The sequence below is a fragment of the Roseiflexus sp. genome, from assembly GCF_057785375.1.
In genome coordinates this window covers 1-95,639 of the sequence record NZ_JBYNRX010000060.1, presented here as the reverse complement: position 1 = coordinate 95,639, position 95,639 = coordinate 1, and the positions used below count along the sequence as shown (strand labels likewise).

Sequence of the window (95,639 nt, the reverse complement as noted above, 5' to 3'; positions counted from 1 at the left end):
GGGGGGGGGGGGGCGGCGCCTTGCCGGCCTTCCCGCACCACCTTCATCGGGAGCGCCACGCTGCCGCAGGATCTGGCGGCGCCAGAAAACGCGCCACCGCGTAAGTCCTGTCAAAGAATCTCACGCAAAGGCGCAACGATTCCTCATCGGAATCTTAGCCATCGTTTATACTGTTGGCGCATAGTGTACCACGGTTCCTGGTTGCTCTCGTACATCCTTGAGAACTGCGTCTTTCGGGGACGCACCGGAAAAGGGCGCCCACAGGAGGGCGCCCCTACATCATGCTGACTCATGGGTATCAGTTCTTGGTTCTGGGTTCTTACCTATGTACCACTACCCCGGCGCCATTCACATGCACACCCGCTTCTCCGATGGCAGCGGCAGCGTCGAAGACCTGGCGCGCGCGGCGCGCGACGCCGGTTTGCGCTGGATCATCATCACGGACCACGATGATCTTCAGGCGAAGCAATACGAGGGCTGGCTGCACGACGTGCTGGTGATCGTCGGTCACGAGATCACGCCGCCGCGCAATCATTTCCTGGCGCTTGGCATCGATCGCGTCATCGACAATCGCCTTCCGCCGCAGGAGTTCATCGATGAGGTCTATGCCGCTGGCGGCTTTGGCATCATCGCCCATCCCGACGAGCGCGTGAAGAACAGTTTCAAAGACATCTATCGCTGGGACGATTGGGGCATCGATGGCCCGCGCGAACGCAACGGGCGCACCGTCGGGATCGAACTGTGGAACCTGATGAGCGACTGGGGGGAACATCTGACCCCGCGCAACAAAGAGATCATCTACTTCTTCCCGCGTCTTGGCATCAGCGGTCCCACAGTGGAGACGCTCGCCTGGTGGGACCGGCTGAACATGGCGGGGAAACGCACCTTTGGCGTTGGCGGCGTCGATGCGCATGCGTTTGTGCGCCAGACATTCTGGGGGCGGGTCGAAGTCTTTCCGTACCGCTGGATGTTCGGTACGTTGACGAATTATGTGGTTCTGTCGGATCGCCTGCCGCCTGATGCTGCTGTTGCAACACGCATCGTTCTCGATGCCATCGCTGCCGGGCGCTCGTATTTCGTCAATCGTCTCGACGGCGATTGTCCGGCGCTGGCATTCCACGCAGCGCGGGGCGCACAGCGCTGGCATCCGGGCGACACCGCCGATCTGCGCGACGGTCCGCTCACGTTCACGGCTGATGTCGGATGTGATGCACAGGTGCACCTGATCCACGATGGGCGCATTCTCGCACGCGGCGCGCGCCTGCTCCGCCATTCGGTCGCGCTGCCGGGTATCTACCGTTTGGAAGCGTATCGCCGGGGGATGCCGTGGTTGTATACGAACCCGGTGTATGTCGTAGGCATGAGGCAGGAGGCGTGAGGTGAGAGATTGCAAGTAGTAGGGGCGCGGCAGCGCCGCGCCGGTGCGCATGATACACGGCGCACGAATGAATAGGGGCGCGGCGCTGCCGCACCCTCCACTGCGTGCAGCCCCAACAGCGGGGCTTCGTGCGTTCAACGCGAGCGTTCGCGTCTGCGCTGAGCGCCAGCCAGAACCGCAACCATCCCCGCTGTCGCCAGGGCGATCTGCGGCACATGGGCGCTTATCCACAGGATGCCGCGCAACAGTGCGCGGAGTCGTTCGACCTGCGTCACCTCACGTACTGGTATATCAACCGGAGCGTTCCAATCGAATGAACGCAGCCGCTCCAGATATCCCTCACGCACGCACCCTTCCAGGCTGAAAATCGCAATCGTATCGCACCAGCGGCGCGCAAGGCGCAGATCGCGCGCCAGTTCTTTCCACGAGAGCGGCGCAATCCGGTCTGCTCTGCCGACGCTTACCCCGCCGCCGGTGCTGCCAACGGCGACAGCGTGCGCGTCGCGCCCGTAGCTCCACACGACGCCAGCGCCATACGGGCGCAGGAAACTGCTGTAGAGCATCGGGATCTCGCAATCAACCGGAAGGTCCGCCAGTCCCAGGAGGTGACTGAGCAGCATTGCACCAGCACACCGTTCATCCAGAACAAACGGCAGAATGTATCCCTCGGTCGGATAACCGTCAGTTCGAATCCGCTCCGCCAGTGCGTGATATGCAGCAATCGCGCGTCGCCGCCGCTGAATGTCCAACAGGTTGCGCAGCAGCACTCGCAGCAGATGGCGTCGATCCGCCAGCGCTGCCTGAAGGTCGCGCATATCGAACTCGATATCCAGGCCGACTGCGCGCCAGCGCAATGCATGCGCCGCCGTCCACTTGCGGAACGCCGCGTAGCGTGCAGCGGCCTCTGGTGCATTATTGATATTGAACCAGTACCCCTGATCCTCCGGCAGCAAGAGCCAGGCGGTCAATGGAACGCCGGCCTCATTCAGACGGCGCAGCACCGCCGCCCGTTCCGTGCTCAGATCGCGCAAACCGACGCAGATGCCTGCATTGAGCCCGCGCACATACTCGATAACTGCCGGATCGACGAACAGCCGCGCAAACGCCGTCTGATCCAGCTCGGAGAAAAAGGTCAGGTTCGGAGCGTTCACACTCTCCTCACCGGTTGACCCACACCTCGGTGCGTTGAGCCACCTCTTCGTACAACCGGCGCACCTGCTCTAACCCTTCCTCGGTGACAACCGGCATATTGCGGTACACCTGCTTATCGAGCATGCGCTCTTTCGCTCCGCCGGGCCAGATGCGCCACGAGTCGTTGTCGATCACATCGGCGACCACCAGCGCACCAGAGGCATCGCGCCCGAACTCGATCTTCAAATCGCACAGCACGACATCCTGTGCGGCCCATGCTTCTTCGATCAGCAGAAAGACGCGCCGCGATTCGGATGCCATCCGTTCTACGTCATCGGCGTCGGCAATCCCCTGAGCGACGATCTCCTCCGGCGTAATCTGCGGATCGTGCCGCGCATCGTCCTTCAGAAAGAACTCGAGCAGCGGCGGATCGAACCGCGTCCCCTCGGCAACGTCGGGATGCCGCCGGATGTACGAGCCGGTGGCGATCCGCCGATTGACCACTTCGAGCGGGATCATGGCGCAGCGCCGTACAATCATGACCGTCGGTTCGGGCGCCGCGACGAAATGAGTGGCGACGCCGGCGTGGTTGAGCATGGTGAATACATTGGCGGTGGTGCGTCCGCTCAAGGCGCCTTTGCCCAGAATAATGTGACGCCGCGCTCCGTCGCCGGCGCTGATACCATCTTTGTGGACGATGATCGCCAGGGTCGGGTCGTTGGGATGGGCATACACGATTTTCGTCTTGCCCTCGGCGAGTTTCTCTCCAGGGTTCATCGGTCGCTCCTTTCGCGCAGACGCGCCAGTTCCGCCTCCAGCGCCGCGACGCGCGCTGCCAGTTCGTCGGCGCGTTGCCGCTCGGCTTCTTCCGGCAGCAGCACGAGCGTCCCGTCGGGATGAAACAGACGGGGCCAGGTGTGCTCTTCGCCCATGTAGATGCCGCGCCAGGGACCGATCCAGAAGCCGAGTTGCTCGCTCCACAACCGCGCGTGTTCATTAGGGGTCAGCGAATGGTAGCGCATATCCGGTCCCAGCCGCCAACCGAGCAGCCGCTCGACTTCGGGCGCGATGCAGAAGTATTCCGGGGTGCGAAACCGTTGTTCGTAGAGGTCCTTCTTCGCGCCCAGATCGATTCGCTCCGTGCTCGGCGACAAAAGTTCGATGATCACATCAGGGTATTTCCCGTCTTCGTCCCAGATCGCCCAGTACAGACGCGGCTTTGCGCCGTCAACGCCTTTTACGAAATACATGTCCGGTCCGCGATACTCGTCGTTGCGGATCTGCTTCCAGCTGTAGTAGACGAACATGTTAATGCCGATGTAGTAGTCGGTCATGACCCCGCCATGCGCGGCGACGTAGGCGGCTTTGAGGATCACGGCGCTCTGCGCGTGCCACGGAGACTCCATACGCTCTCCATCGTCGTATGGCAGGTCGCCGGGCGGCGGCGAGAGCAGCACTCCCCAGGGCAGCCGCGTCTCTTCGGAAAGCGCCGCCGGATCGGTTGCTGTCGAAGCGCTCATCCCTGTCCCTCCTGTACCTGCCAGTGCTACACGAAGAAGTGTAACACAATTCTGGCAGGATGTCAAACATGTGTTCTAATCGATCAAGCGCACCCCTTCGCTCCTGACCACCTCGCCGACCAGTCGCGCTTCGGGTGCGGCGCGCAACGCGGCGGCGGCGGCGTCGGGCGGGACGATTGCCAGCATGCCGAGTCCCATGTTCAGCGTGCGGTAGGCTTCGTGCTCATCGAGACCGGCGGCGTGCACAATGAGCGCACAGATCGGCGGAATGGTCCACGTGCCGCGCCGGATGACCGCACCACATCCGCCCGGCAACACACGCGGCAGATTCTCGTATATACCGCCGCCGGTGATATGCGCCAGGGCATGCATTGGTACACCCGCCGTCTCGAACTGGTCGAATGCAGGGAGATAGGAGCGGTGCGGTTCGAGCAGCGCCTCGCCAATGCTCCTGCCGTTCAATTCGGCGGGGGTGGCGTCGTATCCATAGGCGCTGCCCGGTCCAAGCGCCCGCCGTGCCAGCGAATAGCCGTTGGTGTGCAACCCGCTTGACGGCAGCGCCAGAATTGCATCGCCGACGGCAACGTTCTTCGGCAGCATCCGCGCGCGCTGTACTACGCCAACAATCGTGCCCGCCAGCTCAAAGGCGCCGTCGCGGTACACATCGGGCATTTGCGCCGTTTCGCCGCCAAGCAGGACGCATCCCGCCTCGCGGCAGGCGCCTGCAACGCTCGCCACCAGTGTCGCGGCGCGGTGCGGGTCGAGCCGGTCGACCGCCAGATAATCGAGCAGGAACAACGGTCGTGCGCCCTGCACCAGAATGTCGTTGACGCAATGATTGACCAGGTCGTAGCCAAGGGTCTCATAGCGACCGAGCGCCGCCGCGACCAGTGTTTTGGTGCCGACGCTGTCGGTGGAGGCGACCAGCACAGCATTGCCAATTTCCTCACCCAACGCGGCGCGCAGATCGAAACATCCGCCGAATGCGCCCATGCCTGCCAGCACGGCGGGGGAATAGGTCGCGCGCACGGCTTCCGCCATTAATTGTTTGGCGCGCGCCGCGGCGTCGATGTCGACGCCTGCATCGCGGTAGGTGGTCATGCTGCCACTCCATCGCACTGATCGATTCTCCCTGTATCTTACCACGAACACGCTTTCTCTGGCGCCGTGTGCTATACTGTGCGCGTCTTTTGCAGCGCCATGGAGGTGTGGCATGGCATCGAACCACCGTCCCGGATGGCTTGATCGACTGTTGCGGATCGAGCGTTCGGATTCACGCGATACGATTGAGGCAGATGTCGTTGAACTGAGCGACGTGTCGGCAGGCGCGGTCGAGGCGCAGAAGGCGACATTATCTCGTGCATTTGCGCGTTCAATTACAGCCCAGGATGATGTGTCAATGACGTTTAGCGCCGCGCTGTCGGTGCATGCCGGCGGTGATGTGAGCATGACCGGCAGTGCGACGCCGCTGCTGATGGCGGGGCGCGATGCCCGTCTGAGCGGCGCTTCGGCAGGAGTCGTGGCGGCGCGTGAGGCGCGCGTTGAGTCAGGGATGGTCGGGGTGCTGCTGGCGGGATCGGCGGAACTCGGCGATCAGACGCGCGTGTTGATCACCGGGCGCGACGCGCTGTTGCTGGGTGCGGCGGTTGGCATCTTTCTCCCGCTGGTAACTTACCTGTTGCGCCGTTTCGCTCCGCCGCCGGAAGAACAGGCGCCACGTCCCTGGTATACGCGCGTTGGTCTCTGGTTGCTCCGGCAGGCCATTGTGCTGGGAGGGGCGGGCTTGCTCGGCTGGGTCGCCTATCGTTCGCTTCGCCAGCAGGTGCATCACCTGCTGCCGGGCCTGGTTGGCCGGTGATGAAACAGACGCTTCGTATGCGCCTGACCTGCGTCGATCCGCCACGGTACGAGGAGCAGTCGCTTGAATTTGGGCTGCAAGACCGCGATGGCAATCTGACGCCAGGCGTTGCGCTGCCGGATGGCGCGCTGCTGTTTTCCTTCGAGTCCCAGGCGGAGGTTCGACCCGATGGCAGCGTCAATCTCAGCGGACGTTTCGTGCATGGTCCGCCGCAGGGTCGCTTCCTCTACGTGGGACTCCGACCGCCAGGCGGCGCCTGGATCAAACGCATCAAGGTTCCACTCGGATCGATCACCGCCGACCTGGTGAACAGCGCAGGCAATGGCGCACTGGCGGCGACGGTTGCTGGCGACCGCGCCGCGACGGTTCAGTTGCAACAACCCTGGCATCGGATTGAACTGCCCGGCGGCTGATGATTGTTGAACAATGATTCCGCTATCCGCCTTGTAGCCCGGCGGCTGAAGCCGAGGGCTACGGGAAGCGAAGCCCGCCTGTGCAGGCTAGACTGTACAATTGTCAATATACGCTAGACGGTAGTTCGCGTCGTCTATGGATTCTGATCAGCAGCAGAATATCCTCCGCCGCCGCCTGATGGTGCGCGGAATCGTTCAGGGGGTCGGCTTCCGCCCGTTCGTCTATGGTCTGGCGCAACGCCTGGGATTGGGCGGGTTTGTGCTGAACGATAGCGACGGCGTGACGCTGGAGATCGAAGGTCCTGCCAGCGCGCTCGACGCTTTTCAGCAGACGCTGCGCACTGCACCGCCGCCGCTGGCGCGGATCGATGAGGTCCGCATCGAAACGGTCGCGCCCTGCGGTGAAATGCTCTTCCGCATTGAAACCAGCCGCGCGGTAGCCGCACGCAATACCCTGATCTCGCCCGATGTCGCTACCTGCGACGATTGCCTGCGCGAACTGTTCGATCCCGCCGACCGGCGCTTTGGCTATCCCTTCATCAACTGTACCAACTGCGGTCCGCGATTCACGATTGTGCTCGATGTGCCGTATGACCGGGCGCAGACGACGATGCGCGTCTTTCCGATGTGCCCGGCATGCCAGGCGGAGTACGACGATCTGCTCAACCGCCGGTTCCACGCCCAGCCTAACGCCTGCGCCTTGTGCGGTCCGTCTCTGGCGCTCCACCGGTGGTCGGCGGAGTTCCATCCCGATCTGCCGCCTGATGCGCCGCCGATTGATCAGGCGGCGGCAGCGCTGGCGCAGGGGTCGATCCTGGCGATCAAGGGGTTGGGCGGGTACCACCTGGCGTGCGATGCGCTCAATCACGCTGTCGTTGCCCGGCTGCGCGCCCGCAAGCAGCGCGAAGCCAAGCCGTTTGCGCTCATGGCGCCGGACTTGGCGACGATCCGGCGTTTCTGTTCTGTCAATGCGGACGAGGCGCAGCTTCTCGAGTCGCGCCGCCGCCCGATTGTTCTGCTCGACGCGCTGCCCGATGCGCCTGTAGCGCCGTCGGTTGCGCCGGGATATGCGACGCTTGGCATGATGCTGCCGTATACGCCGCTGCACTACCTTCTGCTGCGCGCGTATGCGGAGGCGGCGCCCGACAAACCGACGCTGCTGGTCATGACCAGCGGCAACCTCAGTGATGAGCCGATTGCCTACCGTGACGATGATGCAGCGGCGCGGCTGGCGTCCATCGCCGACGGGATGCTGACCCACAACCGCGACATTCATATGCGTTGCGATGACTCGGTGGCGCGCATTGTGGCCGGCGGCGTGCAGTTGTTGCGCCGGTCGCGCGGGTATGCGCCCGAACCGGTGACGCTGGCGCTGCGGTTTCCCAAACCGCTGCTGGCGGTCGGCGGGCATCTGAAGAATACCTTTTGCCTGGCGAAAGGGCACGACGTCTTCCTGAGCCATCACATTGGCGATCTGGAGAATCTAGAGACGCTGACCTCGTTCCGCGAGGGGGTGCGTCATTTTGCGCGCCTGTTCGACTGCCATCCCGCAGTCGTGGCGTATGACCTGCATCCGGAATATCTGGCGACTAAAGAGGCGCTGGCGGCGGATATCCCGCTAAAGATCGGCGTGCAGCATCACCACGCGCACATCGCCAGCGTGCTGGCCGAGCACGGTGTCGCAGGTCCGGTGATCGGCGTAGCGGCGGACGGCACGGGGTACGGAATCGATGGCGCGATCTGGGGATGCGAGGTGCTGATTGCCGATCTGCGCGACTTCACGCGCTTTGCGCACCTGGCGTACATTCCGCTACCCGGCGGCGATGCGGCAGTGCGGCAGGTGTGGCGCATTGGCGCCACATACCTGTGGCGCGCCTTTGGTGATGCGTTCCTCGATCTGGACATCCCGTTCGGGCAACGGATCAATCGTCAGCAGTGGGCATTGATCGCTCGCATGATCGAGCGTGGCGTCAACGCGCCGCTCACATCGAGCCTGGGGCGCCTGTTCGACGCTGTTGCCGCCATCGTCGGCCTTCGCGACCATGCCCGGTACGAGGGGCAGGCGGCTATTGAACTGGAAACGACAGCCGGACCGGATGACCGTCCCTATCCGTTTGCGCTGCGGGAAGGCGCGCCGATGCAGATCGACGTGTTGCCGACCATTCGTGCGATTGTCGAGGACCTGCGGGCGGGCGCGCCGGTCGCGCGGGTAAGTGGACGATTTCATAGCACGGTGGCTGAGGCGCTGGCACAGGCGTGTGAACGGGCGCGCGCGACCGGCGCGCCCGCAGTCGTGGCATTGAGCGGCGGCGTCTTCCAGAATCGACGCCTGACCGAATTGCTGGTTGCGCGGCTGGAGCGTGCTGGCTTCCAGGTGTTGCTCAACCGGCGCGTCCCGCCGAATGACGGCGGTCTTTGCCTGGGGCAGGCGGCAGTGGCAGCAGCGCGGATCGCAGGATGACGCTCATCTTGCCTGGCGCGCGAGGACGCTTACTGCCCCTCATTCAGCGTGTGGACTTGAATGCCCGCGCGGAACGCACAAAGTCCCGCGCCAGAGGTCTGGTTCGGAGAAGGCGCATGCGCTAAGGCGAGGGTGCGAGAGTGCCCTTCGTGTGATCAGCCCGACGGTTCAGCGTCGGACGGCGCAGTGGAACTTCATGCTCAGGTCTCTGGTGAATCGGCAATAGTCAGGGATGGAGGACCCATGGATCATACCCTCATCTCCCCCCTCGACATGCACATCCACTTTCGCGAAGGTGCGATGTTGCGCACAGTGGCGCCGCTCTCGGCGCGCGATTTTGCCGGCGGCGTCATTATGCCGAACCTGGTCCCGCCCGTGGATAACCTGGAGCGCCTGCTGTACTACCGCGCCGAGATCGATGCAGCGATCGGCAGCATGGGTTTCACGCCGTACATGACCCTCTTCTTCCGCGCTTACAGCGAAGAGGAACTACGTGCCGCGCAACCGTATATCATCGGCGTCAAACTCTATCCCGCCGGTGTGACCACCAACAGCGAGGCAGGGGTGCAGCGCATTCGCGACATCGAACCAACGCTGGAGATCATGGAAAACCTCGGCATTCCGCTCCTGGTCCACGGCGAAACCGGCGGGTTCGTCCTCGACCGTGAGCGCGAGTTTTTGCCGATCTACGCGCATCTGGCGCGTCGCTTCCCCCGTCTGACAATCGTGATGGAACATATCACCACCCGCGAGGCAGTGGCGCTCCTCGACGAACATCCCAATCTCTACGCGACCATTACGCTCCACCACTTGCAGATCACCCTCGATGACGTGGCAGGCGGATTGTTGCAACCGCACCTGTTCTGCAAGCCAATCGCCAAGCGCCCCGAGGATCGTGCTGCTCTGGTGCAGGCGGCGCTCGCGCCGCACCCCAAGGTCATGTTTGGCAGCGACTCTGCGCCGCATCCGGTGAGCGCCAAAGAAGCCGCCGCATGCGCCGCCGGCGTGTTCAGCGCGCCGGTCGCGCTGCCGCTGCTGGTGGAACTCTTTGAACAGCACGACGCGCTCGATCGGTTGCAGGCGTTCGTCTCGGACCATGCGCAACGGATCTACGGTGTAACACCGCCGCACAAGACCGTCGTTCTTCAACGCGAACCCTGGACTGTGCCGCAGCGGTATGGTGATGTGACGCCGTACTATGCCGGACGCACGGTTGAATGGCAGGTTGTGCCCGGCGAGTGATGATACTGCAACCTGCCGTTTCCACTTTGTGCGAAATATCACGTTGCGTGTTGTAACCTGCTATGCTACACTACACCTGCAAAGAGACTACATCTTTTCTTAACTTCCTCCCTTCGATAGATGCGATAAAGGGTTCTGTATGGGCGTGAAACGCACAGCACAGCGCAAAATCACGATCAGTCAGATCGCGAAGGAAGCGGGCGTCTCGAAGACGGCTGTGTCGTTTGCGTTCAACGATCCGTCACAACTCTCGCCGGCAACCGTCAATCACATTCGCGCAATTGCTGAACGTCTGGGATACTCGCCTGACCCGATTGCCCGCAGCATGACGACGCGCCGCACGAATGCGTTGGGTGTCCTGCTGCCGCAGGACATTGCCGCGACGATGGCAAACCCTTTCTTTCCGCTGTTTCTGCGCGGTGTTGGCGCCGTGTGCGGCACAGCCGGCATGACGCTGATGCTCGTGCCGCCGCTGTGGGGGTCGATGCTCAAAGCCATTCCGCACGCGACTGTCGATGGGTTTATTGTCGTCGGTCTGGAAATCGATCGCGGCGAGGTGCAGCAACTACGGCGGCGGCACGTGCCGTTTGTGATGGTCGATGGCGACGCCCCGCACGATGTTCCATCGATCAATGTCGATGATCGGCAGGGCGCCCGCGCGGCAATGCTGCACGTCTTGAGTCTTGGCCACCAACGGATTGCAATTGTCTCTCTGGAGTCGTGGCATCAGCGGTACGAGGAGTTCACCGGCACGCTGGCAGCGCGCTTCGCCGGGTATCGCGACGGTCTGGCGGCGTATGGGCGCTCGATTAATGACCCGGATGTTCAGATCATCGCAGCGCCAACCAGTCGCGCAGGCGGGGTCGAGGCATTCACCTGGCTCTGGCAGTCGGAGACGCCGCCGACGGCAATTGTGGTGATGAGCGATATTACTGCGCTTGGGATACTCGAAGCAGCCAGGGCGCAGGGTGTGCGCGTGCCGGAAGACCTGTCGATTGTCGGGTTCGATGATCTGCCGGAAGCCGAACGCGCTCTGCCGCCGCTGACAACCGTTCATCAACCGATTGAAGAAAAAGGGCGCCTGGCTGCCGAAATGCTGGTTGCGGCGCTCGATGACGAGGACAGTGAGCCGATTCACCATATCCTTCCAACGGAATTGTTGGTGCGCGGCTCAACGTGCGCACCGGTCTGTTCGACCCGGATTGTCTATACCTGACGCCAGTGGCGGAAGTTCGTCGCAGGCAAATTTGCGCTTCAGCGTACTGGAAAGGGACGCCATGTTCTTCCTTGGGGTGCTTATCGCAATTGCGTCGGCAGTGGCATTTGCCGCACTCGGTCTGGTGACGCTTTTTGGCGGCATGCGGTCAACGCAGGAGCAAATTATTCCCGGGTTTGTTCCTGAACGCGCGGGTGGGGCGGAACGGCTGGTGACTCTGGGGGCGGTGTGGATTCCGGTGGTTGTTGTGACCATTTTTGGGGTCTATGCGGCATACCGGATCATCGAAATGGTCATTCAGGCGCTGGCGTAGGCAGACGTTCCGCCAGGTCGAGCGCCTGGCGCAGCGTTGTTTCGTAGATGGGATCGTGCCGCGCCAGGCGTAGTTCATCGACAATCAAAGCGGCGGTGTCGAGCGGCGGTAAATGGACTGCACGCTCAACTGGCGCCAGGTTGTCAATGATAGTGCATGCGGTCAGGTGATCGCCAGACGCGCTGCGGGTTACGGAAAACCGGGAGTCGGCCGTCAGGAGCGTGACCGATGTCAGACTATCGGCTGCTTCGGTCTCGACCCTGGTGAACTCCAGAACAACCTTGCCGCCATCGAGTCGCTTGAGCGTCATACCTGTTTCGTGTCCCTCCGCTAATCGCCAGTTGAGGCGCGCGGCAAGCCAGCCGGCAAGGAGCAGCGCTGCCGTTACGCCGCGTGCTCCATGCTCGATCACAATTCGTTCGAGTGACCACAACCGCTGCAGCGCAGGCGGTGCATCGAAGAGTTGAGCAATCTGTTCGCGCCACACTGTCAACCGTCCCCACGCAAGATCACCGACTGCCATATCTGCGCCGATCAGGGTTTGCGCCGATTGCAGCGCTGCTCCGGCGCCATCGATGCGCGCCGTATCGAGAATCAGACGATCCGCAACAGATTGCAATTGCGCCAGTACTGTTCCGCCAGGCGCCTGATCGCATGCCCACCAGATGACCACGGGCATGTCCGGCTCCAGCAGGGAGAGCACAATTCCTGGAATATGCATCCCGGTATTCAGCGGCGCAATGATGGTGATCTGTTCACCGCACACCTGTGGACGACCGGGCGCGATGAGGGCGCAGTGCGTCTGCACCCAGGCTTCCAGGCGCGGTTCAGTCGTCGTTGGCGCCTCCTGGCTCGCGAGCGCCGTCACGATGGCGCGGTTGGGGCGCAGCGCCGTCAATCGGGAGACGATAGGGGTTATGTGCGAGACGTGCGCCGTATCGGTCAGGACGACGAGGTTGAACAGACAGGCGCGCATAAGCGCCGCTCCGCTTCCTTGTTCCGCCTCTATCGCTGCGTTCCACAGGCGCGCCAGTTCGCGCTCGATGGCGCCGGCGTCAACCTGCGCGAGAACAACCGATGGCGTGGAGATCATGTCGGTCACAATCGCCTCCATTGTGCGCCGACCGACGCAATCAGTTCATCGGCGCTCGCCGGTCCCCAGGTTCCGGCGGCATAGTTCGGGAAAACCGGCGGCGTTGTGGCGGACCATCCCTCGATCACCGGATCGAGCAGCGACCACATAGCTTCAACCTCATCGCTGCGGATGAAGAGGGTCGAATCACCCAGCATAGCGTCGAGCAACAATCGTTCGTATGCCTCGGGAGACTCGACGCCGAATGCAGCATTGTAGCGAAAATCCATCATCACCGGGCGAATGATGTTCGACTGTCCTGGCACTTTGGAGTCAAACCGGAGCGAGATTCCCTCGTTGGGCTGGATGTTGATCGCCAGCACATTTGGCTCGATACCACTGAGCGGACCGTTCTCGAACAGCATGAGCGGCGCCATTTTGAATTGAATGGCAATCTCGCTGGCGCGTTTGGGAAGGCGTTTGCCGGTGCGCAGGAAGAACGGCACCCCGGCCCAGCGCCAGCTTTCGATGTACAGTCGCAGCGCCACGAAGGTCTCGGTCAGTGAGTCTGGCGCCACCCCCGGCTCCTCCCGATAACCGGGCGCCGGTACGCCGCCGACGGCGCCGGGTCCGTACTGCCCGCGCACGGTGGCCTGGCCAACCGCAGACGGTTCAATGGGACGGATGGCGCGTAACACTTTGACCTTCTCATCACGGACGGCATCGGCGCGATAACCAACTGGCGGCTCCATCGCGGTCAACGACAGCAATTGCAGCAGATGGTTCTGCACCATATCGCGCAAGGCGCCGGTGCGGTCGTAGTAGCCGCCGCGCCCTTCGATGCCGACGCTTTCCGCCACTGTGATCTGAACGTGATCGACGTAGCGGCGATTCCAGAGCGGCTCGAAAATACCATTGGCGAAGCGGAAGACCAGAATATTCTGGACCGTTTCTTTGCCGAGGTAGTGATCGATCCGATAGACCTGCTGCTCCTCGAATACCTGATGTACTGTGCGGTCAAGCGTCCTGGCGCTCGTCAGGTCTGAACCGAACGGCTTTTCGATGATGATGCGCGTCCATCCGCCGTTGGGCGACCGGTTGAGGCCGCTTGCGCCAAGGCGCTGCACGATCTCGCCATACGCTTCCGGCGGCGTCGCCAGGTAGAAGAGGCGGTTGCCGCCGGTGCCGCGTTCGCTATCGAGTTGCTCGAGGCGCCTGGCGAGTTCGGCATATCCTCGCATATCATCGAAGGCGGAGCGGATGTAGGAGCATCCGTCGGCGAAACCGCGCCACAGATCGTCATCAATTGCGGAGCGGGAGTGCCTGCGCGCGCTCTGGAGCAACGACTCGCGAAAATAATCGTCGCTCCAGTCGCGTCGGGCGAACCCGACGACGCTGAAGCCGGGTGGAAGCAACCGTTCACGCTGCAAATGGTACAGTGCAGGAATAAGTTTGCGATGCGTCAGATCGCCGGTGGCGCCGAAGATCACCACGGTGCATGGCGGCGGCGTGCGTTGCATACGCATGCCTGAGCGCAATGGATTGACGGTATGAGACGCCGATGTCGTTGGCGCTGATTCCATCGAGATGAGACCTCTTGCGGAGCGCAGGTCGCTTATGGTGTGGTTTCTGGCGCCGGTGTGACCGATCCATGAAAGGGACGGGGACGATCAGGCAGTGAGCCGCGCACGATCTGCCCGCCATTAACCATGTATAGCACCGGTCGGCTGCTGCTCTCATCAACAAAGACGCTGAACAACTGATCGAGCGTAATCGGACTATCTGGCGGGGCGCTGATCTGCTGAACGAACTCGCCGGTCTGTTTATCAATCTGAATAATACGACCATTGAAGCTATCGACCAGAAAGATCGATCCGCTATCCGGCGGACCCGTCACGAAGAAGCGTGCAGCGGTCACCAGGGGCGGGCGAACCTGAGGAATGGGGATCTCTCGTTCGAATGCACGTTCACCGGCGCTATTCGTTGCGAAGATCAAGACGCGACCATCTGGCATGAGCAGATTGATCTTGCCATCGACCGCCAGGTCGATCGCGCTTTCGATGGATCGTCCACCATCGTTTTGAATCCAGGGAAGCGGGAATGAGCCATACTCGCCGCTCAGGTAGCGCAGCACATTATTCCGCGATGCACCGAGGACGTACAGATTTCCCTCATAGTTGACCGCGCGAAAACGCTCACCGACGCGCCCCCATTCTTCGCTGCCTGCCAGGAGGCTGTAACGCCATTCATTGCCGCTGCGAAAGTAGAATGTAAACGGTCCGCTCTCACCGCTCTGCGCGACAGCCACGATGTTGTCGATGCGCCACGCGGCGGCGCGCACTCGCCCGACGTTTATCGGACCGATGACGTCTTCGGGGCGCAGGAACGGTTGCGCCGCTCCGCCGGTGCGTGGTGCGCGATAGAGAATGCCCGCATTCGTGTCGAGCATGTAGATCGAGCCGAAGGATAATGTATCGGTCACAGTACGCGGCGGCGGAGGGACAATCACCGTATCGAACAGACCTCCCGGCAGCGGATGGCGTGTGACCTCGGTCAGGTCCTCGAAGTACGTCTGTTTCTGTACTGCTGCCAGCGCTCGGGTGTACTCGCGCATCAACTCATCATAGCGTTGGCGATTCGCCGTCGTTGCCGTGATCAGGTCCGAACTGCGCAGCGCCGCAAGCGCCTCTTCGGCTTCGATCAGACGCGCCTGTGCAGTTGCCTCATCGGGCGCATCACGAATGGCGGCCACAGCCTGTTCGGCTTCTGCCAAGACGTTCTCTGTTTCACGCAGTGCATTCTCGCGACTCAACGTCGTGCCATACAGGATGAGCAGACTGACGAACGAGACAAGCAGCAACAGGAGCAACCAGGGAAATGGCGGGCTTTGCCGCCGGTAACTGAGGCCGGCCGCATGGGGCTGGCGGGGCAGCGCGCGTGGCGGGGGACCAGGGCGTGGCCGCAATCGCCGCGTGATCGCGCTGCCAAAGCGGGCAAAGGGGTTGGAAAACCCTTCGACTACAGGTGACGACGATAGTGTGCCTGGTCGTTTCATCCGCATGCGGGAACCGAACGTTTCCTGCACCGGTGTGTCGCTCAGGTCGATCACCCGTTTCGGGGCTGGCGCGTCACGGAACGAGACTTCTCCGAGCAGCGCGCTGGGGGCAACCGGCGTTTGCAGAGACGAACGTGCAGTGGATGCTGAGCGATGGTTCGTATCGCTCAGCAACGGCTCACCCAGATTGAGCGGTCGTGGCGCCGGAGGCGGCTCGGCGGAATACGGCGGCTCTTCATAGGGACGGTTCAGGCGACGTTCTTCTTCCGCAAGCCGCGCACGCGCTACTTCGGTGCGCCGGCGCGCTTCACGTTCAGCCGGACCGCGCAACAACCACACGATGTCGGCGCCTGCGCGCGCCAGTCGTTCAGCGACGCCGCTGAGCGCCAGGCGCGCCCGTTCATTGACCCCCGTTGCACTGAACGGTGACGCCTGAGCGGCAGGACTGAGCCGTGCAAACGTCATGGCGACAATCCCGTGAGCATCGGTGATCTGATGATGACGGCACCATTCAGTAATGTCGGTGATGGTGTCTTCCGGTTCTGCGGCGCGCAACAAGCGGGTGACATCGTCGCGCGAGAGCAGATCCGACAGGTTGCTTGTGCACATCAGGATGCCGTCGCCAGGATGCAACACCGCGCGGTACAGATCCGGCTCAATCGTCAGGCTGGCGCCAAGCGCGCGGGAACGGAACGGAATGGATGTTCCACCCCATTCTGCACTGGCAGGCAGTGCGCGCAATCGACCCTCCGCCATCACATACGCTTGCGCCGGCGCCACCTGGGCAATAAAGAGATCACGATCTTTGATGACGGCGCATGTCAGCCCGACAACTGCCCGTTTCTGCGGCGGCGCATTGAAGTTCTGCTGATAGAGCGTGCGGTTAGCCGCCAGGATCGCCTTGCGTAGCGAGGAGGTGACGGAGAACGACGGATCTTCATAAAAGACCCGACGGATTGTGCGAATCACAAGCAAACAGGCGTCACGTCCACGCGATACGTCCTGGTCGGCTTCGACGACGATGTGGATCTGCCCCTTGCGCGCTTCGGGAGCGAATGGGTTGGCCGGCGTTACCACCAGCGTCAGGTCGCTCTTTTGCTGCAGAATGCCGCTCACCAGTCCGAACGGGCTGGAGCGTGTCACAGTTCCGGGCATGAGATCTCTTCTCTGCTGTGCTACGTACTGAAATTATAGCATGCTGGACTATTGAGTCGTTCAGGAACATTTCTTTCAGGGAGGACGGTCTATGACTCGCGCCGTGTGGAATGGCGTTGTGATTGCCGAGAGCGATGCAACTATTGTTGTTGAAGGGAACCACTATTTTCCGCCTGATTCGGTCAACCGCGAATATCTGCGCGATAGCGCAACCCATACGGTGTGCAGCTGGAAAGGCGTTGCGAGTTACTACGATATTGTTGTCAATGACGCCGTGAATCGCGACGCGGCGTGGTACTATCCCGAACCCAAAGATGCCGCCCGTCGCATCGCCGGGTATATCGCCTTCTGGCGCGGGGTCAAGGTGGAAGCGTAACGGCGCCACGCCCCCCCGCAGCTTCGGAATCCGTGAGCGCCAGGGCTACCCGATAATGACCACATGAATCTCACGAGGTCCGTGTACGCCAAGCGTCAGCGTCAGTTCGATGTCGGCGGTGCGGCTCGGACCGGTGATCAGGGTCAACGCACTGGCGTCACGAAACACTTCGCCATACGTTTGTTTGATGCGCTCGATAGCCTCTCCCAGTCCTCGCACGAACTGGGGGCGGCGCGCCACGGCAATAAACACCGGCGCGAGCAACGATGCCATGCGTGCTCGTCCCTTGCCGCTGTGGACGACAAGCGTTGCGCTCTCGGCGATGGCAGCGTCGACTCCTGCAATACATATCGGTGCGCGTTCGTGCGCCTGAAGCAGCGCTGCCCGCTGCATCGGTTCGCCTGCGATCCGTCCGTCGAGTCGCTTCGCCTCACGCTGCTGGAGGAGATCGGCAAGCCCTGGCAGGTCGATCTTCTCCAGATCCCACGTAATGACTTCCTTTGCCTCGTGCTGAGCGAGGATGTTGGCAATAGTTTCCAGAGCCGCTTCGTCGTCGTCGCAGAGGTGGGCATAGCCCTGGAGTTTCGCCAGTTCGGCGGCAAATTGCTGCGCCAGGTCGTCGTGCGTGATTGGATGGACGAATGGCGGTGGGGCGTGTGGTGCACGCGCCGTCTCCGCCTCCAGAAACGGTCGTGTGGTGCGCAGGCTGGCGCGGATGCGCTCTAGCATGCGTTCGCGGCTGCTGTTCATATGGCGTTCTCGTAGCAGTGTCGGATGTCGGAACCGGAACGCAACTATTATACCGCAAGCAGGCAAGAGGAACGAGGCAATGAGGTTGTCAGGCGAGGCGGCATTGCCATCTCTCTGCGCATGGGTTATGAACATTTGCAAAATAATCCGGCATGCGCGCTGCGCCCGGCGGCTGAAGCCGCGGGCTTCGGTTGCGAAGCCTGCCTTTGCCGGCGGGACGCCTGCGCACTGGGAACGTCCCGTTGGCTGAGCCTGTCGCAGCCAACGGGATGCCTGCGCTCCCGGAAGCGGAGTTGCCCGACTCTGAACATGTACCCATCTATCCACCTATAACAATCCATGATACAATCGCACTCAATGTGCATCATCGCAGTTCGATCCGACACGCACCGGAGGGCAATGGAATGACCGGTCTGCTATCCTCCCTGACCAGTGTCTCAGGCCGTACCCCCAATGACCGGCGGCGCGGGCGCATTCTGGTCTCACTGTCACTTGGCGTGATTGCGCTTCTGTTGAGTGTCGGGATGGGATTGACCCTGCTTCAACCATCGGTGGGGCGCTTCGTCAACCTTGGGCTGGCGGTGCTGGTGTTTGCTTCGGCTGCAATGCTTGGGAAAAAGGGGTTTGTGAGCGCTGGGGCATATGTGCTAATCGTCGTCAGCGGAATTGGCGCTCTGAGCGGTGTGTTTCTCAATCCAAACTCGCCGTTCAGCATGTTCTATCTTCTCATCAGCGTTTTGCTGGCAAGCGTGTTGCTGCCTCCGCGTCAGATATGGGTCGTTCTCGGTCTATGCCTTGCCGGTGTCGCAGGCGTTCTGGCAGGCGTTCCCGCAGCAACCCGCACTGCGATCAATCTCAACCTGGCATCCGCGCATCTTACCGTCCTGCTGGTTGTCAGCGCCTTCATTTCCTTCATCGGAGCGCGCAGTCTGTCTTCGGCGCTCGATGCGGCTGATGAGGCGCGCCGACAGGCGGAGGAAGCCGGTCGGCAATTGGCAGTCGCCAACGCAACGCTCGAGGCGCGCGTTGAGGAGCGCACCGCCGCCTACCGCCAACTTGCCGATGAACAACACGCAGTCGTTGCCCGGTTAGAGGAAAGCCTGCGCGCGCAACAGCGCCTGAACCAGATGATCGCCGATCTGACGGTGCCGGTCATTCCTGTCCGCAACGATACGCTGGTTATTCCGCTGATCGGAAGTATCGACGCCAGCCGGGTCCAGCGGTTGCTGGCTTCGGCGCTTCAGTCCCTTGAGCGCACCCGCGCGCGCATCCTGATTATCGATGTGACCGGGGTTGCCGTCATCGACAGTCACGTCGCGGCTGCGCTGCTCCAGGTGGCGCAGGCGTCGCGCTTGATGGGCGCCGAAACGATTGTCGCCGGTATCCGTTCCGAGGTGGCGCAGACGCTCATCAGTCTGGGCGCCGATTTGCACAGCATGCGCACGGCGGCGACTCTGCAATCGGCGCTGGCGTTTACGTTCAACGGGGGAGACGTGCAATGACAATCGTGCATGCCGGTCCTGATCGCGTGCTGCGATCGCTGCGCGCCGACTGGAGCCGTGAGCGCTGGGAACAGCTTCCCGATGACGGCAATCGCTATGAGGTGATCGATGGTGTCCTGTATATGACGACTGCGCCCAGCGCATTTCATCAGTGGATCGTTCGCCAGATTGTGCGTGCGCTCTTTGCTCAGATTGACGATCTAAACCTCGGCGTCACCCTGTGGGCGCCGATCGGGGTTTTTATGCCCGGCTGTGATCCGGTGCAGCCGGATATTCTTGTTGTTCAGACGACGCACCTGGGCATCATCCATGATCGGCGCATCTATGGCGTGCCAGACCTCATCGTGGAGGTTGTTTCGCCATCGAACTCTGAGCAGGACCTCGATATCAAGCGCAGAGCATATGCGCGCGCAGCCGTGCCGGAATACTGGATTGTTCGCCCTGCCGAACGCGATGCGCTGGTGTGCAGCGAGCCAGACCCTGTTGCTGAACTTTTCCAGACCGTCGATACCATTCCGCCAACCGGAGTCCTGGCTTCCCCAACGTTGCCGATCTAGGCGAGCATTGCCAATTTCTTCGCCAACGCCCCCGATGCTACGCTCTAACCCCTACTCTTCGCGCAACGCCAGCGCCGGCGAGGTGCGACCCATGCGCCATGCCGGGTACAGCCCCGCAAGCAGCGCCGCTACGACCGCCACCACTACCGCCTGCCCGAAGAGTGCGCCGTTCAACTCGAAGAGGAGCGTCCATCCAAACGAGCGACGGTTGATGACATACACTAGCACTGCCGCCATCATAACCCCGACCGGAATTGCCAGCACTCCGGCAAATAATCCCATCAACCCGGTTTGCCCGACGATCAGCCCCCACAATTGACGCGGCGTCAACCCGTTGGCGCGCAGCACTCCCATTTCGCGCGCCCGTTCGAGTTGCAGCGCCATGAGCGCGGCAAGAATGCCAATGAACGCCACGATTGTCGCCAGCATTTGCAGCACTGCGGTAATCGCAAATGTGCGATCAAAGATCGCCATCGACGCTTCCCGCAGCCCGCGGTTCGAGACGATATTGACCGCCAGACCAGGCGGCATCTGCGCGCGCAGATCGCGCACCAGCGCATCGACATCCACGCCGGGCGCAACATATAACCCCAGTGACGAGAGCGCCTGATCGTCCCACAGTTCCCGGTACACGCTGAGATCGATCATCGCCACGCCCTGGTCGCTACCGTAATCGTAGAAGACGCCGGCAATCGGGAACTGCCGCTCGCCGCGATCAGTCAGTAACGTTAGCGTATCGCCAGGACGCAGGTTGTGGCGGTATGCCAGCGGTTCCGAGATCAACGCCGCGCCGCCGGCGAACGCCTGCCAGACCGCAGACTCATCGACGGGATAAACCCACTGGAAGACCCGGTAATCCGCCGGGGTAACATCGAGTGCTATCGTCAACAGCGGACCGACGCCGCTTTCGATGGTGGCGCTGCGGTAGCGGCGGTAGCGTTCAATGCCTGGCGCTTCGACAATACGGGCAATCGCTTCGTCGGGCAACGGCGATTCGAGGCGGTTGCCGCGCGCGCTAGGCGCAGAAACGAAAATATCGGCACGGATGGTGTTTTCCAGCCAGCGCTCGACCGTCGTGCGAAAACTGCTCACCATCAGACCGACGCCAATCGTGACCGAAACAGCGATCATCAGCGCGGCGACGGCAACCGACGTGCGGCTGAGCGATGCCACAATGTCGCGCGCTGCCATGCGCCCCAGCAGCCCGAAGACACGTCCAGCGATCGGTCGGATGACGCTGGCAAGACCCTGCGTTACGAGAGGCGTCAATGCGGCTGCGCCGATGGTAAGCGCCAGCAACCCGCCAAAACTCAATGTCAGGCTGCGCCCTGGCACAGCAAGCAACCCCAGCCCGATCAGGAGGAGCACGACGCCGACCAGCGCCGCTGTGCGTACAGCCCGCCGCATCCGTTCTTCATACGACGAGCGGCGCAGCACTGTGCGCGGCGGCGTCAGCGTCGCCTCTGTCGCCGGAACCGCTGCCGCTGCCAGCGTCGCCGCCACGCCGAGCACAAATCCTTTCAGCAGCACACCGGGCGATAGTTCAACCGAACGCACTGTCACCGCAAAGTAGAGGTCGTTGATCGTCTGTGTCACCAGCCCAACCAGACTGCGCCCAAGCGCCACACCGAGCGCCAGACCCGCCAGTGCGCCGATCAACCCGATCAGCACTGCTTCTCCCAGCACCAGCGCGAAAATCTGGCGACGCGCCACGCCGACACAGCGAAGCGTGCCGAGCATGGTGCGCCGCTGCACCACCGAAAATGTCATGGTGTTGTAGATCAGGAACATGCCAACAACCAGCGCCAGCAGGCTGAGGGCGGACAGATTGAGTTCGAACGCTGCCGTCATCTGCTGGATCGCGTTGCTGCGTTGCTCAGGACGTTCGATGCGCACTCCGGATGGCAATGTCGCGCTTATGCGCTGGAGTATCGCTTCTCCTTCAGCGCTTTCGGGAATGATCAGGTCGATGCTGCTCAATCTGCCGATGCTTCCTGTCCATTCCTGCGCCGTGGCGACGTCGACGATCAATAACCCGTCGAGTGCGCGCCGGCTGGCGTCATCGGCAGGCTCCAGCACGCCGATAATCTCTGCTTCAACCGTAGCAGCGCCGATCATGAGCGGCAGGCGCATGCCACTGGTAATGCCGAATTCACGCGCCGTCTCTGCTGACAGCAGGGCTGCGCCAGGGCGTGTCATCAGCAATCCGTAGCACCCAAATCCCTGGCATCCCTCCTGCGCCGACGGCGTGCGGTCGAGCGCAGCGCCCGCGCCGGGCGCGTCAGCCAGCCATGGACGGAACGGCGCTTCCACGACCGGGTCGATCCCCAGGATACGCAGCGTCAACCCGCTGCGATCCGGCGCCACGGCTTCTCCTTCGACCAGCGGCGCCGCTATGCGCACTCCCTGTTCGATCCGCAACCGGCGGTAGACCTCTTCCGGTATCCCCGATGGTCCGCCGACAATCCGATGTGTTGCGCGTCCGGTCAGCGTCTCGGTTGAAAGCAGAAATGCCCGTCGTGCACTATCGTTGGCAAGATCGATGGATACGACCACGGCAACGCCAAGCGCGACCCCCAGCACTGCCAGACCAAACTGCCAGGGATGGCGAAGGATGTAACGGAGTGATGTTTTAAGAAGCGTCCGCGGCATCTGTTTTGCTCACATAGATTATCGTTCGTACACCATACTGCCGCCGGCAATGGTCATCATCACTGCCAGGTCGGCGAGCCTTTCCGGGTCAACGCGCGCCGGATCGTGGTCGAGCACGGCAATATCGGCGTACATACCCGGCGCCAGCGCACCCTGCTCGTGTTCGGCGAAGGCGGCATACGCGCTGCCCCATGTGTAACTACGTAACGCATCCATCAAACCGATTGCCTGATGTGCGGCAATGATGCGACCATTGTGCGCCTTGCGCGTCACCGCTGCTGCGATCCCCTGAAGCGGCGCAAAATCCGGCAACACCGGATTGTCCGATCCGTTGGCAAGCACAGCCCCAGCATGGTGCAAGGCGCCCCAGGCATGTCCCCACGGTGTCAGTTCGGGACCCAGCCGTGTCACATCACCCTCTTCCCAGCAGGTAAAGCAGGACTGAATGGCGGCGACAACCCGCAGGCGCGCGAAGCGCTCCGGCAGCCCGGCATGCACGACTTCGACATGCTCGATGCGATGACGATGATTGAGACGCGGATGTGCGGTGAGCGCGCGCTCATACGAATCGAGCGCCATTGCGACGGCTGCATCGCCGATGGCGTGGATGGCCGCCTGGAAACCGGCGCGATGCGCCCGCAGCACCTGCGCGTCGAGTTCTTCCGCCGATACGAGCGGAAATCCGCGATTGTCCGGCTCATCGCCATACCCCTCGCTGAGCCATGCAGTTCCACCGCCGAGCGTCCCGTCGGCGAAATATTTGATCGCCCCAAAGCGCAACCATGGGTCATCACGCCAGGCATCATGCGACTCGCCCGCTTCCGTTGCCTGTAGCATCGCTTCAGCAACGGCGCCATACGCCAGAACATACATCCGCAGCCCTGCTCCGCCGCCGCGAATGGTTTCATTGACGATTGCAAGGTCGTGCAAACCGGCGATATGTCCAAGCGCCGCTTCGCCGACCGCGACAATGCCGCGTTTGTGATACTCATGCGCCGCTTCCTGCACACCGGAGCGCCAATTAGTGGCTGGCGCCTCGACGGCGCACGCTGCCAGCGCTATTGCCGCTTCGAGCAATACGCCGTTGGGTCTTCCGTCCTCGTAGCGCTCAACCCGCCCGCCTGTCGGGTCGGGTGTGGCGGCAGTGATGCCGGCGCGCGCCAGAGCAGCCGAGTTTGCCAGCGCCACGTGGTTGCACGCGCGATAGATCAGGAGCGGATGAGCGGGAACGGCGGCATCGAGTTCCGCCAGCGTCGGATGGCGATGCTCCGCCAATCGCCCTTGATCGTGCCCTATTGCGACGATCCATTCACCAGGCGATCGTCGCGCTGCTTCCGCGCGCAGTCGCTCGAGCACTGCCGGGATGTTGGTTGTATCCCACAACGCCACGCGGGTGCGGCTACGGACATAACTCAACAGATGCTGATGCGAGTCGTGGAATGCCGGGATGACGGCGTACTCGGGCGGCAGACGCACAATGCGTGTGGACGCGCCTGCCAGCGCCTCAATCTCATCCGTCGCACCCACCGCGAGGATACGGTCGTTGTGGATGGCAATCGCACCGTGAGTGATTGGCGCTGTGACAATGGGATAGATCGTTGCGCCGGAGAGGATGGTGTCTGGGATCATGGTCTCTGAATGGTAGTATAAGGAATCGGGATGTCATCATGGTACCTGATTTTCTGCAAGGACTGAGAACCGGGAACCGAGAACTGAGAACTGAGAACCGAGACCTGATAGGAAGATCAATCCAAACTTGGACAAACACGCTTGCGCCTGTAGAGCGGCAAACGTTGGCTGAGCCTGTCGAAGCCATCGTTTGCCGCTCCACGTCCTTGATCGTCCAGGTTTTGTTTAATCGCTCTATAAAGCGAAAAAAGGCCCGCACTGCGACCCACACCGAGCGGGCGCCGCGTTGCGCCGATGTGATCCGTGATGCGATGGTGCGCCTGGGGTACGCTTAACGCTCAACGCTCCTATCTCTGCCTCTCGTCCCTTGTCTTTCCCGCTTTCCCCGCCTTCGACCTGCGCTCCAGATGGTATAATAATGCGTAATTATCCCAACACCATCAGGAGTGCCTATGCCTGAGCTGTTTCAGGTTGTGACCGTAGCAGAGGCGAACGCTCGTCTTCGTGCCCACATCACTCCCATACTACGCCACGAGTCGCTTCCGCTCCATGAGGCGCTCGACCGGGTAGTGGCCGAGGAATTACGCTCACCGGTCGATCTGCCCGCCTTTCCACGCTCTACCGTAGACGGTTTTGCCGTGCGTGCTGCTGACACATACGGCGCCAGCGAGAGCCTCCCGGCATACCTCACGCTCTGCGGCGAGGCGCCGATGGGTCGCGCGCCCGAATTCACCGTCGGTCCCGGGCAGGCGGCGCTCATTCATACGGGTGGTATGCTTCCCTCCGGCAGTGATAGCGTCGTGATGGTTGAGAATACCCAGTATCTCGACCCCACCACGATAGAAGTGGTTCGTCCCGTGGCCGTCGGCGAGAATGTCATCCCGGTCGGCGAAGATGTGTCTCGCGGCGATGCGCTCTTTCCCTGTGGCCACCGTCTCCGCCCGCAGGACCTCGGTGGTCTGGCGGGCGTCGGTCTTGTGCGCGTCCCGGTCGTCGCCCGCCCGCGTGTTGCCATCCTTGCTACCGGAGACGAGGTAGTTCCCGCCGACGCCAACGTGGCGCCGGGACAGGTGCGCGACATCAACAGTTATACCATCGCCGCTCTTGTGCGACGTGCTGGCGGCGAGCCAGTGCTGTGCGGCATTGCCCCCGACGATCCGGTCAAACTCGAGCAGATGGCGCGCACCGCGCTCGAAGGTGCCGATCTGCTCGTCCTCTCCGCCGGCAGTTCGGTCAGCACACGGGATCATACGGTCAATGTGATCGAAGCGTTGGGCAAGCCGGGGGTGCTGGTGCATGGGGTGGCTATTCACCCCGGCAAACCCACCATTATCGCTGTAGCCGGCGGGCGACCGGTCTTTGGCTTGCCGGGCAATCCGGTCTCGGCGATCATCGCCTTTGGCCTGTTTGTTGCTCCGGCGCTGCGGCGACTCCAGGGCGAGCCTGAGACCGACCTGTTGACCATCCAGGCAGTGCTGACACTCAATATTGCCTCGAAGCCTGGCCGTGAGGATTTCGTACCGGTGCGCCTTGAACGACGCAACGGGGTGCTGCACGCCGAGCCGGTCTTTGGTAAATCGAACCTGATCTATACCCTCGCCCATGCCGATGGTCTGGTGCGCGTTCCCCTCGACCTGAGCGGTCTCTATGCCGGCGATGCCGTTGAGGTTGCACTGTTCTGAGCGAAGGATTTGGGTGCGGCGCCGGACTGATGATTGTCAGGAGAGTACGATAGAAATCATATGTCACGACGACGCTACTATCTCGAAGATCGCGCCCTGGATGAGGCGATAGCCCGCTTCGAGGCGGCAATTGAGCGTGCTGGCGGGATTCATCCTCTAGACAGTGAAACCATTCCTCTGGCTGAGGCGCGTGGTCGCATCACCGCCGTGCCGGTGTGGGCGGCCCGCTCGGCGCCCCACTACCACGCCGCAGCCATGGATGGCATCGCTGTGCGCGCCGCTGCAACGACCGGCGCTACCGAGTCTTCGCCGCTGACCCTCACACTGGGCAGCCAGGCCGTCTGGGTCGATACAGGCGATCCTATGCCGCCCGATACCGATGCGGTGGTGATGGCTGAGCACGTTCAGACGCTCGATGATGCAACCGTGGCGATCACCGCTGCCGTGGCGCCCTGGCAGCATGTGCGTCCGCTTGGTGAGGACATCGTCGCCACCGAACTCGTTATCCCCGAAGGTGTGCCTTTGCGCCCGGTTGATCTGGGCGCCATCGCTGCCGCCGGTCATGCAACCGTTACCGTGCGGCGGCGCCCGCGGGTGGCAATCATTCCTACCGGCACAGAGCTGGTCACTCCTGAAGCCGTCGCTGCACGCGAGGCGGCCGGTCAGCCGATGCGCGCCGGCGAGATTATCGAGTTCAATTCCCCGATCCTTGCCGGCATGGTTGAGGAGTGGGGCGGCCAGGCAACGCGCCTGCCCCCTGTGCCTGATCGGCAAGACCTGCTGCGCGCCGCCATTACGAGTGCCATGGCCGATCACGATGTGATTGTGATCAATGCCGGTTCGTCAGCCGGCGCCGAGGACTACACCGCGACCGTGCTTGCCGATCTTGGCGAGGTGGCCGTCCATGGCGTGGCCATTCGTCCCGGTCATCCCGTCATTCTCGGTGTGGCAGGAGGAAAGCCGGCGCTGGGACTGCCCGGCTACCCTGTGTCGGCGGCGCTCACGGCTGACCTGTTCCTGCGTCCGCTGCTCTACCGCCTCCAGGGTCTTACCCCGCCGCCTCGTCCTCAGGTGACCGCCACGATCAGCCGGAAACTCCTCTCGCCGTTGGGGGAAGATGAGTTCGTGCGCGTCACCCTGGGCCGGGTGGATGGCCGCCTGATTGCGGCGCCGCTGATGCGAGGCGCGGGGGTGGTGATGTCACTGGTGCGCGCCGATGGGGTTGCGCGTATTCCGCGCTTCTCCGAAGGTCTCCACGCCGGGTCCGAAGTGATGGTCGAACTTCTCCGCGATCCGGCCGAAATCGAGTCAACGATCATCGCCATCGGCAGCCACGACCTGGCTCTCGATCTGCTGGCAAACCATCTGCGGCGCGCCGGAGCGGGCCGACGCCTCAGTTCCGCCAATGTGGGCAGTCTGGGCGGCCTGATGGCGCTTCAACGCCGTGATGCTCACCTTGCCGGCGTGCATCTCCTCGACGAGGAAACAGGTGAATACAACATCTCATATGTGCGGCGTCTCCTGCCTGACGAGGAGATCGTGCTGGTTCACCTCGCATACCGTGATCAGGGCTTTCTCGTGGCGCCGGGCAACCCGCTTGGTCTGAGCAGTCTGCGAGACCTGGTGCGGCCGGGTGTGCGCTTCGTCAACCGGCAGCGCGGATCGGGCACGCGCATACTGCTCGATTACCACCTGCGCCAGGAGGGGATCGACCCCGGCGCAATTGCAGGCTACCAGCGTGAGGAGTTCACCCATATGGCGGTTGCTGCTGCGGTGCAGAGCGGCGCGGCGAATGTGGGTCTCGGGATCGGCGCCGCTGCGCGCGCGCTTGGACTGACCTTCATCCCGCTCTTTAGCGAATGTTACGAACTGGCCATTCCGCGCCGTCACTGGGAAAGCGAGTTGTTAGCGCCGTTGCGGCGTATGCTGTTCGACCCGACGTACCGCAGCGCCGTTGAGGCGCTGGGCGGCTACAATGTAGCGCGGATGGGCGAGGAAGTGCGCGTCTCATAGAGCGATCAACCAAAACCCGGACAATCAAGGGCGTGGGGCGGCAGACGGTGACTTCGACAGGCTCAGCCACCGTCTGCCGCAAGGGTGAAGGCGCTGCCTTCACGCACCCAAGCAACTTCTTCAGACATGCTCTAGGTGCAGGTCTGCCGCGTTTCAGCGCCGATCTCCTGCCGGGATGAACATTGATCTCAGCCTCCCGCCACAGCCGGGAAGATATCGATCGTATCACCTGGCTGGATCAGCGTCTCAACGCCGTCAGGCAGGTATGGCGCATCGCGCCCATTGACGAACACGTGCACGTGCGGGTAGAGATCGCCATTATCGTTCAGTAATTCCTGGCGCAAGCGCGGGAAGCGCATCACCACGGCATCAACAAGTTGTTGGACCGTTATATTCTCGCCGACATCAAATTGCACCGTGCGACCACCAACGATCGGGCGCAGCGTTGCATAAAAGTTTACTTGCATTGTGGTTCAGTTGACACAATGAGGCGAGCGCAATGATGCACCCGCCTCATCTGCTGGCTACTAATCAATAATCTCAAGTTCGCGCAACTTGCTTTCGGGCACAACACCGTTTTCCCAGCCGCGGGCAGCGTAGTACTCGGCGAGCATCTCGTCGAGTTCACAGACGTGGCCCTGCGAGCCGGGCATAGTCGAAGGCTCCTGGATGAAGCGGGCAGGCAGGTAGTCGCTGCCTTCGCGGAAGCCAGCCAGGTTGTTGTAGTAGCGCTCAAGATTATAGATGCGCTCGCCGGACTTGAGCACATCATCTGCCGTGAACTCCACCCCGACCATAGCAGCATACTGAGCAGCGTACTCCTGCACTCCCTCAGCAAAGGCGCTGAACTTACACAGGTCGAGGCTATCGGAGAACGCATGGACATCCTGGAAGATTTTTACCAGTTCGCCTTTCCCCTTCCAGGCAAGAGGATCGACCTTGAGTGAGCCAAAGGGCATAACGCCCAACTCGGCAGCCGGGGTATAGGCGCGCAGGTGACAGGCGCCGCGGTTGCTGGTGGCGTAACCGATGCCCATGCCCTTGAGACCGCGGGGATCATACGCCGGTACACCCTGCCCTTTGACGGTCATCGCCAGTTCGGGATGGCCAAAGTGCTTCGCGGTCGCATCGGCGCCCTCAGCCATCACATTGCCGATCCCCTCGCGGAAGGCGATCTTGCGCACCAGTTCAACCATGGCCATGGTGTCGCCCCAGGCGATACCGCCGTCGCCATTGGTATAGCCGCGCTCAGTGGCTTCCATGTAGATGGAGATGGGATGACCGGTCTCAATCGCATCCATGCCGTAGTCGTTGCACAGGTCGATCAGTTTCGCAACGGTATTGACGTCGTCGTTGCCACAGTTCGCGCCAAGGGACCATGCCGGCTCGTACTCAAGGCTCTCCATCCGCAGCCCCTTCCAGGGTCCCTCCTTTATCTCGACCTCTTTCTTGCACGCCACAGGGCAGGCGTGGCACGTCGGGTCATCGACCAGGATATGCTCTTTGACGTACTCACCGCTGATCTTCTCGGCGCCTGGTCCGAACGAAGTGAGCATGCTGTTCTTTGACGGCAGAGCGCCTATGGTGCTGGTGATGTTCATCAGCACGTTCGTGCCGTACACCGAGAGGCCGCCCTTGCGCGGGCTGGTGATATTCTGCTCGTGCATAATGGCTGCCAGAGCGTTCTTGTGGGCAGGCTTCCACGCATCGAGGTCGGCAGCCTTCGGCATCTTTTTAGGGGCCTTGATCACGATTGCCTTGAGCAGTTTGCTTCCGCCGACACAGCCGGTGCCGCCGCGCCCGCTAGCCCGATCATCTTCATTGACCCAGCATGCGAACCTGACCAGATTCTCACCAGCCTGACCGATGGCGATCACGCTCAGGTCTTTCTCGCCATAGCGCTCGCGGAAGAACCTGACGGTGTCGTGTACACCCTTGCCCCAAACTTCGGAGGCGTCGCGAATCTCGACCGTGCCATCCTGAACGTACAGGTAGACGGGTCCTTTGGCCTTACCCTTGACTAATACGCCGTCGAAGCCAGCCCAGCGCAGGCGTGCCGCCGACCAGCCGCCGTGGTGACTATCGGTGACGGTGCCGGTCAGGGGCGACTTGGTGACGATCGCCATGCGCCCGCTCATATTCGCTTCAGTGCCGGTCAGAGGTCCGTTCATGAAGCAGAGCAGGTTATCGGGCGAGAGAGGGTCCACCTGCGGACCATTCTCGAGCATATAGCGCACCCCAAGCCCGCGGGCGCCGATGTACTTGCGTGCCCAATCCTCAGGAATGCCGCGATACTCCACCGTCCCGTTCGTCAAATCGACATGGGCAATTCGGTTCGCGTACCCGCCAAGTGCCATAGCGTTCCTCCTTTGATCACAATCGATGCCATACCAGAAGGTGGTCAATGCCTTTTGGGTATCGCCTTCTCGCAAGTCGTTTTGCTCAAGATTGACCTCTCGTCATGCGGCGACGCTATTATACGCTAAATGTTAACCTGAGTGCAATAGGTTTCCTACCTGGAAGATTTGTATCAATTCAGCAACGGTTTGCCTGGCGAATGAGCCGCTGCCATCCGCTTTTCTATACGATCACTCGAAACCTGGACACTCAAGGACGTGGAGCAGCGGACGTTGGCTGAGGCTGTCGAAGCCCACGCTCACCGTGCATCTGACAATCCTTCAGGGTCAGGCTCGACGAGAAGCCCGGCAGTCGTCGAGAAGCCAAGCGCAGCTATCCCCGGTATCTATCGCGTGGGACAATCCCAAAGAGCACGGTGCACCATGCCCCAACCGGTTGCTCTCCAACGTCAATTGCGCCACTCTGCCAAACCGTGGAGAACACGTCATGACATTCTATGACCCCGCTTGACACCACCGCCGATCAATTCGATTACAGGGATACGATTACACCCAACCGGGTGCGTATTTCATCACCGTCGTCACGCACCATCACACGCATATGTTTGGCGAGGTAGTGGGTGGGGCCATGCGGTTGAACGCATGGGGTGACATTGTACGCGACGAGTGGTTCAAAACCGCCCAAATCCGGCCGTATGTCCAATTGTGGAATCCTGTTTATCTGCCATGCTTGCTTATCCATTCACACATCGCCGGTATGTCGCATTTGCGCTCATTTTCCTGTAGACCTACCCGCTATTCTGTGCTATACTACCGCTTGTGACCCAAACCACGATCCCAACGTCGGTATCGTTCCTCGCCGCGTTTCTATGACTTCACACTCGATTGTTTGGGTGGCGAAGGCTCGTCGGCGGTATTCATCGCTGACGCAGGTCAGGCGCGGCTTGCAAATCCAGTATAAGGAGAGGACGATGACTCAGACAGAACGCGAGATGCTGCGGTGTCCGCATTGCGGCGCAGAGTGGCGCCCGACAACACCGGTAACCGGCCGGGAAATCAGTTGCCCGGTTTGCTTGCACCGCTTCGAAGCGCCTGATGTCCTGGAAGAGCGCCACTCTTTCAGCGTGCGCGATTTCGCCGAACAGATCAGCGCGCTGATCAACCGTGCGCGAACCGAGGGCTTGAGCAGCGATGTCATTACCAATGTGCTGCGCGATGAACTTGCCTACAACGCGGAGTTAGCCAATCCCAGCCATACCTTCCACGTCCAGATCGTCGATCTTGGTCCGGCTGAGGGCGCTATACGCACGCTGCCCCCCAACGAAGCGCGCATGATCCTGCAGCGGCGCAGCACGTCGATCATCAAGCGCTGATATGTGAAGCACAGGCTCGCCTGCGGCAAACGTCGCTTTGTCGGTGGTTCACATCTGCAAAAACCAGGCGGACTGCGAGCGGGTGGTATTTGCTGTCGCTGCCACCCGACAACTAGCGCCCAATGATGTGCGCACCTGTGCGCCGGTTCTCCGGGCATTCTCCGTGTTTCCACGCTTTCGTTCGAGCGCCCTCGTCAGGGCGCGATTGAGTATTGTTATCAGGGTGTTTCCATGAATCCTGCCGTGTTCGCTCGTGATCTTGTCCGTCGATTCGCATCAGTTGCGACTACTGTACAACAATCTTTGCCACGATTGCGTCAGCGTCCGCCGCTGTCGGATCGCCCGATTCGCGGGGTGATCCTGACAACGGAACAACTTGAGGAACGGGCGCGCACGCTTGCTGCTGAACACACGATTGTGATGCAGCCCGGGAAGGCGGGGGCGCTGCTGGCGTCGGTGGATCGCAATCATCGCCTGCTGCAACTGGCGTATCAGACGCTTGCCGCAGACGCTGCGCAACGCCAGCCGCTCACGCCAGCTGCTGCCTGGCTGGTCGATAACTATCACGTGATTGTTGGACAGATCCGCGAGATCCGGCAGGACCTGCCAGGCGGCTATTATCACGAACTTCCGAAACTGAAGGGGGGGCCTCACAACGGCAGGCCGCGCGTCTACGCCATGGCGCTCGAACTGGTCGAGCATACGGACGGGCGTATCGATCTCGAACAGTTGACGCGCTTCGTGCTGGCGTATGAGGCGGTGGCGCCCTTGTCGATCGGCGAAATCTGGGCAATTCCGATTATGCTGCGCGTCGGCCTGATCCAGAACCTGGGACGCCTGGCGCGCCTCATGCTCGACGAACGTCATCTCCGGCTCGAAGGCGCAGCATGGGCGGAGCGTATCCTGGCGCAGAAAGATGTCGGCTCATTCGAAGGAAATACGGCTTTCCGTCAGCTTGCACACGCCCATCCGCAATTGCCGTTGCCGCTTGCCGTCGAGTTGATCCAGCAACTGCGCAGCCAGGAGGCCGAGTTCGACATTGCCCGGTTGATGGTCTGGCTCGAACAGCAGCCCTCTCTTCCGTACGATACTGCCGAAGAAATCATTCTCGCCGAACAGCGCCGTCAGTCCGCCAATCAGGTGTCGGTTGCCAACACGATTACGAGTATGCGGACGATGGACGCAGTGGACTGGCCCGACTGGTTCGAGCGCGTCAGCATGGTCGAGCAGATTCTGCGCCAGGACCCGGCAGGCGCGTATGGACGGAGCACCTTCGCCACCCGCGACCGCTATCGCCACGAACTCGAACGTCTGTCGCGGCGCAGCGGTCTGAGCGAAGATGCAATTGCGCGACGTTTGATCCGGATTGCACTACAGGCGCAGGAAGAGGGTCGTTCCTTGCGGGAAACGCATATCGGCTATTACCTGGTGGACGAAAGGCGCACGGCATTCGAGGCGGCGCTCGGATGTCGCCTGACGACTGGCGAGGTCGTGCACCGCGCCGTGCTGCGGCATCCCGAAGCTGTCTATCTGGGCGCCATCGCCGCAGGAACGATCGCCATTACGGCGGCGGGCTGGCGCTTCGCCCGATCCGGCGGACAGGACGATGGGATTGACACGCCGCCGATCCTTTCTGCCGCACTCTCACTCACGGCGGTGCTGCCCGCGTTTGCGCTGGCAAAAGAACTGGTTGACCGCGTCGTTACTCGCCTGACTCCGCCACGTGTTCTGCCGCGCCTCGACTTCCGTGACGGCATTCCCCGCGAGTTGCGCACGATGGTTGTGATGCCAACGCTGCTGTTGACGTCGGATAGCATCCGCACGCAGATCGAGTCGCTGGAGGTGCTGGCGCTTGCCAATCAGGATCCGCACCTGCACTTCGCGCTGCTCACCGACTTCGCCGATGCGCCGCAGCCGCACATGCCCGAAGATGAGGCGTTGTTGACGCTGGCGGTCGAGCGGATCAGGGCGCTGAACGAGCGCTACGGCAGTGATCGCTTCTTCCTGTTTCACCGCCGCCGCATCTGGAATGAGCGCCAGGGATGCTGGATGGGTTGGGAGCGTAAACGTGGAAAACTCGAGGAATTCAATCGCCTGCTCGTCGGTGCGGCGGATACGACCTACGAAACATTCATTGGCGACCTCAGCGTTCTGCCGCAGGTGCGCTATGTCATCACGCTCGACGCCGATACGCAGTTGCCGCGCGATGCCGCGCGCGCGCTGGTCGGCACACTCGCGCATCCGCTCAACCAGGCAGTGATCGACCCGCATACGCGGCGAGTGGTGCGGGGGTACGGCATCCTTCAGCCACGCGTCAGCATTGACCTGCCGAGCGCCCTGCGCAGTCGCTTCGCGCGCATCTCGTCGGGCAATGTCGGCGTCGATCCGTACACCACCGCCGTCTCTGATGTCTACGTGGACCTGTTTGGCGAGGGGATCTTTGCCGGGAAAGGGATCTATGATCCGGCAGCGATGCGCGAGGCGCTGCATGATCGCTTCCCGGAAAACACGCTCCTCAGCCATGACCTGATCGAGGGGTGCTACGCGCGCGCGGCGTTGCTCTCGGATGTCGAGTTGCTCGACAGTTACCCGACGACCTATGCCGCCTATTCGGCGCGTCAGCATCGCTGGGTGCGCGGCGACTGGCAGATCGCCGGTTGGTTGCTGCCGCGTGTGCCGCGCGCATCCGGCGGGTATGCGCCAAATGTCTTGCCGTTGATCAGCCGGTTCAAAATTGCCGATAATCTGCGGCGGAGCCTGACGCCGCCGGCGACGCTGGCGTTGCTGATTGCCGGCTGGTTTGCGCTCCCCGGTCGTCCGGCGGTCTGGACGCTCCTGGCGCTTGGACATTATCTTGCGCCGCTCACGTTCGCCATCCTGAGCATACGCCTTGCACCGGCAAACTGGCGCTATGTGCACGTCAGTCTGATTGCTGCGGCGGAGAACCTGCGCTGGCCCGCGCTGCAACTGCTGTTGAACGTTGCTATGCTCCCCGATCAGGCGTGGCTGAACCTCGATGCAATAGCGCGCACGCTCTGGCGCATGGGGGTGTCGCATCGACGCATGCTTGAATGGGAAACCGCTGCACAGGCGCAGCGACGCCTCACCAACTCGTTCGACTATCTGATCAAGCGCATGGGTCCCTCAGCGGTCGTGTTTCTGGCGCTGGCTGTGGTGCGCACTGAGCGTCTGCGCACCTCCTGGCTCTCTACGCTGCCGGTCGCGTTGTCGTGGGGTGCGGCGCCCTTCTTCGCGCGCTGGCTCGATCAGGAGTATGTTCCTCGCCGCGTTGCGCCGCTTTCTGACGATGATCGCCGGATGCTGCGGCATGTGGCGCGCGCGACGTGGGCGTACTTCGACCGCTTCGTCGTTCCTGAACAACACTTCCTCGCGCCGGACAACTTTCAGGAGACGCCGCGACCGGTGGCAGCGGAACGCACCTCGCCGACTAACATCGGCTTGCAGTTGCTCGCCGACCTGGCGGCGGTCGATTTCGGGTACCTGGGGGCGCGCAGCCTGGTCGAGCGCGTCGGGCGCGTGTTCGAGACGATCCAGCGCATGGAGCGTTTTCGTGGACATCTGTACAACTGGTACGATACGCGCACCCTCCATCCGCTGCCGCCGCTCTATGTTTCAACCGTCGATAGCGGCAATCTCGCCGGGCATCTGCTGACACTGCGCCAGGGGCTGCTCGCGCTCCTGGAACGTCCGCCTTATGGACCCTGGATCATCGAGGGGTTGCGCGATATTCTCGAAATGATCCAGGAGCGTCTGCCTTCCGACGCCAGAGGGCGCACCTCGCTCGTTGCGCTGCTCCAGGCGCTCGACGCCACGCCTGATACCCTGGAGGGATACCGCGCGCGCCTGCTGCAGGCTGCCGATCTGGCGATCATTCTGGCGCGCGAGGGGCGCGTGGCGGAGTGGGCGGAGGCGCTGGCGCGTCAGGCGTACCGCCTCCTCGACGACATGCCTCACGATGGACATCTCGCCGCGCCGGAGGACCCGGAGTTCCGCGCGGCTGTCGAGCAACTGTCGGATAGGTGCATCGATCTGATCGCGGAGATGGATTTCCGCTTCCTGTACGATGAGCGCCGCCGCCTGTTCGCCATCGGGTACAACGTGAGCGAAGGACGGCGTGATAATTCGTACTATGATCTGTTCGCTTCTGAAGCGCGGCTGGCAAGTTTCATCGCAATTGCGCTTGGTGAAGTGCCGCAGGAACACTGGTTCTATATCGGGCGCAAGATTTCGCCTGCCGTGGCGATACCGACCCTGCTCGCCTGGAGCGGTACGATGTTCGAGTATCTTATGCCGCTCCTGGTCATGCGCAATTACCCCGAAACGCTGCTCGATGCAACCTACCGCGGCGCGGTCGAGCGCCAGATTGCCTATGCCGCCGAACGTGGCATCCCGTGGGGTATTTCCGAGTCGGCGTTCAACCTGCGCGACTCGCAGATGAACTATCAGTATCGCGCGTTTGGCGTACCGGGTCTCGGGTTGCAGAGCGGTCTGGCGAATGATCTGGTCGTTGCGCCTTATGCGACGCTCCTGGCGTTGCAGGTTGCGCCGACCGAGGCGGCCGCCAATTTACGCACGTTGATGGAGTATGGCGCTTTTGGGAACTATGGCTTCTACGAGGCAATCGACTTTACTCCGGCACGCCTGCCGCCTGGAGTGAAGAGCGCCATCGTGCAGACCTACATGGTCCACCATCAGGGCATGGGGCTGCTGGCAATCGACAATGTGCTGAACGACAACGCGATGCAACGGCGCTTCCACGCCGAGCCAATTGTCCAGGCAACCGAATTGCTCCTTCAGGAGAAGATACCTGCCGACCGGCCACTGCCGTTGCCACAGGAGAGCGCCGTTAGCGAAATTGCGGTCACACCCGATGTCGTTCTGGAACGTCACTTCACAACGCCGCATACCGCAGTTCCATACGCATATATGCTCTCGAACGGCGTCCTGACGTCGATAGTGACAAACGCAGGCGGCGGCGGCTGCCGCTATACCCTGCCCGAACGGACGACATCCATCGCTGTTACGCGCTGGCGTCCCGACCCGACGCGCGATGCGTCCGGCAGTTTCGTCTATGTGCGCGACATTCGCAGTGGCGCCACATGGTCGCCGACGTACCAGCCATTGCGCATTCTCGGCGAGGATTACCGCGTCACCTACGGCGCGGGGCGGGTCGAGTTCCGCCAGCAGTACGCCGGCGTCGATACACGCCTGGAAATCACAGTGTCGCCTGAAGACAATGTCGAGGTGCGCGTGCTGACGCTGGTCAACCTAACAGCGCAGCCGCGTGAACTGGAGGTCACCACATACAGCGAGATTGTGCTCACACCCGATACGGCTGATGCTGTGCATCCGGTCTTCTCGAATCTCTTCGTCGAAACCACGCTCGATCCGCACAACGAGGCGTTGCTGGCAACGCGCCGGGCACGCTCACCGAACGATGAGCGTCTGTGGGTGGCGCAGGCAATCGGTGTGCGTGGACGCGCCCTGGGAGAGGCGGAATACGAAACCAACCGTCTCACGTTCATCGGGCGCGGGCGTGACCCATCGCGCCCACAAGCGCTCGACCGTCCGCTGAACAAAAGCGTTGGCGCAGTGCTCGACCCGATCTTCAGCCAGCGTCGCCGGGTGCGGATCGTGCCTGGCGGACAGGCGCAGGTGATCATGACGCTGGCAGTCTCGGCAGCGCGTGAGGATGCGCTACGCCTGGCAGTGCACTACCGCGATGCCGCCATTGCGATGCGCGCATTCGATATGGCGCGTACCCAGGCGCAGGTCGAACTCATGCACCTCGGCATCAACGCCGATCAGGCGCATCAGTTCCAGCGCCTGGCGTCGCTTGCGCTCCTGCCCGATCCGGCGCGCCGCGCAGCAGCCGAGGCGCTGGCGCGCAACAGCAAGGGGCAGCCAGGGTTGTGGGCGTATGGCGTCTCGGGCGACTATCCGATCGTGGTGGGGCGCATCGCGCCGACATCCGACACATCGCTGGCGCGCACCCTGATCCAGGCGCACGAGTACTGGCGGCTGAAAGGGGTGCTGATCGAACTGGCGCTGCTGGTCGAAGACGGCGCTGACTATCGGCAGGAGCGATACGAGCAGGTCTTGGCGCTGATCCGCAGCAGCCGGTCGAGCCGCTGGCTGAACCAGCGCGGCGGGGTGTTCGTGCTGCGCACCGGCGTGATGCCCGAAGCCGATCAGGTGCTGTTCGAGACGGTCAGCCGCATCACGCTCTACAGCCGACGCGGCGATCTTGCATATCATTTGCGCCGCCGCCTGCCCGATAAAGCGCCGCCTCCGCCGCCGATAACGCCGCTCCCCTTCGATGGCGCACCGCGCTTCGACTCGCTCAGCGCACCGCGCTTCGACTCGCTCAGCGCACTGCTGCCGCCAGTAGACCTGACGCTGGCGACGGAGTATGGCGGGTTCACCTCCGACGGGCGTGAGTATGTGATCGAAGTCATGCCCGACAATCCGACGCCGCTGCCGTGGGTGAATGTCGTCGCCAACCCGCATGCCGGCTTCATCGTCTCCGAGAGCGGCGGCGGCTATACGTGGGCGGAAAATAGTCGTGAGAACCGCCTGACCCCCTGGTCGAACGACCCGGTCAGCGACCCGCCTGGTGAGGCGCTCTATCTCCGCGATGAATCCAGCGGCGCGCTCTGGTCGCCCCTGCCGCATCCCTGCGGCGCCGGTCGTGTGCGCGTCTGCCACGGGATGGGATACACCCGCTTCCTGCAACGGTACGAAGAGATCGAGAGCGAAACAACGCTGAGCATTGCACCTGACGATCCGGTGAAGATCGTTCGCCTGCGCCTGCGCAACCGGTCCGACCGCGAGCGACGCCTGAGCGCAACGATGTATGTCGAGTGGGTGCTGGGGGTGCTGCGCGAACAGACTGCGCTCTTCATCGTGACCTCGACGATGCCGGAACAGAGTGCGTTGCTGGCGCGCAATACCTACAGCCACGATTTCGCCGGGCGTGTCGCCTTCCTGGCATGCAGCGAACCACAGGCAGTCTTCTGCGGCGATCGGGCGGCGTTCATCGGGCGCAATGGCGACCTGGCGCGTCCAATCGCCCTTGCAGGCGACCACGACGGCGCCTTCGATCATCGCATCGGCGCCGGGTTCGATCCGTGCGGCGTCGTTTCAACACAACTGACCCTCGGGCCTGGCGAGGAACGCGCTCTCTTCTTTATCCTGGGGCAGGGCGTAAATGAGGAGGAGGCGACGCGCCTGATCGTCCGCTACCGCGATCCTGCCGTCGCAGCAGATGCAATTGCGGAAACCGTCGCCCGCTGGCGCGATCTGGTGAGCAGGCTCCAGGTGCGCACTCCCGATCCGGCACTCGACGTGTTGCTCAACGGATGGTTGATCTACCAGACCCTCGCCTGCCGCATCTGGGGACGTTCGGCGTTCTACCAGTCGGGCGGCGCCTACGGCTTCCGCGACCAGTTGCAGGATGTGATGGCGTTGATGCTGATTGAGCCGTCGATTGCGCGCGAACATATTGTGCGCGCTGCAGCGCGACAGTTCGTGGAAGGCGATGTGCAGCACTGGTGGCACCCGCCGCTTGGTCGCGGCATTCGCGCTGCCTTCTCCGACGACTATCTGTGGCTGCCCTTTGTCGTGTGCCAGTATGTCGAAACAACCGGCGACTATGCGTTGCTCGACGCGGTGGCGCCCTTCATCAGAGGGCGACCGCTGGCGGAAAACGAAGCCGAGTACTACGACCTCCCCGAACCGACGAATGAGTATGGCAGTATCTACGACCACTGTAGTCGCGCCATTGATCGCGCGCTGACGCGCATGGGAGCGCATGGATTGCCGCTCATGGGGTCGGGTGACTGGAACGACGGCATGAATCTGGTCGGACACGAAGGGCGCGGCGAGAGCGTCTGGGTCGCCTGGTTCCTGATCGTGATCCTGAACCGTTTTGCGCCAATTGCCGAACAGCGGCGCGATGTCGGACGCGCGGCGCGCTACCGCGCCGAAGCGCACCGGCTCAGTGAAGCGCTGGATCGCCATGCCTGGGACGGCGAATGGTACCTGCGCGCTTTCTATGATGACGGCGCGCCGCTCGGCTCGTCGCGCGACGAGGAATGCCGCATCGATTCGTTGAGCCAGTCGTGGGCGGTCATTGCCGGAACCGCCGACCCGGCGCGCGCGCGACAGGCGATGGAAGCGGTCGATACGCACCTGGTTGACCGTGAAACCGGCATCATCAAACTGTTCACCCCGCCCTTTGATCAGACGCCGCGCAACCCTGGCTACATCAAGGGATACGTCCCGGGTGTGCGCGAAAATGGCGGGCAATACACCCACGCCGCCGTCTGGGTGGTCTGGGCGTGGACGCTGCTTGGCGATCATGCGCGCGTCGGTGAACTGCTGCGTTTGCTCAACCCGCTGTACCATGCACAGCGGAATGGGCGTGTGTATGCGGTCGAGCCGTATGTTATCGCTGCTGACATCTATGCTGCACCGCAGCATCTGGGGCGCGGCGGCTGGACGTGGTACACCGGTTCGGCGGCATGGTTCTACCGGCTCGGCATCGAACGTGTCCTGGGCATCCGGCGCCACGGTGATCACCTGATTCTGACCCCCTGCCTGCCCTCCGACTGGTCAGGCTACGAAGCGCGGTATCGCTGCGGTTCGAGCGATTACCACATCATTGTCGAGCGCAGCAGCAGCGATGGTTACGCCTTGACGATTGACGGCGAGCCGGTCAGCGACATGCGCGTCCCACTGTACGATGACGGACAACAGCACGTCGTTCGATTAATCCTTCCACCAGGTGGAGGAATGCCCTCGCAGGACGGTGCAAGCACAACCGTAGCATCAGAAGAAGAGCGAACGATCAGGAGCAAGGAATAAACCGGCGATCAAACACGGATGCGTGGAGATTGTTTGACATGCGTGGCAGGCTGTTCGTATTGCGACACTGTGTGTCCCTCTTCCTCGCGGCTTTCGGGTAGAGCGAGGCGCCGCTTCGCCCGTACTAGCGTCCCGATGCCCATGTTCGCCCTCACCCCCTGCCCCTCGCCGGCGCTGTGGGAGAGGGGAGCGTTGGGGTAAGACGCCGCCTCGCCTGTACCGGTGTTCTGCTGCCTGAAACGACTGATATGGCGCAGTGGTTTGCCGGAAAACCTACACGTGTACGCAGCCCCGGCGGGGCTTGCATGTGCGGTGAGCATGGTCGAACTGCGTCCTCAGCGAGGGCTTCAGCCCGCAGCGGGACGGCATCCCGTTGCGCGCACGGGCAATCATGGTTGTTGAATACATATTCCGCGCTCGGGCGTTCATTGGGCAAGGCGCAACGGTCAATGCGCACTGGCAGGCGTGTCGGGGACGTATGACTGCGCAGCGGCATCAGCAGCCCCGGAGGGGCTTTCATGTTCTCAGCGAGGGCTTTAGCCCGCAGCAGTACGGCGTTTTGCGACAAATCATCCCCGTACTCCGAACAACGTAGACTGGCATTTTCCGAACATGCGTGCTATACTGTACTGGGGTCTCTGGTCATAAACCAATCTGTGCGCAGCCGTTTGCATTTCGCTTCACACCGCGTTATACTCAGCGCATGTGCGCGCGCTGTCTTCGCACCAAAGGCATACCATGGCAACCCTGCGGGCACAATCCCATTCCGGCAATAGCGACTCGCCCGGTCCGGCGTCGCAGGCAGGCGCTGCCCGTGAGGTGCGCAACTATCGCCTCGATCAGCGCATCGGGCAGGACGAACTCGCAGTCATCTATCGTGCCACCCACCTGACGCTTGATCGTCCTGTGCTGGTATCAGTGCTGCACCGCACCGACTGGATCTCATCGAGCCGCTTTCAGTTAGCCGCCCGGCTCGCCGCCCATCTGACCCATCCCAATCTGCTGCCGGTCATTGACGCCGGTCATGATGACCGTATCGGGCACTACATGGTGACGCCGTATCTCAATACGCGCTCACTCCAGGAAGTGCTGGCGAGCGGCGCGCTCGATCCGGTGGAAGCGCTGCGTATCGCCACCCAACTGGCGAGTGTGCTCGATTACCTCCACACCCAGAACGTGGTGCACCGCGATGTGCAGCCGGCAAACATCCTGATTACCCCCCAGGGAACGGTGTTTCTTACCAACCTGAGCCTCGCGGCATCGCCGGATACGCCTGATCTGTCGAGTGTTGACGATACAGACTATCGAACGCCATACACGGCGCCGGAGCAGACGCTGCGCACCGGCCAACCAGCGCCTGCCGGCGATCTCTATAGCCTTGGCGCTGTCATTTACCACATGCTCAGCGGCGAACCGCCGCCGCCGACCGGCGCCGTGCCATCACCGGCGCTGCGCGATGAGGCGCTTGCCGCTGCCGATCGGGTTATTCAGCGTTTGATGGCGGAACAACCGTCGCAACGGTACAGTAGCGCCGGTCAGGCGATCACAGCATTGCGACAGGCACTGCGCCCGCAGATCGACGCGGCAACGGTCGATATGGAGGAGTCACGCTGGGAGCCAATCGCCGAATGGCTCGAGAACCCGCTCGAAACCGTGCTCGGAAACATGATCGATGCCGATTTCGTGGCGCGCAGCCGCACCCGCGCCGATACTCTGCACCGGGTCGATGCCATTCGTCGCCTGCTGGATCGCTGGAGCCGCCAGAACTGGACGCACCGGCCACAGTTGGGTCATCTGATTGAACCGGAGCAGATTGTCAGTTACAACCTCTACTTCTACGAGGTGCGCGTCGCTTATGAAACGCGCACGGCGCCGCAGGCGCGCCTCAGCGTGCACCGCGGCGGCGCACTGGCGCCTGCACGCGAAATCGGCTTGTGGGAAACGCCGGTTCCTGATGTGCCGCCGTTCGAGACGCACAATCCTGAACCTGTTGTCATTCCCGGATCACAGCGCGTAGTTGGATGCCCGGAGTGCAACGGTGCAGGCCGCATCCCCTGCCGGACGTGTCATGGCTCAGGGACGGTCATGCGCACGCGCAAGGTGCAGGAACCCGACCGCAGCGTGAAGAACCAGTCACTTCCCGAAGAATGCCCGACTTGCCGCGGCTACGGGCATGAGGAATGTGAGCGATGTGAAGGAACCGGGCAACTGCTGGAAGAGAAGGTGTTCAACTGGTCGCGCCACGCTCGCGCTTACTTCAACGAAGACGACCTCAGCGGGCTGCACAAGCCGACGCTTCAGGCAAAAGCGTTGAAGGTTTTCGATGGCCCGATCTCACTGCGCGAAGGACACTGGTATCAGGTTGCGCCCCTCAAGGAGGCAATCGAAGAAGCTCAGCGCAGTTGCGATAACGACACCCGCATTATCGCCGCCGAACTGACCATTCGCGGCGTTCCGGTGACCGAAGTCGATTACCGCTTCCGCGACCAGCCGCGGACACTGGCGTTCATCGGCTTCGACAATACCCTGAAAGGCGATAGCACGCTGTATGATGTCGAACGCCTCGTGCTGTACGCTATTATTCTGGTCATGGCGATCATTCTCGTGGCAATTCTTGTGTTACGTTGAACATTGCCGGTTGCAGGCGCGCCGGAGGCGGGAGAGCCAGGCGCGACGTGCGCCGGGCGGAATACATTCCGCGTTACGTATGGTCTCTTCTTCCGGCGCCGGTGGGCGTGCGTGCCAGGCGCGACGTGCGCTGGTTGCAGGCGCGCCGGAGGCCGTCTGGGACTGACACGCAGCGAGAGATATTGCAGATTGCACGTGGACCAGTGGAAGGTGAAATGAGCGAATGTAGCCCCCTCACCCCTCACCCCTCACCCCTCACCCCTCACCCCTCACCCCTCACCCCTCACCCCTCCTGCGCCTGTAACATTTTTCACATATGCTACGTCTAATACAGCGAAACAATCATCAACTACGTCATGCCCTGAAAGGAGGGACAACGATGTTCCATCAAAATGTCGGTCCGATCGATCGTGGCATTCGGGCGATTCTCGGTATTGCACTGCTCGTTGCCACGTTTGTGCTGTTCAGTGGCTTCTGGCAGGCGCTCGCCGCCCTTGTGGCGGTCATTCTGCTGATCACTGCCATCTTCGGCGTGTGCCCGCTCTACACGGCGCTCGGCATCGACACCACGCCGACCAAACCGGCAGCAAAGCACTGAGCAGACGCATCACCGGAGCGGGACATCCAATCCGGTAGCATCCAGCGCCAGAAGGTCCCATCAGTACGATGGGACTTTCTGTTTGCCTCTGGTTTGCCGACCGATGAATATGCGCTTTATCTCCCGAAGATCACCGCAACGTCGAACGTCACTACTGGGAGTGTCGCTGAGGTGATCCGCTCGCCGGGAACAAACGTCAGGCACCGTGTGTATCGGTCATTCTGCGGATCGAGGTGCTGTTCGATGGTCTCCTGGACAACATCGATCAACCAGGCTTCCGGGATCCCGGCAGCGGCATAGCGGGGAAGTTTTTCACGCCTGTCGTACTCGCGCGATGTGTCGGCGACTTCGATGACGAAGAAGATATCCTGGGGCGCAGGGTGTTGCTGCGCATAGTAGTCCGGGCGTGGACGAAGCGCGGCAAGATCAGGTTGAGGTTCGTTGAATCCATCGAGCCTGATGGGGTCCTGCACGCTGATCACGGCGTGGTCAACGACAGTCTTCGTGAGGAGCGCGTTCAGCCGTTTGACAACTGCTGCGTGAAGCGGTCCCACGGGACTCATAACGCGCACCTCGCCGTCGATCAACTCGACCCGATCATCCTCCGCCAGGATGCCTGTCTCGCGCATGCGTTGATACTCATCAACACTGAACGGTCTGCGCACAATCTCGACGGTCATTGCACACATCTTCCAGTCCGGTCCCAGCCCTCTGCGCGCTTCCTGCGCATTGACCGCCTCTGCTCCGGCACATGCTTACCTCGTCTGCCCGGTCAGTCAGCTGTAGTATATCACGGTGCGAACACGGAAGATCCATCGAGCTTGCAGTGATGTTGCGGATGTGAACGCGCATCACCCACACGCGGCATATTGTGATGATTGCGCAGCAGGTTGCGGAAGATGCTGCGAAACTGTGGAAGGCGCCATTGACGAAGCGACAGGCGTCCGCTTCTGATGGATATGCTGGACAGCATAAAGCTACGACCTATCTTGCTGACTAGAGTTACTCGGATTTTCTCGCAGATACGAAGACACAGGATGCAGCGGTGCGGAATCTGGAGATTCTGGGCGAAGCAGAACCTCTCATACCCGATACACCATATCAAGATACCGTTGTAACAGATCGCTGACGACGCCGCGAAATGGCAGCGACGCTGCCATGCCATACACCGGCGCCATGCCGCCTTTGGCGCGCGGTTCGCGGCGCACAGCGGCGACCGCGTCGCGCAGATCGGTGATGAAGCGGTCGGCGATGCCGGGTTGGGTATGCGGCAGGGTGACGCAGATGTGGATCGCTGGCGGGTGGTGCAGCCCGTTGAGGTTCCAGCCGCGCTGCGCCATCTGATCGAGCACACGGTAAATGTCGAGGTGGGTCGAAGCAAACGCGATCACCCACAGCGGATCGCCAAGGACGCGCAATTCTGGAATGGACTCGATGCCGCTGCGGATGCGCTGCGCCGTCTCCAGAATGCGCCGGGTCGCCTCCAGATACCCCTGTTCGCCAATGCTGACCATTGCGGCCCATGCAGCGGCGCTCAGGCCGCCAGGACGGCTACCTGCCATCGTCGGCGAAACATACAACCCGCCGGGCCAGTCGGCAGCAACATAGTACTGGAAACGGCGCAGGGCTTCGGTGCGGTAGAGAATGACCGACGTTCCCTTGGCAGCGTATCCGTACTTGTGGGTATCCACTGAGAGCGAGGTGACGCCAGGAACGCTAAAGTCAAACGGCGGAACTGGGTAGCCGAGCCGACGCGCCCATGGGAGCACAAATCCGCCAAGGCAAGCATCAACGTGCATACCAACGCGTCGCTCGCCTGCCAGGGCTGCCAGGTCGGCAATCGGGTCGATGACGCCGTGGGGGAACGACGGCGCCGATCCGACCAGTGCAATTGTGTTGCGGGTCATGGCGCGCCGCGCAGCAGCAACATCGGCGCGAAAGCGCGCGTCGACCGGGATGCGCACGAGCCGGATGCCGAAGTAGTGTGCGGCTTTGTCGAAAGCAGCGTGCGCGGTGCGCGGGACGATCACTTCGGGACGGTGGATGCCGCGCCGCTCGCGCGCCCAGTCGCGGTAGGTCTTCATCGCCAGCAGAATGCTCTCCGTGCCGCCGGAAGTGACCGTCCCGCAGACGCCGGGTTCGCCGCCGAGCATCGACGCAGTCATAGCGACGATTTCGGCTTCATACCTGGCAATGCTGGGCCAGAGATCGACATGCAGTGGATTACTCGCTGCATGGAGCGTATACGCCTGGCTCAGAAACGCCTGGTGGTCAGGGTCGCTATGGTAGACGGCGCCCGACACATACCCTTCACGCCAGCGCGGGGTTTCGCGCTCTGCCAGGCGACGCATCTCGGCGAGAATATCATCGCGGCTGCGCCCGGCGGCGGGAAGACGGACGTAGACCGGCGCTTCATTGCGGTAGGGCTTGAGTGACGGTTCGATCTCAGCCAGCAACGTCTCGTACTGCGCTTCAAGCCGGCGCTGTACTGCCGGAATGCGCCGCAGAACCGCCTCAAGTGCAGCGGTCGCGCGCACGCCTGCCGACTCCAGCACCGCATAAAGTCGGAAACCAGCCATGTTACCCTCGATTCAATCGTGCGTAAATGTGTCGATTCTGTCGGTAGATACGCACAAAGGCGTGAAACAGTTCGTCGTAAGTGCGCCGGTGCTGGCGGCGCGGGTGGAAGGTCGCAGCTACCGGTGCACGGATGCGACCGAAGGATTGGCATCCAATCGCCACTGCCGCAATCAGTGCTGCACCGCGCAGATTGGCGAGGAGCGGATGCGTCGCCTGATGGATGGGACATCCAAGCACATCGGCGAAGATCTGGCACCAGACGGCGGACTGCGCACCGCCGCCGGTCATGATGATCGTGCCGGGCGAGCGCCGCATAAAACGGCGAACCGCGTCACGCAGCCAGCGCATATTGTAGGCGACCCCTTCCATTACAGCGCGCGCCATCTGTGCTCGCGTCGTCGTCAGCGACAGGTTGTGAAATCCGCCGCGCAGCGTATGATCTTCAACCGGAGTGCGTTCACCATAAAGCCAGGGGGTGAAAATCAATCCGCCGCTGCCGGGCGCTTCGCGCTCTACCATGCGGTTCAGCGCAGCATAGAACTCATCTGGGCGCGACGTTGCCAGTTCATCGTCCGCGAACAACAGATTGTCGCGCAGGAAGGTCAGACAGGCGCCGGCGCACTCCTGCTCGTTGGTAAGCAGGTATTTTCCCGGAATTGCCGACGGCAGCGATGCCATGTTGTGGAACAGATCGGTGCGCTTGAACGGCACATGGCAGACGAGCCACGACGATGTGCCGACATACAGGTTGGCGTCGTAGTCACGGATCGCGCCTGCGCCCACTGCCGCCGAATGAACATCCGACGACCCGACGGCCACCGGTGCGCCCGGCTCGACGCCAAGATGTTCGGCAGCCTTGGCGGTCAGCGGACCCAGGATGGCGGTTGCGCGCCGCAGATCGGGCAATTTCGCGCGCTCGACGCCGGTCAGCGCCAGCAGTTGTGGCGCATACGCGATTTGATCAATGGCGCGATTATCGGTCAGCCAGTGGAGAGTGATCGAGTCGAACGACGCGGCGCGCACTCTGGTGAGGCGCAGGTTGATGTAATCCTTTGGTTCGAGAAAGATGCTCGTGGAGCGGTACACGTCGGGGCGCGCCCGCCGGAGATACAGGATGTGCGCCAGCGAGTCCTTTCCCGCCAGACCAGGCGCGCCGCCGGTGAGTCGAATCCAGGTTGCCAGTTTCGCCAGGCCATATCCGGCGACGGTAGGCCGACCGGCGACCAGGGTATGGATGTCGGATGCGCCGCGCGAGTCCATCCAGATGATTGCGTTAGTAAGCGGAAGGTCATCGTCGCCAACGGCGACCGTGCCTGACCACTGCGCCGTCGCGCCGACCGCTGCAACACGGGTAATGCCAGTGGTAGCCGTCAGGCGGCGCGTCGCAGCGCCAATCGCCTCCCACCATTCAAGCGCGTTTTGTTCAGCGCCTCCGCCCTGCCACAGATGCAACTGTACCGGCTCGAACTCCCACGCCAGCACCTCGCCGTCGTGAGTCACGAGTGCCGCCTTGGGACCAGACGTGCCCAGGTCAATTGCCAGGATTGGCATGTCCGAGGTCATTGCTCCTGCAAATGCTCCGTTCACGACGCATCAAAGACCTCATCAACGTTCACGCTGAAGCCTTCGAGCAGCGCCGACGTCGCCCGATTACTGCGACGAAAGACCCCATGGGACGCATAGGCGTCATCGGTCAGCGACAGGACTGTGATCGTTTCGTCTATTGGGTTCACGATCCAGTACTCAGGAATCCCTGCGCTGGCATAGTCTCGCACCTTATCGACAGTGTCGCGTTCCGGGTCGTCCTCGCTCACCACTTCCAGCACCAGGTCGGCGCCGGTCCAGTAGCGGTTCTGTGCGCGTGGATCATCAGCGCGCTGCAAGAGCAGCAGGTCCGGCTCACGGAACGTCGTCGGACCAACCTGCAAGCGAAGCGGTGCGAAGAGGACCAGCCCGCCGCGTGGTTGCAGGAATGCGAAGAACACGCGGTACAGGAACGCCAGAATCATCTGATGGCGCTGCGTAGGCATTGGCAGCATCTCCAGGTTGCCATGGGAAAATTCTGCCAGACAACGTGTATGATCGGTCAGTTTCAGGTATTGTTCGACCGTCCAGAGACCCTGCAACGGTGCGAGATCGATGCTGACGCCATGGGCTTCACACACCAGCAACATCGACGAATCGCGGATGACGCCTGTCATCACATGCTCTCTTTCTACGCCGCCTGATGCACTGCCACTGCCGCGCGCAGACCAGACTCGATTGCTCCCTGGATCCAGGCATGGTACAGCGGAGCATGTTCACCGGCAAAGGCGAATGTGTGATGAAAGTGTAACATAAGCAGGCGAAGATCCGAAAAAGTGAATTGGGTGGGCAAAGGCGTCGCCTTTGCCCGCCCAACTGTACCTCATGAGGCGAGTTTTCAGACACACCCAGCAGGAAGATCAACCGGATGTCAGACAATCTCGTGATCGGCGTTGGCTGAGCCTGTCGAAGCCAACGCCAATCGCTCCACAGGTGCAAGCGTGTTTGTTCGGGTTTAGTCTTCTATGCGTCAGTTATATTTCACCCTATCCTGCCGTAAATGTGTATGCTCCCGATGCCAGGCGGTAGACCGTCGTCTCTTCGTCGCGCTGCGCGAAGGTCACGCCTTCCGCCTCTTCTGCTGGACGACCGCTTTCCCGCACAGGCGTCCCTTCCGATGCCGGAACATATGCCGTTGCTGTCGTGTTTGGCGGCACGACGATCTCCCATGTAAAGCGACCGTCGTCGATGCGCCAGGCGCTCATGGCGCGGCCATACATCGTTTCGAGCGCCGCGCGCACCGCCCTCAACCCGCCCCCTGGTCGCGGGCGCAGGATCAGATGACGATACCCCGGTTGTTCCGGGTCCGCGTCGATGCCTGCAACGGTGGCGTACAGCCATTCGCCGATGGCGCCGTAGGCGTAATGGTTGAACGAGTTCATACCGGGGTCCTGGAACCCCCGGTCGTGGGTCCAGCCGTCCCAGCGTTCCCAGATGGTTGTGGCGCCCTGCGTCACCGGATAGAGCCACGAGGGCCAGGTTCGCTGGCACAGAAGCGCATATGCAAGATCGAGGCGTCCGGCGGCGGTTAGCACGTGCGGCAGGTATGGCGTTCCTACGAAACCGGTCGAGAGGTGCGTGTCGCGTGTCAGAATGTCGCGCGCCAGCGCATCCGCCGCTGCCGAACGCAACTCTGGCGGCAGCAGGTCGAAGTGCAGCGCCAGGACGTACCCGGTCTGCGTTTCGCCTGCCACACGTCCTGCGCGGGTGACGTAGCGCGTGATGAACGCCTCTCGCACGCGCTCGAACAGCCGGCGGTAGCGGACGGCATCGCGTTGATATCCGAGGATCGCGGCGATGCGACTCATCAGCCGGGCGCAGTGTGCAAAGAATGCTGTGCCGATCAGGTCCTTCGCCGTGCCGCCGTCTACTTTGCCGCTCCCATCGAGCGCCAGCCAGTCGCCGAAGCCGCGGAAGCCGGGATAATCCTCATAGCAGCGGATGAAATCGCGACTGCTCCGCTCCAGGTACTCGATAAATCGTTGCATCGAGGGATAGTGCGTTTCGAGCAGGCGCATATCACCATAACACAGATAGATCGTCCAGGGACAGATAATCCCCGCGTCCGCCCACGCCGGTCCGCCGTCGGTCAATCCGCCGATGCCTGCCAGCGGCGCTACCGGCGGATATGCCCCTTCGGGGCTCTGTGCGTCTTCCAGGTCCTGGGTCCATTTCGTAAAGAACGGCGCGACATTCATATTGAACGCTGCGGTGCGAATGAACACCTGCGCATCGCCGGTCCATCCCAGGCGCTCGTCGCGCTGCGGACAGTCGGTCGGCACATCGAGAAAATTGCCTTTCTGTCCCCACACAATGTTGTGCTGCAACTGATTGATCAGCGGGTCGGAGCACTCGAACTCGCCGGTCGGCGGGGTGGCGGAATGCACGACAATGCCGGTGACCGCGTCGATGTCGGGGGCGCCCGGGTAGCCGGAGAGTTCGACATACCGGAAGCCGTGGAAGGTGAAACGCGGCTCCCAGATTTCTTCCCCCTCGCCATGCAGGGTGTAGTGGTCGGTTGCACGCGCACTGCGCAGGTTGGCGGTGTAGATTGTGCCATCCGGGTTGAGGGCTTCAGCATGGCGGATCGTGACGGTCGTTCCCGCCGGACCCTGAACACGCAGCCGGATCCATCCGACCATGTTTTGCCCCAGATCGAAGACCCAGCGCGTCGCCTGGTGTGATTGAAAGGCGGTCGGCGGCTTGATCGGGCGCAGTTCCTCGTGTCGCCGGACGATCGGACCGCGCAGAGCGACCAGAGCGATGTCGGGTGCGGCGAAGAGTTCCACCGGTTGCCAGGAGGCGTCGTCGAAACCGGACAGGTTCCAGCCAGGCATTTCGAGCCTGGCGTCGTAACTCTCGCCGTGCAGCATGTCGCTCTCCAGAATTGGACCAAAGGCATAACGCCAGGAGCGATTGCTGACGATCGTCTGCGCACTGCCGTCGATGTGCGTGATCATGAGTTGCGCCAGCAGTTTCGGGCGGTCGCCGTAGTTCTGGCGCCCCGCCCATGCCACGTGTCCACAGTACCAACCATCTCCCAGAATGACGCCGATCACATTGTCGCCTTCGCGCAGGGCATCAGTCACATCGTAGACCTGGTACTGCACCCGCCGGCGATAATCGGTCCAGCCCGGCGTGAAGCAATCGTGCCCGATGCGCTGCCCATTGATCGTGCACTCGTAGAGTCCCAGTGCGGTGATATACAGGTGCGCCTGCGCCACCGGCGCATTTAGCGTGAATGAACGGCGCAGGAACGGCGCCGGAATGGTCGTCCAGCGTCCGCCGACGAGCGATGCGCCAATCCAGGATGCCGTCCAGTCCGAACGGCGCAGCAACCCCATTTCCCACCAGGCGACCGGACTGACGGCGACATTGCCATGTTCGTCCCACACCTGCACCTGCCAGAAGATGCGCTGACGCGAGCGGAGTCGCCCGCCATCGTAGGCGATGTGGATCGACTGGTCTGAGTCTACGCGACCGCTATCCCAGAGCAGGTTGCGTTCCGCCACAACGTCATCGGCAGATGGGGCCGCCACAATGCGGTATGCCGTTTGCCGCGCGCCGCGTCGGTCGCTGAACATCTGCCAGCTCAGACGCGGACGGGCGACATCGATCCCCAGCGGGTTGTCCCGGTACTCACAGCGAAGGTTTCCCAGGTTGAATGGCGTCATAGTTCCCTCGTGTCGTGCTTCTGTTGCGCGAGTGCACGCGCAATCGGCGCCAGCTGGCGCCACCACTGTTCCTTTGGCCGGCGGTATGCGGCATCGACCATGTGGGGGAGTTCACCCAGGTCGAATATCCGCACCCTGCCGTTGATAAAACCGATGAATGCGGCAGCGGCTGTGCCGCGTTCCATTTCCTCGGTCAGAAAACGAATGCAACGCGCCGCCAGGCGGGTCGCCTGAATCCGGTCATACGGCGAGGGACTGCCGCCCTGTTGCAGGTGGCCGAGGACGGCGCGGCGGACATCGAACAACTCCTTCCCTTCTTCCTCGAAGAGCGCGCAGATGACATCGGTGGTGTAGAGAGGGTTGGCGTATTCGTTGCGAATCACCAGACTGAGGCGCTTTCCGGCGCGAAACCCTGCGATCATCTCCTGAATATCGGCGCGCAGGTCATCGAGGGTGATGCCCTCTTCGTGCAGATAGACCCGTTCCGCCCCCGATGCCAGTCCGCTCATCAGCGCCAGGTAGCCACAGTAGCGCCCCATCACCTCGACGACGAAGGTGCGTCGCACCGCCACTGCCGACTGCTTGATGCGGTCGAGCGCCTCGACGATCGCATTCAGCGCCGTGTCGGCGCCGATGCTCAACTCCGAACCGGGCAGGTCGTTGTTGATCGAAGCGGGCAGGCAGATGATCGGAATGTTGAACGGTTCATACGTATCACGTTCGTGGTACAGGCGATGCGCTGCCTGATAGCCGTTCCATCCGCCGATGATCAACAACCCGTCGATGCTATGGCTGGTCAACGCCCGCGCGACAGCGGCGAGGTCGTCGCCGGACGGGACGTGCCGGCTGGTGCCAAGCTCCGCGCCGCCCATCGGTCCCCATCCGTCCACCATCTGCCACTCGCACTCGCTGACCTGACCGGCGATGAGACCATTGAACCCGTTGCGCACGACCAGCATCGTATGGCCCTGATCGAGACCAAGGCGCACAGCGGCGCGCACCGCCGTGTTCATACCGGGCGCAGGTCCGCCGGCGTGCAGCAGCGCAATCCGGCGCTTGCGCGGGCGCGTCACGCTCGGCAGGGCGCTGGTGAGCGCCTGAAACGTCTCGAACATCTCGGTAAAACTGCCGCCGCGCAACTCCATCGCGCGTCTGTAGTCGCCCGCGTTAATCGCCACGGCGACCTGCTGTGTTTGTTCGACACAATACATAAGCGGCTGGCGCGTAATGCGGTTGTAGCGCATGCCGATCAGTTGCGGTTCGTCTTCAGGCGTGGCGCTCAGCAATTCTTCAACGGCGGCGTACCCGATGAGCGTACTCATCCAGCGGTCGAAGGCGCTTGGTGTGCCGCCGCGTTGGACGTGCCCCAGGATCGTCGCGCGCGCGTCTTCTTCTAAACGCTCCTCCAGCACACGCCGCACATAGTCCGACGCGATCGGATTCCCCTCACGGTCGCGCGCACCTTCAGCAACGACCACAATACTCTCGCGGCGGCCGGCAGCGCGCCCGGCGCGCAGCAATGCGCACATGCGGTCTTCCCATCCCGGCTCAGGCGGATTTTCGGGAATAAGCACATAATCGGCGCCGCCGGCGATCGCGCCCATCAGCGCCAGATAGCCGCAGTGGCGTCCCATGACTTCGACGACGAACGTGCGCTGATGGCTGGCAGCCGTGCTGACCAGCGCATCGATCGCGGCGGTGATCCGGTGCAAGGCCGAATCCGCGCCGATCGTCATGTCGGTGCCGTAGAAATCGTTATCGATCGAGCCAACCAGCCCGACCAGCGCCAGGAAGGGATAGTGTGCGGCCGTTTCGCGCGACAGTCTGCCGGTTTCGACCAGTTCCGCCAGCAGGTCGGCCCACTCGCGGCGGAAGGTGTCGGCGCCAGTCAGGCTCCCATCGCCGCCGATCACCACCAGGCGGTTGATCCCGCGCTCGATCAGGTTGGCGGCAGCCTGGAGACGCCCTTCACGGGTGCGAAACTCGCGGCTGCGCGCCGTTCCGATCACCGTTCCGCCGCGATGCATGATGCCGCCGACATCGCCCCAGTTGAGTGGATGGATGCGATTGCCGCCCTCCACCATGCCGCGGTATCCTTCGTAAATCGCATACACCGGCACATTGCGACTCAGCGCAGTGCGCACAACCGCGCGCAGAGCGGCATTCATGCCCTGCGCATCGCCGCCGCTGGTCAGCACGCCGATGCCTTTCGACTGCGCCATACGATCTCTCCTTCCATCGCTGTGCGAGCCGGGGCATCCGGTGACGCCCGCACGCTCTCCACTCCACCCGCCGCGTATGATACCAGCCTTTTGCTGTTGCGCGACTCGGAACCTTCGCAGACGCCTCTTTACTGTACAGATGGATGTGTTGTGGTATGATGCAGGCTAATAGGAAGATCAATCGGATATGAGACAATCTCGTGACCGGCGTTGGCTGAGCCTGTCGAAGCCAACGCCAACTGCTTCACAGGTGCAAACGTGGTTGTCCGAATAGAAAAAGGGTCTGTCCGATATGAGGGTCTTCGTGGCAGGCATTCCTGCGCAGGTTGGGAATGGTGCATCGGGTCCAATACTGTTAATCTCGCACAAAGGCGCAAAGACGCAATTTAAGCCCTCGAATATCGAATTTTGTAAAAAGCGTTGTCAGATGGGCTGTGTTGTGCAGGCTATGTCCGCAGAGATCAGTTTTGAACCTCTGATTGACAAAGGGCCGGCAACGCATCTCGTATCAATGATGAGCGAGAGGAGAGTGCAATGGCGCCAATTCTTGTCATGGGTTTGGGGAATGTCATCCTGAGTGATGAGGGGTTGGGCGTGCATGCGTTGCAGCGCCTGACGGAACGCTACGCCCTGACTGATGAGGTCGAAGTGATCGATGCCGGCGCACTTGGGCTGTCATTGCTCGCCTTTCTCGACGGCGTTAAAGACGTGCTGATCATCGACGCTGTGCATGGCAGAGGGCAATCGGGAACGCTTGTGCGGCTCGAAGGGGAAGAGATCGCTCGCGCTGAAGCCCTGCACCTGTTGCCGCAGGATGTTCGTCTGCACGAACTGATCGCGCTGCACGGGATGGAAGGTTCGTCACCACGGCGGATGGTGCTCTGGGGAATGGCGCCGGAAATCTCCGAACCAGGGCTGGCGTTGACCCCCGAATGCGAAGCGCGTCTCGATGCGCTGGTCGATGCAGTGGTGCAGGAACTCCGCTCGTGGGGGGTCGATGTACAACCGCTCCAGGAATGTCGGGCAAGCTAAGAGAACGGCGCTGCCGGCTTCATCCAGTCGGGCGGAGGACCGCCGTTGCAGATCGCCAGCAATTCATCGATTGACGCATCGACTGAGATGGCGCCTGCCAGCACCGGTTCGCGGTAGCGCGCCACCCAGGTGTAGATCCGGGGCCAGCCGGTGAGAAACTCATCGTAGACCAGCCGCGCCACCGGTCCACTCGTTTCGAGGTACCCTGTCGCAATAAAGTCATAATCGGCGCGTTCACGATCATAGGGCACACGCACGATCTCGGCGCGCCATGCGCCGTCGCTCCACTCCATCCGCCCGTAACAGGCGCGCGTATCGCCATCGAACGGTAACCCCACCGAACCGACATTCACCACCAGCGTCGCATCGATCCGCCGGATGAGCGGACGATGCGTGTGTCCAACAACGATCAGCGGGCAAGGCGGAGCGATCTGTGCCCGCAACTCATCGTCCGGCGTCGTCGCCAGCACATTGTCGCGATTATGGCGCATCGAGGCATGCACAACGCGCGCCTCGCCGCCGGCCGGATCGTGCAGACGCACAATCTCCGGCATTGTTTCGAGATCCGCAGCCGCTACGCCGAGTTGGTTCGCCGTCCAGCGCACGTTGCGTCGCACAGCGCCCTCGATGCCGGGACGGTTGGTCGGGTCGTGGACAACGGAGATGACATAATCTTCGTGATTGCCGCGGATCAAACGCCAGCCGCTATCGGCGGCGCGCTCCTGAACGAAGCGCAGGCAGGCGAGCGACGATGGACCCCGATTGACAATATCTCCTCCGACCACGGCGGCGTCGGGATGCCAGGCGTCGATATCGGCGGCGACGGCTTCGAGTGCGGGGAAATTCCCGTGAATGTCGGCAAGAACAGCGAGTTTCATAGACTCAGTGGCGGCTCCGATAATGACATCCTTTGTATAGTACCATGATTGAGTAGTGAATGTTGAAGGGTGCAGGTTGAAGGTGGGGGCGCGCTGCTGGCACGCCTGCAAGAGGCGGCGCGCCCACATGCGTGATTGGAGCAAGCGGGCGGGCGTTGAACGTTGAATGTTGCAGGTTGAAAGTGCGAAGGGTGCAGGTTGAAGGTGGAGGGTGTCAGTAGCGTTACACCACAATGTCTTCGTGCCGTAAAGGCGCGGCAAACTCGTTTGGCATGCGTGTTGCAGTGTCAGTAGCGTTACACCACAATGTCTTCGTGCCCCTTGGTGTTCTTCGTGGATAGACTCACCCAACCCGAACGCGCGTCCCGGCGCAGGTTTGCACATAGGCGTCCGGCAGCGCGCGGGCAATCGCGTGCTGCGCCTTCCACCCGGTGCAGTGCCCCGGCAGCACCATCTTCGGCGCTATCTCAACCAGCGCTGCAACCGTGTCGGGGATGATCGGTTCGAACACCCGTCCCGACAGGTGCAGCCCGCCGATCACGCCGTAAACGTCGTTGACGCCGGTCAGTTTGCGGGCATAGTGGAGAATGTTCACAATTCCGGAGTGACTGCATGCCGAGAGCACGACCAGCCCCTGATTGCGCACGTTAACCACCAGCGCCTGGTCATCCCACAGCCAGGGGTCCGGCTCCCACGCCCCATCGGCGGTTCGGGCGAAGTGTCCCGGCATTCCTTTCTCGAACGGCGTCACGCGCTCGACCTGCCCCGTCACCAGCACCTGGTTGTCGATCAAGAGCGACGGATCGCGGCGCTCCACCAGAGTCACCCCCTCGCGTTCCAGGTCGGCGCGATTCGGCGCCGGCAGATGAAGTTCATTCCCGCCGGGGAACACCGCCTTGCGGTCGCGCCAGGCGTCGGGATGCAGAATGAGCGGCAGTCGCCGTGGACCGAGGCGCGCCAGCAGGCCTGACAGACCGCCGTGGTGGTCGGTGTGCCCATGAGATAGCACAATCGCGCGAAGATTGGCAGGATCGACCCCCAGCACATCCATGTTGTGGACCAGCGTGTCACGTCCCATCCCGGTATCGTACAGGATCGACGTGCGCTGACCTTGCTGCTCGACTGTGACCAACGCCGCGAAGCCGTGCTCCGCCAGGAGCGGCGCCTGCTCGAAACTCTCCCAGCGCAACGGCGCGCGTTGCACGGTTGGCGTGCTCGCAAGGAGCGCATCCATGACGTTATCGACCAGAATGGTGATCTCGACCGCATCAACGGGTTGCAGTTCGACCGTTTGGGCGTCCATGCCATGCCCTCCTTCACAACGAATGGAGAACCTCCCAACGCCAGCCGGGGCGATGGTTGCAAAAGCGAGCAGATGACGTTGACGGATGGATCGCGGCGGCAGGCGTTGTTAGCGCAATTATACGCAGGGCTGGCGTAGAAGTGATAGTTGACGTTTGCTCGCTATCAGGTTATATTCCGATAACCACGCGATATGCCGTCCGAGCCTGAAGAGAATCTCCGCCAAGAGATATATGACTTCACCGCAAAAAGCGGTAACCACGAAGGTCACAAAGAGACACGGAAAAAATGCGCTTCATCTTTATTCCCCTTCGTGCACTTCGGGTCCCTGGCGGTTCAGCCTAACCACGAAGGTCGCCAAGAGACACAAAAGAAATGCGCTTCATCTTTATTCCCCTTCGTGCGCTTCGGGTCCCTGGCGGTTCAGCCTAACTACGAAGGTCACCAAGGGACACCCAGGCAATGCGCTTCATTATCTATCGGCAGACGGGCGGAATACATTCCGCGTTACGCAGTCACCAAGGGACACCCAGGCAATGCGCTTCATGGTTCTTCCCCTTCGTGCGCTTCGGGTCCCTGGCAGTTCAGCCTAACCACGAAGGTCTCCAAGGGACACGAAGGACATGCGCTTCATGGTTCTTCCTCTTCGTGCGCTTCGGGTCCCTGGCGGTTCAGCCGGTGTGCAGTGGGCTCATATATAATCTCAGACTTGTGACCGCTCACATCTCTGTCATTGTTCGATGCAGCGTAACAGCAGGGTCAGCGGCGTTGCGACAGCTTCTGGTCTGTCTACCGTCGGCGCCGGCATCGATGAATGAATGCCTAGTGGAATGTGAGCGAAATAGCGTTGCTGCTGCCTGCTGCGAACGGTTTTATGCGTCGCCTGAAAGCCGCGCGCGATGTGGCATAATAGCCGCGCACGCGAAGCGAAATCGCTCCGCGCAGGAAAAGCGAGGTTCTCCAATGCCGCCAAAAGTTGTCTTCATCGGCGCCGGCAGCACGGTATTCGCCAAAAACCTGATGGGTGACATCCTGAGCTTCCCTGAACTTGCCGACGCAACCCTGACGCTGTTCGACATCGACCCGGAGCGCCTGCGGACTTCGGAAGTCGTGGCGCACAAGGTTGCCGCTGCGCTCGATGTGCGCCCGACTATCGAAGCGACGACCGATCGCCGTCGCGCGCTCGATGGCGCCGATTACGCCATCTGTATGATCCAGGTCGGCGGCTATAAGCCGTGCACGGTGACCGACTTCGAGGTGCCGAAGAAATACGGGTTGCGCCAGACGATCGCCGACACGCTGGGGATCGGCGGGATTATGCGCGGGTTGCGCACCATTCCAGTGCTGCTCTCGATGTGCCGCGATATGGAAGAGGTGTGTCCCGACGTGACGTTCTTGCAGTACGTCAACCCGATGGCGATCAACTGCTGGGCGATCAGCCGCGCCAGCACGATCAAGACGGTCGGGTTGTGCCATAGCGTGCAGGGCACCGCCGAGCAACTGGCGCACGATATTGGCGTGCCAATCGACGAGATCAACTATGTGTGCGCAGGTATCAATCATATGGCGTTCTACCTGCGCTTCGAGCGCAACGGCGAGGACCTCTACCCGCGTATCCGCAACGTCTACGACGAAGGGCGCGTGCCGGCATGGAACCGGGTGCGCTACGAAGTGTTCCGCCGTCTGGGCTATTTTGTGACCGAGTCGAGCGAGCATTTCAGCGAATATGTGCCCTGGTTCATCAAGCGTGATCGTCCCGATCTGATCGAACGGTTCAATATTCCGCTGGACGAATACATCCGTCGCTGCGAAGTGCAACTGGCGGGCTGGGAATTCGTGCAGTACAGACTCGACCATCCAGAGATCACGAGTTCCGACCTGCGCGCTGCCATGCGTGAACGTTCCAGAACCAACCCTTACCTCACCGATGAGTTCATCGAATATGTCATCAGGGCTGCTGAAGCCCTGGAAGCGGGGGCGGTCGAGCGTAGCCACGAATATGGCTCGCTGATCATCCACAGTCTAGAAACGGGCCGGCCGCGCGTGATCTACGGGAATGTGCCCAACCACGGGCTGATCGACAATCTCCCGCAGGGGTGCTGCGTCGAAGTGCCGTGTCTGGTGGACAAAAACGGCGTCCAGCCGACGAAGATTGGCGCATTGCCGCCGCACCTTGCCGCGCTCATGCAGACGAACATCAACGTCCAGGCGCTGACCGTCGAGGCAGCGCTGACCGGCAAACGCGAGCATATCTCCCACGCGGCGATGCTCGATCCGCATACTGCCGCCGAACTCGATCTGGATCAGATCTGGGCGCTGGTGGATGACTTGATCGCGGCGCATGGCGACTGGTTGCCGGAGTACCGGTAGGGCCTGTCGCATAATCTCACCCAAAGGCGCGAAGGCGCCACGATTGCAATCCGGTCGGTTGTAGCTCATACGCCTCACTTGACAGGACTAACGCGGTGACGCGTTGCTTATCTCCGCAGCGCCTGCGGCAGTTTGCCGCCACCTAAGAAGATACGTACCGCTCTGCCGAAGGCAAAACGAGCCATCACACGGCTCGTCCGTGAGGCGACCGAGCGACTTCCGTTAACTCCTGGTTAACCTCATGTTATCAATCCGCAACGTCGAGGGGATCGAAGCATAACTCTCTTTTCGACGCAGTGCAGTATACTATGCTCAGAACCGGGACGCAAGCCATTGGGCAAGCGTAGGAAGCCAAAAGGTTTCCAGGGGGGGCATTGGATCCCCCGGCCCGGTTAAATTATTGCCTGTAGGTCCTGACACCACGAAGCGACGCGATTTCCCAACCGCGTCGCTTCGTGTATTTATAACGATCGATAGTGGCGCTCCGGCAACGCGCGTAGTCGTTCCGCAGCCTGTTCGGGAGTAATATCACGCTGCGCTTCGGCAAGCAACTCGAAGCCGACCATGAATTTGCGCACCGTCGCTGAGCGCAGGAGCGGCGGGTAGACGTGCGCGTGGAGATGCCATGCCGGATGGGGCGCGCCATCGGTGGGGCGCTGATGAAAACCGAGCGAGTAGGGGAATGACACCTGAAACAGATTGTCATAACGAGTCGTCAGGCGCTTCAGAATATCCGCCAGCCCCATGCACTCATGCGCTGTCAGGTCGCTAATGGCGCCGGCGTGGCGGCGGCTGATGATCATGGTCTCGAAGGGCCAGACAGCCCAGAATGGAACCAGTGCAACGAAGTGGTCATTGAGGCAGACCAGGCGCTCTTCGCGTTCAAGTTCGAGCGCCAGGTAATCCGCCAGCAACGAGCGCCCGGTTGCCGCCAGGTAGTCGCGCTGTGCGGCATCCTCGCGCATAATCGTCAGCGGCAGGCGCTCGGTGGCCCAGATCTGGCCGTGGGGATGCGGGTTGCTTGCACCCATCATCGCCCCGCGATTCTCGAAAATCTGCACATAGCCGATGTACGGCAACGCCCCGATTGTTTCGTATTCTTGCGCCCACACATCAACCACGCGCGCAAGGTCGGGCGCGTCCATCTCCGGCAGCGTCAGGTCGTGGCGCGGCGAGAAGCATACCACTCGACAGATGCCGCGCTCGCTGCGGGCGTAGAGGAGCGGCGGCGCAGCATCATCGGGCGACCCTGCGCTCAAAGCGTACTCGCCGGATGGAATATCCGGCAAAAGCGCCGAGAAATCGTTGGTGAACACAAACGTGCGCTCGTAGTGCGGATTGACTTCGCCATTCACTCGGACGTTCCCGGGGCAAAGGTAGCAATTCGGGTCATACACCGGGCGTTGCTCCGGCAGCGGCGGCTCGACCTGCCCTTGCCATGGGCGCCTGGTGCGGTGCGGCGAGACCAGCACCCATTCGCGCGTCAACGGGTTGTAGCGTCGGTGCGGATGGTCTGTAAGCGAAAACATGGGCGCCTCCCGTCTCCCGGAGGGACAGGTCGGAGACCGGCCCCTCCGGCCTGTCCCTCCGGCCGGCGCGTGTACGGGCAGGTCGGGGACCTGCCCCTGCTGTTGCGATCGGTCCCCGTAAGGGCAGGTCGGAGACCTGCCCCTACTGCCCCAACATCTCCACCACACCCGCTGCGCCCATGCCGCCGCCGATGCACATGGTGATCAACCCGTACCGTCCACCGCGCCGCCGCAGTTCGTGCAGGATCTGCACCGTCAGTTTCGCGCCGGTGCATCCCAGCGGATGCCCCAGGGCGATGGCGCCGCCGTTGACGTTGACCTTCTCTTCGTCGAGTTCGAGCGCCCGGATGACCGCCAGCGCTTGTGCGGCAAAGGCTTCATTCAGTTCGATCAGGTCGATCTGATCAAGGGTCAGTCCGGCCAGTTTCAGCGCCTTCGGCACTGCCAGCACCGGACCGATCCCCATAATCTCCGGCGGTACGCCTGCGACCGCGAACGACACAAAGCGCGCCAGCGGCTTCAACCCCAGCGCGTCAGCCTTTTCGCGGCTCATCACCACCACTGCTGCCGCGCCATCGCTCGTCTGCGACGAGTTGCCGGCAGTGACCGTGCCGTTCACCGCGAAAACCGGCTTCAACTTCGCCAGCGCCTCAGCCGATGTGTCGCGGCGCGGTCCTTCGTCGGTGTCGAAAACGGTGGCAGTGCGCTGCACTTTACCATTCTCGAACCAGACATGTTCGACTTCGACCGGCACGATCTCCTCTTTGAATCGTCCGGCATCGATGGCAGCGATCGCGCGCTGGTGCGACCGCAGCGCAAAGGCGTCCTGGTCTTCGCGGCTGACCTCGTAGCGCTTTGCCACGTTCTCGGCAGTCAACCCCATGCCAAGGTACACATCGGGGCTCATCTCGGCCATTGCCGGGTTCGGCGCGAAATGATGCCCGCCCATTGGCACGGCGCTCATACTCTCCGCGCCTCCGGCGACGATCACATCGCCCATCCCGCTCATCACCTGTTGCGCCGCCAGCGCAATCGTCTGCAACCCCGAGGCGCAGAAACGGTTGACCGTCTGCCCCGGCACGTCGTTTGGCAGACCGGCGCGCAGCAGCGCGACGCGCGCCATATTCAGGCCCTGCTCCGCTTCCGGCATAGCGCATCCCAGGATGACGTCGTCGATCTCTTTTGGGTCGAGACCGGGCGCGCGCTCGACTGCTGCCTTGATAACAGTCGCTGCCAGGTCGGTCGGATGCACACTGCGCAGCGCGCCGCGCGGCGCTTTGCCAACCGCAGTGCGAACGGCGCTGACAATCACTGCTTCCCGCATGGTTCTTTCTCCTTTAATTCCGCAATGGCTTGCCGGTTTGCAGGATGGCCATGATCCGTTCCTGCGTCTTCGGTTGCTGGATCAACTGGCTCGCCTGCTCGAACTCCAGATCGAGGAAGTACTGCTCGGTGACCCACTGCGGCTGTGACAGGTCGCCGCCGCACATCACATACGCCAGCGAGCGCGCCAGTTTCATGTCGTAGTCGCTGATGTAGCCGCCCTGGCGCATGCCGTACACCATCGCATTCACGGCAGCGATGCCGCGCCGTCCGATGGCGTACACCGGCTCGCCCTCCGGTGGAACCGGCGTGTACCCCTCGGCGACCATCAGCAGCACTTCCTTCTTCGCCTCGGCGATCAGGCGCTCGCGGTTCATCACGATCTTGTCGTCGTCCATCAGGTAGCCGAGTTGTTTTGCCTGCACAGCGCCAAGTTCGCTGACCTTCGCCATGGCAATCGTCTCGAACGCCTGTTGCAGGTAGGGGAGCGGATCGGCGCCAGGGGTTTTGACATGCGGCGACACGTGGCGCTGGACAAACTCCTTGCAACCGCCCCACGCCGGGATCAGACCGACCCCCAGTTCCACCAGACCCATGTACGTCTCAGCGGCTGCCACTCGTCGCGCTGCCGCCAGGCAGACCTCAACGCCGCCGCCGAGCACGCGGCCATACGGCGCGGCGACAATCGGCTTCGGGCAAGTGCGAAAGCGGAAGAACAGGTCCTGCGTTCCTTTGGCGAATTTCGCCGACTCCTCCGGCTTGCCGCCCATAACGCCCATCAGCACCACCCCCAGGTTTACGCCGGCGCAGAAGTCGGATGACTGATTGCCGATGACCATGCCGACCCAGCGGTCGTCCTGGAGCGTTTCGAGCGCCTTCCAGCCCATTTCGGCGATTAGCGGGTCAATGGCATTGACTTTAGCGTGGAACTCGAAGCAAAGCACGCCATCTCCCAGGTCGATGAGCGAGGCGCTGTGGTTGCGCGCGACTTCTTTGCCCTGCGCGCGCAGATCGTCGAGCGACAGCACCCCTTCCGGCGGCGTGTACTCGACATAACGCGACTCGATGGGATTCCAGACGCTGACGATCCGCCCGTTCTCGCGCTGGTAGAAGCTTTCGCCGCCTTTTGCCAGCATCTCCTCGACCCACGGCGCAATGGCGATGTCACGTTCACGCATGCGCTCGGCGGTCTTGCGCACACCGAGGGTGTCCCACACCTCGAAGGGACCGAGTTGATGGCTGAACCCCCAGCGCATGGCGCGGTCGATATCGACGATGCTGTCGGAAATCTCCGGGATGCGGCGCGCCGTGTACGCCAGCGTGCGCAGCATCGTCTCGCGGATGAAGACGCCGGCGCGGTCGGTGTCGGCGTTGTCGATCAGGAAGCGCAGGCGCTCCTGAAGGTCTTCGATCTTGCGCGCCTTGCCGACGAGGTCGAAGCGCGGCTTTTTCGGCGCTTCGTGCTCCATCGTCTGGAGGTTGAGGTGCCAGAACTCACGCCCGGATGCGCCTTTGGTTTCTTTGTAGAAACCGACGCCGGTCTTGTTGCCCAGCCATCCTTTTGCCGCCATCGCCTCGACTTCGGGCGCAATCTTGAGCGCCTCGCGCTCCTCATCGTCGGGCAGCGCTTCGTAGAGGTTGCGTTGCACGTGGAGCATCACATCAATGCCGACCAGGTCGAGCAGGCGGAAGGTGGCGGTCTTGGGTCTGCCGATCAGTTCACCGGTCAGACTATCGACTTCCTCGACCGTATAGCCATTGCGCAGCGCATACCCAACGGTCGTAGCGATGTCGTAGCTGAAGATGCGGTTGCCGATGAAGTTAGGGCGATCCTTGCACACCACCACGCCCTTACCGAGGGTCACATCGGCGAAGCGACTGATCGCCGCGACGACGGCGGGATCGGTATCGGGAGTTGGAATGACTTCGAGCAGGTAGAGATAGCGTGGCGGATTGAAGAAGTGCGTTCCCAGGAAATGGCGGCGGAACTCCTCGGAGCGCCCGGCAGCGATGGCGGCAATCGGAATGCCGGAGGTATTGGACGAGACGATGCTGCCCGGCTTGCGCACCTGTTCGATCTTCTCCATGAGGGTGCGCTTGGGTTCGAGTTGTTCGATGATCGCCTCAACGATCCAGTCGGCGTCGGCAATCAGTCCCAGGTCGTCCTCCACATTGCCGATGACAATTTTGGAAATCGACTGTGGATCGAACAGCGCCGCCGGGCGGGCGTTCTTGATGCGTTCCAGCCCGGCTTTGACGAAGTGATTGCGCACCTCCTTCGATTCGAGCGTCAGACCGCGCTTTTCCTCATCGGGTGTCAGTCCAGGCGGAACCGCATCGAGCAGCACGACCTGCAATCCGGCATTGATGCAATGTGCGGCAATGCCGCCGCCCATCGTACCGGCGCCAATGACGGCCACTTTCTTGATCTGGGTCATCGGTGACTCCTTGATGTACAGAAACAGAGAAGCGGGGACGCTTCACCGGCGCCCCCTGCTTCACCTTCGCACGACCATGCGCATCAGCGCAACTCGCGGCTGGTATAGCCGAGCAGGCGGCGCGCAACGATCAGGCGATTGATCTGACCGGTGCCCTCGTAGATGTCGTTGATACGAGCATCACGCATCCACTTCTCGACCAGCAGTTTACACGAATACCCTTCGGGACCGAGCAACTCGACCGCCTTCTGCGAGACATAGGTCGCTACCTGGCCCGCTTTGACCTTCGCCATCGACGCTTCGAGCGCATTCTCCTCGCCGGCGTCCATCTTGGTGACGGCTTTCAGCACCAGGAGCCAGCCGGCGCGATGTTGCATCTCCATATGAAGCAGGTCGCGCTCGACCGCCGTCTGCAGATGGGGAGCGATGCCATAGCGCACCTTCACCCCGCGATCCTTCAGGTACGAGACGGTGAACTCGAGCGAGGCGCGCGCAATGCCAAGCGCCGACGCCGCCACCAGCGGACGGGTGGCGTCGAACGTCTTCATCGCACCCTTGAACCCCTTGTGTTCCGTGTCGCCCTTCGCAACTTCGGGGCTGCCAAGAATATTATCATACGGAATGCGACAATCGGTGAACACAATCGCCGCCGTATCCGACGCCCGGATGCCGTGCTTGTGCTCCAGTTTCGTGACAGTCATCCCCGGCGTGCCGGCTTCGACGACGAACGGCTTCATACCGGCGCGTCCCGCCGACGGATCGACCGTCGCCCACACGACGACGAAGCCGCGCGACTCTTTGGCAGCCATCAACCCGCCAGTGACGAAGATCTTCTCGCCGTTCAGGATCCACTCCTTGCCATCTTCGGAAAGGCGCGCCGTGGTGCGGATGGCGGCAGTATCGGATCCGGCGTGCGGCTCAGTCATCGCCATCGCCGCCCATTTTGGCTCACCCTCGCCAAAGCGCTTCAGGAAGCGCTCCTTCTGCTCCGGCGTGCCGGTCGCATCGACCGCCGCGCCGCCGAGCGCGCCGCCGGGGGTGCACAGATACAACCCGGCGTCACCCCACGAGAGCGCCTCGACCACGTGCGCCAGCATCAGGTAGCCGATGCGCGGGCGCGGCTTGCCCTCCTTATCCGTCTTCTCCTTGCCATCTTCGACCGAGAATGAGCGCCCGCCGCGTTCGCGGATCGTGGGCCAGATCAGGTTGATATAGTCCCACGGGCGCTCTGTTTCGTGCTCGTCGTAATAGCGCGCAACCGGGCGCATCACCTGCTCGCCGAGCATCGTGATGAACTGCACCTGGCGCTTAATCGGGGTTGGTATCTCAAAATCGATCATGGTCGTCTCCTCACACCATCGCAAGACCAAGGAACGTGCTGAACCCGCGCCCATTGCGCAGCCAGCGCTCGACCGGATGTTCGCGAATGTAGCCGTGACCGCCAAGGATCTGCACGGCGCGGTCGGTCATCATCAGCGCCATTTCGTCGGCGTATGCTTTGGCGAGCGCCGCCTGCTGCGCGGCATTGTGCCCCTTATCGAGGTGCCACGCGGCTTCGTAGGTCATCAGGCGCGCCGCATCGACCTCGATCGCCATCTCCGCCAGCATGAAGGCAATCGCCTGGTTCTGGGCGATCGGCTTGCCGAACGCCTCGCGCTGCTTGGCGTAATCGCGCGCATACTCAAAGGCGCTGCGCGCCACGCCGACCGCCAGCGCCGCCAGCGCGACCCGCGAATAGTCCATCAGGCGGTCGATGTCGATGCCCTGTTCGCCGCCCACCCGGCACGATATCGGTACGTAAACGTCGTCCAGCCGCAGTTCATAGGTCGGCAGCGCACGGATGCCCATGAAACTTTCGCGCTCCAGCACCTCCAGCCCTTCCGTGCCGCGCTCGATAATGAACGCCTGCGTCGTCTCCCCCTCGCGGGCGTACACCAGGAACGCATGCGCATCGGCAGCGAGCGGCACGAGCGCTTTGTGCCCGGAAATCTCGTACACATTGCCTTCACGCTCGGCGACGGTGTGGAGCGCGTGCGGGTCGAAACTCCAGCGCGGCTCGATCAACGCTGCCGTGTAGTGCGCAAAGCCGCCTTCCATGAGCCGGGGAAGCCATTTTTCCTTCTGCTCTTTGGTGCCGTAGTGCAGGATGGGTATTGCAAACAGATTGGGGGTCATCAGGTAGAGCGCCATCGACAGGTCGCCGTAGCCGAGCTCTTCCGCCGCCAGCACGCCGGTCAGCGCCTGATGCGTTTCGCCGAAGCCGCCGTACTGCTCCGGAATGGCGCTCGGCAGCAGGCCAAGGTCCCACCCGCGGTTGATGATGTCGGGCGGAATGGTGCGCTTCTCGTCCGCCTCGTAGGCGGCGGGGCGCATGTGATCCGATGCGTAGCGACGCACCGTATCGATGATTAACTGCTGTTCTTCCGACGGAGTAAACGAGATCATAGCCATGTCTCCTTTGTGTCAACCGCTCAGCGCGCCGATCTGCATCAGCAGCGGCAGGCTGCCTTCAAACCGCAACTTGCCCATCATAAACGCCATCTGCCCATTCAACTCACCCGACAGCATCTGCCGGTAATCATCGGTGGTCATCCGCAGCGTGACCGAAGGTTCGGGTTGGCCGCCAAAGATGCTGACGCTCTCGAACAGGCTCTCGTCAGAGCGGGTCAGTTCCAGTTTGACCGTTCCGCGCAGATTTTTCACCACCTCGACCTTCCGCCGCAGAAAGTAGTCGATAAACGGCTCGTGCGCATCGCTTTCCGCAGCGGAGCGCCAGTTGTCGTAGGAGAGCGTCAGTTGCAGATCGGCGCCTTCGATGCCGCCATCGACGAATTCGATGGATGAACCCGCGATCTTCAACCCAAACACGCCGCCCTGATCGCCTTCACCCTCGATCGTGTACGTCACCGTCAATTCAGGCTGCGAGAGAACCTCTTCCGATGCGCCCGCAATCGCTTCCGCGAATCGCTGTGGCACAATCTGCGAAAAGTACGCTGCCGGAGTCATGTCGCTCATGGGGTGTGTGTCCTCCCTGTCGTGTTAGAATACCTGTTTTCGTGGCAGATTGTCATGGTTGAACCAGACGCCGACCGTTGCGATGTGACGGGTGTGGCGCAGGTGTTCTCAGGATAAGGTGCGCGATGAAGAACGCTGCGGTAAAGCAGGCGCGAACCATGTTGCGCAGACCGGCGCATGCGTCGAAGGAGCATGACTGCGCAACTCACAGGCCATCCATCACTGGCGTCATTCCTGTCCACACTGACACTATCAGACATCGTCGGGTCGGGGGTGGTCATTCCTATGACGCAATGTACCATGAGGATGTTGTGAACATGTTGCGGGAATGTTGAGAAAGGTGTGAGGGGCGAGGGGCGAGAGGGGCGAGGGGCGAGAGGGGCGAGAGGGGCGAGAGGGGCGAGAGGGGCGAGGGGCGAGAGGCGAGAGGGGTGCCCGGCGCGTCAAGCGGGCGGGCAGGCGGGCAGGCAGACTCCTCACGCCTCGCGCCTCACGCCTCGCGCCTCACGCCTCACGCCTCGCGCCTCACGCCTCACGCCTCGCGCCTCACGCCTCACGCCTCGCGCCTCACGCCTCACGCCTCGCGCCTCACGCCTCACGTCTCGCGCCTCTTGCCTCTTGCCTCACGTCTCGCGCCTCTTGCCTCTTGCCTCACGTCTCGCGCCTCTTGCCTCTTGCCTCACGTCTCGCGCCTCTTGCCTCTTGCCTCACGCCTCACTCCCCGGCAACCTCCAGGAGCAACACCTGCTCCAGCGGCGGGTCGGGGGGCAGATCAAAGATCAGCGTCAACCCGCGACCTTCGGGCAGCGGAATGGTGAACTTGAAGTCGGTCGTGGCGCCGGGGGCGAGGGTTGCGCCGCCGCTCGACCCGGTGGCATACCGTACACCGCGACTGTCGCGGAAGGTAAAAGCGCCTGGCGGGATGGTCGCCTCTCGATCGCCGAGGTTGCGCACACTGCCGCGCACGACCATCTGATCACCGTTGCGGCGCAGATCATTGACGCGCACCTCGATGCGCGGACTGGCCGCCATCGGGGTCAACGCTGGCGCGACCTGCCCGCCGGAGAGCCGTTTGTGCAGATCATCGAGCGCGCGCAGGAGATCAGGGGGCGCCTGCGGCGCTTCGATGCGCGGCAGGTCGCGCGCCAGATCGCCTGGAGCGGGCGGCTGCGCTGCAAAACGGCGCGTCAACTCCGGCATGCCAGACCTGCCGTTCATGCCGCCGATGGCGATAAGCGCCAGCGCGATCAGCACACCGAGCGCAACCATGAATAAGGGTGAGCGTTGATCATGCATGCCTCTACTATACCAGGAGTTGCCGCCCTTAACGAAACTTGACAAATCTGCTCGATATAGGTACACTCCCATCATCATAACCCAAAGGGTTGGTCTCATTGCCCTGCAGCCGACGGCAACTGCATCCTGTCGGCGTCGAGGACGCACCCTTCGCCCACAGATGCGTGTCGCGCTCAGGATCGGGCAGTTGCAGCCATCGGTGCAACGCAGCACCGCCTCTCCGTTGAGGCTCTTCGCCTGGATGCAATGCAAAGGCGTTATCGATTCATCGATGGCTGCGATAGCACAGAAAGGAGGTGGCAGGCTCGAAACTCCTGGCAGACGCCGCGCATACGCGAGGTGGTTCAACGCGGGCAGCCGCCGCGACTGGAACGTTCAGGCAGTATGTATTCCTGGTACAGATGCTCTGCGTAACAGATTCTCTTAGCTCACAAGGAGAAGCACCATGATGAAACGTGTCAGCGCATTTCTCATCTTTGCGCTGCTGGGCGCGCTGTTGGCGGCCTGTGGCGGCGCGCCGGCGGCGCCAGCTCCCACAGCCGCTCCGACGACTGCGCCTGCCGAAGCGACGCCCGCGCCGGCGCCGCCTTCCGGCGGCATGACCGGTACGATCAAGATCGCCACCCAGAGCCCGCTCTCCGGTCCGCAGGCGGCGCTTGGCGTCGGTATTCGCAATGGCGCTGAACTCGGGCTTGCGCAGCTGGGCAAGACCCTGACCGATATGGGCTTTACGGTCGAACTTGCGCCCTTCGATGACCAGGCGAAGCCAGAGGTCGGCTCGGCGAACGCCAAGAATATCATCTCCGACAACGACATCCTCTGCCTGGTCGGGCACCTGAACTCGGGCGTGGCGCTCGCCTCGCTGCCCGACTACCAGGCTGCCAGCCTGGTAATGGTCTCACCGGCCAATACCAACCCGAAGATCACCGAGAGCGGCTATCCGAACGCCTTCCGCATCGTGGGGCGCGATGATGTGCAGGGCGCGGTTGGCGAGGAGTTCGCCCGCACCGAACTGAACATCAAGAGCGTTTACATCATCCACGACAAAACCGACTATGGGCAGGGCGTGGCGGAGTTCTTCCGCCAGAACGCCGAGAAGAACGGCATCACGGTGCTGGGCTTCGAGGGTACTGAAGAGAAGTCGGTGTTCGACTCGATCCTGACCCCCATCCAGGCGGCGAACCCGGATCTGGTCTACTTCGGCGGCATTTACGACCAGGCGGCGCCGCTGTTCAAGCAGGCGCGCGACCGCGGCATCCAGGCGGCGTTCCTGGGACCGGACGGTCTCGACTCGCCGGTACTGCTCGAAGTTGCCGGCGATGCGGTGAAGGGCATGTACTACACCTCAGTCGCCGCGCCAGTTAGCCAGTTCCCCGACGCTGCCAAATTCGCTGAGGAGTATCAGTCCAAGTACAACGAGGCCGCGCCGCCATTCTCGGCGCAGGCATACGATGCGATGGGCGTCTGCGTCCAGGCGATCGCCAATGCCGCCAAGGCGGCCAATGGCAAGCCGACCCGCGCGCAGGTGCTAGAAGCCATGAAGACCCTGGGCACATTCAAAGGGATTACCGGTTCGTATGAGTTCAATGCCAAAGGCGACCCGGTGAAGGGCACCTACTTTGTGCTTCAGGTCAGCACTGAGGCGGGCGCTCCTGCGGAAGTCTGGAACAAGAACGCGGTCGTCAAGCGCCTCGAGATTGCAGCGCCGTAAGGAAGCCCTCTTTAAGCGATCGACATAACCGAATTGACCCGAAGTGTTTCTGACAAACACTTCGGGTCTTATCAAAACCAGGGGAAGAGTCACGATTCATGGCAGTTGAAGCAACGACAGGCTCGGAGCTGGTTCTTACTCGTCGCTCCTTTCGCTCGTTTATGAGCGACGTCTTTGGTCCTCTCCTTCAGGTGTTCCTGTTTGTCATCGGCAGCGCCGTCGTGCTTGGCGGCATTGTCCTTTTGCTCGCCCTGGCGCTCCGCGGCGCCCGCACCGATATCGATCTGTTGCAGGGTACGATTACGATCCTGCCGCAGGTGATCATCGATGGTCTGGTGCGCGGATTTCTCTACGCCACCATCGCGCTTGGCTATACGATGGTGTATGGCGTGCTAGAGTTCATCAATTTCGCCCACGGCGAGATCTTCATGGTGGGCGCCTTCGTGGGCGCCTTTTTCAGTGCCGCACTGGCGTCGTCGGGCATGCTGACGACCCTCAGCCCGATTCTGTTTGTCATCGCCGCCGTGTTCCTTGGTATGGCGGTCTCAGGACTCCTGGCAATGTCGATTGAACGGGTCGCCTACCGTCCCTTGCGCGGCGCGCCGCGTCTGGTGCCGCTGATCTCGGCGATTGGCGTTTCGCTGGTGTTGCAGGACGTGATGCGCATGATTGCGGTCAATACCGGTCTGGGCTTCAATGCGCAGTTCCGCACGCCGGACCTCGGGCAGCCGCTGGTGCTGGCGCAAATGCCGATTGCCGACGATCGCACCATACCGGTCAGTATCGATAGCCGCTCGCTGATCTTTATCGTGGTGGCGATCATCATGTTGATCGGGCTGAATTATCTGGTCAATATCACCAAACTCGGCAAGGCGATTCGCGCAGTGGCGCAGGACCGACCGGCAGCCAGTCTGATGGGGATCGACGTGAATCGCGTGATTGCCGTTACCTTTCTGATCGGCGGCGCGCTCGGCGGCGCGGCCGGCATCCTGTTCGGCATGCGCGTTGGTTCGATCAACCCCTACGTCGGGTTTCTGCCCGGTCTCAAAGCCTTTACTGCTGCGGTGCTCGGCGGCATCGGCAATATCACCGGCGCAATGGTCGGCGGGATTGTGCTTGGCTTCCTGGAAGCGTTCGTCGCTTCGTACCTCTCGCTCTTTACCCGCGGGCAATTCTCAGGAGCGAGTTATGCCGACATTGTGGCGTTCAGCATTCTCATCCTGATCCTGATCTTCCGGCCTTCCGGCTTGCTGGGCGAAGTGGTGACGCAAAAGGTGTGATCGTATGACAGCAGACAATCGGCAGGTTGGTCAATCGGCGTCGCTCTGGGGGCAACTCCGCGCTATGGCGGGGCGCGGTCCTGCGCCGTATGTGCTGACTCTGGCGTATGCCGCCATTGTGTCGGCGTTGCTGCTCCTCAACCCGACAACCGGACTCGGCGCCGACATGGTCGTTGTGCTCTTCCTGCTGCTGATGTTCGTGATCTACCGCGCGCCGACCATGCTGGCGTTCAAGCTGACGCTTGGCACCATCCTGCTGGCGGTTGTGATGCCGATCTTTGGCGTGCTCAACCCGTTCTACATCGATGTGGTCACCAAGGCGGGCATGTTTGCCGCGCTGGCGCTCGGGCTGAATGTGGTGGTCGGGTTTGCCGGTCTGCTCGATCTGGGGTACGTGGCGTTCTTTGCGGTTGGCGCGTATCTGTGGGGCATCTTCAGTACGCCGCAGATTTCCAATATCGTGCCGGGTATGGAACCGCTGCATGGGTCGTGGTTCTGGCTCTTCCTGGCGATCGGGCTGGCGGTCGGCGCTTTTTTCGGTGTGCTCCTCGGTCTGCCGGTGCTGCGGCTGCGCGGCGACTACCTGGCGATCGTCACCCTCGGTCTCGGTGAGGTGATCCGCGTGCTGGCGACGAACCTCGACCGGCCGATCAATATCACGAACGGTGCACAGGGCATCAAAGATGTGGGGCGGCCGCCGTTGTTCATCGAGCCGTTGTTTCAGTCGCTGGGGATTACGGTTTCGCGGTTGCAGGAGTACCAACTCTATTTCTATTTCCTGGTGCTGCTGGTGCTCGCGCTTACGGTGTTCGTCGTTCATCGGCTGAACGACTCGCGCATCGGGCGGGCGTGGACGGCCATTCGTGAGGATGAAACCGCCGCAATTGCAATGGGTATTCCGCTGGTGCGGATGAAACTGCTGGCGTTCGCCGTTGGTGCGTCGTTTGCGGGCACGATGGGGGTGATCTTCAGCGCGTTGCAGACGTTCATCAATCCGCCGACCTTCGATCTGCTGCGGTCGATCGGCATTCTATCGATGGTCATTCTCGGCGGGATGGGGAGCATCCCCGGCACGATGCTCGGCGCGGTGATTGTCACGCTGCTTGACCTGCAACTGTTGCCGCGCATCGCCAGTGAACTGGCGGCGCTCCAGCGGCGCGGCGTGCCGATCCCGTCGTGGTTCGACCCGGCGCAGTATCAGCGCCTGCTCTTCGGGTTGCTGCTCGTGATCATGATGATTTTCCGGCCCGAAGGCCTGCTGCCGGAGGATCGTCGCCGCCAGGAGTTGCACCACGACGAGCCCGAGCCGGCGCCCGAGTCGAAGAAGGTGTCCCAGGTCGCAGAGTCCGCACAAAGCGCTGAAGGGTGAGAGGGTTTGTTGTGGCGCTTCTGGAAGCAAAAAACGTGACCAAGCAGTTTGGCGGCCTCACGGCAGTGAACGATGTATCGCTCACGATTGAGGCGGGCAGCATCGTCAGCGTGATCGGTCCCAACGGCGCCGGGAAGACGACGTTTTTCAACGTGCTGACCGGCATCTATAAGCCGACGAATGGGACGATCGTCTTCGATGGCAAGGATATCACGGGGTTGCGTCCCGACCAGATTACGGCGCTGGGCATCTGCCGGACGTTCCAGAACATTCGTCTGTTCAATGCGATGACTGTGCTCGAGAATGTGCTGGTGGGCATGCATACGCGTCTGAATGCCGGTTTGTGGCAGATTCTCTTTGGCACTCCTGCCGTTCGCGCCGAAGAGCGAGCGTCGCTCAACCGTGCACGCGAGTTGCTCAAGTTCGTCAATCTCGATCATCAGCGTAATCAACTGGCGCGCAATCTTCCTTACGGCGATCAGCGTCGCCTGGAGATTGCACGGGCGCTGGCATCGTCGCCGAAACTGATCCTGCTCGATGAGCCGACAGCCGGCATGAACCCGCAGGAGACCGCCGAGGCGACGGAATTGATCCGGCGGCTGCGCGATGAATTGGGTATCACCGTCGTTTTGATCGAACACGATATGCGGGTGGTGATGACGATTTCAGAGCGGATCACCGTGCTCGACTATGGCACCAAGATTGCTGAAGGACTTCCCGACGAGATCCGCTCCAACCCGCGCGTGATCGAAGCCTACCTGGGCAAGGGCGCCGCCGCCCATGGGGTGGAACAGGTGGGAGGTTGATGGTGAATGTGGAAAGGTGAAAGGGGGAGGGTTGAAGGTCGCAGGTGGAGGCTGGTCGCGCCCGCATGCCGGCAAGACGCCTGCGCTCCCGGGGAGCAGGAGGGAGGGCTGGTCGCCGGCAAATTGTGGGGATTGAAGGCGCTGAGGATAAGCAGGCGCTCGAACCCCTCACCCATCGTTCTCAGTTCTTGGTTCTCAGTTCTTGGTTCTCTATGCCACTTCTCGAACTCAAAAACGTCCATACCTACTACGGCAGCATCCACGCCCTGAAAGGGATCTCACTCTCGGTGGAAGAGGGTGAGATTGTCACATTGATCGGCTCGAACGGCGCCGGCAAGAGCACAACCTTGCGCACGATTTCGGGGCTGCTGAAACCCAGGCAGGGCGAGGTGCTGTTCAGAGGCGAACGGATTGATCACCTGCCGCCGCACAAGATCGTCGAGATGGGCGTCATTCAGTCGCCGGAAGGGCGCCGTATCTTTCCACGCCTGACGGTGCGCGAGAACCTGGAAGTCGGCGCGTTTCTCCGCAACGACAAAGCTGAAATTGCTAGAGATATGGAGCGGGTATTTCACCTGTTCCCGCGTCTGTATGAGCGTCTTAACCAGCGCGGCGGCACCCTTTCCGGCGGTGAACAGCAGATGCTGGCGATCGGACGGGCATTGATGGGTCGTCCACGGGTGCTCCTCCTCGATGAGCCGTCGATGGGTCTCGCGCCGGTGCTGGTCGAGCAGATTTTCAGCATCATTGGCGACATCAACGCCCAGGGAACGACGATCCTGCTTGTGGAGCAGAACGCGCTCATGGCGCTGGCAATCGCCCATCGCGGCTATGTGCTGCAAACGGGGGAGATCGTTCTGGCAGATACCGCAAACGCGCTGCGTGAGAATAAACTTGTCCAGCATGCGTACCTCGGCATAGGGTAGGGCGCAGCAGACCTGCCTCCAACAGCGCTGTTGCTCGTGAAATGATGCGTGTATGAGGTTGCGCCTGCTTTTTGCAACGGTGGGGCTGGCGCTTGCTGGTTCGTTGGCGGTCATGTTCGCCCTGATCAGCGGAACGAACATATCTGGAGCGCGCGACGAACAGATGCGCGCTGAGCAGATATGGTACGCGCAGCCTCGCAATCACTACCGGATCGTCATTCGGCAGCGGACGCGCACCGGCGTCTGCGAACAGGATCTCGAAATCCGCGACGACCGCGTGCAGATGGTGCACCTCAATCAGTGTGCGCAACCTCCGATCTGGACAGTGCCCCGCCTCTTCAGTTGGGTGAAGCAGCTTGGCCAACCTGCTGGCCTCTGTTACCCTTCGTCCCTTCAGTGCACCTGTCGTGTTTCCACGCACCTGCAGGTTCTGTTCGATCCACAATCGGGATATCCCAAACAGGTTCGCTACGAATGGGGATTGCGCCCAAACTGGGAAAACCTGCACTACTGGCAATCGCTCGTGTTCGATAGCAATGGGATTGACTGCGCCCGGCGTGCGCGGGGTGGCGGCGCCGTCGAGTTGACCGTCGTCTCGTTGACGCTTCTTCCCTGAACTGCAAAACGCGGCTTATTCCAGAATCTCCCGCGGCACCCGCGGCAGTATCGTCGCCACCACGTCGTAACTGATCGTCCCCAGCCACCCGGCAACCTCGTCAGCCGTGATCCGCTCATCGCCCTGTGCGCCAATCAGCGTGACGAGGTCGCCGCGCTGGACGCCAGGAATGTTGGTGACATCGATCATCGCATAGTCCATACAGATTCGCCCGACGATTGGTGCACGCTGGCCGCGCACCAGCACCGCGCGCCACGCCGGCGCCCGCCGTAGACCATCGGCGTATCCTACCGGGATCGTTGCAATGCGGGAGGCGTGCCGGGTCACGAATGTTCCGCCATACGACACCGGCGTTCCAGGTGGAAGGTCACGCACCTGCGCCACTTCGGCATGGAACGAAAGCGCCGGTCGCAGCGCCGGCGGCAGCGGCGTCGATGGTGAAGGCGCGAGACCGTAGCAGGCAATACCAGGGCGCACCATGTCGAATCGCGCTGCCGGCAGACGCAACAGTGCTGCGCTGTTGGCGGCATGGACGAGTGGCGGGCGCAAGCCAGCGGATGTGATTGTTTCCAGTGCTGCGCAAAAGCGGTTGAGTTGCGCTTCTGCGGCGCTCAGGTCGGCGGCGTCGGCATCGGCAAAATGGGTGTACAATCCCTCGACGCGCACACCCGGCATAGCGGCAAGCGTCTGCAAAAACGGTCCCAACTCCTCAACGCTCAGTCCGGTACGCGCCATGCCGGTATCCACCTCGATGTGCACAGTGATGTTCAACCCGGTCTCTGTCGCTGCGGCGCATGCGCGGGCAGTATCCGGATCAAAGACAGTAATGGCGACACCCAGTCGTGCCGCGTGCGCCACCTGCCATGGCGGGGTGTAGCCGAGCACCAGAATGGGCGCGCCGATCCCGGCTTCCCGCAGGGTTCGCGCCTCGCCGAGCGTCGCCACTGCCAGCGTTGTTGCGCCGCCAGCCAGCGCAGCGCGCGCGGCGCGCACCGCACCGTGACCGTAGGCGTCCGCCTTGAGCACCGCCATGAGTGGCACACCGGCAATCGCGCGCAGTGCGCGCACATTGTCGCGGATCGCGTCCAGATCGATCCGCACCCACGTCGGGCGGTCGGGATCGGCGATGCGCGTCGCACGCCATCCGGCATCCTGACGAACCAGCGCCTGCGCAACGTTCACCGACGGAGCGACCAGTGCTGCAACCAGGCGTTCCAGGCGTGCAGCAGCGCCGCCGCACACCAGGATCAGATCGCCTGCGCCAAGGTCCGAGGGAATGGCGTCGAGCGCCGCCGTGATCGTGTGAACGACTGTCACCGGCAGATCGGGGCGCAGCCGTTGCACTGCGCGGATTACCGGCGTTCCGGCATCGCCTTTCCAGACCAACACATCGGCGACCTGCGCTGCGAGTCTGCCGATAGCCGCGTACATGTCGCCCCCTGCGTCAGGATCGTCACTGTCGGCAGGGAGGTCTCCCAGCACTGCAATCCGGCGTTGTGCCGGGAGCGCTGCCAGGGTGCGCAGCGCTGCCAGCATCGCCGCCGGTTCAGCGCCGATGGTATCGTCAAGGAGCAGTGCGCCGTTGCGCACCGGGTGCGGACGCAGACGACCCGCAGGCGGCTCGACGTGCGTCAGCCGTGCAGCGGCTCGCTCCAGGCTCATCCCGCACGCCAGCCCTGCGCCTACTGCCGCCAGCGCCGCGCCGACTGCCGGTTCGCCGATCAGCGGAATGACGGTATCGACCGACGCGCCGCGATACAACAGGCGTATGTGGGCGCCGTCGAGACCATACCGGCGCACCTCCGCACGCAGATCGCACCCGGCGCCGGTTCCGAATGTCAGCACCTGAGCGTGGGTCATCGCGCGCAGCGCCGCCACCGCCGGATCGTCGCCATTGAGCACAACCCATCCGTCGTCGGGCAACGCTGCAGCCAGCGTCCCAAACTCGCGCACCAGCCCGGCCACCGAGCCAAATGCCGACAGACGCATTGGGCTGGCGGATGTCATCACCGCCACATGCGGCGGAAACAGCGCCGTCAGGCGCTGGAGTTCGCCGGGATACGCCGTCCCATATTCCAGCACAGCGAAGCAGTGATTATCCCGAAGACGCGCAAGCGACACCGGTAGCCCAATCAACGAATTGAAACCGCGGCGGCTGCGGAATGTCGGTGCAATGCCCGCCAGAACCGCAGCAATGGCGCGGGTTGCCGATGTTTTGCCGACGCTGCCGGTCACACCGACGACCAGCGGCGCAACCTGGCGCAACCGGGCGGATGCCCAGCGTGCTGCGAGCAGCGCCGGGTCATCGGCGATAATCACCGTAGTTGTGGCGCTTACCGTCGGCGGGGTTTCACAGACGACGCCAGCAGCGCCGGAAGCCAGCGCATCGGCGATATACGCATGACCATCGTTGCGTGGGGTGCGAAGCGCAAGGAACAATTCCCCCGCACCCGTCAGCCGCGAGTCATACGAAAAACCGGTGAAACGGCGCGCAACCGGGGGCGCTGCCAGCCGCCCGCCAGCCGCCAGGAGGTCGTCGAGGTCGATCATCCCATTCTCCCGTCGCAACATACCAGACCAGCATAATGTACCACTTTGTGATCACACGGAGGCGCGAAGGCGCAAAGGTGAATGGTTCCTGGTTCTCATCGAGCGATTAACCCAACCCGGATAATCTCACACGAACGTGCGGTCAGTCAGACAAGATGTTCGCGCGCCCGGTTCGCACGGCGTACCGATCCACAACGCCCTGGCATCAGCAGCCCCGGCGGGGCTTGCACGTGCGGTGAGCGCAGTCGAACTGCGTCCTCAGCGAGGGCTTTCGCCCGCAGCGCCCCGGCAGTATGGCACGAATGACCGCGCATTGGTATCAGTTCTCGGTTCTCACACGAACGTGCGGTCAGTCAGACCAGATGTTCGCGCGCCCGGTTCGCACGGTGTACCGATCCACAACGCCCTGGCATCAGCAGCCCCAGCGGGGCTTGCACGTGCGGTGAGCGCAGTCGAACTGCCTGCAGTGAGCATGGTCGAACTGCGTCCTCAGCGAGGGCTTTCGCCCGCAGCGCCCCGGCAGTATGGCACGAATGACCGCGCATTGGTATCAGTTCTCGGTTCTCAGTTCTCGGTTCTCAGTTCTCAGTTCTCAGTTCTCGGTTCTCGTCACCCCTAACCCCAACCCATCGAGTATACTTATGATCTCTGCATATGTACGCTCAGCAGCGAGGCACAGCACACCCATGACCACACCCACAACCATTCGTTCCCTGACTGTAACACCACTCGACATTCCGCTCCACGAACCCTTTGGTATTGCTGGCGGCGTACAGGACATAGCGTGCAACCTGCTGGTCACCATCGAACTGGCCGATGGAACGCGCGGCTACGGCGAAGCAGCGCCATTTCCGGCATTCAACGGTGAAACGCAGGAGACGGCGCGTGCGGCCATCCTGGCGGGGCAATCGATGATCGAAGGCGCCGACGTGCGCGAATGGCGTCGGATTGCGCTGGCGCTTCCTGCCATTGCCGGCATGACCGGCTCGGCGCGTTGCGCCATTGAAACGGCGCTCATTGATGCATTGACGCGCCGCGCGCGCCTGCCGCTCTGGGCATTTTTCGGCGGCGTGGCAACTACCCTGGAAACCGATGTGACCGTTACCACCGGCAGTGTGGCGGCGGCGGCGCGCGCGGCGCAGGCGATTGCCGCGCGGGGCGTCACAACGATCAAGATCAAGATCGGTTCCGGCGACCCGGAAACAACGACGATCCGCACAATGGAACACGACCTGGCGCGGATCGTTGCGGTCAGGGATGTGGCGCCGGAGGCGCGCCTCATCCTCGATGGCAATTGCGGCTATACCGCCGATGATGCGCTCAGGCTGCTCGACATGCTGAGCGTTCACGGCATCGTTCCGGTGTTGTTCGAGCAACCGGTTGCAAAAGATGACGAAGCCGGACTACATCGCCTGACCGCCGCGCGGCGTGTGCCGGTCGCCGCCGACGAAAGCGCCGCGAGCGCCGTGGATGTTGCGCGGCTGGCACAGACCGGCGCAGTCGATGTAATCAACATCAAATTGATGAAATGCGGCATCATAGAAGCGCTCGATATTGTCGCCGTCGCGCGTGTTGCCGGTCTGCGTCTGATGATCGGCGGCATGGTCGAGTCGTTCCTGACAATGACCGTCTCCGCCTGTTTTGCTGCCGGTCAGGGCGGCTTCTCCTTTGTGGACCTGGATACGCCCCTCTTCCTGGCGGAAAACCCGTTCGACGGCGGCATGGTCTATCGCGGCGGCGGCATTGATCTGTCATCGATCCATGCCGGACATGGTGTTACGCCACGGTGAGACGAGCAGCACGCGGAACGTTGCAGGCGGGAAGGGAGCATGCGGGAAGCGTACAGGTGTAGCGTTTTTGTCAAGCCCTTCGACTCAATCGCCTGCTTGAGGGCATTCGGACGCCGGTGCGGGCGCGGTTCGGCAGGCTCAGCGCAGGGGGCGCCGCCTCGCCCCAACGCCTGCTTCTTCCCTTGTGGGAGAAGGGGGTTGGGGCGATGCGGGGAAAACGGGCGTCGGGACGACGAAAACGCGCTGCACATCTGGAAAATCCACCCTTGTGGGCAGGCGAGAAGGCGGAAGCGTTCGGCGCTGCGTGAACTATTGCCAGCAAGAAAGATGGAGTGGGAAAGGTGTGTAGAGTGCAAGAGAAAGTGAATCCTACCCCCTACCCCCTCATCCCTCATCCCTACCCCCTCGTTTAGTTATTCCATCCAAACTATTTCCGCCGATCTTCGTACCGAGTCGCCCTACCGCAAACGCCTCCCAATACCTATAATCGGAGCATTGAACATTTCTAGTGCATGTCATGCAATGGTGCAGCGCGGATGACCTCGACCGTTATCTGCGTTGTACGTTGTTAACAGCATGGAGCACATCATTTCAGGAGGAAGACCCCATGGGAATGACACCAAAAGATGTCCTGGCGATGATCAAGGAGCATAACATCAAAATGGTGGATGTCCGCTTCATTGACATCCCGGGCACGTGGCAGCACTTTTCACTGCCCGCCAGCGCACTGACAGAAGATGATTTTGTGAAAGGCATTGGCTTCGACGGATCGTCGATCCGTGGCTTTCAGGCAATCAACGAGAGTGACATGCTTGTTGTTCCTGACCCGGATACGGCATTTATCGACCCGATGCTGAAAATCCCAACGCTGGCGTTGATCTGTGATATTCGCGACCCTATCACCGGCGAAAATTATACGCGCGATCCGCGTTTCATCGCCAAGAAAGCGGAAGAGTATCTGCGCAGCACCGGCATCGCCGACACCGCCTATTTCGGTCCGGAAGCCGAGTTTTTCCTGTTCAACGATGTGCGTTTCGATCAGGGCAGCCACTTTGGCTATTACTTCCTCGATAGCGACGAAGGCATCTGGAACAGCGGCGCCGATCGGCACGGCAAGAACCTGGCGTACCGTCCGCGCTACAAAGAGGGCTATTTCCCCTGCCCGCCGCTCGATACGTTGCAGGATGTCCGTTCGCAGATCACGCTCAACATGATGGCGGCAGGTATCGAAGTCGAGGTGCATCACCATGAAGTCGCCACTGCCGGTCAGTGCGAAATCGACATGCGGTTCGACTCGCTGCTGCGTATGGCGGACAAACTCATCAAATACAAGTATATCGTCAAGAACACCGCGCGCGAGTTCGGCCTGACCGCTACGTTCATGCCCAAGCCGCTCTTTGGCGATAACGGCAGCGGTATGCACTGCCATCAAAGCCTCTGGAAGGAAGGGCAGCCGCTCTTCTATGATCCAAAGGGATATGCGCTCCTTTCGGACACGGCGCGCTGGTACATTGGCGGTATTCTGACCCATGCCCCGGCGCTGCTGGCAATCTGCGCGCCGACGACGAACTCCTACCGCCGCCTGGTGCCGGGGTTCGAGGCGCCGATCAACCTGGTCTACTCGCAGCGGAACCGGTCGGCGGCGGTTCGTATTCCAACCTATTCGGACTCGCCCAAAGCGCGGCGCATTGAGTTCCGTGCGCCCGATCCAACCTGCAACCCATATCTGGCGTTCGCCGCGATGCTGATGGCAGGCGTCGACGGCATCAAGAACCGAATCGAGCCGCCGCCGCCGCTGGATGTCGATATCTACGAATTGACGGCGGAGGAGAAGGCGCATATTCGCGGAACCCCCGGCTCACTGGCGGAGTCGCTCGATGCGCTCGAAGCCGACCATACGTTCCTGCTCGAAGGCGGTGTGTTTACGCCTGATGTGATCGAAACCTACCTGGATTACAAGCGCTCGCGCGAGTTGATCCAGGTGGCGATTCGACCACACCCCTACGAGTTCTTCATGTATTTCGACGCATAAGCCTCCTGCTGTTCGTTCGCTCTCAATCACGCTGGTAGGGATGTTGCATGGCAATGTCCTTACCGGCGTGTATGTTCATTCTATACGAGGTTTGTGATCAGATATAATCTCACATATAAGCATGAATTGTGTAAAATAAACAAAAACGAAACCGGATATTTCATACGAACTGGACGTAGCCTGAGCGCTGTTTCTGTCGTACTCTTCAGCATATCGTAAGCCCACGAGCCTAATCCGGTGCAACGAAGCAGCATCCTGCGCCCGCGCGCGTCGCAGGATTATTTTGCATTCTGCATTGGTCAGGACGTATAAAGCCTCATCTACACAGGAGAAAGGTCAGGTATGGTCAGGCGACGAACAAAACTCATGCTCGGCATCGGCGCGCTTGCCGGTCTGTTGATCGGCACCACCGGCACCTCCTTCGCCCAGGAGATTGACCCCGCTATCGCGGAAATGGGCGTGGTCACCGACACCATGTGGTTGCTTATTGCGGCGTTCCTGGTGTTCTTTATGCAGGCGGGCTTCGCGCTGGTCGAAGCGGGGTCCACGCGGTCCAAGAACATGATCAACATCATGTTCAAAAACTTTATGGACTTTTGTGTTGGCGCGCTGGCGTTCTGGATGGTGGGCTGGGGGATCGCATACGGCGCCAGCGTCGGCGGTTTCTTTGGTTCTGATCAGTTCTTCCTGGGTGATGTGCGCGAAGCGGGGAGCGTGCCGACGCTCGCCGTCTGGCTGTTCCAGGTCGTGTTCGCCGGAACGGCAGCGACAATCGTCTCCGGCGCGATGGCTGAACGCACGAAGTTCAGCGCTTATCTGATCTACAGCGTCGTGATCTCGGTGCTCATCTATCCGGTCGTTGTTCACTGGGTGTGGAGCGGCGCCGGCTGGCTCAATGACTATGACCCGACAACCACTGGCGACTGGGGCTTCACCGATTTCGCCGGTTCGACGGTGGTTCACAGTGTTGGCGGTTGGGCGGCGTTGATGGGCGCCTGGCTCCTGGGTCCGCGCATGGGGCGCTACGGTCCCGATGGCACGCCGCGTGAGATTCCCGGTCACAGCGCAGCGCTTGCCGGTCTCGGCGTTTTCATCCTCTGGCTCGGCTGGTATGGCTTCAACCCTGGCAGCCAACTGGCGTTCAAGTCACAGGGCGATGCCGACGCAATTGCGCTGGTTGCGGTGACCACCACGCTGGCTGCTGCGGCTGGCGCTGTGGGCGCGATGATTACCAGTTGGGTTAAGAGCGGCAAGCCGGAACTCGGCGCAACGCTCAACGGTGTGCTCTCCGGCTTGGTGGCGATTACAGCAGGGTGCGCCTATATGCGTCCGCTCGATGCGGTCATCGTCGGTCTGGTCGCCGGTCCGCTCTACGTCATCTCGATGAAGTGGATGGAGTCGCTCAAGATCGATGACCCGGTCGGCGCGGTGCCGGTTCACCTTGTGAATGGCGTCTGGGGGACGCTGGCGGTCGGGCTGTTTGCGACGATCGAAGGCAACACCGGGACAGTCGGTCTGTTTGCTGGCGGCGGCCCTCAGTTGCTCATCGCCCAGTTCGTCGGCGTGCTGGCGATTGGCGCCTGGTGTGCGTTGACCAGCTTCCTGCTCTTCTTCATCCTCAAGCGCACGATGGGTCTGCGCGTGTCGCCCGAAGAGGAGGATCTTGGCCTCGACATCGGCGAGCATGGGACGGTCGCTTACCCGGATATCCACAAGATGCCAGAGCCGGAGACGGTTCGCGCGATCACCGGCAAGCCGCTCTCCAGCACGGCGGAGTGAGCGGGCGACCCCAGGTGACCGTCACCACGCGCGGCTGCCCGGGAGTGTCCGCCCTTCTCCCTGGGTGCGGGCATATCGCGGGTGGTCGCTCCAACACGGCGCGGTGACGGTCACCTTTAACGGCTTGACAAATCGCCTCTGAGCCGTTATAGTAACCCTTAACCTGATTTTGCGGATTGCAACGACGCCCGCAGCCTGCTCGATTGGAGAGTGTGTGCTGTGGGCGTTTGGTGTATCAGACGCAGCAACGCCCCCGCTGTTGCTGTTGCTCGCTGGCGCATACATATCACCTGATCGCAGTACGCTTCTCGAAGCGGCAAAATCGCGCATTATTCAGGCCATCCCGTCAGACTCAGCATCTGCGAACGGCAGTGTCGCTCCCCCAAGATCGTGGAGCGCTGGTTTTGTGTACGCCATGTCAGGGAGCAAGGTGACAGACACGATGGATCAACAGACAAAAACAGAGGTGCGCGGCCTGTACGATCCGCGCTTCGAACACGACGCCTGTGGCATTGGGTTCGTTGCCCGCCTGAGCGGTGAACCGGGTCGTGCGATCCTGACGTATGCGCTGACGGCTGTCGGTCGAATGGCGCACCGCGGCGGCGTGGCGGCTGATGGAAAGAGCGGTGATGGCGCTGGCGTCCTGACGCAGATCCCGCGCGCGTTTTTTGCCCGCGAACTGGCAATGCGCGGCATTCGCTACCCGGTTGAGGACCTTGCCGTTGGCATGTTTTTCCTGCCGCAGCACGAAGGGCATCGCAATACAGCGCGCGGCGTGGTGGAACAGATCCTTGCCCACTATGGCATGGCACTGCTGGCGTGGCGTTCGGTTCCGATTTCGCTCGATGCGCTCGGCGACAGTGCGCGTGAGTCGTGCCCGGTGATCGAGCAGGCGTTGATTGCCCGTCCGCCGCATAACCATACGGCGCCGAATGCTTATGAACGCGCGCTCTACCTGGCTCGCCGCACCATCGAAGCCGAAGCGCGCGCCCATCGCCTGGAGGGGTTCTCTATTCCTTCCCTCTCAAGCCGGACGCTGGTCTACAAAGGGTTGCTGGTGGCGCCTGCATTGCCCGAGTTCTATGACGACCTGCGCGATCCGCTGTACGAAACGGCGATTGCACTGTATCATCAGCGCTACTCAACCAACACCTTCCCTACCTGGGAACGCGCCCAGCCGTTCCGCATGCTGTCGCACAACGGTGAAATCAATACCCTGCGCGGCAACATCACCTGGATGCAGGCGCGCGAGGCGGAGTGGCGTCGCGCCGCCGCGTCAGCCCAACAGATGACGCTGATCGAAGCATCCATCGATGGCGACCCGCTAGCGATGGCGCTCAGCGCCGCCGCAATCGGTCCGATTGTCGATACGAGCGGCAGTGACTCGGCAATGCTCGATAATGTGCTCGAACTGCTGGTCATGGGCGGGCGCGATATTCGCCATAGCCTGACGATGCTCGTTCCTGAAGCCTGGGAACGGGTGCACGATATGGCACCGCCCCGCCGCGCCTTCTACCAGTATCACGCCGGTATGATGGAACCATGGGATGGGCCGGCGGCGCTGGCGTTCTGCGACGGTCAGGTGGTCGGTCTGGCGCTCGACCGCAATGGGTTGCGCCCGGCGCGCTACCTGCTCACCGACGATGGCCTGGTGATCTGCGGCTCCGAAGTAGGCGCGGTGTCGATCGATGAGTCGCGGATTGTGCGTAAGGGCAAGGTGGGTCCCGGGCAGATGATCGCCGCCGACCTCTGCACCGGTCGCTTTGAGGAGAACGACGATATCCGCAGTCGGCTCGCGGCCCGGCAACCGTATGCCGAATGGCTCAAGCGCCATATGCGCGTGCTGGCGCCTGCCGGTGCGCCGCGCGTCAGTGAACCGGACGAGCCGGAAAGCCGCGCCTCGCGTGAGAGCAAGTCGGCGCTGCTTGGCGAATTGCAGCGCGCTTTCGGCTATACCGCCGAAGAACTTGCGGTTGTGCTCAAGCCGATGCTGCGCGATGGGTTGGAACCGGTCGGATCGATGGGGGACGATACGCCGACTGCTGTTCTCGCCGACCGACCGCGCCCGCTGTACAACTACTTCAAGCAGCGCTTCGCCGAGGTGACCAACCCGCCAATCGACCCGATCCGCGAAGAACTGGTGATGTCCCTATCGTTCAGCCTCGGCCGGCGCGGCAATCTGTTGCTCGAAACGCCAGAACATGCGCACCTGCTGCGCCTCGCCAGCCCAGTGCTGAACAATGAACACCTGGCGATGCTGCGCGATATCAGCGACCCGGCATTCGCCACGGCAACGCTGGATGCGACCTTCGTGGCTGATGATGGCGTCCACGGCTTGCTCGCGGCGCTCGACCGCCTGTGCCGTGAGGCGGAAGATGCGATTGCCGCCGATAAGGTCATTCTGATCATCAGCGACCGCGGCGTCGATGAACAGCGCGCGCCAATCCCGGCGCTTCTGGCGCTCGGTGCGGTGCACCAGCATCTCATCCGCACGGGCTTGCGCACGTCGGTGAGCCTGGTCGTCGAAAGCGGCGAACCGCGCGAGGTCCACCACCTGGCGTGTCTCGTCGGCATGGGCGCCGAGGCGGTCAATCCATACCTGGCGCTTGCGACGGTGCGTGCGCTCGCCATCGAACGCGATGAGGTGCGCGGCAAGGCTTCCGAAACGCCCGACCGCCGCGCCGCCGGTGAACTCGCAGATGAAGCCGAGCAGAACTACATCCACGCGCTCGAAAAAGGGCTGCTCAAAGTGATGTCCAAGATGGGCATCTCGACGGTGGACAGTTACTGTGGCGCGCAGATCTTCGAGACGGTCGGGTTGGCGGACGAAGTCATCGAGCGCTGTTTTGCGGGTGTGCCTGCGCACCTTGGCGGGCATGGCTTCCGCAAACTGGCTGCCGATGTGCTCGAACATCACGAGGCGGCGTTCTCCAATCGCCTGCCTGCGCTCGCCGGGCGCTCGTCGCTGCCGCATCCCGGCTACTACAAGTTCAAAAAGGATGGCGAATACCACGCCTTTTCGCCAGCGGTCGTCCACGCGCTGCAACGCGCCGCCAACGGCGGCAGCTACGCCGATTATCTGGCGTACAGCAAACTCGTGCACGACCGTCCGCCCGCCGAACTGCGCGACCTGCTCGAGATTATTCCGCTCGAAGAGCGGAGCGCCGGATCGGTGCAACCGATCCCGGTCGATGATGTCGAACCGATCGAGGCGATTGCGCGCCGCTTCTCAACAGCTGCGATGTCGCATGGCTCAACCAGCCTCGAAGCGCATGAAACGCTGGCAGTTGCGATGAATCGCCTCGGCGGCATGAGCAACTGCGGCGAAGGCGGTGAGGACCCGGAGCGCTACCACGACGAACGCAACAGCACCATCAAACAGGTCGCGTCCGGTCGCTTCGGTGTGACCCCGGCGTATCTGGCGTCGGCGCTGGAGTTGCAGATCAAGATGGCGCAGGGGTCCAAGCCCGGTGAAGGGGGCCAGATTCCGGGCATCAAGGTGTCGGAAGAGATCGCGCGCATCCGCCATACGACGCCTGGCGTGACGCTGATCTCGCCGCCGCCGCATCACGACATCTACAGCATCGAGGACCTGGCGCAACTGATCTATGATCTGAAGCAGGTCAATCCGCGCGCGGCGGTATCGGTCAAACTGGTCGCCGAGGCGGGGGTGGGCACGATTGCCGCCGGGGTTGCCAAGGGCGGCGCGGATGTCATTCACATTTCCGGGCATTCAGGCGGCACCGGCGCATCACCGCTGTCGTCGATCAAGAATGCCGGCGTCAACTGGGAGATCGGGCTTGCCGAAACACAGCAAACGCTTGTGCTCAACGGGTTGCGCGGGCGGGTGCGGTTGCGCGTCGATGGCGGGTTCAAAACCGGGCGTGACGTGGTGCTGGCGGCGTTGCTCGGCGCCGACGAGTTCTCGTTCGGCACGGCGGCGCTCATCGCCGAGGGATGTGTTATGGCGCGCACCTGCCATACGAACAATTGCCCGGTCGGTGTTGCCACGCAGCGCTCTGATCTGCGCGCCAAGTTCCCTGGCAAGCCGGAGGATGTGGTCAATTTCTTCTGCCACGTAGCGCGGGAGGTGCGCGACATCCTTGCGTCGCTCGGTGCGCGTTCACTCGACGAGATTATCGGGCGCACCGATCTGCTCCGCCAGGTTACGCGCGGTCATCCTGGCGCGGATGCGACCAACCTGGCGCCGCTGCTGGCGCGCTTCGACCGGCCCGGTGATCCGATCCGCAACGTGCAGCCGTGGAATGGATTAATCGAAGTTGGCGCACTGAACCGGCGGTTGCTCGACGATGCGTCGCGCGCGCTGGATCATCAGTTGTACGTTGAACTGCACTACCCGATCACGAATGTTGATCGCACGGTTGGCGCAACGCTCTCCGGCGAAATCGGGCGGCGGTTCGGCGAGGCGGGTCTGCCGGAAGGCATGATCACGGTCAGTTTCCGCGGCAGCGCGGGGCAGAGTTTTGGCGCCTTCCTGGCGCCCGGCGTCCGCCTGCTGATCGACGGTGAGTGCAATGACTACGTCGGCAAGGGTATGGCAGGCGGCGAGATTGTGGTGCGGCCGCTGCCGCAGGCGCGCTACCCGTGGCACGAGAGCACGATCATCGGTAATACCTGTCTCTACGGCGCCACCGGAGGCACACTCTTCGCCGCCGGTCGCGCCGGTGAGCGCTTCGCCGTGCGCAACTCAGGCGCCGTGGCGGTGGTCGAGGGGGTCGGCGACCATGGGTGCGAGTATATGACCGGCGGCGTGGTGCTGGTCATTGGTCCTACCGGGCGCAACTTCGCGGCGGGCATGAGTGGTGGCATCGCCTACCTCTACGACGAGCATGGCGCGTTCCCATCGCGCTGTAACACCGAAATGGTCACGCTGGCGATGCTTGACCCGGCGGACGAAGACAATGTGCGTGCGCTGTTGGTGCGCCACGTCGAACTGACCGGCAGCCCGCACGCGGCGTCGCTGCTGGAGCGCTGGGAAGTGGCGCGCGGCGCGTTCTGGCGCGTTCAGCCGCGTGGTATGGAGACGGTGCGGCTGCCGAAGGCGCTCCTCCGTGTGCGCGAACGCACTCTCGGCGTGCATCGGTAAGGAGAGGCGGCTCTTTTTCCTCACCCCCCTGCCCCCTCCTCTCAGGTGTAGAGTTTTTCAGGAGCGAGGCGCGTTTTCCGCGCCTCGAAGCCTTTTTCTTCCAAACCCCCCTGCCCCCTCTCCAGCGTCGCTGGAGAGGGGGAGTTGATTCATTCTAATGCTCACAATGGGCGATGCCACGTCAGGGCTTGTCAAAAAATTGCGCCTATGAGATGCAGGGGCGCCCCGCTGTGGGCGCTCATTGTGTGTACGTCGCCTGGGCGCGCCTCGTCCAGCGCGGGCATAAATACCCGCGCTGATCGCACGAAGCCCCGCGTCAGCGGGGCTGTCAGTCGTCAGCGTCTGCACGTTCCGAGATACGCCTGTGCAGAAGTAGCGCGTTGGCGCCCTATCCCCCCCACCTGCCGTTCCTTCCCTTGCCGCTCTCACTTTTGAGATGGAATTGTCACCTGACAGAGGCGCGAATACTGCCGGAGTTTCTCTATAATCCCGGGTGTATGTGAGGGCTTAACCAAACCATTGGTGAGGAGGCGCCTGTGTCACGGGGGAAGTTCCGCCAGTACACTCTCAGGATGCTCGCTGTTGCGCTTGTTATTGCTGCTCTGACGATGCTCACTCCGTCCCCGCGCAGTGCGGCAAGTTCTGCCTATACCGTCTATCTGCCGCCGCGACCGTCAGGAGAAACCCGCGATCGTGCACCACCGGCGCCATCTCGTGTCCATCGTGCAGCCGGATGGACAGCGCCGTCGCGCGCGGATCGACCAGACGCCCGGCGATCACCCAAACGTGATACGGAGCATCGATGAGTTCGACGCCGCCTATGCGATACAGGTCATCGGACGAGCGAGAGAACGATGATGCGTACCCGTTCAGCGAGCGCAATCGCCTCCTGAAGGGTCGCCAAATCGGGCCAGAAGTCGGGATCATACCGCATCTGCATGGCGTAAGGGGTCAACTGCGTCAGCTCGACCTCCATAAAGTCAACCGTCGGGTAGAGCGCTTTGCAACGGTGTGCTAACTCTTCGAGGTTATGCGTGAAGGGAATTGGCTGTCCGGCAAACGCCAACAATCCTTTGAGATACTTTTCCGCTGCCTGCTGCGCGTGAAAACAGGCCGTGTCATAGGGACCGTTACTCGTTGCGATCAGGCGTGCAGCAGCCAGATCGCTATCGCCTTTGCGCAACCAGCCGTGCGCCAGATCAAGGACATCGCTCATACAGGACCCTTCCCTCGCGCAGCGCGGTCGTAATGAATGCGTGTGGAACGTTCGCCCACTGCGCCACCTCATCGGGCGTCCAGACGACAACATCTTTTGCGGGAAACAATCCGATCAACGCGCTCAGGTAACGTGCTGATCGCCTGTAGCGCGGCAGGCGGGACTCTTCGATGATGAGTAGATCAATGTCGCTATCAGAGCGGGCATCGCCCCGCGCGCGCGATCCGAACAGAATAATTTTGATCGGATCGCCGACAGCACAGATCCGCGCCACGATTTCCCGCAACAGCGCATCAGTCACAGGTGGATATGTCTGCGGATACTGGACGATCATATACGCTTTCAGAAATAAACACGACCCTGCAAAGGCGCCCTTTCCGAAGAAATTATAGACGACCGGCGCCATGTTCTGCAATCATCAGGCAAAGACCGCGAGTCGGGCAGGTTCCCGTACCAAAGAGGTCGGGTGAAGGGCGCATAGCCGAAGGGCGCGTCCAGCATTGCCAGCAGCGGCGCGTCGGGGGCGTGGCGCCAGCCGCGTTGCTGCAGCAAGGTGAGGAGCGCCTGTTGCAGGTCGGGGATGCCGCGCCGGAGCGCGATGTTCATTGCTGGCGCAGACGAAGGATGACTGAAACATACCGTCAGGACAGAAACCACCGCAACGTGACGAAGAGAGATGTCATACGCAGCACGACAGCGGACGCGGCATACCGGGATGAGGCGATAAACGCGCGTGATGATGTTATCACTATCGATCCTGACACACAAGTGGACGGCAGCAGACCGATCCAGAAGACGTAGAAGCCCTGACTTTCGTGCAACGTATAGGGAAACGCTCTTGTGATCGACTGGATCAGGCATGCCAGCGCTGCAAGTCCGAAGTACGCCTTATCACGGGTGATCATCACAAGCCTTCTGTCCACGCGAACATCCGTTTCATACATGATAGAGCAGGACGTTGAGTCACATCTGTTGCTGCTATTTGAGATACAGCTTGAGATGCTGGCGGACAGGGTCGACTCCTCCGGCTAATCCCACTCCGCTGTCTCCAAGGCAGAGGTATACGTCGGCGCTTGCAATGTTTCCGCGTCCGCTCATGCCTCCGAGCGTCACCTGATAGGATGATAGCATTGCATCAACCAGTGTGACGCTCGCAACGTTTCTCAGTCGATCAGGATCGCTTACAACAGCAGGAAAGCGCACAACAAAGGTGTAATCCACGTCAGGAGAAGGAACTCCATCGCACGCATCATCTTGATACGCACTAATGATGTCAGTCTGCTGACATCAGCGGTTGCCCGGTGTAACCAAAAAACTCACGTTCGATGAGCTGTTGCCAACTCGTTCCAGTCTGGAGGATATACACAGATCCTGGATCGAAAGCCACTTCTGTCTGTAATTCTTCGATCAAACTCCTAAGGGCCAGGCGCACTCTTAACGCTGATCGTCACGTGTCCGGTGTCACAAACCCGTGTCTGCGCAGCAGAAGGAACCCTCACACTGGCTGGCAGCGGGATTCTCTCGCCAACCCGGACCGTCCGTTGTTCCCCGTTGATTGTAACCGTCACGGCTGGCTCAGGCTGCGGTGACTGGGCGACTGTCGGGGCAGGCACGACGAGGAGCAGCGAGACGATCAGCGCCATCAGCGCCAGGCGGCGCATCACGTGTGTACGCATAAGCGCATCTGTTCGTGACTATCCTTGATCATTCCCTTTTGATCCCGGCACGGCGCTATCGGGGCGTCTATCGGGGAACTGCCCTTCATTGAGTAGAGTCTTTGCGTGCGGGGAAGGAGTGCAGACGACGGGATTGGCGCGATCTGCGCCTCCTATCCGCGCAATGGGGCGCGGAACCGCTCGAGGAGCTGCACATCATCAGTCAACACCCGAACGTCGAACGGAAGCGGGTCCGCCGCGACTGTCAGAAGAAACCCGCGATCATGCACCACCGGCGCCATCTCGCGTCCGTCGCGCAGCCGGATGGACAGCGCCGTCGCGCGCGGATCGACCAGACGCCCGGCGGCTGGAGCCGCGCGCGACGGGCGCCAGGCCCGCCTGCGCGGGCTTCACCGGGCGATACCAGATGATGTTCTCATACGAACGTGCGGTCAGTCAGACAAGACATTCGAGCGCCCGGTGCGCACGGCGTAACGATCCACACCATGCGTTGGCGGTTGTGGGCGCACGACTGCGCTTTGGCATCAGCAGCCCCGACGGGGCTTTCACTTGCTCAGCGAGGGCTTTACCCCGCAGCGCCCCAGCAATATTGTACAAATGACCGCGTATCAGTATTAGATGATCGAGCCTGCGCCTGTGGAGCGGCTGGCGTTGGCTGAGCCTGTCGAAGCCGGCTGAGCCTGTCGAAGCCAACATCAGCTGCAAGACGGTCACCACGGGCAAGGATTGTGCACCACCTGATTGATCGCGCTATAAGAGCCTATCCGGACAATCTCGTTGGGTAGGCGAAGGCATTGCCTTCGCCTACCCGGTCGCACTTTGGTCAGCGATTTTTCGGATAGGCTCTAAGGCAAACGCCTGCCGCGTGTGGTACAGTATGGTCGAGGACTGACCGGCGGGCAAGGAACCTATGCGGGCGTTGCGGACGGTGCATCGCTTTCTGACGCAGGGCGAAATCGGGCTGCGCTGGCTGCTGCTGTTTCGCTGGGCGGCGCTGGGCGTTGCGCTGGCGCAGAGTCTTCTGATCGAAGCGGACCGGCTGCCGCAGTTGGTCGTGCAGATTCTCCTGGTTGCGCTCTATACCCTTGGCTGGACGATCCTGGCGTGGCGCCCGGCGCAGGCGCCGACCACCGTCCTGCACGCGCGCTGGTTCGTCGGCGGCGACGTCGTGGCTTTGCTTCTGCTCAACCTGGCGAGCGGCGGCTGGCATAGCCCCGTTGTACCGCTCTACCTTCGCCGCGCTTGCCATGCTGCCGTATCGCTTCGAGCGGCGCGGCGTGTGGGCTGGTCTGGCGCTGCTCGTCGCCTGGCACAGCGGCATGGCGTTGCAGCAGCGGCTGCCGCTGCGCGTAAGCGCGGCGCTGGCGCTCGATGGCGTAATGTTCGGCGGGTTGCTGATCCTGAGCGCCTATGCGCTGCGCCTGGTCGAGGAACAGCAGCGGTTGACCGCGCAGCGCGCCGCCGCCGAAGAACGGCTGCGCATCGCGCGCGACCTCCACGACGACGCGGTGCAGCAGATGTACAGCATCGTGTTGCTGCTCAAAGGCGCCGTGTGCCGCAGCGCCGGAGAGGGAGAAAGCCCGGCGCTGCGCCGCGTCTATGCGCAGGCGGTGCAGACCTGGGAGGGGTTGCGCCGCTACCTGCGCGACCTGCGCGATCCGCTCGATGAGCGCGCCTTCAGCGAGCGACTGCGCCGCCGGGCGGAGGCCTTCACGCGCCTGACCGGCATTCCGGTCGAGCTGGACCTCGACGAGGTCGATCCGCCGGAAGAGACCTGCGTCCAGGTGCTGGCAATCACGCGCGAAGCCTTGAGCAACGTGTATCGTCATGCGCGGGCGCAATCGGTCACGCTGCGGCTCCGGGTCGAGGGGGAGACGCTCATGCTGGAGATTGCCGACGATGGTGTCGGATTCGATCCGCACAGCGTCGGCGCCGGCGAGGGGCGGTATGGATTGCGCGGCATCGCCGAACGGGCGACGCTGATCGGCGGCGCATGGAGGATTGAGAGCCAGCCGGGGCGAGGAACGCACGTGCGTGTGGAATGTCCGTTCCGACCGTCTGTGACGCCGGAGGAAAGGTAGCGTATCGGGCGCATCGGGCGCCGGAGGAGACGCTGCGGATGGTGCGCATACTGCTGGTGGACGATCACCCGCTGGTGCGGAGCGGGTTGCGCGCAGAAATCGAAGCGTGCCACGGGATGCAGGTGGCGGCGGAAGCGGGCACGGCGGCGGAGGCGCTGGCGCGTCTGGCAGCCGAGCGTCTGGCAGTGGCGGTGATCGACGTCCAGTTGGGCGACGGCTGCGGGATCGACCTTGGGCGCCGCATCGTGGCACAGACGCCGTGCGCAGTGGTGCTGCTGACCGCGTTCGACTGGGATGTCTATCTGGTGCAGGCATGGGAGGCGGGCGCGGCGGCGTTTATCGCCAAGAGCGCTGATACCGAGGCGCTGGTCGCGGCGATCCGGAAAGCGGCTGACGGCGAACGCGCCTTCAGTGACGCGCAGCGGGCGCGCATCGCCGCCTGGCGGCGCGACGTGGCGGGGTGCCTGGCGCAGTTGAGCGACCGCGAATACGCCGTTCTGCGTCTGCTGGCGGAGGGCGCGACCAATCGGGAGATCGCCGCAGAGCTGGGGCTGGCGCTCAAGACCGTCGAAGCGCACGTGCAGAGGGTGCTGCACAAACTGCGCCAGTCATCGCGGCGCGCAGTGCAGGTTTGGGCGCAGCAGCACCGGATTATCGCATATGGGAGACCGGATGCGCAACCGAGGCGTCCTCCAGAATGAAATATGCAGTTGACCCCAAATTAAGGGTATATCCCTAATAGACATGCTGGCGGTTGAGTAATAGAATCAGGACACAATAACGATTAGAAGTAATTCGCACTGATGGCAAGGAGATAGATGTGGAACGTTATCTCCTCTTCGACAGCGACTGCATACGGTGCACTGAATTGGCTCGACAGATCGAGCACGCAACTCAGGGTTGGTTGAAAGCCAGGAGCCTTTATGATCCCGCTATGCAAACGTTGCTGAATACTGCGCGCCCTGGCTGGAGCTGGGAGCCTACGCTGGTGGAGATCGCAGGCGAACATGTGCAGGTATTTACCGGCTTGCGCATGCGGGCTCATCTCGCCGTCAAGCTCGGACCGCACCGGGCGCTGCGCGTGATTCAGTTCGTACAACGCGCACTAACGTCACAAGGAAGTGTCGAGCAAGCACGGCGCTCGTTTTCGCTATTGCGGCGTAGATTTGTAAAAACCGCTTTTGGTTTTGTCGGGGTTGCCCTCGGACTAAGACACCTATCACCAATCTACGCTCATTGCAATTGTTCCTGTCTACGAAACGAGTATGATCAACACATCTGCGACTGTGACTGCGATCGGTTTCCAGGTACATACTGCTACGGTCCTGTATACCGCGTCTATACATACGAGTGTTGTCCTCCAGCTGATCCGGTCTACTGTCGTGAATACTTGGTCTTTAAGCACCATCGTTTCTGTGTCGTGTGCCCTCCTGTTCCTTGCAGAGGCTAGAGCCTGTTATGCATTTCAGAGATACACGTGGTATGATTTCAGTATAACACGTCAACCCTATCCCAGCGATGTGAGCGACGAGGAGCGGGCCTTCGTCGCTTCGACCGGCTCAGGCGCCGCGCTCCCTCCCTGACCTTCATGACCGAAGACGCCCCGCAGCGCAACCACGCGCTGCGCGAGGTCTTGA

General features: G+C 62.0%; 65 protein-coding genes. 31 read left to right on the top strand and 34 right to left on the bottom strand.

Annotated features, from left to right (window positions below; genetic code table 11):
- The first annotated feature begins 325 nt into the window (after nt 1-325).
- Complete coding sequence (locus AC3EA7_RS11140) at nt 326-1,378, top strand: CehA/McbA family metallohydrolase (RefSeq protein WP_488614126.1); 1,053 nt, start codon at nt 326-328, stop codon at nt 1,376-1,378.
- A gap of 134 nt (nt 1,379-1,512) precedes the next feature.
- Here AC3EA7_RS11140 and AC3EA7_RS11135 read toward each other — a convergent pair whose 3' ends face one another.
- The 4 genes from AC3EA7_RS11135 to purM form a co-directional block, all read right to left on the bottom strand.
- Entirely contained in the window at nt 1,513-2,529 is a 1,017-nt protein-coding gene (locus AC3EA7_RS11135; RefSeq protein ID WP_488614125.1) for a hypothetical protein, read from the bottom strand.
- Nucleotides 2,530-2,536: 7 nt separating this feature from the next.
- Nucleotides 2,537-3,286: a phosphoribosylaminoimidazolesuccinocarboxamide synthase gene (locus tag AC3EA7_RS11130; protein ID WP_488614124.1), complete on the bottom strand. Its 750-nt coding sequence runs from the start codon at nt 3,284-3,286 to the stop codon at nt 2,537-2,539.
- On the bottom strand, nt 3,283-4,029 hold the full coding sequence (locus AC3EA7_RS11125) for a Uma2 family endonuclease (RefSeq protein ID WP_488614123.1): 747 nt from the start codon (nt 4,027-4,029) through the stop codon (nt 3,283-3,285). The genes AC3EA7_RS11130 and AC3EA7_RS11125 overlap by 4 nt, the downstream gene beginning before the upstream one ends.
- A gap of 75 nt (nt 4,030-4,104) precedes the next feature.
- Nucleotides 4,105-5,130: a phosphoribosylformylglycinamidine cyclo-ligase gene (purM, locus tag AC3EA7_RS11120; protein WP_488614122.1), complete on the bottom strand. Its 1,026-nt coding sequence runs from the start codon at nt 5,128-5,130 to the stop codon at nt 4,105-4,107.
- 112 nt (nt 5,131-5,242) lie between these two features.
- On the opposite strand from purM, the gene AC3EA7_RS11115 reads away from it, so the two are divergent.
- The 6 genes from AC3EA7_RS11115 to AC3EA7_RS11090 all read left to right on the top strand — a co-directional run bounded on the left by AC3EA7_RS11115 (nt 5,243) and on the right by AC3EA7_RS11090 (nt 11,532).
- The gene (locus tag AC3EA7_RS11115; RefSeq protein ID WP_488614121.1) at nt 5,243-5,887 is read left to right on the top strand and encodes a hypothetical protein; all 645 of its coding nucleotides are present in this window, start codon (nt 5,243-5,245) and stop codon (nt 5,885-5,887) included.
- Nucleotides 5,887-6,300: a DUF5990 family protein gene (locus tag AC3EA7_RS11110; protein ID WP_488614120.1), complete on the top strand. Its 414-nt coding sequence runs from the start codon at nt 5,887-5,889 to the stop codon at nt 6,298-6,300. The genes AC3EA7_RS11115 and AC3EA7_RS11110 overlap by 1 nt, the downstream gene beginning before the upstream one ends.
- Before the next feature lie 136 nt (nt 6,301-6,436).
- On the top strand, nt 6,437-8,761 hold the full coding sequence (gene hypF, locus AC3EA7_RS11105; protein WP_488614119.1) for a carbamoyltransferase HypF: 2,325 nt from the start codon (nt 6,437-6,439) through the stop codon (nt 8,759-8,761).
- A gap of 243 nt (nt 8,762-9,004) precedes the next feature.
- A complete protein-coding gene (gene pyrC / locus AC3EA7_RS11100) occupies nt 9,005-10,003 on the top strand; it encodes a dihydroorotase (protein WP_488614118.1) in 999 nt (332 codons plus the stop codon).
- A 139-nt stretch (nt 10,004-10,142) separates the two neighbouring features.
- Nucleotides 10,143-11,219, top strand: a complete 1,077-nt coding sequence (locus AC3EA7_RS11095) for a LacI family DNA-binding transcriptional regulator (protein ID WP_488614117.1) — start codon at nt 10,143-10,145, stop codon at nt 11,217-11,219.
- Nucleotides 11,220-11,280: 61 nt separating this feature from the next.
- A complete protein-coding gene (locus AC3EA7_RS11090) occupies nt 11,281-11,532 on the top strand; it encodes a hypothetical protein (protein ID WP_488614116.1) in 252 nt (83 codons plus the stop codon).
- On the opposite strand, the gene AC3EA7_RS11085 is transcribed toward AC3EA7_RS11090, so the two are convergent.
- From AC3EA7_RS11085 to AC3EA7_RS11075, 3 genes are read right to left on the bottom strand one after another with little or no spacing between them, the layout of a single operon-like run.
- Entirely contained in the window at nt 11,513-12,625 is a 1,113-nt protein-coding gene (locus AC3EA7_RS11085; RefSeq protein ID WP_488614127.1) for a glucose-6-phosphate dehydrogenase assembly protein OpcA, read from the bottom strand. The genes AC3EA7_RS11090 and AC3EA7_RS11085 overlap by 20 nt on opposite strands.
- A gap of 5 nt (nt 12,626-12,630) precedes the next feature.
- The gene (gene zwf, locus AC3EA7_RS11080) at nt 12,631-14,187 is read right to left on the bottom strand and encodes a glucose-6-phosphate dehydrogenase (protein ID WP_488614115.1); all 1,557 of its coding nucleotides are present in this window, start codon (nt 14,185-14,187) and stop codon (nt 12,631-12,633) included.
- A gap of 32 nt (nt 14,188-14,219) precedes the next feature.
- Nucleotides 14,220-16,814, bottom strand: coding sequence for a hypothetical protein (locus AC3EA7_RS11075; protein WP_488614114.1), 2,595 nt, complete (start codon nt 16,812-16,814; stop codon nt 14,220-14,222).
- A gap of 91 nt (nt 16,815-16,905) precedes the next feature.
- On the opposite strand from AC3EA7_RS11075, the gene AC3EA7_RS11070 reads away from it, so the two are divergent.
- Nucleotides 16,906-17,190, top strand: a complete 285-nt coding sequence (locus AC3EA7_RS11070; RefSeq protein ID WP_488614113.1) for a DUF427 domain-containing protein — start codon at nt 16,906-16,908, stop codon at nt 17,188-17,190.
- Between the two features lie 45 nt (nt 17,191-17,235).
- On the opposite strand, the gene AC3EA7_RS11065 is transcribed toward AC3EA7_RS11070, so the two are convergent.
- Nucleotides 17,236-17,940 (bottom strand): LutC/YkgG family protein, encoded by a 705-nt coding sequence (locus tag AC3EA7_RS11065; RefSeq protein ID WP_488614112.1) that lies wholly within the window; start codon nt 17,938-17,940, stop codon nt 17,236-17,238.
- A gap of 242 nt (nt 17,941-18,182) precedes the next feature.
- Between AC3EA7_RS11065 and AC3EA7_RS11060 the strand changes: the two genes are divergently transcribed.
- Both AC3EA7_RS11060 and AC3EA7_RS11055 read left to right on the top strand, forming a co-directional pair.
- On the top strand, nt 18,183-19,442 hold the full coding sequence (locus tag AC3EA7_RS11060; protein ID WP_488614111.1) for an STAS domain-containing protein: 1,260 nt from the start codon (nt 18,183-18,185) through the stop codon (nt 19,440-19,442).
- The gene (locus AC3EA7_RS11055) at nt 19,439-19,999 is read left to right on the top strand and encodes a Uma2 family endonuclease (RefSeq protein ID WP_488614110.1); all 561 of its coding nucleotides are present in this window, start codon (nt 19,439-19,441) and stop codon (nt 19,997-19,999) included. The genes AC3EA7_RS11060 and AC3EA7_RS11055 overlap by 4 nt, the downstream gene beginning before the upstream one ends.
- 51 nt (nt 20,000-20,050) lie before the next feature.
- Here AC3EA7_RS11055 and AC3EA7_RS11050 read toward each other — a convergent pair whose 3' ends face one another.
- The gene (locus tag AC3EA7_RS11050; protein WP_488614109.1) at nt 20,051-22,651 is read right to left on the bottom strand and encodes an FtsX-like permease family protein; all 2,601 of its coding nucleotides are present in this window, start codon (nt 22,649-22,651) and stop codon (nt 20,051-20,053) included.
- Nucleotides 22,652-22,669: 18 nt separating this feature from the next.
- Nucleotides 22,670-24,280 (bottom strand): amidohydrolase, encoded by a 1,611-nt coding sequence (locus AC3EA7_RS11045; RefSeq protein ID WP_488614108.1) that lies wholly within the window; start codon nt 24,278-24,280, stop codon nt 22,670-22,672.
- A gap of 452 nt (nt 24,281-24,732) precedes the next feature.
- Here AC3EA7_RS11045 and AC3EA7_RS11040 point away from each other — a divergent pair, with 452 nt between their 5' ends.
- Together AC3EA7_RS11040 and AC3EA7_RS11035 are read left to right on the top strand one after the other, a co-directional pair.
- Nucleotides 24,733-25,962 (top strand): molybdopterin molybdotransferase MoeA, encoded by a 1,230-nt coding sequence (locus tag AC3EA7_RS11040; RefSeq protein ID WP_488614107.1) that lies wholly within the window; start codon nt 24,733-24,735, stop codon nt 25,960-25,962.
- Nucleotides 25,963-26,022: 60 nt separating this feature from the next.
- Nucleotides 26,023-27,975 (top strand): molybdopterin biosynthesis protein, encoded by a 1,953-nt coding sequence (locus tag AC3EA7_RS11035; RefSeq protein WP_488614106.1) that lies wholly within the window; start codon nt 26,023-26,025, stop codon nt 27,973-27,975.
- 188 nt (nt 27,976-28,163) lie between these two features.
- On the opposite strand, the gene AC3EA7_RS11030 is transcribed toward AC3EA7_RS11035, so the two are convergent.
- Entirely contained in the window at nt 28,164-28,442 is a 279-nt protein-coding gene (locus AC3EA7_RS11030) for a ubiquitin-like small modifier protein 1 (RefSeq protein WP_488614105.1), read from the bottom strand.
- A gap of 60 nt (nt 28,443-28,502) precedes the next feature.
- A complete protein-coding gene (locus AC3EA7_RS11025) occupies nt 28,503-30,332 on the bottom strand; it encodes an aldehyde ferredoxin oxidoreductase family protein (protein WP_488614104.1) in 1,830 nt (609 codons plus the stop codon).
- A gap of 971 nt (nt 30,333-31,303) precedes the next feature.
- On the opposite strand from AC3EA7_RS11025, the gene AC3EA7_RS11020 reads away from it, so the two are divergent.
- The 4 genes from AC3EA7_RS11020 to AC3EA7_RS11005 all read left to right on the top strand — a co-directional run bounded on the left by AC3EA7_RS11020 (nt 31,304) and on the right by AC3EA7_RS11005 (nt 43,820).
- Nucleotides 31,304-31,705, top strand: a complete 402-nt coding sequence (locus tag AC3EA7_RS11020) for a hypothetical protein (protein ID WP_488614103.1) — start codon at nt 31,304-31,306, stop codon at nt 31,703-31,705.
- A gap of 303 nt (nt 31,706-32,008) precedes the next feature.
- A complete protein-coding gene (locus tag AC3EA7_RS11015) occupies nt 32,009-40,594 on the top strand; it encodes a glycoside hydrolase family 94 protein (RefSeq protein ID WP_488614102.1) in 8,586 nt (2,861 codons plus the stop codon).
- A 738-nt stretch (nt 40,595-41,332) separates the two neighbouring features.
- The gene (locus AC3EA7_RS11010) at nt 41,333-43,222 is read left to right on the top strand and encodes a protein kinase domain-containing protein (protein ID WP_488614101.1); all 1,890 of its coding nucleotides are present in this window, start codon (nt 41,333-41,335) and stop codon (nt 43,220-43,222) included.
- A gap of 379 nt (nt 43,223-43,601) precedes the next feature.
- Complete coding sequence (locus AC3EA7_RS11005; RefSeq protein WP_488614100.1) at nt 43,602-43,820, top strand: YgaP family membrane protein; 219 nt, start codon at nt 43,602-43,604, stop codon at nt 43,818-43,820.
- 116 nt (nt 43,821-43,936) lie between these two features.
- Here the strand turns inward: AC3EA7_RS11005 and AC3EA7_RS11000 are convergent, their stop codons facing one another.
- From AC3EA7_RS11000 to AC3EA7_RS10970, 7 genes are all read right to left on the bottom strand, one after another.
- Entirely contained in the window at nt 43,937-44,500 is a 564-nt protein-coding gene (locus AC3EA7_RS11000; protein WP_488614099.1) for a Uma2 family endonuclease, read from the bottom strand.
- A gap of 402 nt (nt 44,501-44,902) precedes the next feature.
- The gene (locus tag AC3EA7_RS10995) at nt 44,903-46,399 is read right to left on the bottom strand and encodes a pyridoxal phosphate-dependent decarboxylase family protein (RefSeq protein WP_488614098.1); all 1,497 of its coding nucleotides are present in this window, start codon (nt 46,397-46,399) and stop codon (nt 44,903-44,905) included.
- Between the two features lies 1 nt (nt 46,400).
- Nucleotides 46,401-47,963 (bottom strand): xylulokinase, encoded by a 1,563-nt coding sequence (locus AC3EA7_RS10990; protein ID WP_488614097.1) that lies wholly within the window; start codon nt 47,961-47,963, stop codon nt 46,401-46,403.
- 20 nt (nt 47,964-47,983) lie between these two features.
- Nucleotides 47,984-48,601: a Uma2 family endonuclease gene (locus AC3EA7_RS10985; RefSeq protein ID WP_488614096.1), complete on the bottom strand. Its 618-nt coding sequence runs from the start codon at nt 48,599-48,601 to the stop codon at nt 47,984-47,986.
- A 14-nt stretch (nt 48,602-48,615) separates the two neighbouring features.
- Entirely contained in the window at nt 48,616-48,738 is a 123-nt protein-coding gene (locus AC3EA7_RS10980) for an FAD-dependent oxidoreductase (RefSeq protein ID WP_488614095.1), read from the bottom strand.
- A 232-nt stretch (nt 48,739-48,970) separates the two neighbouring features.
- A complete protein-coding gene (locus tag AC3EA7_RS10975) occupies nt 48,971-51,658 on the bottom strand; it encodes a family 78 glycoside hydrolase catalytic domain (protein WP_488614094.1) in 2,688 nt (895 codons plus the stop codon).
- Complete coding sequence (locus AC3EA7_RS10970; RefSeq protein ID WP_488614093.1) at nt 51,655-53,880, bottom strand: 6-phosphofructokinase; 2,226 nt, start codon at nt 53,878-53,880, stop codon at nt 51,655-51,657. Before AC3EA7_RS10970 ends, AC3EA7_RS10975 begins: the two co-directional genes overlap by 4 nt.
- 534 nt (nt 53,881-54,414) lie before the next feature.
- Here AC3EA7_RS10970 and AC3EA7_RS10965 point away from each other — a divergent pair.
- Nucleotides 54,415-54,912 carry a HyaD/HybD family hydrogenase maturation endopeptidase gene (locus AC3EA7_RS10965; protein ID WP_488614092.1) on the top strand — a complete coding sequence of 166 codons (498 nt, stop codon included), beginning with the start codon at nt 54,415-54,417 and terminating at the stop codon, nt 54,910-54,912.
- Here AC3EA7_RS10965 and AC3EA7_RS10960 read toward each other — a convergent pair.
- Both AC3EA7_RS10960 and AC3EA7_RS10955 read right to left on the bottom strand, forming a co-directional pair.
- Nucleotides 54,909-55,790, bottom strand: a complete 882-nt coding sequence (locus AC3EA7_RS10960; protein ID WP_488614091.1) for a metallophosphoesterase family protein — start codon at nt 55,788-55,790, stop codon at nt 54,909-54,911. The two genes, AC3EA7_RS10965 and AC3EA7_RS10960, sit on opposite strands and share 4 nt — an antisense overlap.
- A 343-nt stretch (nt 55,791-56,133) precedes the next feature.
- Nucleotides 56,134-57,093 (bottom strand): MBL fold metallo-hydrolase, encoded by a 960-nt coding sequence (locus tag AC3EA7_RS10955; protein ID WP_488614090.1) that lies wholly within the window; start codon nt 57,091-57,093, stop codon nt 56,134-56,136.
- 962 nt (nt 57,094-58,055) lie between these two features.
- Between AC3EA7_RS10955 and melA the strand changes: the two genes are divergently transcribed.
- A complete protein-coding gene (gene melA, locus AC3EA7_RS10950) occupies nt 58,056-59,462 on the top strand; it encodes an alpha-galactosidase (protein ID WP_488614089.1) in 1,407 nt (468 codons plus the stop codon).
- Between the two features lie 461 nt (nt 59,463-59,923).
- Here melA and AC3EA7_RS10945 read toward each other — a convergent pair whose 3' ends face one another.
- The 7 genes from AC3EA7_RS10945 to AC3EA7_RS10915 all read right to left on the bottom strand — a co-directional run bounded on the left by AC3EA7_RS10945 (nt 59,924) and on the right by AC3EA7_RS10915 (nt 69,063).
- Nucleotides 59,924-60,991 carry a UDP-glucose--hexose-1-phosphate uridylyltransferase gene (locus tag AC3EA7_RS10945; RefSeq protein ID WP_488614088.1) on the bottom strand — a complete coding sequence of 356 codons (1,068 nt, stop codon included), beginning with the start codon at nt 60,989-60,991 and terminating at the stop codon, nt 59,924-59,926.
- Between the two features lie 142 nt (nt 60,992-61,133).
- Nucleotides 61,134-62,315 carry an acetyl-CoA C-acyltransferase gene (locus AC3EA7_RS10940; RefSeq protein WP_488614087.1) on the bottom strand — a complete coding sequence of 394 codons (1,182 nt, stop codon included), beginning with the start codon at nt 62,313-62,315 and terminating at the stop codon, nt 61,134-61,136.
- A 13-nt stretch (nt 62,316-62,328) separates the two neighbouring features.
- A complete protein-coding gene (locus AC3EA7_RS10935) occupies nt 62,329-64,752 on the bottom strand; it encodes a 3-hydroxyacyl-CoA dehydrogenase NAD-binding domain-containing protein (protein WP_488614086.1) in 2,424 nt (807 codons plus the stop codon).
- Between the two features lie 83 nt (nt 64,753-64,835).
- Nucleotides 64,836-66,092 carry an acyl-CoA dehydrogenase family protein gene (locus tag AC3EA7_RS10930; protein ID WP_488614085.1) on the bottom strand — a complete coding sequence of 419 codons (1,257 nt, stop codon included), beginning with the start codon at nt 66,090-66,092 and terminating at the stop codon, nt 64,836-64,838.
- Between the two features lie 10 nt (nt 66,093-66,102).
- Nucleotides 66,103-67,197 (bottom strand): acyl-CoA dehydrogenase family protein, encoded by a 1,095-nt coding sequence (locus tag AC3EA7_RS10925; protein WP_488614084.1) that lies wholly within the window; start codon nt 67,195-67,197, stop codon nt 66,103-66,105.
- An 18-nt stretch (nt 67,198-67,215) separates the two neighbouring features.
- Nucleotides 67,216-67,767, bottom strand: a complete 552-nt coding sequence (locus AC3EA7_RS10920) for an SCP2 sterol-binding domain-containing protein (RefSeq protein WP_488614083.1) — start codon at nt 67,765-67,767, stop codon at nt 67,216-67,218.
- 714 nt (nt 67,768-68,481) lie between these two features.
- Nucleotides 68,482-69,063 carry a hypothetical protein gene (locus AC3EA7_RS10915; RefSeq protein WP_488614082.1) on the bottom strand — a complete coding sequence of 194 codons (582 nt, stop codon included), beginning with the start codon at nt 69,061-69,063 and terminating at the stop codon, nt 68,482-68,484.
- Between the two features lie 445 nt (nt 69,064-69,508).
- On the opposite strand from AC3EA7_RS10915, the gene AC3EA7_RS10910 reads away from it, so the two are divergent.
- The 6 genes from AC3EA7_RS10910 to AC3EA7_RS10885 all read left to right on the top strand — a co-directional run bounded on the left by AC3EA7_RS10910 (nt 69,509) and on the right by AC3EA7_RS10885 (nt 75,771).
- Complete coding sequence (locus tag AC3EA7_RS10910) at nt 69,509-70,774, top strand: branched-chain amino acid ABC transporter substrate-binding protein (RefSeq protein ID WP_488614081.1); 1,266 nt, start codon at nt 69,509-69,511, stop codon at nt 70,772-70,774.
- 98 nt (nt 70,775-70,872) lie between these two features.
- Nucleotides 70,873-72,054: a branched-chain amino acid ABC transporter permease gene (locus AC3EA7_RS10905; RefSeq protein WP_488614080.1), complete on the top strand. Its 1,182-nt coding sequence runs from the start codon at nt 70,873-70,875 to the stop codon at nt 72,052-72,054.
- A 4-nt stretch (nt 72,055-72,058) separates the two neighbouring features.
- Nucleotides 72,059-73,423 (top strand): branched-chain amino acid ABC transporter permease, encoded by a 1,365-nt coding sequence (locus AC3EA7_RS10900; RefSeq protein WP_488614079.1) that lies wholly within the window; start codon nt 72,059-72,061, stop codon nt 73,421-73,423.
- 35 nt (nt 73,424-73,458) lie between these two features.
- Nucleotides 73,459-74,229, top strand: coding sequence for an ABC transporter ATP-binding protein (locus tag AC3EA7_RS10895; protein WP_488614078.1), 771 nt, complete (start codon nt 73,459-73,461; stop codon nt 74,227-74,229).
- Between the two features lie 212 nt (nt 74,230-74,441).
- A complete protein-coding gene (locus tag AC3EA7_RS10890; protein WP_488614077.1) occupies nt 74,442-75,155 on the top strand; it encodes an ABC transporter ATP-binding protein in 714 nt (237 codons plus the stop codon).
- 52 nt (nt 75,156-75,207) lie between these two features.
- On the top strand, nt 75,208-75,771 hold the full coding sequence (locus AC3EA7_RS10885) for a hypothetical protein (protein ID WP_488614076.1): 564 nt from the start codon (nt 75,208-75,210) through the stop codon (nt 75,769-75,771).
- Between the two features lie 15 nt (nt 75,772-75,786).
- Here AC3EA7_RS10885 and alr read toward each other — a convergent pair whose 3' ends face one another.
- The gene (gene alr / locus AC3EA7_RS10880; RefSeq protein ID WP_488614075.1) at nt 75,787-78,321 is read right to left on the bottom strand and encodes an alanine racemase; all 2,535 of its coding nucleotides are present in this window, start codon (nt 78,319-78,321) and stop codon (nt 75,787-75,789) included.
- 686 nt (nt 78,322-79,007) lie between these two features.
- Here alr and AC3EA7_RS10875 point away from each other — a divergent pair.
- From AC3EA7_RS10875 to AC3EA7_RS10855, 5 genes are all read left to right on the top strand, one after another.
- Nucleotides 79,008-80,111, top strand: coding sequence for a dipeptide epimerase (locus AC3EA7_RS10875; protein ID WP_488614074.1), 1,104 nt, complete (start codon nt 79,008-79,010; stop codon nt 80,109-80,111).
- A 607-nt stretch (nt 80,112-80,718) separates the two neighbouring features.
- Entirely contained in the window at nt 80,719-82,143 is a 1,425-nt protein-coding gene (glnA, locus tag AC3EA7_RS10870) for a type I glutamate--ammonia ligase (protein ID WP_488614073.1), read from the top strand.
- Nucleotides 82,144-82,485: 342 nt separating this feature from the next.
- On the top strand, nt 82,486-83,922 hold the full coding sequence (locus tag AC3EA7_RS10865; RefSeq protein WP_488614072.1) for an ammonium transporter: 1,437 nt from the start codon (nt 82,486-82,488) through the stop codon (nt 83,920-83,922).
- A 442-nt stretch (nt 83,923-84,364) separates the two neighbouring features.
- Nucleotides 84,365-89,029 (top strand): glutamate synthase large subunit, encoded by a 4,665-nt coding sequence (gltB, locus tag AC3EA7_RS10860; protein ID WP_488614071.1) that lies wholly within the window; start codon nt 84,365-84,367, stop codon nt 89,027-89,029.
- Nucleotides 89,030-89,722: 693 nt separating this feature from the next.
- Nucleotides 89,723-89,887: a hypothetical protein gene (locus AC3EA7_RS10855; protein ID WP_488614070.1), complete on the top strand. Its 165-nt coding sequence runs from the start codon at nt 89,723-89,725 to the stop codon at nt 89,885-89,887.
- Here AC3EA7_RS10855 and AC3EA7_RS10850 read toward each other — a convergent pair.
- From AC3EA7_RS10850 to AC3EA7_RS10830, 5 genes are all read right to left on the bottom strand, one after another.
- Nucleotides 89,862-90,245, bottom strand: a complete 384-nt coding sequence (locus tag AC3EA7_RS10850) for a HEPN domain-containing protein (RefSeq protein WP_488614069.1) — start codon at nt 90,243-90,245, stop codon at nt 89,862-89,864. The genes AC3EA7_RS10855 and AC3EA7_RS10850 overlap by 26 nt on opposite strands.
- The gene (locus tag AC3EA7_RS10845) at nt 90,229-90,579 is read right to left on the bottom strand and encodes a nucleotidyltransferase domain-containing protein (protein ID WP_012120435.1); all 351 of its coding nucleotides are present in this window, start codon (nt 90,577-90,579) and stop codon (nt 90,229-90,231) included. The genes AC3EA7_RS10850 and AC3EA7_RS10845 overlap by 17 nt, the downstream gene beginning before the upstream one ends.
- Before the next feature lie 8 nt (nt 90,580-90,587).
- A complete protein-coding gene (locus AC3EA7_RS10840) occupies nt 90,588-90,851 on the bottom strand; it encodes a hypothetical protein (RefSeq protein WP_488614068.1) in 264 nt (87 codons plus the stop codon).
- Between the two features lie 35 nt (nt 90,852-90,886).
- Nucleotides 90,887-91,150, bottom strand: coding sequence for a hypothetical protein (locus AC3EA7_RS10835; protein WP_488614067.1), 264 nt, complete (start codon nt 91,148-91,150; stop codon nt 90,887-90,889).
- A 1,594-nt stretch (nt 91,151-92,744) separates the two neighbouring features.
- Entirely contained in the window at nt 92,745-93,131 is a 387-nt protein-coding gene (locus tag AC3EA7_RS10830; protein WP_488614066.1) for a hypothetical protein, read from the bottom strand.
- A 7-nt stretch (nt 93,132-93,138) separates the two neighbouring features.
- Between AC3EA7_RS10830 and AC3EA7_RS10825 the strand changes: the two genes are divergently transcribed.
- Nucleotides 93,139-94,002: a sensor histidine kinase gene (locus AC3EA7_RS10825; protein WP_488614065.1), complete on the top strand. Its 864-nt coding sequence runs from the start codon at nt 93,139-93,141 to the stop codon at nt 94,000-94,002.
- Nucleotides 93,963-94,703: a response regulator gene (locus tag AC3EA7_RS10820; RefSeq protein WP_488614064.1), complete on the top strand. Its 741-nt coding sequence runs from the start codon at nt 93,963-93,965 to the stop codon at nt 94,701-94,703. Before AC3EA7_RS10825 ends, AC3EA7_RS10820 begins: the two co-directional genes overlap by 40 nt.
- Nucleotides 94,704-95,639: the final 936 nt, after the last annotated feature.

Coding starts and splice junctions, on each gene's coding strand:
- AC3EA7_RS10905 (WP_488614080.1), top strand. CDS start 70,873: ATGGCAGTTGAAGCAACGACAGGCTCGGAGCTGGTTCTTACTCGTCGC.
- AC3EA7_RS10990 (WP_488614097.1), bottom strand. CDS start 47,963: ATGACCTCGGACATGCCAATCCTGGCAATTGACCTGGGCACGTCTGGT.
- AC3EA7_RS11010 (WP_488614101.1), top strand. CDS start 41,333: ATGGCAACCCTGCGGGCACAATCCCATTCCGGCAATAGCGACTCGCCC.
- AC3EA7_RS11025 (WP_488614104.1), bottom strand. CDS start 30,332: ATGGCACTTGGCGGGTACGCGAACCGAATTGCCCATGTCGATTTGACG.
- gltB (WP_488614071.1), top strand. CDS start 84,365: ATGGATCAACAGACAAAAACAGAGGTGCGCGGCCTGTACGATCCGCGC.
- AC3EA7_RS11095 (WP_488614117.1), top strand. CDS start 10,143: ATGGGCGTGAAACGCACAGCACAGCGCAAAATCACGATCAGTCAGATC.
- hypF (WP_488614119.1), top strand. CDS start 6,437: ATGGATTCTGATCAGCAGCAGAATATCCTCCGCCGCCGCCTGATGGTG.
- AC3EA7_RS10885 (WP_488614076.1), top strand. CDS start 75,208: ATGAGGTTGCGCCTGCTTTTTGCAACGGTGGGGCTGGCGCTTGCTGGT.
- AC3EA7_RS11055 (WP_488614110.1), top strand. CDS start 19,439: ATGACAATCGTGCATGCCGGTCCTGATCGCGTGCTGCGATCGCTGCGC.
- AC3EA7_RS11050 (WP_488614109.1), bottom strand. CDS start 22,651: ATGCCGCGGACGCTTCTTAAAACATCACTCCGTTACATCCTTCGCCAT.
- AC3EA7_RS11005 (WP_488614100.1), top strand. CDS start 43,602: ATGTTCCATCAAAATGTCGGTCCGATCGATCGTGGCATTCGGGCGATT.
- AC3EA7_RS10840 (WP_488614068.1), bottom strand. CDS start 90,851: ATGAACATCGCGCTCCGGCGCGGCATCCCCGACCTGCAACAGGCGCTC.
- AC3EA7_RS11065 (WP_488614112.1), bottom strand. CDS start 17,940: ATGAACAGCAGCCGCGAACGCATGCTAGAGCGCATCCGCGCCAGCCTG.
- AC3EA7_RS11125 (WP_488614123.1), bottom strand. CDS start 4,029: ATGAGCGCTTCGACAGCAACCGATCCGGCGGCGCTTTCCGAAGAGACG.
- melA (WP_488614089.1), top strand. CDS start 58,056: ATGCCGCCAAAAGTTGTCTTCATCGGCGCCGGCAGCACGGTATTCGCC.
- AC3EA7_RS10995 (WP_488614098.1), bottom strand. CDS start 46,399: ATGGCTGGTTTCCGACTTTATGCGGTGCTGGAGTCGGCAGGCGTGCGC.
- AC3EA7_RS10925 (WP_488614084.1), bottom strand. CDS start 67,197: ATGATCTCGTTTACTCCGTCGGAAGAACAGCAGTTAATCATCGATACG.
- AC3EA7_RS10985 (WP_488614096.1), bottom strand. CDS start 48,601: ATGACAGGCGTCATCCGCGATTCGTCGATGTTGCTGGTGTGTGAAGCC.
- AC3EA7_RS10970 (WP_488614093.1), bottom strand. CDS start 53,880: ATGGCGCAGTCGAAAGGCATCGGCGTGCTGACCAGCGGCGGCGATGCG.
- AC3EA7_RS10830 (WP_488614066.1), bottom strand. CDS start 93,131: ATGCCAGCCGCCGCTCGCCAGGTTGAGCAGAAGCAAAGCCACGACGTC.
- AC3EA7_RS11035 (WP_488614106.1), top strand. CDS start 26,023: ATGTCACGACGACGCTACTATCTCGAAGATCGCGCCCTGGATGAGGCG.
- pyrC (WP_488614118.1), top strand. CDS start 9,005: ATGGATCATACCCTCATCTCCCCCCTCGACATGCACATCCACTTTCGC.
- AC3EA7_RS11045 (WP_488614108.1), bottom strand. CDS start 24,280: ATGATCCCAGACACCATCCTCTCCGGCGCAACGATCTATCCCATTGTC.
- AC3EA7_RS11000 (WP_488614099.1), bottom strand. CDS start 44,500: ATGACCGTCGAGATTGTGCGCAGACCGTTCAGTGTTGATGAGTATCAA.
- AC3EA7_RS11085 (WP_488614127.1), bottom strand. CDS start 12,625: ATGATCTCCACGCCATCGGTTGTTCTCGCGCAGGTTGACGCCGGCGCC.
- AC3EA7_RS10915 (WP_488614082.1), bottom strand. CDS start 69,063: ATGCATGATCAACGCTCACCCTTATTCATGGTTGCGCTCGGTGTGCTG.
- AC3EA7_RS11115 (WP_488614121.1), top strand. CDS start 5,243: ATGGCATCGAACCACCGTCCCGGATGGCTTGATCGACTGTTGCGGATC.
- AC3EA7_RS10960 (WP_488614091.1), bottom strand. CDS start 55,790: ATGAAACTCGCTGTTCTTGCCGACATTCACGGGAATTTCCCCGCACTC.
- AC3EA7_RS10930 (WP_488614085.1), bottom strand. CDS start 66,092: ATGATCGATTTTGAGATACCAACCCCGATTAAGCGCCAGGTGCAGTTC.
- AC3EA7_RS10945 (WP_488614088.1), bottom strand. CDS start 60,991: ATGTTTTCGCTTACAGACCATCCGCACCGACGCTACAACCCGTTGACG.
- AC3EA7_RS11075 (WP_488614114.1), bottom strand. CDS start 16,814: ATGCCCGGAACTGTGACACGCTCCAGCCCGTTCGGACTGGTGAGCGGC.
- purM (WP_488614122.1), bottom strand. CDS start 5,130: ATGACCACCTACCGCGATGCAGGCGTCGACATCGACGCCGCGGCGCGC.
- AC3EA7_RS10875 (WP_488614074.1), top strand. CDS start 79,008: ATGACCACACCCACAACCATTCGTTCCCTGACTGTAACACCACTCGAC.
- AC3EA7_RS11130 (WP_488614124.1), bottom strand. CDS start 3,286: ATGAACCCTGGAGAGAAACTCGCCGAGGGCAAGACGAAAATCGTGTAT.
- AC3EA7_RS10835 (WP_488614067.1), bottom strand. CDS start 91,150: ATGATCACCCGTGATAAGGCGTACTTCGGACTTGCAGCGCTGGCATGC.
- AC3EA7_RS10865 (WP_488614072.1), top strand. CDS start 82,486: ATGGTCAGGCGACGAACAAAACTCATGCTCGGCATCGGCGCGCTTGCC.
- AC3EA7_RS10965 (WP_488614092.1), top strand. CDS start 54,415: ATGGCGCCAATTCTTGTCATGGGTTTGGGGAATGTCATCCTGAGTGAT.
- AC3EA7_RS10935 (WP_488614086.1), bottom strand. CDS start 64,752: ATGACCCAGATCAAGAAAGTGGCCGTCATTGGCGCCGGTACGATGGGC.
- AC3EA7_RS10845 (WP_012120435.1), bottom strand. CDS start 90,579: ATGATCGTCCAGTATCCGCAGACATATCCACCTGTGACTGATGCGCTG.
- AC3EA7_RS10910 (WP_488614081.1), top strand. CDS start 69,509: ATGATGAAACGTGTCAGCGCATTTCTCATCTTTGCGCTGCTGGGCGCG.
- AC3EA7_RS10850 (WP_488614069.1), bottom strand. CDS start 90,245: ATGAGCGATGTCCTTGATCTGGCGCACGGCTGGTTGCGCAAAGGCGAT.
- AC3EA7_RS11040 (WP_488614107.1), top strand. CDS start 24,733: ATGCCTGAGCTGTTTCAGGTTGTGACCGTAGCAGAGGCGAACGCTCGT.
- AC3EA7_RS10820 (WP_488614064.1), top strand. CDS start 93,963: ATGTCCGTTCCGACCGTCTGTGACGCCGGAGGAAAGGTAGCGTATCGG.
- alr (WP_488614075.1), bottom strand. CDS start 78,321: ATGATCGACCTCGACGACCTCCTGGCGGCTGGCGGGCGGCTGGCAGCG.
- AC3EA7_RS11070 (WP_488614113.1), top strand. CDS start 16,906: ATGACTCGCGCCGTGTGGAATGGCGTTGTGATTGCCGAGAGCGATGCA.
- AC3EA7_RS10920 (WP_488614083.1), bottom strand. CDS start 67,767: ATGAGCGACATGACTCCGGCAGCGTACTTTTCGCAGATTGTGCCACAG.
- AC3EA7_RS10975 (WP_488614094.1), bottom strand. CDS start 51,658: ATGACGCCATTCAACCTGGGAAACCTTCGCTGTGAGTACCGGGACAAC.
- AC3EA7_RS10955 (WP_488614090.1), bottom strand. CDS start 57,093: ATGGACGCCCAAACGGTCGAACTGCAACCCGTTGATGCGGTCGAGATC.
- AC3EA7_RS10980 (WP_488614095.1), bottom strand. CDS start 48,738: ATGTTACACTTTCATCACACATTCGCCTTTGCCGGTGAACATGCTCCG.
- AC3EA7_RS11090 (WP_488614116.1), top strand. CDS start 11,281: ATGTTCTTCCTTGGGGTGCTTATCGCAATTGCGTCGGCAGTGGCATTT.
- zwf (WP_488614115.1), bottom strand. CDS start 14,187: ATGGAATCAGCGCCAACGACATCGGCGTCTCATACCGTCAATCCATTG.
- glnA (WP_488614073.1), top strand. CDS start 80,719: ATGGGAATGACACCAAAAGATGTCCTGGCGATGATCAAGGAGCATAAC.
- AC3EA7_RS10900 (WP_488614079.1), top strand. CDS start 72,059: ATGACAGCAGACAATCGGCAGGTTGGTCAATCGGCGTCGCTCTGGGGG.
- AC3EA7_RS11110 (WP_488614120.1), top strand. CDS start 5,887: ATGAAACAGACGCTTCGTATGCGCCTGACCTGCGTCGATCCGCCACGG.
- AC3EA7_RS11140 (WP_488614126.1), top strand. CDS start 326: ATGTACCACTACCCCGGCGCCATTCACATGCACACCCGCTTCTCCGAT.
- AC3EA7_RS10940 (WP_488614087.1), bottom strand. CDS start 62,315: ATGCGGGAAGCAGTGATTGTCAGCGCCGTTCGCACTGCGGTTGGCAAA.
- AC3EA7_RS11020 (WP_488614103.1), top strand. CDS start 31,304: ATGACTCAGACAGAACGCGAGATGCTGCGGTGTCCGCATTGCGGCGCA.
- AC3EA7_RS11030 (WP_488614105.1), bottom strand. CDS start 28,442: ATGCAAGTAAACTTTTATGCAACGCTGCGCCCGATCGTTGGTGGTCGC.
- AC3EA7_RS10890 (WP_488614077.1), top strand. CDS start 74,442: ATGCCACTTCTCGAACTCAAAAACGTCCATACCTACTACGGCAGCATC.